Here is an 82125-nt window from a genome sequence, read left to right as displayed (position 1 = left end):
TTTGTTGTTTTTCTGTTGGGCTGGTTTTTTTTTATATCATACCGCGTCTTCGGGCCCCACCTCGCGGTGGGGCCCTTCGACAACGTGCCCGGTGAGGCACTGGCGGAGGATACGAGATTCGAACTCGTGAGGGGTTGCCCCCAACACGCTTTCCAACTGTGCGGGTGGCAGTTCAGAGGCGTCCGCAGAGGTTCAAGCAGCAGCTCAGCCGGGCTGCGCGTACGAAGGTGAACAGCTGCGACCGCTAGTGCACTGGACAAGGACCAGGACAACAAGCGCCGCGGAGAGAACCGTCTCGCTACGGCGGCTCGATCTATCGCTCGCTGCCAGAATCGCCTCCGCTACCCCCTCCATCCCGACAGAGCCACACGGTCAACGGGACTATTGCCCCGACGACAACGGAAGACGTCTCAATCGGTGCGGCAAGCGCGGGCACGAAGAGAACGAGAAGAACGACCAGCAGACCGATTCCGCCAAGGCCAATCGCAACCAGTCCTCGCGAACGTACCCAGCGACGCGGTCGGCGTACCGCAGGAGGACTCTCGGGGCTTGAAGCTTCAGTACTAGTCGGTAGTGTCATTACTGACCTGCTCTCTCCAAGGACTAGGTCAGGGCGGCTCCCGTGCCAGCGGGGGCCGCCTTTTTGCGGCCACGTCGCCCCGTCGGTGGCAATAGTGACAGCGAGTGATCCAGCAGCCAATCCGCTTATCCACAACCCCTGTGGATAAGCGTCAATTAACTGTGCACAACTACCGATAATCTGTGCATGACCCGGTGGACAGCGCGGTGAATAAACCACAGCCGCATCCACAGAATGGCGCCTGACCTGCGACTTTCGCGTATACACATTGTGCAGAAGAAAAATATTTCTCACCGGGTCCAAAGTGCGCCTCGCGAGTACGGAGGGATGCATTCCGGCGCTTCGCTCGACATCTCGGGACGCTCACGTAAGGACCTTTGTGGCGCTTCGCCTGTAACACCTGTCGATTCGTTCCGTCCCGGAGTGCATCTCGCCTCGCGTCCAGATGGGCTGCCTCGCGAGTTCGATGCCACGACATCCGGGGCGTTTTGCCGGGGTCAGGGCGCTACAGCCTGGCGGCGGAACGACGTCTGTTCATGAGTGGGCTGCGCGGGTTTCTCCTGATCAGTCCGGCCCTCGGCGCCCTCCCCGCACATGCCACTCTCGGCCGCGCCCCTCAGGCGGACGCGCCCGAGTGGCGAATCCCCCCATGGAACCCCACATCTAGTGGTTGGATGGCGCCACTCGTCCAGAAGTTGTGGTCACCCGGGTCTCCAGAGTCGGTCCCACCACCTAGACTTCAGGGTGTTCGTCTGGCGCGTGGCTCCAGGGGGGCCGTGGAGGCAAGCCCGCCGATCCCGGCCCACCCCGGTTCTGCACGGCGGGCGAAAGAGAGAACAACAGAATATGAGCAATGCTGGCAACGGTGATGGCCGCGAGTCCGAACCCTCCGGGGACGGACTCGAACCGGATCCGAGCCGGGATGCGCTCCGCGACAAGCGGGGGCCGGCAGACATCGTGCTCGCGGTGTTTGCTCCGGTTGTCTCCGACTGGATCATCCAGGCGGGACACTGGCTGATGCACGTCATCAGCGGCCTCTAACGCACTCTGCCCCCAGGCGCGCCAACGCCAAGGGGGCAGGGGTCACGGGATGAGTCCCATGTGAGCGCGGCAGCCCCTTCCTCTTCACGGCGGTGGGGGCTGTTGCCATCTCTAGAACCTAGGTTATGGAGATGGCTCCACCGTAGCGCACTACGTAGTGCGCTACTACGCCGCGTCCGCCGCTATCTGCCGGGTAAGCGTCGTCGCGATCGCGAGGGGACGTGGCACGCTTCGCTGATCTCAAACGTCCAGTTCAGGCACCCTTCCGCAGTGTTGCGGTAGAGAGGGCAGGAGGTGGCGGATGTGCGCCTGTCCCTGAACTTCAGAGGCCAGATGCTTCCAGCGCTGCGATCACGACTGCCGGGTCGCCATCGAACATGACATGGGGTTCGTCTGCTGCGGGAGGAAAGAACCGGCGTCGGTACCGCTGTAGATCGCTCTCGGAGAAGTAGATCGCGTTGGGATCGTCTGCGTGAAACTCGTTGCGCTTGCTGATCCTCGCCCACAGTTCGTCGTGGCTGGCGGCGAGGTAGACGACGACGGGAGTAGCGCCGGCCTCGGTGGCGACAGCTCGCCACTTGGCCCGGTCTTCCGGGGTCCAGAAGCCGTGGTCAACGACCACGTCGTGTCCTGCCTTGAGCTGTTCCCGGAGTTCGCTCGCCACGTCTTCGAGGACCGGGCGTTCCAGGGTGGGGAAAGTACCTCGAGGGAAGTCGACCCCGTACACGCCATGGCGGCGGTACATCTCTTCGTCTGGGCACAACCGTACGAATCCGCGGTCGGTGAGAGCACGGGAAAGGGTGGTCTTGCCTGAGCCGGGCAGTCCGGCCATGAGGACGCAGAACGGAGAGTGCGGGGACATCGGTCTCGTCATCGGTCGGGAGGTGGCGGCCACCTCTGCTTCGGCTTCGAGCGTGATTGTGGCAGCACGGTAGGCCGTAAGCAGGGTTCCCGGTCGGTCTTCGCGTGCGCTCGCGAGCGCGCCTTCCATAACCGTCACGGGGCGACCTCCGATTCTGTGCGCCACGTTCGGCCGGGTCCCCCGAGGTCCACGCCGTACTCCACGATGTTGCCCTCGCTGTCGACGAACTTCGCTGTCATGACAACGACCGGTTCTGTTGGCGACCTGTCTTCGGAGAGTTCCAGGAGTCGCGCGTATTCGGGTGTCAGGAGGCGGGCCGAGGCGGTGTCGATGCGGTGGCTGATCGGGTGGCCGGTGGCCTGAGCGATGAGCTGGAGCGAAGTTCCCCCGGCCAGCCGTTCGCTTGAAGCTAGTTGAGGGATCAGCTTCCCGTACCGAGCGGGAATCCATGATGTGCTGTGAGCCACGATGCCGTGGCGGTCCCGGTACACGCGGCTGCGGCGTACGACTTCTGAGCCGGGCTCGATGTCCAAGGCTTGCGCAACCTCGGCTGGTGCGGGCACCACGGCCGCCGTATGCGAGTCGGACCGTTCGCCCGACCCCCAGCTAGACCCGGTACGACGCCCCCGGTCCTGGCGCTGGGACCCCGAGGACATCGGGGCCGGCCTGTCCAGGACTTCAGTGCCGATTCCATGGATGCCTCGAACGAGCCCTTCGTTTCGCAACTTACGCAGGGCTTTCTCGGCTGTGGCGGTGCTGACCTTCCACTCTTCCGCGAGGTTCTTGATGCTCGGCAAGAGCGTCCCTGGCTCTAGCTGACCAGACGTAATCAGCTCCGTGTAGTGGGCGGCAATCCTTGCGTACGGCGCCCGGTTGTCGGCCTGGCCTGCCATGTTGCTCGCTCCTTGTCGTTACTTCCCTGAGGTTCCCTAGCTTACCGCTTGACACCGCAGGGAACCCTAGGGAACCTTAGGCATGTGCTCGTCGGTCGGTACTTCCGGGCGGTGGGTGCCGGACCTCAATGCGCCCTGCTTCAGGGCCGTTCGAGGCCAAGGGGCCCGGGACAAAGCGGGCCGAGGGCGGACCCGACCCTTGTCACTCGGGACGGCTTTAGACCGAAAGGTCACGTCTCCATACGCCTGAAACGGGAGCTCGCGTTCCCGGAGGAGACATCCGCACGACTCAGTTAGCCGCTGCGCTCTGGCGCAACGGCCGGTTGCCTCCGCTGTTCGTCTCGCACGAGCGGCGTTGAGGGGAGCCGGATCTTCCGACTTCAACGGCGTGCGGCCCCGGGTGGCTAGACCCGGGGCCGCTGTTCGGGCCGTTCCACCTGCAAGGGAGAACACGACCCAATGAACCCCATCGTCACTGTTCAGGAAGCTGTTACCGCGTTCGCTGACTTCATGGAGCCGACGGATGCGGAGCTGGACGCGATCGAGCTGGAGATGCCCGTGATCCTCGCGGACGTCGGCCTGATCGACGCACAGATCACCGCCATGAACCACGTCCCCAACGAGGTCGACACCCGCCGGGTTCGCCGGGCGCTGGCCCGGGTGCTCGCGGAGCGGGCCAAGCTGACCAACCGCACCGCCGGCACGAGCCCGGCGGGGGTGGCGTGATGGCCCGCCCGACCGCGCTGCCCGCCGTCGCCGTGACGGCGGTCTCCTTGGTCCTGACCCTGGCCGTGGTCGTGATGTGGCTGGGCACGGCGATGCCGTGGCCCGTCGCTCTCGTGGTCGGCCTGGGCATCGACGGGGGATGGCTCGCCACCCTCGCCTACGAACGCCGCCTCGCAGCCCAAGGCGACCACTCCACCGCCGTGACGGCGGTGGGTTGGTCGTTCGGCTTGCTCGCCACCGGCGTCCTGGTCGCCCACGCCCTGACCGCTGAGGCGGACACGGGCGCGTGGTTGGCGGTGGCGTGGCTGCCGCTCGCGGCGAAGGCCCTGTGGCTGGTCCACGGGCTGTGGGAGCGGACCGCGCTCACCCCGGCCGCGCTGACCGCCATCTCCGGCATCCAGCAGGAAGCCCGCGACGAAGCCGCCGTGGCCCGCGCCCGACTGCGGGCTGAAGCGTCCACGGAGGAGACGCGGTTGACGGCCGTGACGCAGGCTGGCGCTCGCGTCGCTCGCGTCCAGGCAGACACCGCCAAACGGCTCTCCGACGCGTGGTCGACGTTGGAAGCGGCCCGGACCGGCGAGGACACAGGACGGGCCCTGACCAGCGTGACGCACCGCGTCACGCCCGACGTCGCACCCCGTTGGGAACTGCCTGTCTGGGGGCCGACCGAGACGGTTGCCGCGCTCGAATCGGGCCCGGCTCTCACGGACGCGGAACTTGACGCGGTGGTGGAGGAGATTCGCACCAGTCGCGTTCCGGCCCTGTCGTACCGGGAGATGGCGACCCGCTTCCGGGCGGGTGGCCACTCCGCCTCCGAGGTTCGCCTGCGGGCGGCGTGGAAGCGCGTGGCGTGATGGCCGCGCTACCGGTGTTCCGGTGGCATCTGGCCCCGGATGGCTACGCCACCCTTCGCCAACTCAGGGCGCGCGGCCTGCGCCCCGGCGGACAGCCGGTGGCCGCGCAACTCGAACGGCCGCGCCGTCGCCGCGGGCCGCTGGTCGCCTACCTCTACCGGGTGGACCTGGCCCGGCCGGTGCGGCCGATGACGGTCGCGAAGTGGGCGGCGTTGGCCAAGGCCAACGCCGCCCGCCGCACCTGCCCGTCCTGCGGGCGCGATGCGGGCTACGTCATTCCCGCCTCGCTCGGGACCTGTGTGCCCTGCGCCTGAACCCTTCTTCCACTCCTTGGAGTTGTGCTGTGACCAGCACCAACGCTGCCCCGGGCAGCATCGAATACGCCTGGCACGCGCACGTGACCGTGCCGGGCGAGGGCCGCGCGTTCGCCCACGGAACCGTCACGGTCCCGATCACCTGCTGCTCCGACCGCGTCACCCGCGAGGTAGCCGCGTGGCTGCGCTCGCAGGGTTCGACCGTCCAGCTCGCCGACATCCATCTCATCCTCGCCCCGAACGCCGGAAAGGCGGTCTGACCATGGGTAAGCCCGACACGCGTCGCCTTGACCGGGCGATCCGCGAGACGAACCGCATGCTCGAAGCCGTCCGCCGCGGCGAACTGTGGCCGCTCACCGGCTCGGAGCGGCGCCAGATGCTCGCCGCCGTGGCGGGCGGCTCGTACCGGGTCCTGCGGGGCAAGAGCACCGGCCACGCCGATAACCGGATCGAGACGGTGTCGACGTCGGCTGAGACGCGGCTGATCGCGGAAATCACCGCGTTGCAGATCGAGCGTCAGCGCGTCGTCACCGAGGCCGCCCGCGCCAAGGCCGCCAAGAAGTCCTCCGGCTGGTGGTGACCGCCCGCCCGCACTGCGCCTTCTCCCTTCCCTCTCACCCCGGACACGGGGCAGTCAGGAGCGCCACCAACCATGAGTGACAACGTCGTTCACCTGCACAAAGACAACCTCGCACCCGAGCCCGTCAACGTGACCACGTTGACCGTGGTCCCCGAACCGGCCCCCGCGCGGCCCGTCCCGCTGTGGGTCCGCTCCGGCCGCGCCATCCGCACCGCGGTCACGCACGAGACGACCAAGACGACCGCCCGCGCCGTTGCCCGGCACACCCTCTACGTCGCCGGCGGGGCCCGCATCGCGGCGAAGCGGACCTGGGACGGTCGGACCGCCTCCCGCTACGAGCGGATGTTCCGCGCCGCCGAAGCCGCAGGCAACCACGAGATGGCCACAGAGTGGGAGGAGCGCGGACAGCACTTCCGCGAGGCCCGCCACCGTCGCCGGATGGACCTGCTCCACTCGCCCGTGGACGCGGCCAAGGGCGTGGCCGTGAGCGCGGGCATGGGCGTGGGTTCGCTGGTCGCGCTCGGGGTCGTGATGGCGATCGCGACGAAGGACGTCACGCAGGTCGTCACGCCGTTGATGGCCACGATCGAGTTCATCAACCTGCTCATCACCATCGTTCAGGTCGTGTGGGGCCCCGCCCTCGCCATCGGTCCCTTCCTCGCCCTGCTGGCCTTATGGGGCGTCGGCCGGCACCAGCAGGCCGCACCCGCCTGGGCGCTCCCCGCGAACGTCCGATCGGGCGAGGGCGAGCCGATCACCCCGTCCATCGTCGTCAAGGCCCTGCGCGACCTCGGCGTGCCCGCCCTGCGTAACGCCATCAAGGACATGGGGGACGCCGGCGCGTCGATGCTCGGGCCGATCCGGATCGCCGGATGCGGCGTCGAGGTCGACGTCACCCTCCCGTCCGGGGTGTCCACGATCGAGGTGCAGAACCGGCGCCGCAAGCTCGCGGAGAACCTGACCCGCCACGAGCACGAGGTGTTCATCACCATCCCCCAGGCCGCCCGCACCGTCCGCCTCTGGGTGGCGGACTCTGGGGCGCTGGACGAGCCGATCGGCCCGTCGCCGCTGGTCACGGACGAGACCATGACCGCGGACTACGCCAAGGGCCGCGCCCCCTGGGGCGAGGACCTGCGCGGCGACGCGGCGGCCCTGAGTCTGTTCCAGCGGCACCTGTTGATTACGGGTCTGTCCAACCAGGGCAAAACGGCCGCGCTTCGGGCCCTCGCGCTGTGGCTGGCCCTGGATCGATCGGTGCAGTTCCTCATGGGCGACCTGAAGGGTGCCGGGGACTGGCGGATGTTCGACGGCGTGGCCACGACGCTGATCGAGGGCCCGACGGACGACCACGTGATCCAGGTGACCGAGATGGTTGAGGGCGCCGTGGACGAGATGAACCGGCGTCTCCAGGCCCCGCCCGGAACACAGTTCCCGGCGCTGATCGTGATCGTGGACGAAGCACAGGTCGCGTTCATGTGCCCGGCCAAGGACGAGGACAAGCGCCCCTACGGCGGCGCCAAGGCCAACTCCCGCTACTTCATGGCCGTCCGCAAAATCCACAACCAGGGCCGTGCGGTCAACGTCCTGATGTGGCAGGGCACCCAGGACCCGACCAACGAGAACCTGCCCAAGCTGGTCCGCGAGGGCGCCCACACCCGCGCCTCCCTCGCCCTGGGAACGGAGCAGCAGGCCCGCATGGCCCTGGGCGACAAGGCCGTCGACGGCGGGGCCGCGCCGAACCTGCTGCGCCCCGGGCTCGACAAGGGCACGGTCGTCGTCGCCTCCGACGGCATCGCGATTCCCGCCGGGCAGGCGTCCATCACGGTCCGAACGCACTACATCGACACCGACGAGGCGACCGTCATCGCCGACCGGGCCAAGGCCCTGCGCGACGGGGTCACCACCCTGACCGTGATCGAGCGGGGCGAGGAGCGGGACCCGCTCGCCGACATCGCCGCCGTCCTCGGCGACAAGCCGCGCCTGAAGACACAGGACGTCCTCAAGCGGCTCGCCGCGCTGAACGAGGACGCCTACGGCGCCTGGACGTTCCTGGACCTCAAGCGCGTCCTGGAGGACGCCGGCGCGGAGCCCTACAAGTCCGATGGCCGCATGGTCGTCGCCGCTGAACGCGTCGCCCGAGCCCTCGCCAACCGCGAGACGGACGGTTCCGCTTCCGCCGACGGATGACAGGGAGCCGACCCCGCCCGGGTCAGGGAGGCAGGGAGAACTCCCTGCCTCCCTCCCTGACCCGCCTCCCTGGCTCTGAGCTGCACGAATGATCGCGCAGGGAGTCAGGGAGGCACCCCAGGTCAGACCCCCAAAACCCCCGTTTCAGCACCCCCGCAAGGGGGTGCCCTCGCCTCCCTGAACCATGACCTCAAGGGATTCCGCATGTACCCCGAACAGTCCGCCTACCTGCCCGCCCAGAGGGCCGTGACCGTCCACCAACCGCAGCCCCTCAGCCCCTACGACCCGGGCCTGTCGGTGGCGCTGGACCCGTACGGCGAGCGGCAGAGCGTGGTGTGGGTGCCCGATGCCTACGGCCGCATGGTCCCCATGCCCAAGCACCTCGCCCCCGCCCCGACCCTCGCCCCCGAGCCGCGCGACCTGACACCGCTGCCACTCCTGGACCCCGTCGCCCAACGCTTCCTCGGCGCCGGACTCGGGGGCGGCGCCCTCGCCGCCGGCATCGGCTATGGCGTGGGCGAGATCGTCAGCGCCGCGGCCGGAATCAGCGGCGGGGCGCTCGTGTGGCTCGCGGTCATCGTTCTCGCCCTGCGCGCACCCGCCCGCGCCATCACCAGCGGCACGGGCAGCACGGTCAACATCCGCAAAGCCGTCATCAAGCGCAGCCACTTCCACGGCTAGCTACGCCAAGGGCGACCCCCACTCCGCCAAGAACCGGGGTCGCCCTTGCCTGCCAGCCACTCATCAAGGAACTGGAGACATCCAGCATGACGCAACAGACCGACAGTCGGGGAGAGCTGCGTGCCGCTCTGTCCCTGGCATCCTCCGGCACGCCGGTGCTGCCGTTACGAGCGGGGAAGGTGCCGTTCGGGAACTGCCCGGCCTGCGCCAAGAACATCTGTGGGGGCCGACCGAACATGAAAGTTCCCGGCTCCTGCGCCTGCCCGCGTCCGTGCCACGGGTGGGCCGCGGCCAGTACCGACCCCGGCGTCGTCGACTCCCCGGGGTGGGCGCGCGCCTGGCGGGAGGCGGCGGCGGTGGCCTACTACCCGGGCGGCGTGGGTCTGACCGTGGTGGACCTCGACAACACGGACGCCATCGCGTGGGCCCGGGCGAGCCTGCCCGCCACCCGGACCGTGCCGACGACCCGCGGTGAGCACTGGATCTACCGGGGCACCATGCACGGCGCCAACGCGGTCCGGCCCGGCGTCGACATCAAGTCACTTATGGCGTACGCCCGTTGGCTCGGACCCGGCACCGGCGTCGTGGCCGCTCTCCCGGACGCTGTGCGCGCCTTGGCAGTAAAGGAGCCGTCCACGGCTCGCAGGGCGCCACAGGCGCTCTCAGTGCCCTTGGGGAACCACGAGGGGAGGTGCCCGCACCGCACCCCCACCTATCTGGACCGTGGAATCGCCATGGCGGAGCAGCGGATCACCGGTGCCCGGGAGGCGGTGCACGCGACCGTCTACCGAACGTTCCTCGCGGTGCTGTCCACGCACGGCCGGTGCGGCTGCCTCACCGATGCCCACACCGCGCGACTGTTCACCGCCGCACAGGCCAAGGGCGAATCGGCCCGGCACTGCACGGACGCGTGGACCAACGCCCTGACCACGTTGGGAATGACCCATGACTGAGGACGACAAGACACCCGCCCGCGAAGTCATCGCGGACTACGCGCAAGAACACTTCCGGTACTTCCGCACCGCCGACGGGACCGTGTACGCGCAGAAGAACGGCCACCCGGTCGCCCGTCCAATCCGCTCGCAGGGCACCACGGGCAGCCACCGGCAGGAACTCATGGTCGGTCTCTACCGGGACGGCCGCGGCGCGTTCAACGGGTCCGCAATCAAAGAGGCGCTGGACCTGATCGAAGCACTCGCACTGACCGAGAACGTCCAGCCCGTGCACATCCGCGTCGCCCCCGGGTTCGACGGGGCGACGTGGCTGGACCTGGGACGCGATGACGGCAAGTCCGTCCGCATCCACTCCACCGGGTGGGACATCCTCACCCCTGACCCGCGGGAAGTCTGCTGGCGACGCACCCAGCTCACCGGGGAACTGCCCCTGCCGGCCAAGGAAACCGACGGCAAAGGCATCGACCTGCTGATGCGGCTGTGCAACTTCGCCAACGCGGAGACCGAGTGCCTGGCCATCGTGTGGCTGATCGGCTGCCTCGGGCCGTCCGTGCCAGTGCCCGCGCCGTTCCTCACCGGCCCGCAGGGCGCGGGCAAGTCCACCGGCGGACGGATGCTCACCCGGATCATCGAGGGCATGAGCGGTGACCTGCGCCGGGCGCCGAAGGATGAGGAAAGCCTGATCGCGGCCGTGGCGGCGGGATGGGTCACCGCGCTGGACAACCTCTCCCACGTGACCCCGGACCTGTCCGACGCGATGTGCTGCATCGTGACCGGGGCCGAGAGCGTCAAGCGGGCCCTGTTCACCGATGGAGATGTCTTCCGCGTCGGCTACCGCCGGCCCCTGCTCCTCACCGGCATCGACGTCGGAGTCATCCGCCCCGACCTCGCCGACCGGCTCCTACCGCTGCGATTGGAGCGGCCCAAAGTCCGGCGCACCGAGGCCGAACTGTGGGCCGACTACGCGGAAGTGCTGCCCGTGGTCCTCGGCTCGCTCCTGGACCTCACGGTCAAGGTCCGGGCCGTGGAGGCAGAGACTCCCACCGATCTGCGGATGGCGGACTTCGCCCACCTGTGCTCGCAGTTCGACGCCGCGACCGGTCTCGGGGCTTTGCCCGCGTACCGGGCGAGTCTGGACGACCTGAACGACGACGTGATCGAGGGTGACCTCCTCGCGCAGACCGTTCTCCTGCACGCCGAAACCATCGAACCGGGCACGGCGCAGCGGATGACGTCGACCGAGTGGCTTGCCTGCCTCAGCAGCCTCTACAGCGGCGAGGGTTGCCGTCCGCTGCCCAAGGGGTGGCCGACCACCGGCAAAGTCCTCTCGGACCGCCTCAAGCGACTACAGCCCACCCTGGCGGCCCGCCGCGTGGTCGTGGACGCGGGCCGTACGAAGGCCGGCCGTTACCTCGAAATGATCCGCACGCTCCCCCCGGCCCCGCGCGAGCAGACCCGGGCGTTCTGACCGCGACCGCGCGCGCTCATGCGAACTGCAAGAGGAGCACCGGCCGCGGCGATGCGTGCTCCTCTTGCTGTTCGGCGGGACGCCGCCCGAAGGTCGCGCCGCGCAGCGGCTCCTTCTTCGCTCTGTAAGGCGCACCCAACTACTACAGGCAGCCCCTTCTTTGTCCTAAGTAGGAAGACGCTGCGTCACCCGCGTCACCTCGCCCGGCAAACGGCCGCTGAACTGCGACAACAGCGGTGACGCAGACGGCTTTCTATGCGTCATCGTGCGTCACCTGCGTCACCCGGTGACGCAACCGATGACGCGGCGGTGACGCAGGCTCGATCCGCCGTGTCACCCAAAATCGCAGGTCAGAGCACCAAATGACGCTGATGGCGCGGGTGACGCAGAAATCCGAACCTCGGACAGACGCGGGCTCCAAGAAGATCCCGCGATACAAGCCGCAGCCCACCTCGAAGGAGTGCCCCACCCATGGACACGCCTCAGCTTCGTGGGGTCGATGACCCCACGTTGGTGTTACTGACCGTCGAAGAGGCCGCACGACGCCTCCGCATCGGCCGGACCACCTGCTACCGACTCATTCGCAACGGCGAGCTGGAATCCGTCCCGGTAGGCAGCTTGCGCCGGATTCCTGCCGAGGCTCCCGGCGAGTACGTGGCTCGCCTTCGAGCCCAGCGACGAGCTGCCTGACCCCCTCTCTTCGGAGCGCCACCCGATGCCGGGTGGCGCTCCGACCTGTATCTATGCACCTCGAAGGAGCCCGCTCGTGGCAGAGGACAGGAAGCGCACGCGCCGCGCCAACGGCGAATCGGCCATCTACTTCGGCAAGGACGATCGTTGGCACGCTCGCGTGCCCATGGGCTACAAGGAGGATGGGTCGCCCTACCGGCGGCATCTGACCCGGCCGACGCGCAAGGAACTCGTGGACGAGGTCCGGCGGCTTGAGAAGCAGCGCGACGAGGGTTCGGCGCGTCAGCCCGGCAAGCCGTGGACGGTAGAGAAGTGGCTCTTGCACTGGGTCGAGAACATCGCCAAGCCCGTCATCAGTGAGAACACGTACGACGGCTACGAGGTGGCAGTTCGTGTGCACCTGGTGCCGGGGCTCGGCAAGCACCGCATCGACCGCCTGGAGCCGGAACACCTGGAAAGCCTGTATCGCCGGATGCAGCAGAGCGGGAGCAAGGCCGGCACGGCGCACCAGGCGCACCGCACCATCCGAACCGCCCTCGGAGAGGCGACACGGCGCGGTCACGTGGCGAAGAACGCCGCTGCGTTGGCGAAGCCACCACGGATGGAAGACGCGGAAGACGAGGTGGAGCCCTACTCGCTGGAAGAAGTGCAGAGGCTGTTGCTCGAAGTGAACAAGCGCCGTAACAGTGCACGGTGGATGCTGGCACTCGCGCTCGGTCTACGGCAGGGCGAAACGCTGGGACTGCGCTGGTCTGACGTCGACCTGGACAACGAGTACCTGAAGCTTCGCCGGAACCGTCTGCGCCCCCGGTACGAGCACGGATGCTCGGATGCCTCCCCCTGCGGTCGGAAGCCGGGGTACTGCCCGGACCGGGTGCAGGTCCGCCGGGAGACCAAGAACACCAAATCCCGAGCAGGGCGCCGTGCCGTACCGCTGCCCGGCCCGCTGGTCGCCATGCTCCGCTTGCATGCCGAGGCCCAAGCACGAGAGCGGAAGGCTGCCGGTGATCTATGGACCGAGTCGGAGTACGTGTTCACCAGGGCGTTAGGCGGCCCGCTGAGCCCGAACACGGACTATCACGACTGGAAGCGGCTCCTGGCGGACGCGCGGGTGCGGGACGGCCGGCTGCACGATGCCCGGCACACTGCGGCCACCGTGCTCATGCTGCTCGGGGTCCCGGCCCGGGTGATCGACCAGATCATGGGCTGGGAACCGGGTACGTCCGCCCGCATGCGGGCGCGGTACCTCCACGTGCCGGACGCGATGCTGAAGGACGTCGCCAAGAAGATTGCCGACGCCATCTGGGGACCCTCGGCCCCCTCTGTGGACAAAAACCAGGACAACGAGGGCTGAGGAACGTCGAAGGGCCCCGCTGCAAGCAGCGGGGCCCTTCGACATCGTGCCCGGTGAGGCACTGGCGGAGGATACGAGATTCGAACTCGTGAGGGGTTGCCCCCAACACGCTTTCCAAGCGTGCGCCCTAGGCCTCTAGGCGAATCCTCCGCGGCAAACAATACAAGACTCTGAGGAGTGCTCGCGAACTCGATTCCTTCCCCGCGGATCCTGTACTCTTTGCGGAGCCCCTCACGTGGCGCTATCTGACTGAACTCCCCCAGGGCCGGAAGGCAGCAAGGGTAGGTCGGCTCTGGCGGGTGCGTGGGGGGCGCTTGCGTTTCCGGGGGGCCGTCCGCGCCGCACGGCCGTCGGACCGGAGGCGGTGTTCGCCGGGGACCGGATGCCACCGGGGACCCGATGCCACCCGAGGCGGGCCGGGGATGCGCTCGGGGCGGTCCTTGATGTCAGTGGGCGCCTATAACCTCGTAGACGTGTCGTCTCTCGCGCTGTACCGCCGCTATCGCCCGGAGTCGTTCGCCGAGGTCATCGGGCAGGAGCATGTCACCGACCCGTTGTCGCAGGCGCTGCGGAACAACCGGGTCAATCACGCGTACCTGTTCAGCGGTCCGCGCGGCTGCGGCAAGACCACGAGCGCGCGCATCCTGGCCCGCTGCCTGAACTGCGAGCAGGGGCCCACGCCGACGCCGTGCGGCCAGTGCCAGTCCTGTGTGGACCTCGCCCGCAGCGGCCGGGGGTCCATCGACGTCATCGAGATCGACGCCGCTTCGCACGGTGGTGTGGACGACGCCCGTGACCTGCGGGAAAAGGCCTTCTTCGGGCCCGCGAGCAGTCGTTACAAGATCTACATCATCGACGAGGCCCACATGGTCACGTCGGCCGGTTTCAACGCGCTCCTGAAGGTCGTCGAGGAGCCCCCGGAGCACCTCAAGTTCATCTTCGCCACGACCGAGCCCGAGAAGGTCATCGGGACGATCCGGTCGCGGACCCACCACTACCCCTTCCGGCTGGTGCCGCCCGGCACCCTGCGCGAGTACCTGGGCGAGGTCTGCACGCAGGAGGGGATCCCCGTCGCGGAAGGCGTGCTGCCCCTCGTCGTACGGGCGGGCGCGGGGTCCGTGCGTGACTCCATGTCCGTGATGGACCAGCTCCTGGCGGGCGCCGCCGACGACGGTGTGACGTACGCCATGGCGACCTCGCTGCTCGGGTACACGGACGGCTCGCTGCTGGACGCCGTCGTCGAGGCGTTCGCGGCGGGGGACGGCGCCGCCGCCTTCGAGGTCGTGGACACCGTCATCGAGGGCGGCAACGACCCGCGGCGCTTCGTCGCCGACCTGCTGGAGCGGCTGCGGGACCTGGTGATCCTGGCGGCCGTCCCGGACGCGGTGGAGAAGGGGCTCATCGACGCCCCGGCCGACGTGGTGGAGCGCATGCAGGCGCAGGCCGGGGTCTTCGGCGCCGCCGAGCTGAGCCGTGCCGCCGACCTCGTCAACGAGGGGCTGACGGAGATGCGCGGGGCCACCTCGCCGCGCCTCCAGCTCGAACTCATCTGTGCCCGCGTCCTGCTGCCCGCCGCGTACGGGGACGAGCGGTCCGTCATGGCCCGCCTCGACCGCATCGAGCGCGGCGTGAACTTCTCCGGCGGCGGGGCCGCCCCCGCCATGGGGTACGTGCCCGGGCCCGAGGCGCACGGCGCGGTGCCGGCTCCGCAGGCCGGGCCGGGGGTGCCCCCGGTTCCCGCGGGCGGAGGCCTCGCGGCGGCCCGTGCCGCGGCCCGGGGCCCGGGGCAGGCGGGCGCCGGGGTCGCTCCCGCCGCTCCCGCTGTGCCCGCCGCGTCCTTCGCCGCGCCGGCTCCGGCGCAGGCGCCCTCACCGGCCCCCGTGGCGCCCGAGCGGCCCGCGGCACCGGCCGGAGCCCCCGCGGCCGCCGCGCCGGGTGCCTGGCCCACCGCCACGGCGGCGGGCAGCGGCCGACGCCCCGGCGGCTGGCCCACGGCCGCGCCCGCGGGCGGTGGCCGCCCTCCGGCGCCCTCCGCACCGGCTCCCGCCGCCCCCGCGGCCCAGGCCGCCGCTCCGGGCGCGCCGCAGCAGGCCCCCGCTCCGGCCGCGGGCGGGCCCGACCCCCGCGTGCTGTGGCCGAACATCCTGGAGGCGGTGAAGAACCGCCGCCGGTTCACCTGGATCCTGCTCAGCCAGAACGCCCAGGCCACGGCCTTCGACGGGACGACGCTGCAGATCGGCTTCGTGAACGCCGGGGCGCGGGACAACTTCGCGAGCAGCGGCAGCGAGGACGTGCTGCGGCAGGTGCTCGCGGAGCAGTTCAACGTGCAGTGGAAGATCGAGGCGATCGTGGACGCCTCGGGCGGCTCGGCACCGCCGCCGGCCCCGATGGGGGGCGGATTCGGCGGTGGCGGCGGCTACGGCGGTGGCGGAGCCGGTGGGTACGGCGGTGGCGGGGCCGGGGGTTACGGCGGCGCTCCCGCGGCCGGCCGGCCTCCCGCGCCCCAGCAGCCGTCCGCTCCGGCCTCCGGGCCCGCGGCGCCGCAGTCCGGCCCGCCCGCGGGCCGTCCCCAGGCCGCGGGCATGTCCGCGTCCGCCCCCGCTCCGGCCCCCGCGTACGAGCCGCCGCCGGTCGCCCCGGAGGACGACATCCCGGAGGACGACGACCCCGACCTGGACGAGTCCGCCCTCTCCGGCCACGAACTGATCGTCCGCGAGCTCGGCGCGACGGTGGTCGAGGAGTTCACGAACGAGTGACCCCGGGGGTCCGCCGCCCCCGACCACCCCGAGGCGGCCGCCGCCCCGGACACCGCCGAGCCGAGCCCGACACCGGCCACCTCGGCCGGTGCGCCGCCCGCCAGGCTTCGGACACCCGTCCCGGACGCACGCACCAGGTTCCGGCCACCGACGAGCCGACCACGTGCCGCGCACCGACCACCGTGCCGCGCACCGGACGCGGCTGCCGGTCCTCGGACGTCCCCGCCAAGCCCCGGAGCAGGCCCGCCAGGCTCCGGACGCCCGTGCCCGGTGTGCCCGGCGTCCGACACGGCCACCGGACCGTGACGAGGTCGCGGACACGTCCGCCGGCCCTTCGGCACCGTGCTCGCTCGACGTGCCCGCCGGTGTGCGGGACCGCGTCGGCCGGCACACCGGGAAACGGTTTCCTGGAGGATCGCACCAGCGTCGTGGGGCCGTCGTCTCGGAAGCCCCTACAAGGGCACCCCCGGGCGACGGTTAGGCTGGGTCCGTGAAGGTCCTTGTCATCGGTGGTGGCGCCCGCGAACACGCCCTGTGCCGCTCTCTGTCCCTCGACCCCGACGTCACCGCCCTGCACTGCGCTCCCGGGAACGCCGGGATCGCGGAGGTGGCGGAACTGCACGCGGTCGACGCCCTCGACGGCGCCGCCGTGGCCGCGCTGGCCACGGAGCTCGGCGCCGAACTGGTGGTCGTGGGCCCGGAGGCCCCGCTCGTCGCCGGTGTCGCCGACGCCGTGCGCGCCGCGGGCATCCCGTGCTTCGGCCCCTCGCGGGAGGCCGCGCAGCTGGAGGGCTCCAAGGCGTTCGCGAAGGACGTGATGGCGGGTGCCGGCGTCCCCACGGCACGCTCGTACGTCTGCGCGACGCCGGAGGAGATCGAGGAGGCGCTCGACGCGTTCGGAGCGCCGTACGTCGTCAAGGACGACGGACTGGCGGCCGGCAAGGGCGTCGTCGTGACCGACGACCTGGAGACGGCGCGGGCGCACGCCCTCGCCTGCGACCGCGTCGTCATCGAGGAGTTCCTCGACGGCCCCGAGGTCTCCCTCTTCGCGATCACCGACGGCACGACCGTCGTCCCGCTCCAGCCCGCCCAGGACTTCAAGCGCGCGCTGGACGGCGACGAGGGCCCCAACACCGGCGGCATGGGCGCGTACTCACCGCTGCCCTGGGCGGACCCGAAGCTCGTCGAGGAGGTCATGGAGACCGTCCTCCAGCCGACCGTCGACGAACTGCGCCGCCGCGGCAGCCTGTTCTCCGGCCTCCTGTACGCCGGTCTGGCGATCACCAGCCGCGGCGTGCGGGTCATCGAGTTCAACGCGCGCTTCGGCGACCCCGAGACCCAGGTGGTCCTCGCCCGCCTGAAGACCCCGCTCGCCGGTGTCCTGCTGGCGTCCGCCAACGGCACCCTCGCCGATCTGGAGCCCCTGCGCTGGAGCGACGAGGCCGCGGTCACCGTCGTCGTGGCCTCGCACAACTACCCGGACACCCCGCGCACCGGTGACCCGATCACCGGGCTCGACGAGGTGGCGGCCGAGGACGCCCCGCACGCGTACGTCCTGCACGCCGGCACTCGTCACGAGGGCGGCGCGGTCGTGAGCGCGGGCGGCCGCGTGCTGTCCGTCACAGCGATCGGATCCGGCCTCACCGAGGCCCGGGAGCGCGCCTACACGGCCGTCGCCCGCATCGGTCTGGAGGGCTCGCAGCACCGCACGGACATCGCCGCGAAGGCGGCGGCCGAGGCCTAGGTCCTGTCGTCAAATTCCCGCCTGCCTCGCGACGCCTGGCACTCCCCCTAGCTCTTCGAGCAGGGGGACCCCCACTCGCCGCACCGGGCGAAAGCCCCAGTACGTCCAGTACGAGGACTTCCGCCCGGCACTCCCCCGAGCTCTTCGAGCAGGGGGTACCCCCAGAGCACGCACCAGACGCCGCGAGGCCGCCCTTCGGGCGACGACGGGAATTTGACGACAGGACCTGGCCCGAATCTCCCATACCAGCACCGAGCCCCGGACTCCGAGAGGAATCCGGGGCTTTGTCGTGGTGGGCCCAGGGCTTCCACCTGCGGATTTCTGTACGGAATCGGAAGACCGGCCGGGTCCCGCCGTCATCCACCTTTCCCCAGAGCCATTCCATCGGGTGACCGATGCCCTATCCGGCTGACGAGGGCCGGGGCCCCAACTAGGGTGCGGCGAAGGCATTCCGGCACTTGGCCCACCTGCGTTGCGATGTCGGTGGCGGGTGCCACAGTGGGGGAGTGACCAACGCCAGGGCATCCGCCTGCACCGGCAGCGACACGGCCGGGGCCGGGCGGACAAGAGGGGGTGACGTCCGGTCGTGACCGGTATGGGTGTGGAGGTGGGCGCGCAGGCAGCGCGCTCCCGGGCTCTCGCCGTGCTGCGCGTCCGCAGCAGGGCGCTGGCCGTCGCCCTGCTGCCCGCGGCCGTGGCCGTCGTGCTGCTCGTCGGTGCCGTCACCGGCCGCGCCACCGGTACGTCCTGGGGGGTCGTGCGATGGACCGTGACGGTGTTCGCCGTCCTCGTCCTTCTCGCGGCGGCGGGCATCGCCCTCGTCGTGGCCCGCGCCCGGCCCGCGATGAGCCCCACGGTCCCGATCCCCGAGGAATCGGCCCCCGACCTCTACCGCATGGTCCGTGACCTGGCCGACCGCCTCGACGTCCCGGCCCCCTCGGCGATAGCCCTCACCCCGGACTGCGACAGCTGGCTGGAGGACCGCACCCACCGGGCGCACGGCCGTTCCTCTCCGGGCGGAAGGGACGAGCCGGACGCCCGGCCCGGAGGTCCGGCCGGAGGCGACCCGACGGCGACCGCGCCGACGGACCGTGCCGCCCGGGTCGCCCCGGCCCCCGTCCTCGTCATCGGCTCCCCGTTCCTGTGGTGGATGCGGGTCGGCGAGCTGCGGGCGGTCCTCGCCCCCGTCGTCGCCGGTACGGGCCCGTCCGCGCAGCCGGACATAGCCGCGGCCCGCCGCTTCGTACGGGGCCTGGACGCGGCCGTGGCCGTGGCCTCCGAGCCCGGCCGGGGCCCGCTGTCCCGCACGGTCCTGGCCGGCGTCGGCTGGGTCACCCGTCTCCTGCTGCGCGGCTGCCGGGAGCACGCGGCCGAGATGGAGCGGGCCGTGGCGTCCTCGGCGGCCGAGCGCGCCCAGGCCGTGGACTACGGCGTGCGGATCGTCGCCCAGGAGCAGGTGGGTCTCGCGTACGCGGGCTGGGACCGTCTGCTGACCCGTGTCGCGCTGCCCGCCTGGCGGATGGGCCGCTGGCCCTCCCGGCTGGACGTGGGTGTCGTCGCCGCCCTGACCGAGCTCTCCCGCCGCGACCGCCTCGCCGAGGGCTTCGCCTCCCGGCTCGGCGAGCGTCCCGCCTGCGACCTGCTCGAAGAGCCCGGCATCGTGGACGAGGCCGCCTCGCTGCTCGCCGCCCGGCTCTTCCACGGCGGTCCCGCCGAGGCCGGTCCCGACTGGGCACCGGTCGACTGGCAGGACTACCCGGACGAGGTCGTCGACCGCAAGTGGCGCATCGACGCGGCCCGGCTCCACCGGGTCCTGGACGCGCTCGGCGTCCGCCACCCCGCCGACCCCGCGCTGCCCGAGGCGGACGGCCCGACCCTGGCTCGTGTGCTGGACCACCTGTCCGCGCCCCGGGGAGCCGGTCCCGACCCGGACCCGGACCCCGCGGCCGTCCTCGCCGAGTACCGGACCGAGGCGTACGGGGAGATGGGGATCGCCGAGAGCGACGACCCCGACCTCGCCGTGGGGAACGAGCGGTCCGCGGCCCTCGCCGCCCGGCTCACCGCGGAACTGGCCCGCGAGGAGGCGTCCGCCCCGGTGAGGCCCCGGCCCGCCGGGAGCGACGGCCGGCAGGACCCCGACCGCGACCTGTGGGACGACCGGATGCTCCCGCTGTTCCCCCTCCAGCCGCCCAGGACCGGCCGCGAACTGCTGGCCGACCACGTCACGGCGATGGTCTGCTGCGCCGCCATGGACACGGCCGGGGCGGTCCCCGGACTCGACTGGCTGGACGGCCCCTCCCTCCTCGTCGGCGGGGAGCGGGCCGCGGACATCGGCCCCCGCGTCCTCACCCTCATAGAGACGGGGGACCCCGTTCCCCTGCGGGACTGGCTCCGCCATCTCGGCGTCCGCCCGGAGAAACCGGTCCGTCTCGTCTGACGGGTCCGACGGCGGCCACCGCCCGGCGTCCGCCCCGCCGGCAGCGCTTCCGGCCCCTGCACGCGCCCCACCGTTCGCAGGCGCCCCGGGCCCGCCGGAGCCGGTGGTTCCACTCACGCCAATTCGCGACGAACGGTGACGGACCGCGCGCGTAATGTGATGTGCTGGGACCGATCGAGCACAGGGCAAGGGCTTGCCGGTACGACGGGGGCACGAGGGAGGGGTGCGGGCATGGGATCTGAGCAGATCCGCCGCTGGGAGTCGGGGGCACTCGCGCACGCCGTCACGGATCCCTTCGGCCTGGGACCCGTTCCCTGGCTCCGCGGCAGCGAGACCTACTTCGACGACACCGGCCACGTCGTCCCCTGGTACGTGGACACCGAAGCACCCCAGCCGACGGCCGGCGCCTCCCGGATCCCGGCGCCGCGCTCCACCTCCCACGCCCGCCCGCGCACGGATCCGGGCCCCCGCTCCGCCGACGACGTCCACCGCCAGATCAAGGGCTTCACCAGCACGGGTGCCACAGCCCCCGGCGAGTCCATCGACTTCCACGTGACGGTCGACCCGCCGCAGGAGTTCAGCGTCGACATCTACCGCATCGGCCACTACGGCGGTGACGGCGCCAGCAAGATCACCACGAGCCCCCGGCTCTCCGGGATCGTCCAGCCGCCGCCGCTCACCGCCGACCGCACGGTCTCCTGCCACCACTGGTGGCTCTCCTGGCGCCTGCAGATCCCGTCCTACTGGAACGTCGGAGCCTACGTCGCCGTCCTGACCACCCTCGACGGCTACCGCTCGCACGTGCCCTTCACCGTCCGCAACCACCAGACGGCCGACCTGCTCCTGCTGCTCCCGGACATCACCTGGCAGGCGTACAACCTGTACCCGGAGGACGGCCACATCGGCGCCAGCCTCTACCACGCCTGGGACGAGAGCGGCCGGCTCCTCGGGGAGGCCGACGCCGCGACGACCGTCTCCTTCGACCGCCCGTACGCGGGCGCGGGCCTGCCCCTCCACGTCGGCCACGCCTACGACTTCATCCGCTGGGCCGAGCGCTACGGCTACGACCTCGCCTACGCCGACGCCCGCGATCTGCACGCGGGCCGCGTGGACCCCACCCGCTACCGCGGCCTGGTCTTCCCCGGCCACGACGAGTACTGGTCACCGCAGATGCGCCGCACCACGGAACTCGCCCGCGAGCACGGCACCTCGCTCGTCTTCCTCTCCGCCAACACCATGTACTGGCAGGTGGAGCTGGGACCGTCCCCGTCGGGCGTCGCCGACCGGCTGCTGACGTGCCGCAAGCGCAGGGGTCCCGGAAAGCCCGTTCTGTGGCGCGAGATCGACCGCCCGGAGCAGCAGCTCATCGGCATCCAGTACGCCGGGCGCGTCCCCGAGCCGCATCCGCTGATCGTCCGCAACGCCGACCACTGGCTGTGGGAGGCGACCGGGGCGCACGACGGCGACGAGGTGGAGGGCATGGTCGCGGGCGAGGCGGACCGTTACTTCCCGCGCACCCCACTGCCCGAGCACCAGGACCGGATCCTGCTCGCGCACTCCCCGTACCCCGACAGCGAGGGCGTCGTGCGCCATCAGGAGACCTCGCTCTACCGCGCCCCGTCCGGCGCCCTGGTCTTCGCGTCCGGGACGTTCGCGTGGTCCCCGGCCCTCGACCGCCCCGGGCACGTGGACCCCCGTATCCAGCGGGCCACCGCCAATCTCCTCGACCGCATCTGCAAACACGACTGAGGAAGCCCCCGTCGGGCACCCCGTGACGCACCCGCGCCAGGGGGTGCCCGCACACGCCCGGCACGCCCCCTGTCCACACCGGCTCATCCCGTACGGGAGAATCGAGCGCATTGGACAGAACCACGGGGAGGAACCGTGTCCGGATTCGTCGAAAAGCCCGAGCCCCTTCAGGTGCCGGGTCTGGTGCATCTGCACACCGGCAAGGTGCGCGATCTGTACCAGAACGAGGCGGGCGACCTCGTGATGGTCGCCAGCGACCGCATCTCCGCCTACGACTGGGTTCTCCCCACCGAGATCCCCGACAAGGGCCGCACACTCACCCAGCTCTCCCTGTGGTGGTTCGACCAGCTCTCCGAACTGGCGCCCAACCACGTGCTGAGCACCGAACTCCCGCCGGGCGCCCCGGCCGACTGGGCCGGCCGCACCCTGATCTGCAAGTCCCTGCGGATGGCGCCGGTCGAATGCGTCGCCCGCGGCTATCTGACCGGCTCGGGCCTCGTCGAGTACGACGAGTCCCGCACGGTCTGCGGTCTCGCGCTCCCCGAGGGGCTCGTCGACGGCTCGGAGCTGCCCGCGCCGATCTTCACCCCGGCGACCAAGGCGGCGGTCGGCGAGCACGACGAGAACGTCTCGTACGAGGAGGTCGCCCGTCAGGTCGGCGCCGACACCGCGGCCGAGCTGCGCCAGGCGACCCTCGCGATCTACGGCCGTGCCCGTGACATCGCCCGCGACCGGGGCATCATCCTCGCGGACACCAAGTTCGAGTTCGGCTACGACGGGGAGACGCTCGTCCTCGCCGACGAGGTGCTGACGCCGGACTCCTCGCGCTTCTGGCCCGCCGACGTCTGGGAGCCGGGTCACGCGCAGCCGTCCTTCGACAAGCAGTACGTCCGCGACTGGCTGACCTCCGCCGAGTCGGGCTGGGACCGCAAGAGCGAGCAGCCGCCGCCCGCCCTGCCCGAGCACGTCGTGGAAGCCACCCGCGCCAAGTACATCGAGGCGTACGAGCGTCTGACGGGCGTGAGCTGGTCCTGACGCCGTACGCGGGCCCGGCCAGCGGCCGGGCCCGCGTACGCGGAGCGGTCCGCGCACACGAAGAAGCCCCCGACCGAGGTCGGGGGCTTCTTCTGCTGAGCGGACGACGAGGCTCGAACTCGCGACCTCAACCTTGGCAAGGTTGCGCTCTACCAACTGAGCTACGTCCGCATGCGCCGTGGCGCGAGAGCAACTATACCCAACCTCGCTCCCGTGCGAGACGCACTGCCGCGTGCCGGTTTTCCGCGCCCAGTTTGGAGACGGCCGACGACAGGTAGTTCCGCACCGTTCCCTGGGACAGCGCGGCCCGTTCCGCGATCTCCGCCACGGGCGCCCCGTCGGCGGCGAATTCGAGCACCTCGGCCTCGCGCGCGGTCAGCGGCGAGTCCCCGGCGGAGATCGCGTCGGCGGCCAACTCCGGGTCCACGTAACGGTTTCCCGCGTGGACGGTACGGATGATCTCCGCGAGCCGCCGCGCACTGACCGTCTTCGGGACGAACCCGCGCACACCCGCCGCGAGCGCCCGTTTCAGATGTCCCGGCCGCCCGTGGCTCGTCACGATCAGCACCTGGCAGGCGGGCAGTTCGGTCCGCAGCGATGTGGCCACGCTCACACCGTCCGCCCCCGGCATCTGAAGATCCAGGACGGCGACATCGGGCGCGTGCGCCAGCGCCATCGCCAGCGCCTCCGGTCCGGTCGCGGCTTCGGCGACCACGACCAGGTCGTCCTCCAGCCCGAGCAGCGCGGCCAGCGCTCCCCGGATCAGATGCTCGTCGTCGGCGAGCAGCAGCCGCACGGGAACGCCGGGCACGGGCGCGCCGGGCGACGGGAACGTCATGGGGTGCCCTCCCTCACCTGACACGAGCCCTGCGGGCCCGCCGAATCCTCGGACGTCTCGTTGCCCGCCGGGGCCGCGACACCGGGAGCGACCGCGCACCCACCCGGGGCCGAGCCGCCGGTCACGGCCGTGCGGGCGCCCGGGGCCGGGCTGCCGAGGGCACCCGTTCCGGTGTCCGGTGCCGTGTCGCCACGGACGCCCGCACCCGCGCCCGTGCTGCCGGGTGCCGCCGCGCGCCGGGCCGGGGCCGGGCTGCCGAGGGTGCCTGTGCCGGTGTCCGGGGCCGGGTCGCCGTGAGTGCCCGGGGCCGGGGGAGTGTTGCCGAAAGAGGTTGTGCGCGCCTCCGGGGAGGAGCGCAACGGCACGTCCGCCGTCAGCCGGAACACTCCGCCGCTCGCGCCGGCCCGCAGCACCCCGCCCACCTCCTCCAGCCGCTCCCGCAGCCCCACGAGCCCGCTGCCCCTGCCGGGCACCGGACCGCCGTCAGGACCGGGGCCCGGTCCCGCCCGGTCGGGCACCCCGTCGTTCTCGACGGTGAGCGTCACCCGCCCGTCCGTCACCCGCAGGGACAACGCGCACGACCTGGCGTTCCCGTGCCGCAGCACGTTGGTGGTCGCCTCCCGCACGACCCAGCCGAGCGCCGACTGGACCTGTGCCGGCAGCCCCGCGGCCGTGCCGGTGACGGCGCAGTCGATGCCGGCGGCCGTCAACACGCCTTGGGATCCCGCCAGTTCGTTTGCGAGATCGGCCTCGCGGTAACCCCGTACGACCTCGCGCACCTCTCGCTGGGACTCCCGCGCGAGCCGCTGCACCTCGGTCATCTGGTCCATGGCCTCGGGCCGACCGCGCCGGGCGAGCTGTACGGCGAGTTCGCTCTTGAGGGCGATCACCGCGAGGTTGCGGCCCATCACGTCGTGCAGATCGCGGCCGAAGCGCAGCCGTTCCTCGGCGACGGCGAGCCGGGTGCGGGTCTCGCGGGCCGCGTCGAGTTCGTACACGGCGTCGAGGAGCCAGACGGAGAAGGCCGCCGTGAAGGTGAGGAAACCGGCGGACAGCAGCACCAGGACGGCGGTGATCAGCGCGGCGGGGCCCGTGAAGCCGAGGGGCAGGCAGAGCACCCCGGTGCCCGCGGCCGCGCCGAGCACGACGTACGTCATCCGGCGCCGGTCGCGGATCCCGAGCGCGACCGTGCCGGTGCCGAACGCGGTGACACCGACGACCAGCGTGGAGGCGACCACGAGCGCGTCGTCGCTCTCCGGATGCCAGGGGCTGCCCGAGAGGACGGCCCCCGCGACGGCCGTCACACAGGTGCTCGTGGCCAGGGCCAGCAGCGTCGGCCGGGGCTGCTCCCGGCTGCCGCGCGTCCAGTCCAGCGCCCGCGAGGCCGTCACCGCGCAGAGCACCGAGTGCCCGCACATCAGCAGGAGCACCGCCCAGCCGCGCCCTGTCGGCATGTTCCCGAAGACGGGCAGTCCGATCAGGGCGGCTTCGATCAGCGCGAAGAAGTGGAACGACCACCGGGTGTACGTCTCGACCTTCGCCGGTGTGCTCTTGCCCCGCCACCAGCCGGACGGCCTGGCCATCCCCACCCCCGTGCTCATCGCCGAGGTTCCCAGCGGAACCACCGTCGTACAGCAAACACGGCGATCGCGGTCCAGGCCACCGCCGTGACGAGGGCGCCGACGGTGTCGTGGGCGGAGAGGTGTCCGGTCCAGCCGCCGCGGATCAGGGTGATCACCGGGGTGAGCGGCAGCAGTTCGCAGAACGGGGCCGTGCCGTCGGGCAGCATCTCCAGGGGGATGAAGGTCCCGGAGCCGAGCAGCGACACCAGGGTCAGCGGGGTGGCCGCGATCTGGGCGCCCTCGACGCTCCTGCTGAAGCTCGCGGTGACGGCCGCGAGCGCCGGCCAGGTGATGAACGCCGACAGCAGCCCCAGCAGGACGAGTTGGGGCTTCTCGGGCATCCCGACGCCGAGTGCCGCCCCGTAGGCGGCGGTCAGGAGCAGGCACTGGGCGAGGCCGATCGCCACCGAGGGCAGCGCGGCGCCCGCGAGGATCTCCAGGTCCCGCAGCTCGCCGGTGCGCAGCCGCTTGAGGACGAGTTCCTCGCGGCGGGCCGTGTACACGCTCGCCAGGGAGCTGTAGACGGCGAAGAGGAGCGAGAAGCCGATGGAGGAGGGGAGCAGGACCGAACCGGCGGTGAGGCCGGTGCCCTTCAGATCCATCGACCCGAGGTTCGAGCGGAGCATGAACGGCATGACCATCGGCACGAGCACCGCGGCGGCGAGGGTCGCCCGTGCGCGGCCCAGCAGGGTCAGTTCGGCGCGTGCCAGCGCTCTCGTCCGGCCGGCGGCCGTGGTCCGGGCCGTGCCGACACCGGTGGTGACCGTTGTCCCGCTCATGCCGCAGTTCCCCTCGTGCGCGTCTTCCGCGTGTCCGCGGTCTTCCCCGGTCCGTCCAACCCGTCCGATCCGTCCGGCCCGAGCGATCCGTCCGGTCCGTCCGGTCCGACCGGCCCGTGCCCGGCCGCCTCCCGCGAGATCCGCAGGAACGCCTCCTCCAGGGAGGCCGAGCGCATGTCGAGCCCCCGCAGCTCGACGCGCGCCCGCTCGGCCCACACCAGCAGGGCCGTGGCCGTCCGCTGGAGTTCGCCGGTGCGCAGCCGGATCGTCCGGCCCGTCGTCTCGTGGCCGCTCACCCCGAGCCCCGGCAGCGGGGGCAGGTCTCCGAGGAGGTAGCCGTCGGGCAGTTCGAAGGAGACGTGCGAGGGCTGGGAGGCGGTCACCTCCGCCGGGGTGCCGAGGGCCGCGACACGTCCTTCGTGCAGGATCGCCAGCCGGTCGGCGAGCGCCTCCGCCTCCTCCAGGTAGTGGGTGGTCAGCAGGACCGTGGTCCCGCCGTCGCGCAGTTCGCGGACCAACTCCCAGGTGCTCCGGCGGCCTTCCACGTCGAGTCCGGTCGTGGGTTCGTCGAGGAAGAGGACCTCGGGGTCGCCGAGGAGCGCGAGCGCCAGGTCCAGGCGCCGCCTCTCGCCGCCGGACAACTGCTTCACGCGCACCCGCGAGCGGTGCGCGAGCCCGACCCGGTCCAGGATCCGTGCGGGGGGCCGGGACCCGCTGGTGCACGCCGCCCACATCCGCGCGGTCTCGGCGACCGTCAGCTCGGAAGGGAAGCCGCCCTCCTGGAGCATCACGCCGATACGGGGTCGTACGGCGGCCCGGTCCGCGTACGGATCGTGCCCGAGGACCCGCACGCGTCCGCCCGCGGGTGGAGCCAGGCCCTCGATCAGTTCGACGGTGGAGGTCTTGCCCGCGCCGTTGGTGCCGAGGAGCGCGAAGATCTCACCGCGGCCCACCGAGAAGGTGACTCGGCGCACCGCCTCGAAATCCTTTCCGCCGCCCCCGTACACACGCCGCAGATCCGTGACCTCGATCACGTCGTCGTGTTCGTTCGTGTCCATGGGATCAGCGTCGGTGCGGACGGATCCCGGCGGCAGTGCGCGGTGTCATCACTCGGCATGACAAATGTCAGAGGGCTTCGGCACCGTGTCGGCAGGACGTCGAAGCGCACGGGGACACGAGAAAGGCCCCGGTCCACTGACCGGGGCCTTCTTCACTGAGCGGACGACGAGGCTCGAACTCGCGACCTCAACCTTGGCAAGGTTGCGCTCTACCAACTGAGCTACGTCCGCATTGCCTCCGACCGGCTTCCACCGATCGGCGCGAGCACCACCCTACCTGATCGTCCCCCAAGCTCTCGACAAGCTCGAGCAGGGGGTACCCCCATTGTGATCGGTAAGAAGTGCAGAGCGGGTGACAGGAATTGCACACTGCGCCTTCCCCCTGGAAGGGGGATGTTCTACTACTGAACTACACCCGCACGACCTTCGGGTTCCGGCTTTTTCGGCCTTGCCCCTCGGCGTGTTCCAGACTCTAGCTGATCGGACGGGGGTCAGCGCAAGTCGGTTCTCCGGGGGCCGGCGGAGGACCCGGCCGGGCACCCCGGCGGGGCACCCGGACCGGTCCGGAGCGGGCGCCGGATCAGTGCGCCTCGGCGAACGCCTCGTAGACCTTCTTGGGGATCCGGCCGCGCGGCGGCACGTCCATCTTGTTGGAGCGGGCCCAGGCGCGGACCGCCGCGGGATCCGGCGTCAGCGCGGTGTGCGTGTACGCCTTCCCGGACTTGGACCGCTTGCGGCCGGCCTCGACGTACGGCTCGAGGGCCTTGCGCAGTTCCTCGGCATTGGTTGGATTGAGGTCGATCTCGTACGACTTGCCGTCGAGTCCGAAGGCGATCGTTTCCGCCGCTTCCGAGCCGTCGATGTCGTCAAAGAGAGTGACCACGACACGCTGCGCCACGAATATCGGTCCCTTCGTGCGACACCTTCGCGATCAACGGTCATGACGTGCGCGGACGTCACGGAGTTGTCGCCGAGATGTCGACTGTCCGGCTGTTATCGAGCAAAGTATCGGCTATTGCCAATTCATTTGTACAGTGCCCGGCATTGCAATGTGAAGCCCGACTAAATCCTCTCGCGCGCCCGATGGCAATGGGGTCCTGCCGTTCTTCTGCGGTTTTTCCCAGGATTTTCCGTGCATGCCCCCGCGTCGATGCGTGATCGTGATCGGGCTCACGTAGGAATCTACGAATCTACGCGAGTAGAAATTTTGTGCGGGTAGTCTGAAGGGACCTGCTCAGCACCACACACCGGGAGTGCCAGTGGCACGCGTCGTAGTCGACGTCATGCTCAAGCCGGAGATCCTCGACCCCCAGGGCCAGGCGGTGCAGCGTGCACTGCCGCGCCTCGGTTTCGAAGGCATCTCCGACGTCCGTCAGGGAAAGCGTTTCGAACTGGAAGTGGACGGACCGGTGGACGACGCCGCGCTCGCCCGCATCCACGAACTGGCGGAATCCTTCCTCGCCAACACCGTGATCGAGGACTTCACCGTCAAGGTCGAGGAAGTCGCGGAGGCCGGAAAGTGACCGCTCGCATTGGAGTCGTCACCTTTCCGGGCAGCCTCGACGACCGCGACACGCAGCGCGCGATCAGGCTCGCGGGCGCCGAGCCCGTGGCCCTCTGGCACAAGGACAAGGACCTCAAGCAGGTCGACGCCGTCGTGCTGCCCGGCGGTTTCTCGTACGGCGACTATCTGCGGGCGGGCGCCATCTCGCGCTTCTCGCCGGTGATGGAGACCGTCATCGAGCAGGCGAAGGCCGGAATGCCGGTCCTCGGCATCTGCAACGGCTTCCAGGTCCTCACCGAGGCGCACCTGCTCCCCGGCGGGATGCTCGGCAACGACCACCTCCACTTCATCTGCCGCGACCAGAAGCTGCGGGTGGAGAACGCGGACACCGCCTGGACCGCCGACTACACGGCCGGCCAGGAGATCCACATCCCGCTGAAGAACATGGACGGCCGGTACGTCGCCGACGAGTACACGCTCGACAAGCTGGAGGCGGAGGGCCGGGTCGCCTTCCGGTACGTCGACTTCAACCCGAACGGCTCGCTGCGGGACATCGCCGGCATCACCAACGAGGCCGGGAACGTCGTCGGCCTCATGCCGCACCCCGAGCACGCCGTCGAGCCGCTGATCGGTACCGGCCGCACCGACGGCCTCCCCTTCTTCACCTCGATCCTCAAGAAGCTGGTCAACGCATGAGCCGCACGCCTCTGGACACGGTCGAGCACGCGGCCGCGACCCCCGACGTCGAGCTGCCCTGGGCCGAACTGGGCCTGAAGAAGGACGAGTACGAGCGCGTCGTCGAGATCCTCGGCCGCCGGCCCACCGGCGCCGAGCTCGCCATGTACTCCGTCATGTGGTCCGAGCACTGCTCCTACAAGTCGTCGAAGGTGCACCTGCGCCAGTTCGGCGAGAAGGCCCCGCAGAGCGACGCGCTCCTCGTCGGCATCGGCGAGAACGCGGGCGTGGTCGACGTCGGCCAGGGCTACGCGGTCACCTTCAAGGTCGAGTCGCACAACCACCCGTCGTACGTCGAGCCCTACCAGGGCGCGGCCACCGGCGTCGGCGGCATCGTGCGCGACATCATCGCCATGGGCGCCCGCCCGGTCGCGGTCGTGGACCCGCTGCGCTTCGGCGCCGCCGACCACCCCGACACCAAGCGCGTCCTGCCCGGCGTCGTCGCCGGCATCGGCGGCTACGGCAACTGCCTGGGCCTGCCGAACATCGGCGGCGAGGTCGTCTTCGACGCCTGCTACCAGGGAAACCCGCTGGTCAACGCCGGTGCCATCGGCGTCATGCGGCACGAGGACATCCACCTCGCGAAGGCGTCCGGCACCGGCAACAAGGTCATCCTCTACGGGGCCCGCACGGGCGGCGACGGCATCGGCGGCGCCTCGATCCTCGCCTCCGAGACCTTCGACGACGCCAAGCCCTCGAAGCGCCCGGCCGTCCAGGTCGGCGACCCCTTCCAGGAGAAGCTCCTCATCGAGTGCACCCTGGAGGCCTTCGCCGAGAAGCTGGTCGTCGGCATCCAGGACCTCGGCGCGGCCGGCCTGTCCTGCGCCACCTCCGAGCTCGCCTCCAACGGCTCCGGCGGCATGCGCGTCACCCTGGACGACGTACCGCTGCGCGACTCCACGCTCTCGCCCGAGGAGATCCTCATGAGCGAGTCGCAGGAACGCATGTGCGCGGTCGTCGAGCCGGAGAAGGTCGACCGGTTCCTGGAGATCTGCGACAAGTGGGACGTCATCGCCACCGTCATCGGTGAGGTCACCGACGGCGACCGCCTGGAGATCTTCTGGCACGGCGGCAAGATCGTCGACGTCGACCCGCGCACGGTCGCGCACGACGGCCCGGTCTACGAGCGCCCCTACGCCCGCCCCGAGTGGCAGGACGCGCTCCAGGCCGACGACGCCGGCAAGCTGCCCCGCCCGGAGAACGGCGCGGAGCTGAAGGACCAGGTCCTGAAGCTGGTCTCCTCCCCGAACCAGGCCTCCAAGTCCTGGATCACCTCCCAGTACGACCACTTCGTGCAGGGCAACACGGTGCTGGCGCAGCCCGAGGACTCGGGCATGATCCGCATCGACGAGGAGTCCGGGCTCGGCGTCGCCATCGCCACCGACGGCAACGGCCGCTACGCCAAGCTCGACCCGTACGCGGGCGCGCAGCTCGCCCTCGCCGAGGCCTACCGCAACGTCGCGACGACCGGCGCCAAGCCGCTCGCCGTGTCCGACTGCCTGAACTTCGGCTCGCCCGAGGACCCGGCCGTCATGTGGCAGTTCGCCGAGGCGATCCGCGGTCTGGCCGACGCCTGCCAGCAGCTGGGCACCCCGGTGACCGGCGGCAACGTCTCGCTGTACAACCAGACCGGCGAGGTGGCCATCCACCCGACCCCGGTCGTGGCCGTCCTCGGCGTCATCGACGACGTGGCCCGCCGCACCCCGGTCGCCTTCCAGGAAGAGGGCCAGCTCCTCTACCTGCTCGGCGACACCCGCGAGGAGTTCGGCGGTTCGGCCTGGTCCCAGGTCGTCCACGACCACCTGGGCGGTCTGCCGCCGCAGGTCGACCTGGAGCGCGAGCGGCTGCTCGCCGAGATCCTGATCTCGGCCTCCCGCGACGGCATGATCGACTCCGCGCACGACCTGTCCGACGGCGGTCTGGTCCAGGCCGTGGTCGAGTCGGCGCTGCTCGGCGGCAAGGGCGCGCGGCTGGTCGTGCCCGACGGTCTCGACGCGTTCACCTTCCTGTTCTCGGAGTCGGCGGGCCGCGCGGTCGTCGCCGTCCCGCGTTCGGAGGAACTCCGCTTCAACGACATGTGCGGTGCCCGGGGTCTGCCCGTCACCCGCATCGGTGTCGTCGACGGCGACGCGGTGGAGGTCCAGGGCGAGTTCGCGCTCCCCCTGGACGAGCTGCGCACGGCCCACGAGGGGACGATCCCGGCGCTGCTGGCGTAACCCGCCCGCTCCCGCGAGGGTCCGCCCGCTCGCGTTCGTACGAAGGCCCCGCCCGTTTCGACGGGCGGGGCCTTCGCCGTGCCGGCCGCCCGTGCTCCCGGCCCGTTCGCCGACGCTCGCTCACCGCCGGCCAGCCCGGCCGGGACAGCCCTTAGGCTCGCCGTATGACCTCAGCCCGGAAGCGCGCGCGCACCTACGACCCGGCCAGGATCCGTGCGGCGGTGCTCGCCCAGTTCGGGAACGTGCGGGAGGGCGTGCGCGCCCTGAGCGAGGAGCAGTTGGCACGCCCGGCCGGGCTCGGGGACTGGAGCGTGCGGGAGCTGGCCGCGCACATCACGATGTCCCTCGACGTCGTGGACCGCCAGCTCGGCCTGCCCGCGCCCGCCGCGAAGGAAATCGCGCTGCTCGACTGGCCGTTCGGGACGGCGTCCCGCGCCGGGGCCGTCGCCGACGGCACGCGCGCCCTCGCCGCCGCCCACCCCGACCTCGACGCGCTCTACGCGGCCGTCGGCGCGCGGATCACCGAGCACCTGGCCACCGCCCCCGGCGACCGGCTGCTCGGCGTGCCCGCCGGGGCGATGACCCTCGCCGACTTCCTCGTCACCCGCACGGTCGAACTCGTCGTCCACACCGACGACCTGAACCGCGCCGCCGGCACGGACGTCCCCTTCGACCGCCAGGCCCTCGCCGCCTGCACCCGGCTGCTCGCCGACGCCCTCGCCGTGAAGGCGCCCGGCGCCTCGACCGAGGTCCGGATCCCGCCGTACGCCGTCGTGCAGTGCGTGCAGGGGCCCCGGCACACCCGTGGGACCCCGCCGAACGTCGTCGAGACGGACCCGCTGACCTGGCTCCGGCTCGCGACGGGACGTACGGAGTGGAAGGCGGCGCTGGACGAGGCGAAGGTCAGCGCGAGCGGCGAGCGCGCCGACCTCGGCGGCCTGCTCCCGCTGATGGGATAGCCGACGGACGGCCGTCCCCCGGAGGGGAACCGGGCACCCGGCCCTCACGTCACATCGTCATGGACGAGCGGCGAACGGTCCTCGGTGGCCTGGCCCTGCTGTCCCTCGCCGTCGCGTGCGGCGCCCGGACGGCGGAGGACGGTTCCGCCGGGACGGAGCCCGCGCCGCCGACCGGCGTGCACCGAAGTGCCGACAGCCTCACCCGGGAGAAGGACGCACCCCTGCGGGGGACGCGGTGGACGGTCACGGCACTGGGCGACGGCCGCGTCTCCCGGCCGCTCCCGAAGGGGACGGACGCGTACTTCGTCCTCCGCGAGGACGGCACCTTCGAGGGCCGGTTCGGCTGCAACCACGCGTCCGGGAGGGCCGTCGTCGGCGACGGGAACATCACCCTCGGTCCGGCCCGGACGACCCGAATGATGTGCCAAGACTCACTCATGAGGACCGAGAAGACGCTCCTGGGACTCTTCGACGGCAAGGTCACCTACACCTTGGACCACCGCGGCATCGCGCTGACCAGCGAGAACGGCACGGTCCTCGACGCGGTGGCCGCCGAGTGATCCACTGGGAGCCCGTATCCCCAATTCGGACCAGTGGTCGATCTCGCCTACACTCGGTGCCGTGCCACGTGGTGACGGTCGACTCAGTCATGATCTGCTCCCCGGTGAGAAAGGCCCCCAGGACGCTTGCGGCGTCTTCGGTGTCTGGGCTCCCGGCGAAGAGGTCGCCAAGCTCACTTACTTCGGGCTCTACGCCCTCCAGCATCGGGGTCAGGAATCCGCGGGAATCGCGGTCAGCAACGGCTCCAAGATCCTCGTCTTCAAGGACATGGGCCTCGTGTCCCAGGTCTTCGACGAGACCTCGCTCGGTTCGCTCCAGGGTCATATCGCGGTCGGTCACGCCCGCTACTCGACCACCGGTGCCTCCGTGTGGGAGAACGCCCAGCCGACGTTCCGTGCCACCGCGCACGGCTCCATCGCGCTCGGCCACAACGGCAACCTCGTCAACACGGCGCAGCTCGCCGAGATGGTCGCCGACCTGCCCAAGCAGGAAGGCCGCAGCACTCGCGCGGCGGCCACCAACGACACCGACCTGCTCACCGCGCTCCTCGCGGCCCAGGTCGACGAGGACGGCAAGCCGCTGACCATAGAGGAGGCCGCCTACGAGGTCCTCCCCCAGGTCAAGGGCGCCTTCTCGCTCGTCTTCATGAACGAGCACACCCTGTACGCCGCCCGTGACCCGCAGGGCATCCGCCCGCTGGTCCTCGGCCGCCTGGAGCGCGGCTGGGTGGTGGCCTCCGAGTCCGCCGCCCTCGACATCTGCGGCGCGAGCTTCGTGCGCGAGATCGAGCCGGGCGAGTTCGTCGCCATCGACGAGAACGGTCTGCGGACCTCGCGGTTCGCGGAAGCGAAGCCCAAGGGCTGTGTCTTCGAGTACGTCTACCTGGCCCGTCCCGACACGGACATCGCCGGCCGGAACGTGTACCTCTCGCGCGTCGAGATGGGCCGCAGACTCGCCAAGGAAGCCCCGGTCGAGGCCGACCTGGTGATAGCGACCCCGGAGTCCGGGACGCCCGCCGCGATCGGTTACGCGGAGGCCTCCGGCATCCCCTTCGGCGCCGGCCTGGTCAAGAACGCCTACGTCGGCCGGACCTTCATCCAGCCCTCGCAGACGATCCGCCAGCTCGGGATCCGCCTGAAGCTGAACCCGCTCAAGGAAGTCATCAAGGGCAAGCGCCTGGTCGTCGTCGACGACTCGATCGTGCGCGGCAACACCCAGCGCGCCCTGGTCCGGATGCTCCGCGAGGCGGGTGCGGCCGAGGTCCACATCCGGATCTCCTCCCCGCCCGTGAAGTGGCCCTGCTTCTTCGGCATCGACTTCGCGACCCGCGCCGAGCTGATCGCGAACGGCATGACGATCGAGGAGATCGGCACCTCGCTCGGCGCCGACTCGCTCTCGTACATCTCCCTGGACGGGATGATCGAGGCCACGACGATCGACAAGCCGAACCTGTGCCGCGCCTGCTTCGACGGCGAGTACCCGATGGAGCTTCCGGACCCCGAACTGCTCGGCAAGCAGCTCCTGGAGACCGAGCTGGCCGCGGGTCCCGCAGCCACGGCCGCGGCTGACGCCATCCGTCGCCCGTAGCGCCGCAGAGCCCCGTTTCACCAACCCGAAAGATCCCAGGCAATGTCTGCTGTATCCGATCAGTCGACTTCGTCGACGGGCACTGCTTCCGGCGCGTCCTACGCGGCCGCCGGAGTCGACATCGAGGCGGGCGACCGCGCCGTCGAGCTGATGAAGGAGTGGGTGAAGAAGACGCAGCGTCCCGAGGTCCTCGGCGGCCTCGGCGGCTTCGCCGGTCTCTTCGACGCCTCCGCCCTCAAGCGCTTCGAGCGCCCGCTGCTCGCCTCCGCCACCGACGGCGTGGGCACCAAGGTCGACATCGCCCGGCAGCTCGGCGTGTACGACACCATCGGCCACGACCTCGTGGCGATGGTCATGGACGACATCGTGGTCTGCGGCGCGGAGCCGCTCTTCATGACCGACTACATCTGTGTGGGCAAGGTCCACCCGGAGCGGGTCGCGGCCATCGTGAAGGGCATCGCCGAGGGCTGTGTCCTCGCGGGCTGCGCCCTGGTGGGCGGCGAGACGGCGGAGCACCCCGGCCTGCTCGGCCCGGACGACTTCGACGTGGCGGGCGCCGGCACGGGCGCGGTCGAGGCCGATCAGCTGCTCGGCCCGGATCGCATCCGTACGGGTGACGCGGTGATCGCCATGGCGGCCTCCGGTCTTCACTCGAACGGGTACTCGCTCGTCCGGCACGTCCTCTTCGACCGGGCGAACCTGCGCCTGGACCAGCACGTCGAGGAGTTCGGCCGCACGCTCGGCGAGGAGCTCCTGGAGCCCACCAAGATCTACTCGCTGGACTGCCTGACGCTGACGAAGAGCACCGAGGTGCACGCCTTCAGCCACATCACCGGCGGCGGTCTCGCGGCCAACCTGGCCCGGGTCATCCCGGACGGTCTGCACGCCGTGGTCGACCGTGGCACCTGGACCCCGGCACCGGTCTTCGACCTGGTCGGCAGGACCGGAAGCGTCGAGCGGCTGGAGCTGGAGAAGACGCTGAACATGGGCGTCGGCATGATGGCGATCGTGCCCGAGGAGTCGGCCGAGGTCGCCCTCGCCGTCCTCGCGGACCGCGGAGTGGAAGCCTGGGTCGCCGGTGAGATCACCGAGCGCGGTGACCACGCGACGGGTGCCGAGCTCGTCGGCGACTACGCGAGCTGAGATGCACGACGGGAGCCGAGGCCCGCGGTCACGCGGGCCGAAGCCCCCGGAGCAGCACGAAACCCGGTCCGGCATGGAAGCCCCGGACCGGGTGAGGTGCAGTCGCTACGAGAAATCCGCCAGGCGGGATCGACCAGAAACCCACGCCAGGAGATCCGCTACGGGAAGAGATCGCGGAAACTGCGAGGGACGCTGTTGCGTCAAGCGCCGCGACGTTGCGACTGGGGACCGGACTGGTCGTCCTCGTCCTCGTCGTCGTCGTTGTAGAGATCCGCGTACTGTGCGTACGGGTCGTCTTCCTCGTCGTCGTCTTCGAACGGCTCGCCATTCGGCGGCTGGCTCGAAGTCGAAGCGCCCAGCTCATTGGCCAGACGCGAGAGGTCAGTCCCGCCGCTGCTGTACTTCAGCTGGCGGGCGACCTTCGTCTGCTTGGCCTTTGCCCGGCCGCGCCCCATGGCTCGACCCCCTCGGATACGGGGCTCGACGGCCCCAGAGTCTTGACACGCGTTCATGATCTGGAACGGACTCTCCGTGGAGAGACCGGTCCGTAGGGCTTCCACGGTACCTGAGCCCGCGCCCATACGGTACGTCGCCCGCAGCACGCGCCTTCGCCCAGCACCAGCGGGGTGCCCCGTCCTCGCTGGTCAACCGCGATTTTAACCCCTTCTGGGCCTACGACCCGCCGACAGACGTGAGAGTTCTCTCCCAGTCGTCCGTCGGCGGGTCCCTGACAAGCGCCGATCGCCCCGGAAGGCGTCAGCCGCGCCGCGCCTCCGCCATCCGCTGCTCGGCGATCCGGTCGGCCGCCGCGGCCGGCGGGATCCCGTCCTGCTTCGCACGTGCGAATATGGCCAGCGTGGTGTCGAAGATCTTCGTGGCCTTCGCCTTGCACCGGTCGAAGTCGAAGCCGTGGAGCTCGTCGGCGACCTGGATGACACCGCCCGCGTTCACGACGTAGTCGGGGGCGTACAGGATCCCGCGGTCCGCGAGGTCCTTCTCCACGCCCGGGTGCGCGAGCTGGTTGTTGGCCGCGCCGCACACGATCCGGGCCGTGAGCACCGGCACCGTCTCGTCGTTGAGCGCGCCGCCCAGGGCGCAGGGCGCGTAGATGTCGAGGCCCTCGGTGCGGATGAGCGTCCCGGTGTCCGCGACGGCCGTGACGCCCGACGGGTGCCGGTCCAGGATCCGCCGCACGGACTCCGCCCGCACGTCCGTGATCACGACCTCGGCGCCGTCCTCGCGCAGGTGGTCGACCAGGTGGTGGCCCACCTTGCCGACGCCGGAGACGCCGACCTTGCGGCCGCGCAGCGTCGGGTCGCCCCACAGGTGCTGCGCGGAGGCCCGCATGCCCTGGAAGACGCCGAAGGCGGTCAGGACCGACGAGTCGCCCGCGCCGCCGTTCTCCGGGGAGCGTCCGGTCGTCCACCGGCACTCGCGCGCCACGACGTCCATGTCGGCGACGTAGGTGCCGACGTCGCACGCGGTGACGTACCGGCCGCCGAGCGAGGCGACGAAACGGCCGTAGGCGAGGAGCAGCTCCTCGGACTTGATCTGCTCGGGGTCGCCGATGATGACGGCCTTGCCGCCGCCGTGGTCGAGCCCGGCCAGGGCGTTCTTGTACGACATCCCGCGCGCGAGGTTGAGGGCGTCGGCGACGGCCTCCTGCTCGCTCGCGTAGGGGTAGAAGCGCGTGCCGCCGAGGGCGGGGCCCAGGGCGGTGGAGTGGAGGGCGATGACGGCCTTGAGGCCGCTGGCGCGGTCCTGGCAGAGCACGACTTGCTCATGACCACCCTGGTCCGACTGGAACAGGGTGTGCAGTACATCAGCAGGTGCGCCGGTTACGTCGGTCACTGTGGTGACTCCTGGGTAAGAAGCGGCGGTCGGGTGCGGGGCCCGTGCGGATGGCGGGCTCCGTGGGAATGAGATTAGAGCCTGCGTCGACCCGCCCCCGGTGCAGTGGTCAGGATCACCCGCGGGCGGGGTACGGCCGTGGTTCGATTTGCATAGGTTTCTCTTCGGGTTCAGGACGGTGTCCGCCGGTTCCGTGAGCGGTCCAGGCCTGTTCCACGAGCGGTTCTCACTGGTTTTCCCGGTGGTCGACGGGGGAGGGAGCAGGGGTGCCCAAGGTGTCCGCGGTGATCGTCCCGTACACGTCGTACCTGCGGGTGTACGAGCCACTGGCCGCGTTCCCCGAGCCCGAGCGCGCCCACTGGACGCGCTACGCCCGGCGCGCCGAGCGCCCCTCGTACCAGGACGAACTGCGCCGCTCGCTGGCCGACCTGCTGCCCACCCCGCCGGTCCCCGTGCCGGTGCACGAGAGCGGTGACGCGTTCGTCGCCGAGGTCGACGGCGTGGTGTGCGTCTGTCCCTGGCGCACCCGGCTGCGCGGCTGGCAGGCACTGGACGGGCTGGGCGAGGAGCTTCCCGCGTCCGTCCTCGACGCGGTGCTGCCTCCGCTGGTGCGCCGTCAGGCCGCCCTGGACTACGAGCGCTGGCTGGCGCGCAACCCCGATGCCCGCCCGTGGATCCGCACCTCGACCTGGCAGGTGCCGCTGAACTGGTTCGTCCTCGTCGCCGACGAGGAGCGGGAGTACGAGAAGGGGACGGGCCCGGGCCCGGGCGGAGCGCCGCCGCTGCTGCGTTACCGGACGCCGATGGTGCAGGCGCGGCGGCGCACGGCGCGGGCCCTGCGGACGCTGAGGGACGCGCTGGACGAAGGGCCGCTCATCGAGGGCCTGGTGGACGTGGGGCGCTGGCTGGAGGAGTTCCACCCGCGCTCGCTGGTCGAGCTGGACTACGGCGGTCTCGTGCACACGCTGCCGGCCGGTGATCTGGAGGACGACCACTCCGCCGCGGACGTGGCCGAGGGCATCGAGGCGCTGCGCACCGGGGACGGGGCGGCGGCGGGCGAGGCGTACGGACGGCTGGTGGAGCGTTGGCGGTCGGTCAGGGAGCGGCGTTCGTCCAACTGAAGGGCGGCCGCGGGCGGGTCCTCGCGGGCGGCGCCGGAGCGGTCCGCGCCCGCCCGTGCGCGCGGGGGTCCGGACGGGGTGGGAGGGGGGTTGCGATCCACCCGTGCCGGTGTGATCTGCTTCTCACAGGTTTGGTGTCGAACTCGCGTATGGTCCTCGCACGCTGAAGAACCCTCACGTCAGGGACGTAATCCCCGATACGGGCGTATGCGTCAACGAGTGCCAAGCGTGACGGAGGGCACTTACCCGGCCCTTGCGTCGCTTCCCCATCCTCGTGTCAAAATAGGACAAGGAGCCCGGGGGAGGGCTCTCTCCACCCACTTATGGGAGGGGATCTCGGCATTGCACGCTTTTGGGACGTCTGGTGACTCCTGATCGCCCTGTGACTGATCGTCACAGTGGCGTGACTGTCCGCTATGGCATGGTCCATCGGCTTCCGTCGCTGATGAACACCTGGGAGGGCAATTCCATCGGTTTGGCCGACGCGGCTGGACGGATGGTGTAGTTGTAGTGCCGAGGACAAGCCGTTCGTCCTATAACCGACTCGACTCGCGTCCGCCATATCGGGCAACGCGGGTCAAGGTGCAGAATTTAGAGGAAAGAACCGAGAAGGTTCGGTTCTCCCGAGGAGGCCGCTCATGACCGCTCGCACCCCTGATGCCGAGCCGCTGCTGACCCCGGCTGAGGTCGCCACGATGTTCCGCGTAGACCCCAAGACGGTCACGCGGTGGGCGAAGGCCGGCAAGCTCACGTCCATCCGCACGCTCGGAGGGCACCGCCGTTACCGCGAGGCTGAGGTCCGCGCACTGCTCGCGGGTATCCCGCAGCAGCGCAGTGAGGCCTGAGTCACCGCATAACCGGACAAGTCGACGGATCCCCCAACCCGTGGACGCGTCCACACCTCAGCTCCAAGCGACGCGGGTTCTGCCCCAACAGAGCTCACGCCCAAGCGTTTTTGCCATATGAACAGGGTGCGTCGTAGATCGCGCTGGACTCCGCCGGGTCCAGCGCGATTTTTTTTGTGCGTTCCGCGCGCCCCGGCGGCCGTCCTGTGAGCGGCCTTGTCGGACTCTGGGGGCGGGTGTCGGATCGGCTGTGGACGCCCTCGACGAGGGGTGCAATTGCACATATTAAATTGACTGGTTGTAGGAGGGGGGTAAGTTCCACACTTCTGAAAACATATGCGGTGACTCCCGTCACATGTCGCACTCCTTGTCCCCCGAGAGCCCTGTGCGCTAGGGGAGTTGGGCTCGTGAGGGGTCGCGTCACCCCTGGTCGCGCGGGGGGCGGCGGTCGCGGAGGCGGTCCAGGGTCACGCCGTCGGGGGGTCCTCGTCCTCGGGAGGGCCCTCGGGGTCCCGCTCGTCGTTCGGGACGGCCTCCATGGCCAGCCGGGCGAGCTGATGGCAGATCGGACAGTGCCGCGTCAGATGGCGGTACCCGGAGGCGGCCGCCAGGTGGGCTCGGAGCAGAGCCCGGGTCTCGTGCCGGGCGGACACCGCCATACGCACCTCCAGAGGGCCGGCAGGGCGAGGGCCCTGGATTCCGGGGTACCGGTGGAATGTGACGCCGTCAAGGGACGGGGACGGGGACGCGCCGCGGAGGTGGTCGGGGGGTCCTGGAGGCCGCGTGCGGGCCGGTGCGCGCACACGGACGGGCGGCGCGCGGGCACGGCGCGGACGAGGCCCGTACCGGCGCAGGGACACGGCATGCAGGCGTACGGGCACGGCCGGCCGGCGTACGGGCGGACACCGGGTGCGGGCATGCGAAAAGGCCCGGAGCCGAAGCTCCGGGCCTTTCCTTCGTGCGGTCCTGACGGGATTTGAACCCGCGGCCTCCACCTTGACAGGGTGGCGAGCACTCCAAACTGCTCCACAGGACCAGGTTTCGCAGCGACTTGTTCTTGCGCCGTGCTGCGAAACAGACTGTACATGAGGTCAGACCCCCGGGTCGAACTCACCACCCGTACGGACGCCGTTACGGGACCGCGGCGTCGATCGCCTTCACGATCCGCTTGTCGGAGACCGGGTACGCCGTGCCGAGCGCGTGGGCGAAATAGCTGACCCGCAGCTCCTCGATCATCCAGCGGATGTCCAGGACCGACGGGGGCACCGGACGGCCCTGCGGAAGCTGCTCCAGGAGCCAGGCGTACTCGTCCTGCATCTCGTGGACCTTCTCCATGCGGCTGGTGTCCCGCTGGGCACCGGTCGGCATCTGCTGGAGACGGCGGTCCGCGGCGACCAGATAGCGCATCAGGTCCGGCAGCCGCCGCAGTCCCGTCGCCGTGACGAAACCGGGCTTCACGAGGCCGTCCAGCTGCTTGCGCACGTCCGCCAGGTTCGCGAGCAGGACCGGGCTCCTGACGCCCTTCAGACGGCGCTCACAGGCCTGCCAGGCGGCGAGCACCTGCTGCACCTGCCCGACCGTGCGCACGGTCGTGTCGACGATCTCGGCGCGCACCTTGTCGTACAGCTTCCGGTAGGACTCCTCGTCCCACGCGGGGCCGCCGAAGTCCGCGATCAGCTTGTCCGCCGCGGCCATCGCGCAGTCGTCGAAGAGCGCCTGCACCGAGCCGTGCGGGTTCGCGGACAGCGCCAGCTTCTGGGCGTTGGTCAGCTTGTCCGAGGCGAACTTGCCCGGGTTCACCGGGATGTTCCGCAGGATCAGCCGGCGGGTGCCCTTCCACATGGCCTCGGCCTGCTCGGCCTCCGTGTCGAAGAGCCGCACGGAGACGGTGTTCGCCGCGGGGCCGTCGTCGACCAGCGCCGGGTACGCCTTCACCGGCTGGCCGGCCCGGCGCGTCTCGAAGACCCGCTTGAGCGGGCCGATCGTCCAGTCCGTCAGCCCCGAGCGTTCCAGGGACTCGCCGCCCTCGCGCTCCGCCGTCGCCGCGGCGGCCTGCGAGATCGCCTGGCGCGCCTTCGGCTTCAGCCGGAGCTTGAGGGACTCCAGGTCCTTGTCCTCGGCGAGCTTGCGGCGCCGCTCGTCGACGATCCGGAACGTGACCTTGAGGTGGTCGGGGAGCCGTGACCAGTCGAAGTCGTCGGCCGTCAGCGGCACCCCGACCATGCGCTTGAGCTCGCGCGCCATGGTCAGCGTCAGCGGCTCCTGGAGCGGTACGGCCCGCTCCAGGAACTTCTGGGCGAAGTTCGGGGCGGGAACGTAGTTCCGCCGGATCGGCTTCGGCAGCGAACGGATCAGCTCCGTCACCACCTCCTCCCGCAGCCCCGGGATCTGCCAGTCGAAGCCGTCGTCCGTGACCTGGTTCAGCACCTGGAGCGGGATGTGGACGGTCACGCCGTCCGCATCCGCGCCCGGCTCGAACTGGTAGGTCACCCGGAACTTCAGCCGCCCCTGGAGCCAGGAGTCGGGGTAGTCGTCCTTGGAGACCGCCCCGGCCCGGTCGTTGATGAGCATCGAGCGCTCGAAGTCGAGGAGTTCGGGCTCCTCGTGCCGCTTGCGCTTCCACCAGGAGTCGAAGTGCGCCCCGGACACGACGTGTTCGGGCACCCGCTGGTCGTAGAAGTCGTACAGCGTCTCGTCGTCGACCAGGATGTCCCGGCGGCGGGCCCGGTGCTCCAGCTCCTCGACCTCGGTGAGCAGCTTGCGGTTGTCGGCGAAGAACTTGTGGTGGGTCCGCCAGTCGCCCTCGACGAGCGCGTTGCGGATGAACAGCTCGCGGCTGACCTCGGGGTCGATCCGCCCGTAGTTCACCTTCCGCTGCGCGACGAGGGGCACGCCGTACAGCGTGACCTTCTCGTACGCCATCACCGCGGCCTGGTCCTTCTCCCAGTGCGGTTCGCTGTACGTCCGCTTGAGCAGATGGCCGGCCAGCGGTTCCACCCACTCCGGCTCGATGCGGGCGTTGACGCGCGCCCAGAGCCGCGAGGTCTCGACGAGTTCGGCGGACATCACGAACCGCGGGGGCTTCTTGAACAGCGCCGAGCCCGGGAAGATCGCGAACTTGGCGTTGCGGGCGCCCAGGTACTCGTTCTTCCCGGTGCTCCTGCCGCTCTCCGGCTTGCCCGTGCTCCTGCCGCTCTCCGAGCCGCTCTCCTTCACGTCCTTCATGCCGATGTGCGAGAGCAGACCGGCGAGCAGGGACACGTGGACGCTCTGCTCGGGCGCGTCCTCCTCGTTCAGATGGATGCCCATCTGCTTGGCGACGGTCCTCAGCTGGCTGTAGATGTCCTGCCACTCGCGGATGCGCAGGAAGTTCAGGTACTCCTGCTTGCACATCCGGCGGAACGCGGACGAGCCCCGCTCCTTCTGCTGCTCGCGGATGTAGCGCCAGAGGTTGAGGAAGGCCAGGAAGTCGGAGGTCTCGTCCTTGAAGCGGGCGTGCTGCTGGTCGGCCTGCGCCTGCTTCTCGGACGGCCGCTCGCGCGGGTCCTGGATGGAGAGCGCGGCCGCGATCACCATGACCTCGCGCGCGCAGCCGTTCTTGTCGGCCTCCAGGACCATCCGGGCGAGCCGGGGGTCGACGGGCAGCTGGGCGAGCTTGCGGCCGGTCTGCGTGAGCCGCTTGCGTACGTCCTTCTCCGTCGGGTCCAGCGCGTTCAGCTCCTGGAGGAGCTGGACGCCGTCGCGGATGTTGCGGTGGTCCGGCGGGTCGATGAAGGGGAACTTCTCGATGTCGCCGAGGCCGGCCGCGGTCATCTGGAGGATGACGGAGGCGAGGTTCGTCCGGAGGATCTCGGCGTCGGTGAACTCCGGCCGGGCGAGGAAGTCGTCCTCGGAGTACAGCCGGATGCAGATGCCGTCGGACGTACGGCCGCAGCGGCCCTTGCGCTGGTTGGCGCTGGCCTGTGAGACGGGCTCGATGGGCAGCCGCTGCACCTTCGTGCGGTGGCTGTAGCGCGAGATGCGCGCGGTGCCCGGGTCGATCACGTACTTGATGCCGGGGACGGTCAGGGAGGTCTCGGCGACGTTGGTCGCCAGAACGATCCTGCGTCCGGTGTGCGGCTGGAAGACGCGGTGCTGCTCGGCGTGTGACAGCCGCGCGTACAGCGGCAGCACCTCGGTGAAGCGGTAGTTCTTCTTGTTCAGCGCGTCGGCGGTGTCGCGGATCTCGCGCTCGCCGGAGAGGAAGACGAGGACGTCGCCCTTGCCCTCGGCCTGGAGTTCCTCGACGGCGTCGCAGATCGCGGTGATCTGGTCGCGGTCCGCGTCCTCGGAGTCCTCCTCGAGGAGCGGGCGGTAGCGCACCTCGACGGGATACGTCCGCCCGCTGACCTCGACGATCGGGGCCTCGCCGAAGTGCCGGGAGAAGCGCTCCGGGTCGATGGTCGCGGAGGTGATCACGACCTTGAGGTCGGGGCGCCTGGGCAGCAGCTGGGCGAGGTAGCCGAGCAGGAAGTCGATGTTCAGCGACCGCTCGTGGGCCTCGTCGATGATGATCGTGTCGTACGCGCGCAGCTCGCGGTCCGTCTGGATCTCGGCGAGCAGGATGCCGTCCGTCATGAGCTTGACGAAGGTGGCGTCCGGGTTCACCTGGTCGGTGAAGCGGACCTTCCAGCCGACCGCCTCGCCGAGCGGTGTGTCCAGCTCCTCCGCGACCCGCTCCGCCACCGTGCGGGCGGCGATACGGCGGGGCTGCGTGTGCCCGATCATGCCGCGCACGCCACGGCCCAGCTCCATGCAGATCTTGGGGATCTGGGTGGTCTTGCCGGAGCCGGTCTCACCGGCGACGATCACGACCTGGTGATCGCGGATGGCCTCCGCGATCTCGTCCTTCTTCTGGCTGACCGGAAGCTGCTCGGGGTACGTGATCGCGGGCACGCGGGAGCGGCGCTCGGCCGTGCGGGCCTCGCCCTTGGCCATCTCCGCCTCGATCTCGGCGAACACGGCGGAGCGGGCCTCGGGCTTGCGGATCTTGCGCGCGCCTTCGAGCCTGCGTCCGAGCCGGTGCGCGTCGCGCAGGGGCAGCTCGGCCAGACGGGCGGCGAGATCGCCTAGGGCGGGGGCGGGGTGCGTAGACATACGCGGTCCAGGATCTCATCCCGGGGAAATCCGTGGCGAACCCTTTTGCCGTGGCCGCGCGGGCGGGTCAGGGGGCGCGCTGCGGGGGCGGCGCGGGCGCGTCGCCGGCGGGCGCGGGGTTCTTGGCGGTGGTGTGCGCGGGCTCCCGCCGGGGCGGCGATCCCAGGGCGATGGACCGGGCGGTGTTGGAGACGGCCTTGATGCCCAGGTAGGCGGTGGTCATGCTGCTCACCGCGGTGAACGCGGCGGTGAGCACGCCGACGATCACGGCCTTGTCGCCGTCGAGCCGCCAGACCCCGAAGACCGCGACGCCGGCGATGGCGAGATTGCTCATCACGACCGCGACCAGCCCGTACCGGGCCCGGTCCTTCTCCAGCTCGGTGTCCCGTGGCGCCCCGGTCTCGTCCCGGCCCATGTCGTCCCCCCGAAATGCCCGACGGATCAGCCAGAGAAGCTAGCGCCGACCGGGTGCGCTGCCAAACGGACCGTCGCTTACCGGTCACACCCGTCCCCCGTGTGCGCGAGAGGTGCGCGGTTCCTCTCGGGCCCCGTGAACGATGAAACCCCCTCCGGTGACCCGGAGGGGGTTTCGTTCTTGTGGCTGGGGCCGGGGTCGAACCGGCGACCTATCGCTTTTCAGGCGATCGCTCGTACCAACTGAGCTACCCAGCCACGAGGTTTCCGGAGAAACCTCAGCGGTCCTGACGGGATTTGAACCCGCGGCCTCCACCTTGACAGGGTGGCGAGCACTCCAAACTGCTCCACAGGACCAAGCTGTTGTGTGCGAAACGTGCCAGGCAAGTGTCGCACACGGTGTTGCGTGCCCCCAACGGGATTCGAACCCGTGCTACCGCCTTGAAAGGGCGGCGTCCTAGGCCGCTAGACGATGAGGGCTATCGGCCCGCCTGCGCGCTTTCCAGCGCGTCGGGGACGTCATGAGCATATGGGATGGCGGCGGGTATCGCCAAAACGGTTTACGGGGAGGTCCCGGAAGGGGTCCCCGAGCCCCTCGGGGACGGGGCTGGCGAGGGGGTCGCGCCCGGCTGGTTCTCCTGGGCCAGATGGCGGCTGACCTCGGCCGTCGTGAGGCCGAGACCGCCCAGCCGGATCTCGTCCCAGGCCTGGAGCCGGCGGGTGTCACGGTCCACGTAGAGGACCGAGGCCTCGATCGGGGCGGGGTACCCGCGCTCCACGGCCCGCAGTCCGCTGCCGCCCGTCGAGCCCTCGATCCGCAGCCGGGTGCCGTGCTTCATGACCTCCATCTCCTCGTGGTGCAGATGGCCGGCGAGCACCAGGGGCACCTCGCCGTCCGTCCGGCGGGCGGCGAGCGGTTCGTGGGCGACGGCGATGTCGACCGGGGTGCCCGCGGCGCGCTGGTCGCGCAGGGCGGAGGCCAGGCGGGCGCCCGCGAGCTCCTCCGCCGCGTCGCCGCCCGGCGCGGTCGAGCGGTCCGGGGTGAACCGAGGATCGCCGATGCCGGCGAAGCGCAGGCCCGCGACCGTGACCGCCCGCCCGTCGTCGAGGACGTGGACGTTCTCCAGGCGTTCCAGGTAGCGCTGCGTCTCGCGCGAGTCGTGGTTGCCGCGGACCCAGACGTACGGGGCGCCCAGGTCCGGGACCGGGTCGAGGAAGCCGTTCTCGGCCGCCGAGCCGTGGTCCATCGTGTCGCCGGAGTCGACGATCACGTCGACCGCGTACTGCTCCACGAGCGAGGCGATGATCTTCCAGCTCGCCGGGTTCAGATGGATGTCGGAGACGTGCAGCACCCGGACCGTGGTGGGGTCGGGCTCGTAGACGGGGAGGGTGGACGCGACGTCGTACAGCTTCGTCACGTTCGTCACCAGGCGTGCCAGCTCCTTCTGGTAGACGTCGAACTCGCTGACGATGCCGCGGGCGTCGCCGACCAGGGACGGCGCGGAGGCGAGGAGGCCGGAGTACTTCGGTTCCAGGACCGACTCGGGGTTCCAGGTGGCCAGGGCGGTCGTGCCGGAGGCTGCCAGGAGGCCGAGGGCGAGGCCGCCCGCGGCGAGGGCGCGGCGCGGGCGGCGGTAGACCACGAGGCCGAGGGCGGCGGCGCCGGAGACGACGGCCGTGCAGGAGCGGACCGCCAGGTCGAGGGTGCCGTGCTCGACGTCCTGCACGATCTCGTCCTGGAGTCCGGCGAGGCGTTCCGGGTGCTCGACGAGGGCCTGGGCGCGTTCGGGGTCGAGGCGGTCCACGTCCACGTCCAGGCGCAGCGGGGCCTCGTGGCTGCTCAGCTCCAGCGCGCCGAGAGGAGAGACGTTGATCTTCGTGCCGCCGGTGAGGGAGGGGCGCAGGGTCATGGTGGTGTTCATGGGGCCGACCGGGACACGGACGTCGCCCACGACCAGCAGTCCCAGCCACGCGCCGAGCAGCACCACGCACAGCAGCCCGAGGGTGCGGGTGTACGGGTTCTGCCGGGCGGCGAGTCCGGGCACCGCGCCCTTGTGGCGGCGGGGTCGGCGTGGGTGGCCGGGGCGGCGGCCGAGCGCGCGCAGCGCCCGCCCGGCGCGGTCGGCCGTGCGGCGGACGGCGGCGGGCGCTGCGACGGGGACGCGGGCCATTTGTCCCGTCTGCCCAAGGCGTGGGGAGGGTATGCGGGGTTCCGTCACCCTCGCGCGGGGCGGTCGGCGCGGCCGGGTTCCGCCGGTGGCGCGGTCAGCCCCAGCCGAGTTCGTGCAGCCTCTCGTCGTCGATGCCGAAGTGGTGGGCGATCTCGTGGATCACGGTCACGGCGACCTCGTGGACCACCTCGTCCGCGGTCTCGCAGGTGCGCAGGGTGGGGCCCATGTAGATCGAGATGCGGTCGGGGAGCACCCCGGCGTACCACTCGCCGCGGTCGGTGAGCGGGGTGCCCTCGTAGAGGCCCAGCAGGTCGGGATCGTCCGCGGGGGGCTCGTCCTCGACGAACACGGCGACGTTGTCCATGACCCGGGTCAGTTCGGGCGGGATCCGGTCCAGCGCCTGGCTCACGAGCTCTTCGAAGGTTTCGCGCGTCATCTCCAGCACCCGGCCATTGTCGGGGATGACGTGCCGGTGGCGGCGTACGACGGAGACCCGGAGGGGCCGGATCCGCAGGGGAACCGGGCGTCTGCCCCACATGGGGTGTCTCTTAGCATTTTCGGAGTGTTATGACGAATTGAGATGACCCGTCCGGTGATAGTGCGGGCATGACACGCATCTTCTCCCCGGCTTTTCCGGTCGGTCCGGGCGTGCGCGCCCGGGTCCGCAGGGCTTTCCTGTGCGCCGCGCTCCTCGCCCTCATGTTCCAGGCCGCCGCGCCGGCGTCCGCCCGGGTGCCCGGCCGTGACGGCGGGAGCGACTGCGTGAGGACCGGAGGGGCCCTCGGCGGCGAGGCCCGCGAGGTCCTCGCCATCGCCCGCAAGGCCAAGGCCGACCTGCGTCTGAAGTCGGTGGAGCTGAAGGTCACCCGCCGCGGGCGCGAGGTCCTGACCGACGCGCTCGGTGAGTCCATGACCGGCGTCCCGGCCCGGCCGGACATGCACTTCCGCGCCGGCTCCGTGGCCTTCTCCTACGTCGGCACGGCCCTGCTGCAGCTCGTCCAGGAGGGCGAGGTGAGCCTGGACGACACCGTGGAGCGCTGGCTGCCGACCGTGCCCAAGGCGAACCGGATCACCCTGCGGATGCTGGCCAGCAACACCACCGGGCTGCACGACTACGTCACCGACCCGGCCTTCCTGGCCGAGCTGGAGGCCCACCCCTTCCGCCAGTGGACCCCGCAGCAGCTGCTCGCGTACCCCTACAGCCACCCGTTCTGGTACGAGCCGGGTACCAACTGGAGCTATTCGCACGCCAATTACCTGCTGCTGATCCAGGCGCTGGAGAAGATCACCGGGACCCGGATCGACCGGCTCCTGCGGGAGCGGGTGACGGGTCCGCTGGGGCTCGACGACACCCGGAACAACTTCACCCCCGACATCCCGCGCCCGGTCCTGCACGCCTTCACGTCCGAGCGCGGCCTGTACGAGGAGTCCACCTTCTGGAACCCGTCGTGGACCACCGCGCCCGGTGCCGTGATCACCACGCACATCTGTGACCTGGCCCGTTCGGCGCAGGGCATCGGCAGCGGCGAGCTCGTCTCGCGCCGCTCCTACCGCACCCTGCTCGACCCGGGCACGGTCGGTCTCGGCCACCCGACCGCCACCTGCCCCGCCACCGTCTGCCTGGAGCAGACCGAGGCCAGGCACTTCGGGCTCGGTGTCATCGTGGTCAACGGATGGGTCCTGCAGAACCCGTCGTTCTCGGGCTACGCGGCGATCCAGGCGTACCTCCCGTCCGACCGTCTCGCCATCGCGGTCAGCGCCACCAAGACCAAGGACACCCCCGACGGCAACATGGCCGAGGTGGTCGCCCAGCGCATCGCGGCCGCGCTGGCCCCGCAGGCGCCGCTGGCGATCGGCTGACCCGCGCCGTCCCGCCCCTCCGCGTGCGCCGCGCGCGGAGGGGCGGGCCCCGCGGACGCGCCCCGCGGGCCCGACCCGGCCCGCGGGGCGCGTGTCCTCGCGCGGGCGGCGGGAGTTGGAGAGGGGGAACTCCCGCTTCTCCCCACGCTCCCGGCTCCTTCCGAGCGGGGGACACCCCGTTCGGAGGTGGTCGCCCGTGCGCGCCTTGTACGTACCCGTCCGTCTGGCCGCCGCGGTCCTGGCCGTGGCCGCCACCGCCGGCTGCATGAGCGTCGGCGACGACGCGGGGCGGCCGGGGCCCTCGCACTCGGCGGGCAGACGGGCCGAGGGGGCGCCCGGAGACGGGCCCGCCGCCGTGGGGGGCGGCGAGGTCAGGTCGTACAGCGGGAAGAGCGGCAGGGGCGGCAGGAAGGGCAAGGCCTCCGCCGAGCCGGGGAAGTCCGCGTCCGGCGGGGCGTCGGCGTCGGCGTCCCCGGGCGCGGAGCCGTCCGCGAAGGCGACGGGCAAGGCCGGCGGCCCCGCCGAGGAGACCCCGGCGCCGGGCGGTGAACCGACTCCCGCGGGCACGTCGGAGGAGCCGTCGCCCGAGCCGTCGCCGGCCGCGCCGTCGTCGCCGCCCGACCCCGGGACGCCCGAGCCGTCGTCGTCGGCCCACGAGCAGCCGGTGACGCAGCTGATCCAGCGCGAACCGGCCCCCGAGGCGGGCCTGCCCGCGTAGCGCACCCGGAGAACCCCGGAGAACACGGCACGGCCCCGGTCCTGCCCCGCCCGCCGGCCCTTGTCCGGCGCCGGTCCTCGCCCCGGCGCCGGGCGCCGGTGTGGCGGGGTTCACGGGGATCGGGAGGGCGGATGTGGCCGGTTCAACAGCGCGGTCGGCGCGGGCGGGGTAGCGTGGAGGACGCGAGCAGGTGGCTTGGAATGCACCCTCACCTGGTCGTATGAGGCTTGGTTTGCCTTCATGGGGGAAGGGTGCGTATGGTAGTAGATCGTTTGATCCCATTTGCCCGGCGCCGCCGCAGAGAGCGCCGCGTGGCGCGTACTCTCCCCTGCCGTGGCCGGACCGCATAGAGGCGGTCGTTTGCGACATTCACGGAGTTTGGGCGCGTGCCGAAGAAACTCCGGAAGGTTCGCATTTCGCATGTCTGTTTCCAGTACTGACCACGTCGTCGTGCCCGAGAACGACGAGAACGTCGACGCGGTCGAGGCCACGATCGAGGCTGTCGAGACGGTCGAGTCCGCCCCCGAGGTCACCTTCGCGGACCTCGGTCTCCCCGAGGGCGTCGTCCGCAAGCTCGCGCAGAACGGCGTGACCACCCCCTTCCCGATCCAGGCCGCGACCATCCCGGACGCCCTGGCCGGCAAGGACATCCTCGGCCGTGGCCGCACCGGCTCCGGCAAGACCCTCTCCTTCGGTCTGCCGACCCTGGCGCAGCTCGCCGGTGGCCACACCGAGAAGAAGAAGCCGCGCGCCGTCATCCTCACGCCGACCCGTGAGCTGGCCATGCAGGTCGCCGACGCGCTGCAGCCCTACGGCGACGTCCTCGGCCTGAAGATGAAGGTCGTCTGCGGCGGTACGTCGATGGGCAACCAGATCTACGCCCTGGAGCGCGGCGTCGACATCCTCGTCGCCACCCCGGGCCGTCTGCGCGACATCATCAACCGCGGCGCCTGCTCGCTGGAGAACACCGAGATCGCCGTCCTCGACGAGGCCGACCAGATGTCGGACCTGGGCTTCCTGCCCGAGGTCACCGAGCTGCTCGACCAGGTCCCGGCCGGCGGCCAGCGCATGCTGTTCTCCGCCACGATGGAGAACGAGATCTCCACGCTGGTCAAGCGCTACCTGAGCAACCCCGTCACGCACGAGGTCGACAGCGCCCAGGGCAACGTCACGACCATGTCGCACCACATCCTCATCGTGAAGCCCAAGGACAAGGCGCCGGTCACCGCCGCGATCGCCTCCCGCAAGGGCCGCACGATCATCTTCGTGCGCACCCAGCTGGGCGCCGACCGCATCGCCGAGCAGCTCCGCGACGCCGGTGTGAAGGCCGACGCGCTGCACGGCGGCATGACCCAGGGCGCGCGCACCCGCACGCTGGCCGACTTCAAGGACGGCTACGTCAACGCGCTCGTCGCCACCGACGTCGCCGCCCGCGGCATCCACGTCGACGGCATCGACCTGGTCCTGAACGTGGACCCGGCCGGCGACCACAAGGACTACCTGCACCGCTCCGGCCGCACCGCCCGCGCGGGCCGCTCCGGCACCGTCGTGTCGCTGTCGCTCCCGCACCAGCGCCGCCAGATCTTCCGGCTGATGGAGGACGCGGGCGTCGACGCCGCGCGTCACATCATCAACTCGGGCACGGCCTTCGAGCCCGAGGTCGCCGAGATCACCGGCGCCCGGTCGATGACCGAGGTCCAGGCCCAGTCCGCGGGCGACGCCGCCCAGCAGGCCGAGCGCGAGGTCACGCAGCTCACCAAGGAGCTGGAGCGCGCGCAGCGCCGTGCAGCCGAGCTGCGCGGTGAGGCCGACCGCCTGGTCGCCCGTGCCGCGCGTGAGCGGGGCGAGGACCCGGAGGTGGCCGTCGCGGCCGCAGCCGAAGCCGCCGAGCAGGCCGTCGCCGAGACCCCGGCCGCCGAGGCCGTCGTCGTCGAGGCGGACGAGCGTCCCGCGTACGAGCCGCGTCAGCGTCGCGACGAGCGGGGCAACTACGAGCGTCGTGACAACGACCGCGGTGGTTTCCGCCGTGACGGCGACCGTGGTGGCTTCAACCGCGATGACCGTGGTGGCCGTTCGTTCGAGCGTCGTGACAACGACCGCGGTGGCTTCCGTCGTGACGACAGCCGTGGTGGCTTCAACCGCGATGACCGTGGTGGCCGTTCGTTCGAGCGTCGTGACGACAACCGCGGCGGTGGCTTCCGTCGCGATGACAGCCGTGGTGGCGGTTTCAACCGTGACGACCGTGGCGGCCGTTCGTTCGAGCGTCGTGACGACAACCGCGGCGGTGGCTTCCGCCGTGACGACAGCCGTGGTGGCGGTTTCAACCGTGACGACCGTGGTGGCCGTTCGTTCGAGCGCCGTGACGACAACCGCGGCGGCTTCAACCGTGACGACCGTGGCGGCCGTTCCTTCGAGCGTCGTGACGAGCGTGGCGGCCACCGGGGCAGCGACCGTCCCTTCAACCGTGACCGCCAGGGCGACCGTCCCGCGGGCGGCGGCTTCCGCTCCGGCCACGACCGTCCGGCCGCCCGCCGCGACGACCACCGTGCCACGGGCGCCGGCTCGTTCCGTCGCGACGAGAAGCCGCGCTGGAAGCGCAACGGCTGACACGGCCTGACGTGAACCGTCGAGGGCCCGTACGACTTCGGTCGTACGGGCCCTTCGTGTTGCCGGGGCCTTCGTGGCGCCCGGATCCCCGCTGACCTGCCGAGGGGCCGCATGGGTCTTTTCCGGCCAATGTGACGCCCTTTCCGGCGCATGTCATGCCCTCGGCGAGGGAATCGCTGGGTGCATGACAGATGACGCCAGAGTGACTGGGCTGTCGGACGAAGAGCGGCTCGCCCAGCTCGGCTACACGCAGGTTCTCGCCCGCCGCATGTCGGCGTTCTCCAACTACGCGGTCTCCTTCACGATCATCTCGGTCCTGTCGGGCTGCCTGACGCTGTATCAGTTCGGTATGAACACCGGCGGTCCCGCCGTCATCACCTGGGGCTGGGTCGCGGTCGGACTGATGACGCTGTTCGTCGGGCTCGCGATGGCCGAGATCTGTTCGGCCTATCCGACGTCCGCCGGGCTGTACTTCTGGGCGCACCGGCTCGCTCCCGAGCGCAGCAGGGCGGCCTGGGCGTGGTTCACGGGCTGGTTCAACGTCCTCGGCCAGGTCGCGGTGACCGCCGGCATCGACTTCGGCGCCGCGCTGTTCCTCGGCGCCTACCTGAACCTCCAGTTCGACTTCGGGGTGACGCCGGGCCGCACGATCCTCCTGTTCGCCGCGATCCTGCTCCTGCACGGCCTCCTCAACACCTTCGGGGTGCGGATCGTCGCCCTGCTCAACAGCATCAGCGTGTGGTGGCACGTCGTCGGCGTCGCCGTCATCGTCGGCGCGCTGACCTTCGCCCCGGACCACCACCAGTCGGCGGACTTCGTGTTCACGGAGTTCGTCAACAACACCGGCTGGGGCAGCGGGGTCTACGTCGTGCTCGTCGGACTCCTCATGGCCCAGTACACGTTCACCGGGTACGACGCCTCGGCCCACATGACGGAGGAGACCCACGACGCCTCCACGGCCGGGCCGAAGGGCATCGTGCGTTCCATCTGGACCTCGTGGATCGCCGGGTTCGTCCTGCTCCTCGGCTTCACCTTCGCCATCCAGTCCTACGACGGGGCGCTGGGCTCGGCGACGGGCGCACCCCCGGCGCAGATCCTGCTGGACGCGCTCGGCGCGACGGCCGGCAAGCTCCTGCTGCTCGTCGTGATCGGCGCCCAGCTGTTCTGCGGCATGGCGTCCGTGACCGCCAACAGCCGCATGATCTACGCCTTCTCGCGCGACGGCGCGCTGCCGTTCTCCTCGGTGTGGCACACGGTCCACCCGCGCACGCGGACCCCCGTCGCGGCGGTCTGGCTGGCCGCGCTGGGCGCCCTCGCGCTCGGACTGCCGTACCTGATCAACTACGCGGCCTACGCGGCCGTGACGTCGATCGCGGTGATCGGCCTCTACGTCGCGTACGTCATCCCGACCCTGCTGAGGGTGCGCAAGGGCGACGCCTTCGAGCGCGGGCCCTGGCACCTGGGCCGCTGGTCCCGGCCCGTGGGGGTGATCGCGGTCGGCTGGGTGGCCGTCATCACGGTCCTGTTCATGCTGCCCCAGGTCTCCCCGGTCACCTGGGAGACGTTCAACTACGCCCCGGTCGCGGTCCTGGTCGTCCTCGGGTTCGCCGCGGCCTGGTGGCTGGCCTCGGCCCGGCACTGGTTCCTCAACCCGGAGCACCAGCGCACGATCGCCCGGGAAGCCGCCCGCAAGGGTGCACCCGAACCGGTCGATCCCTGACCTTGCGGGCCTTCGGCGCGGCCGGGTCACCGATACCCGATCGGAGTCCCGGCCGCGTCCCGCTATGCTCGGGGATGCATCGGCGCGCTCCGGTGTGCCGTGCCGGTGTTTTCCGGTGCGGGGACCCTTAGCTCAATTGGCAGAGCAGTGGACTTTTAATCCATTGGTTGTGGGTTCGAGTCCCACAGGGTCTACGGAAGAGCCCCCGGTTCGGATCGCTCCGAACCGGGGGCTCGCTTCGTTCCGCCGGGGTGTCAGCCCGCGGAGAGCCCCGCGCGCTCCGTGAGTTCGGGCAGCGGCAGGGTGTGCTGGGTCTGGAGGACCTTGGCGCGCAGGTAGCGGACGTTGTGGTCGGTGGTGAAGACGCCCGTCGGCACGCGCCGGGAGACCGTGACGCCGAGTTCGCGGAGCTGGTCGGCCTTGTCCGGGTTGTTGGAGAGCAGGTCCAGGGAGCCGATGCCGAGGGCCCGGAGCATCTGGGCGGCCGCCGTGTAGTCGCGGCCGTCCTCGGGCAGGCCGAGGGCCGCGTTGGCGGCGTAGGTGTCCAGGCCCTGGTCCTGGAGGGCGTACGCGTCGAGCTTGTTGTAGAGGCCGATGCCGCGGCCCTCCTGGCGCAGGTAGAGCAGGACGCCGCCGCGGTCCGCTATCCGTTCCACCGCCTCGCGCAGCTGGGGTCCGCAGTCGCAGCGGGCCGAGCCGAACACGTCGCCGGTCAGGCACTCGGAGTGCAGTCGCACCAGCGGGTTCGCGCCGATCTCGCCGAGGACGACGGCCAGGTGCTCCTCGCCGTCGTCGAGGCCGTGGAAGGTCACGAGCTCGGCGTCGACCGAGTAGCCGTCGCCGAAGCGCAGGGGTACGCGGACGCGGGTGCGCACGGTGGCGGTGGGGTGGTCGCGCATGGTGTCTCTCCGTCCGGCGGGTTCGCACGAGCTGTGCTTCAGATTTGAAGCACAGCCTCGGAACGAGACCCTACATCTGCTTAAAACTTCAAGCAACGGGGGTTCGGGCCCGCGTCGAGCGCTTCACGAGGAGCAGGAACGGCGCCGCCACGGCAGATCCTCCCCGGGAGCCCCGGGATCCCCGCTCTGGATGGCCCGGGTGATGGTTCCGCAGATCTCCTCCAGCTGCCCCACCTGCTCGGGCGTCAGATGGTCGAAGACCGCCGTCCGTACCGTCTCGACGTGCGCGGGCGCCACCCGCTCCAGGAGTGCCATGCCCTCGTCGGTGAGGACGGCCATGTGTCCGCGCCTGTCGGTGGGGCAGCCCTCGCGGCGTACCGTGCCGTCCTTCTCCAGCCGTGCCACCGCGTACGTCAGCCGGCTGCGGGTGATCTTCAGGGCCTCGGCGAGGTCGGTCATCCGCAGCCGCCGGTCCGTAGCCTCGGACAGCCGGGACAGGATGGAGTAGTAAAGGTGGGGCATCCCCGCCTCCGCCTGGAGCCGGCGGTCGATGGCGTCCGCCAGGAGGGAGCTAGCGGAGATGTACGAGCGCCAGGCGCGCTGTTCGGCGGCGGAGAGCCAGCGGGTCGTCATGAGACCAGTCTAGGTATTGTTTAAAACTTGAACCACTGCGCTCGGCCCTGTGCGCGTGCGACCGGAGGATGCGTTCCGATGCCCCGTCCCTACGTCCTGCTGTCCGCCGCCGTCTCCCTCGACGGCTTCCTGGACGACACCGGCCCCGAGCGGCTGCTGCTCTCGGGCCCGGCCGACTTCGACCGGGTCGACGAGGTGCGGGCCTCCAGCGACGCGATCCTGGTGGGCGCGGGCACCCTGCGCACGGACAACCCGCGGCTCCTGGTCAACTCCGCGGAACGGCGCGCGGCCCGCGTCGCCGACGGCCGCCCCGAGTACCCGCTGAAGGTCACCGTCAGCGGATCCGGCGAACTGGACCCGAAGGCGCAGTTCTGGCACACGGGCGGCGAGAAGGTCGTCTACACGACGGACGGGGGCGCGCCGCGGGCCGCCGCCGCGCTGGACGGCCTCGCCGGCGTCGACGTCGTCCCGACCGGCCCCGCACTCGACTGGCGCGTGCTGCTGGAACACCTCCACGACGTACGGGGCGTGCGCCGCCTCATGGTCGAAGGGGGCGGCAAGGTCCACACCCAGCTCGTCGGCGAGCAGCTCGCCGACGAACTGCAGCTCGCCGTCGCCCCCCTCTTCGTCGGCCAGCCGGACGCGCCGCGGCTGTTCGGGACCGGGAACTACCCTCCGGGGCGGATGCGGCTGGTGGAGACCCGGCCCGTCGGCGACGTCGTGCTCATCCGGTACGTCCCCACCGCGCCCGGCACCGGCCCGCTCGCCTCCGCCGCGGACCGGCGCTGGCTGGAGCTCGCCTGCGAGCTGGCGGAGCTGTGCCCGCCCTCGGGGACCGCGTTCAGCGTGGGCGCCGTGGTGGTCGCGGCCGACGGGACCGAGCTGGCCCGGGGCCACTCCCGCGAGGGCGGCGACCCCGTCGTGCACGCCGAGGAGGCCGCCCTCGCCAAGATCGACCCGGCCGATCCCCGGCTGGCCGCCGCCACCGTCTACAGCAGCCTGGAGCCGTGCGCCCACCGCGCCTCACGGCCCGTCCCGTGCGCCCGCCTCATCCTCGACGCCGGTGTGCGGCGGATCGTCACCGCCTGGCGCGAGCCCGACACCTTCGTCACGGACGCCGACGGGAGCGGGCTCCTCGCGGCCGCGGGCGCCGAGGTCGTCGTCCTCCCCGAGTACGCGGCCCGCGCGGAGGCCCCCAACGGGCACCTCGCGGACCGGGCGTCCGCGTCGCCGGAGGGGCGTGTTTAAACGGATGTGCTTCGGGTCCCGCGGATGGCGTACACTGGTCTCAACGACGCGGGGTGGAGCAGCTCGGTAGCTCGCTGGGCTCATAACCCAGAGGTCGCAGGTTCAAATCCTGTCCCCGCTACTGAAGGCCAAGGGCCGGAACTCGGATTCACGAGTTCCGGCCCTTGGTGTTTTCACCCCGTCGCAGTTCAACGCGGCCCCCTCTTCACGGCCGCACCCCTGGCCCGGTCACCAACGGTGACCGACCGTTTGCCTTTGCATGACAACTGACCGGCCGTCAGGAAAATCGATGCAAGCGACATCCGGTCAACTCGCCCGTTTTTCGTCACCCATGACCCCAAAGTCCAGGCCAAGAGCCGTTAATGATCAGCCGGAACAGCTTGGAATTCGGTGCCTGGGTCTATTAACGTTCGATAACGCAGCGCGGTCGTCACAACCGTCACAAGAGACGGCTCCGTGCGCACGCGCCGAATCCCGCAAGGGAACCGGGGACCCATCTCGTGGGGTGAATCGAGCGTAATCCGCCGTGGAGACACGGTGGCAGTACGCCCGTAGGAGACCTTCCTGCTCCGAACCCGTCAGCTAACCCGGTAGGCGGCAAGGAAGGAAAGGAGTGCGCCCACGTGGCGTCCAACCGGCCCGCTCAGCCAACCCCGTTCGCGCCGAACGAAACGCACACCTTCGGCTACGGCAAGGACGAGGGTCCCTGGGAGGAGTGGAATCCCACCGCGGATTCCGTCGCTCCCGTCCGCGGCCGGCACCGCACGGGCAAGCAGCGCAGCGGCGGCGGAGGACTCGCCCGCAGCTCCACGGTTCTCGGCGTCGGCGTCATAGCCGCAGTCGGAGGCGGTGGCATCGCCAGCGCCTCTCCGGACCAGGCGCCCGTCTCCATCTCGATGCCCGACCTGTCGTCGGTCACCGAGTCCGCCAAGGCCCTGGTGACGGACGGCGGATCCAGCACTCCCCAGGGCTCCACGACTCCGCTCACCACCGCCGGTCTGACCAGCGTCGACGAGGCCCATGGCGCCACCGACGCCGGTGAGGCGCTGCGCGACCGCATCATGCAGCAGGCCCAGTCCCAGCAGAACCGGGCCGACACCGCCACCCAGAAGGCCGCCCAGACCGCCGCCGCGCAGAAGGCCGTCCAGCTCGCAGCCAAGCAGCAGGACGAGGCGGAGGCCAAGGCCGCCGCGGTCAAGGAGAAGGCGGAGGAGGCGGCCAAGGAGAAGGCCGAGGCCGAGCGCCTCGCCGAGCTCGCCAAGAGCTACGCGCTGCCGACGTCCTCGTACACCCTGACCTCGACCTTCGGCGAGGCCGGCGCCCTGTGGTCCTCCGGCTACCACACCGGGCTCGACTTCGCGGCGCCCACCGGCACGCTCCTCAAGGCGGTCCACAGCGGCACCGTCACCGAGGCGGGCTGGGCGGGAGCGTACGGCTACCGCACGGTCCTCACCCTCGACGACGGTACGGAGCTCTGGTACGCCCACCAGTCGTCCATCAGCGTCACCGTGGGCCAGAAGGTCGCCACGGGCGATGTCATCGGGCGGGTGGGCGCGACCGGCAACGTCACCGGGGCGCACCTGCACTTCGAGGTGCACCCGGGCGGCGCCGCCACCGGCATCGACCCGACGGCGTGGCTCCAGAGCAAGGGCATCAACCCCTGACCTCCGATCTCCGGCAGCCCTGACGTCAACCCCCCCCGGCGTCAGGGCTGTTGGTCGTCCGGGCGCGGACGACGGCGCGCGCGGGCCCCGGAGCCGACGGAATATGCCTGTCCGGCAAGGGCGTTGACGCCGGACATGACTTCTCTTCGCAAGCTCGGTCCGTCCGACCTCGAGGTCTTCCCGCTCTCCCTCGGGGGCAACGTCTTCGGCTGGACCGCCGACGAGACCCGGTCCTTCGCCGTGCTCGACGCCTACGCGGCCGCGGGCGGCAACTTCCTCGACACGGCCGACTCCTACTCGGCCTGGGTCGAGGGCAACGAGGGCGGCGAGTCCGAGACCGTCATCGGCAGATGGCTGAAGAGCCGCGGCAACCGCGAGGACATCGTGGTCGCCACCAAGGTCAGCCAGCACCCCGCGTACCCGGGGCTGTCCGGAGCCAACATCAAGGCCGCGGCCGACGCCTCGCTGCGCCGTCTGGGCACCGATCACATCGACCTCTACTACACGCACTTCGACAAGCCGGAGGTGCCGGTCGAAGAGATCATCGGCGCCCTCGACGAGCTGGTGAAGGCCGGCAAGGTGCGGTACATCGCCGCCTCCAACATCTCCCCGGAGCGGCTGCGGGAGTCCCTGGAGTTCTCCGACCGCGAGGGCCTCGCGCGGTACGTCGCGCTCCAGCCGCACTACAACCTGGTCTCGCGCGACACCTACGAGGGCTCCCTGCTGGAGGTCGCCTCCCGGGCCGGTCTGGCGGCCGTCCCCTACTACGCGCTCGCCGCCGGTTTCCTCACCGGCAAGTACCGCCCCGGCACGACGGTCGACTCGCCCCGGGCGGGCGGCGCGGCCAGGCACCTCGCCACCGAACGCGGGCCGCGGGTCCTCGCCGCCCTCGACGAGGTCGCGGGCGCCCACGGCGTCGCCGTCCCGACGGTCGCCCTCGCCTGGCTGGCCGCACGGCCGACCGTCGCCGCGCCGATCGCCTCCGCCCGCACGGTGGAGCAACTTCCGGCCCTGCTGGGGGTCGCCGACCTGGTGCTGACGGACGACGAACTGACACTCCTGTCGCGGGCGTCGGCGTGACACCCGGGCCGCCGGCGCGCGGCACCGTCGCCGCCCGTCGGGAACCACGGGACGGCTTTCAGGCGCGGTAAGGGTCGTACGCGGGACGGGGGGCCGGCGCGGAGGCCTGCGCCGGCCGGCCGTACGGTCGCGCCGGCGGGACGACGTACCCGTACCCGGGAGCCGGCCAGGGCGGCGGCGTGGGCAGCGGTGCCGTGGCGCGGGCCGCGTGGGCGAGGGCCGGACGGGCGATCTCCCGGCGGCGCCACAGCTCCTCCAGCAACTCGCGCTCCCGCACCACGAAGTCGGTGCCCGCACGGCCCCGGCGCCCCCGGTGACGCAGGAACGCCAGCGAGGTGGCGTACGCCTCGTACTCCGCCACCGAGCGCGCCGCGCCCTTGCCGAGGTGGTGGCCGGCGTACTCCCGCGCGAGCCGCCGCGCCCGCATCGAGCCGAGGGCCCACGGCTCGGCCGCGCCCAGCCAGCCGGCGGCCGTGTACACGGGCAGCTCGGCGCGGACCGTCCGCAGCTCGCGCTGTCTGGTCCAGACGACGAGCCAGGTCAGCAGCCCGAACGCGGGCACCATGAACGCCGCGTACACCCCGAAGAACCCGAACCGGCCGAAGCGCGGCGAGCCGTTCCAGAGCGCGTGCATGCCCATCGCGAGCAGCAGTCCGGTGAGGGGGAGCAGCACCCGGCGCACACGCCGGCGTTCGGCGGACAGCGCCGCGACGCCGAAACCGATGCCGGTCAGCACGGTGAACAGCGGATGCGCGAAGGGCGACATCACCACACGGACGAAGAAGGTCGCCGCGGTGACGGAGGCGAGCCCGCTCTCCCCGCTGAGCCGGTCGGTGCCGAAGGCGTTGCCGAGGTAGAGGATGTTCTCGGTGAAGGCGAAGCCGGTGGCGGTGACCCCGGCGATGACGACACCGTCGACGATGCCGGTGAAGTCCCGTCTGCGGAAGAGGAAGACGAGCAGGACGGCCGCCGCCTTCGCCGACTCCTCGACGACGGGCGCTATGACGGTCGCGCCGAGCGTGTCCGCGCCGGACGGATCCGCGGTCGTCGTCGCTATCCAGCGGGTCGCGAAACTGTTGGCGACGATCGCTATGAGCGCGGCCGCGCAGGCGCCCCAGGCGAAGGAGAAGAGCAGGTTGCGCCAGGGGCCCGGCTCGACCCGGTCCAGCCACCGGAAGGCGGCCACGAGCAGCGGCACGGGGAACACGGCCAGTACGAGGCCGACCAGGAAGCCCTCGGTCCCCGTCTGTTCGCGGACCAGGGCGAGGATCACCAGACCCGACACCGAGAGCAGGGCGATCAGGGCTCCGTACCGCACCCAACTGCGCTGCCACCAGTGCGGATGTCTCGGCGCGGGCCCCGCGGGGGTGCCGGTCCGGTTCGGGTACGGCGGATGGATGGCCACGGCATCGACCCTAACGAGGGAGGGCGCGGCCCGCGACGGCGACCACGGTCCCCGGGATGTCCCGGCGGACGCGGGCGGACGGGTGCGGGTCAGTCGCCCGGCGTGTGCTGGTCTCGTTGCTGTACGCGCCGGAAGAGGAGGTCGTTCACCACATGACCCTTGTCCAGTCCCTGGCCCTCGAAACGGGTCAGCGGCCGGAACTCGGGACGCGGCGCGAAACCGCCGTCCGGTGCGGTGTTCTCGAAGGCGGGGTGCGCGCTCAGTACGTCGAGCATCTGTTCGGCGTACGGCTCCCAGTCGGTCGCGCAGTGCACGAGCGCGCCCGGCGCGAGGCGGGTCGCGGCGAGATCCAGGAACTCCGGCTGGATCAGCCGGCGCTTGTGGTGCCGCTTCTTGGGCCAGGGGTCGGGGAAGAAGACGCGCAGGCCGCTCAGCGAGGCGGACGGGATCATCTCGCGGAGCAGGATGATCGCGTCGCCGTTGGCGACGCGGACGTTGGTCAGGCCGTTGCGCTCGGCGAGGTTGAGCAGGTTGCCCTGCCCCGGTGTGTGCACGTCCACGGCGAGGATGCCGGTCCCCTGGTCCTCGGCCGCCATCTGCGCGGTGGCCTCGCCCATGCCGAAGCCGATCTCCAGCACGACGGGGACGTCCGCCCCGAACAGCTCCGCGAGGTCGAGCGTGCGCCGTCCGTCGATGTCCAGACCCCACTTGGGCCACAGCCGCTGCAGCGCGTCGGCCTGTCCGGTCGTCACCCGGCTCCGGCGCGGCTGGAAACTCCGGATCCGCCGCTCGAAGTGCGAGCCGGCGGGATCCGCCTGCGGACCGTCGGGGAAGCGGGGCTCGCCCTGGGCACGGTGGTGACGCGGCGAGCCGTCCTCGGCGGAGGCGGGCCGGGTCTCTTCGGTGGAGTCGAGGAAATCAGACACAGTGGGGTCGATTTTACGGGCGCGGTGCCACGAGGCCGGCCCGTCCCGCCGCCGGGCGGCACCGCCCGGCGGACGGCCCGCCCGGGCCCGGGCGGGCGGAGGGCGGTCGCTCAGGCCGCCGCCAGGGACGCCAGGGCCCGGCGGGCGACCTCGCGGCCGATCGGCAGGGAGGCGGTGGCCGCCGGGGACGGCGCGTTCAGCACGTGCACGGTCCTCGGGCCCTCCTTGATCAGGAAGTCGTCGACCAGGGTGCCGTCCCGCAGGACCGCCTGGGCGCGGACCCCGGCGGCGGCGGGGACCAGGTCGTCCGCCGTCACCGCGGGCAGCAGCCGCCGCACGGCCTCCGTGAACGCCGCCTTCGACACCGACCGGCGCAGCTCCCCGGCCCCGTAGCGCCAGTGCCGCCGCGCTATCCGCCACGAACCCGGCCAGGACAGGGTCCCGCCCAGTTCGCGGGGCCGGACGACTCCCCAGCCGTATCCCTCGCGGGCGAGCGCGGGCACCGCGTTGGGGCCGATGTGGACCCCGCCGTCGATGCCCCGGGTGAGATGGACGCCGAGGAAGGGGAACGCGGGGTCCGGAACCGGGTACACCAGGCCCCGCACCAGCTCCGGCCGCGCCAGCGTGTAGTACTCGCCACGGAAGGGGACGATCCGCATCCCCGGGTCGTCGCCGGTGAGCCGGGCCGTCTCGTCGCAGTGCAGCCCCGAGCAGTTCACGAGCACCCGGCCCCGGACGACCGCCCCGTCCGCCGTGCGCACGGCGACACCGAGGTGGGGGCGGCGGTCGGCGCGCACGACCCGCGCCCCGTACCGGATCTCCGCCCCGGACGCCTCCGCGAGCCGGCGGGCCACCGCCCCGTAGTCGCAGATGCCCGTGGTGCCGACGTGGATGGCGGCGAGGCCGCGGACCTCCGGCTCGTACTCCGTGAGCTGGGCCGGGCCCAGTTCCTTGACCGGGATGCCGTTCTCCCGGCCGCGCTGCACCAGACCGTGCAGCCGGGGGAGCTCCGACTTCTCCGTCGCGACGATCAGCTTGCCGGTCACGGCGTGCGCGATGTCGTACTCCGCGCAGAACTTGACCATCTCGGCGGCGCCCCGGACCGCGTACCGCGCCTTCAGGGAGCCGGGGCGGTAGTAGATCCCGCTGTGGATCACCCCGCTGTTGCGCCCGGTCTGGTGCCGGGCGGGTCCCGGTTCCTTCTCCAGCACCGTCACCCGGGTGCCCGGTGCCGCCCGGGTGATGGCGTACGCCGTCGACAGACCGACGATCCCCCCGCCGATCACCAGCACGTCGCAGTCGTAGGCGCTCCGCATCCGCACCACCTCCCGGCCTCGATAGTGCACTGTGCCACTGACAACGCCCTCAAACCCAAGGGCCGTGCCCCGCGTCTCCTTCGCGCCGCGGGGACCGTGGTGCCCTGTCCGTGCCCGGGCCGCCGGGCGCGTCGCCCTACGCCGGAGCCATCAGCAGCGGACGGGCCCGCTCCCGCAGCTCCGCCACGCGGGGTTCGTCTCCGTAGGGCTCCAGCCTGTGCAGCAGGTCCTTCACGTACTCGGTGGTACGCGCGGAGGAGATGCGCCCCGCGACCTCCACCGCCCGCACGCCCTGCTCGCACGCCGCGTCCAGGTTGCCGGACTCCAGCTCGGCGACCGCGGACACCACCAGGCGCAGCCCGTGCGAACGCACGAACTCCTCCGTCGGCTTCGACAGCGCCTGCTCGGTGAAGCGGCGCACCTGGCGCGGTGCCTTCAGGTCGCGGTAGCACTCGGCGGCGTCGGCCGCGAAGCGGTCGTACCCGTAGAAGCCGAGCCAGGACGGGTCGTTGTCGCCGTCCCGGGCGCGCTCCAGCCAGCCTTCGGCCGCCTTCAGCGCCGCCCCGGCCGCCTGCGCGTCGCCCGCGCGCGCGTGGGCCCGTGCCTCGACGAGCCGGAAGAAGCTCATGGTGCGGGCCGTCGCGAGACCGCGGTTGCGTTCCAGGGCGGCCTGGGCGAGGTCGACGCCCTCGTCGCCGAAGCCCCGGTAGGTCGCCTGGAGGGACATGGAGGCCAGGACGTAGCCCCCCAAGGGCACGTCGGCGGCCGCGCGGGCCAGCCGCAGCGCCTGGATGTAGTACCGCTGCGCGGCCTCCTGCTGGCCCGTGTCGAAGGCCATCCAGCCCGCGAGCCGGGTCAGCTCCGCCGACGCGCCGAACAGCGCCCTGCCGACCTCGTCGGAGTAGGAGCCGAGCAGCAGGGGCGCCGCCTCGACCCGCAGACACTCGGGCACCATGGACGAACGCCAGTCACCGCCCCCGTACTTGGAGTCCCAGCGCCTGGCGTCCTCGGCTGCCTCGCGGAGTTTCAGCACATCGCTGTGGCCGACCTTCAGCGGCGCTCCGGAGCCCTCGCCCGGACTCACCTCGCGCGCCACCGAACTGTCGGCCGGGGTTATCAGCCAGCGTGAGGCGGGGGTCGCGTAGGCGCTCACGGCGAAGGAGCCGGCCAGGGACTGCCAGATGCCGCCGCCCGTTCTGCGCCCGGCGAGGTCGAGGCGGTACAGGTCCGTCGCGGACCGGACCGCCTGTCCGACGTCACGGGGGAAGGCGAGGCCCACTTCCGGCGCGGGGTCCGCGTCCGCCAGGCCGATCTCGTGGAGCGGCACGGGGCGGCCGAGCTTCTGGCCGATCGCGGCCGCGATGAGGTGCGGCGCGGCGCCCTGCGGCACCATGCCCTTCGACACCCAGCGCGCCACCGACGTCTTGTCGTAGCGAAGAGTCAACCCGCGTTGGGCGCCAAGGTCGTTGACGCGACGCGCGAGTCCTGCGTTGCTGATTCCCGCGAGGGCGAGAACGGCGCCGAGCTTTTCGTTCGGCCCGCGTTGCTCCCTGGACATGCGCCACCCCTCGACACAGACGGCTGCCGCGCTGGCATAACCACGCGGCATTCGTAAACCCAGCGTAGTTCGCCCGATCCCCAGCGTTAAGGGGCGTACGTCCGGTTGGCGGGATTGTGGTCCGTACGACTGTACGGACTGTCGCGGCGTGCTCCTGTTGTGTGGCCGTGCGCCCGCCCGTGCGCTCTTCTCCGGCCAGGGCGGGGAGCGCTTCCATGGAACGTGCGTGGGTCGGCCCGCTGTACTGGATCCAGTGGGCTGGGGGACACCGCCGCCTACATCCCCGCGGGCGGCGGACCGGTCCGGGGGGCGAACTCCGCCTCCCGGACTGTGCGTTGCCGAAGCGGTGCGCAGGGCCTGTACGGAGCGTGTCCGTGCCCGTCCGCCCTTCGCCGAATTGGCCGAAAAACGACGGCGCCTCCTGAGGTCAATCAGGGCTCCCACCACGTGAGTTGAGGGCGCGAAGGGCGTCCTGGGGGAGCGTACCGGGGGCGCATTCGCGTCGACCTGCCGGGGGGCGGGTGGTGCGGGAGGGGTGCCTCGCGAGGGTGCGGGGCTGTTCGGGGCCGTGCGGCCCGGTGGGGGCGGGTGCGCGCCGGGTCGACCGGTGGGCGGAGGGTGCCCCGTGGGCCGGGGCCGTCCGGTGGGCCGGGGCCGTCCGGTGGTGGCCCGGTAACTGTCCGGTGGCTGTCCGGAACAGATTTTCCTCCGGTGCGGGGCGGCGGCCGTCGTTTCCCCAACAGGTGCTGTATGAAGGGTATTTGCCGGTAGCGCGCCCCAGCGTGGCGGCGCGGACGTCCGCATGGGGGCGCACTCCGGGGAGCGCAAGCCGCCGCAGGGACCCTCCCGCACGCCTCCTTCGTGGCAGCATGGTGCCGAGTTCGTACGGTGCACTGGTTGTCCACAGCCTGTGGAGGCGGCGATGCGATGGTTGGTGGGGTGGAGCAGCACCGTCGCCAGAGCGTCCGCGATCGGCTCGGCGGGCGCCACGGGCGACGACGGCGAGACCGTCCACCCCGTCGGCTCCCAACTCCTGTGGGGCGACCCGGATCCGCTGTGGGCCGTCGGTGACTGGCGCCCCGACGAGGTGCGCGTGGTGAAGGCCGACGCCGAGAACCGCATCGCCGTCCTCGGCACCTGCGGGGCCTCCGACGACGAACTGCGGGTCGGACTGTTCGCCGCGCGCGGCGGAGCACTGCGCCACCTCACCAACTGGTCCGGCAGCTACACCGTGGTCGTCCGGGTCGGCCGCCGCGTGACCGTCTGCGGCGACCTCGCCGGCGCCCGGCCCGTGTTCCACACCCCCTGGGCCGGCGGCACCGCCTACGCCACCGCCGCGCTCCCGCTCGCCGACCTCGTCGAGGCCAACCTCGACTTCGGGCACCTGGCCGCGATGCTCGCCGCCCCCGACGTACCGGCCGCGGTGCACGACTCCACCCCGTACGAGGGCGTGCGCCGCATTCCGCCGGGGCACACGCTCATCCTGCGGGCCGGAGCGCGCGAGATCGCCGGGTACGAACCCGTCGCCTCCCTCGCCGTCGCCGCGCCGTCCACCGATCCCGCGGTCGCCGTGGACGCCGTGCGGGACGCCCTCGTCGAGGCCGTCCGCGCCCGCCTCTCCGCCCCCCGCCACGTGCCCGGCACCGACGTGGACCCCGGGCCCGTGCCCGGCATGGGACCCGCCGAGCGGCGCGCGGCGCGCGGGACACCGGTACCGGGCATCGGCGCCGACCTCTCCGGAGGGCCCGCCTCGGGAACCCTCGCGCTGCTCGCCGCCGGCCTCCCCGGGGCGCCCGGCACCGTCCTCGGACACGGCACCGGTGCGGGGGAACGGCTCCTCGCGGTCACCTTCAACGACCTCGCCGTGCGGGGGCGCGAGGCCGAGGTGGAACGGGCCGGGACGCTCGCCGCGAACCCCCGGCTGCACCACGTGGTCGTCGCCGGGGGCGAGGAGACGCTCCCGTACGCCGACCTGGAGGGACCCCTCACCGACGAGCCGGGGCCCTCCCTCGTGACCGCGGCACGCCACCGCGCGCGCCTCGCCTCCGGCAGCGCGGACCACTTCACCGGCTACGGCGCGCGGCAGGTGCTGGACGCCCATCCCGCCCGGCTCGCCGATCTGCTCATGGACCGCAAACGACGCCATCTGGTGCGTCCCGTAGCCGCGTTGACGAAGGCCGACGGCTCGGTGATGGTCCCCGCGCGCGTGTACGGCGCCGCGCGCAAACTCGCCCGGACGCCGTACCGCACCGGGGTCGACGTCCTCGCCGAACAGTTGCTGCACCGGCGGTTCGAGGACCCCGGAGGCGCGGTGGGCGCGTCGCTCGCCGCGCTCAGCTGGGCGAGACCCGGGCCGGCGGCGCGCTGGCTGACCGGGGAGGCGCTGGCTGAAGTATCGGTTCGTCTCCAAGGGAGCGTCGGACGGGTGAACGTCGGGCCCGGACAGCGGCCGGGGGACTTCCGCGCCCGGGCCGCGCTGGCCCGCCACGCGGCCGACGTCCGCGTCCTGGAGCAGGCCGCCGAGATCCGCTTCCAACGGCTGCACACGCCGTTCCTCGACAACCAGGTCGTCCGGGCCTGCCGTGAACTGCCGGAGGCGCTGCGGGTGCAGCCCGGGGCGCGGGCGGCGATCCTGCGCACGGTGCTGGAGGGGGCCGGGGTGGCCGATCTGCCCTCCGGGTGGGGGGCTCCGTCGCACGCGTCCTCCACCGCCGCGGCCCGGACGGGGGTGCGGGTGGCGGCGGACTCCCTGGTCTCCCTGTTCGACACCCCGCTGCTCGCGCAGGCGGGGCTCGTCGAGGCACGGGTCGTCCGCAAGGCGCTGCGCTCGGCCGCAGAGGGGGCGCCGCTGCCGATCGACGGGCTGGCCGATCTCGTCTCGCTCGAACTGTGGCTGCGGCGGTTGCTGGCGCGGCGCGGGACGTGCTGGACGGGGACACCGGCGCGGCAGCGGGCCGTTCCCGCGGGGATCGTGCCGCAGGGGAGGGCGCTGGGCGCGGGGGCGCGGCGGGCCTGAGCCCGGGCGCTCGCGCTGGCGTTCTCCGGGTCCGGTCCGGTGGGTGGGTCGGGGCCGTGCCGGTGCATCAGCCCGTCGCCGTTGGACGAGGCGTGGGCGTCGGTGGCGACGGGCATCGATGTACCGGCACGGCCCCTCCCGCGCGCGGCCGACTGCGGGTGAATCGTGGCGGCCGTTCCGGTTCCTCGCGCCGGATCCCGGCTGCGGGTGCTGTTCCAGCCCCGGCCGGCGAAAGTTTCAGCCCCTCCGGCGTTTGAGGAGCGGGGGTCCGGGGGCGGAGCCCCCGGGCACGGGAAGGGTAGAGGCGGAGGGGGCGAAAGACGGTTGTGGTGGGGTGCGGGGACGGGGGCTGCGGCCGGCTCGGCCGGGGTAACCCGGTGCCCCCGGGTGGGCGGGCGGTGAGAATAGGGGCGTGCGGTACAGGATTCTGGGGGTTGCCCAGGCGGAGGACGACCGGGGGGCCCAGGTCACGTTGGGCGGCCCCCGGGTACGCATGCTGCTCACGGCCCTGGCCCAGCACCCCGCCCGAACCGTCTCCCCGGACACCCTCATCGACGAGGTGTGGGCGGACGACCCACCCCAGGACGCCCCCGGCGCGCTGCAGGCACTGATAGGCCGCCTCCGCCGGGCCATCGGCAAGGACGCGGTCACGTCCGAGGCCGGCGGCTACCGGCTCGACGCCACCCGCGACGACGTGGACCTGTTCGTCTTCGAGCGGCTCGTCACGGAGGGCAGGACCGCGCTGGACACGGGCGACGCCCGTACCGCCGCCGCCCGTCTGACCGAAGCCCTCGCCCTGTGGCGCGGCCCCGCCCTCGCGGACCTCCCCGACCGGACCGCCGCGACCCGCCCGGACGCCCTGCGCCTGGAGGCGACCCGCAGCCGCGTCGAGGCGGACCTGCGGCTCGGCCGCGCCGCCGACGTCGTACCGGAGCTGAGGGAACTGACGACGGCCCACCCGTACGACGAGGCCCTGCACGCCCTGCTCATCCGCGCCCTGCGCGAGACCGGCCGGGGCGCCGACGCGCTGGCCGCGTACGAGGACGTGCGCCGGGCGCTGACGGACGGCCTCGGCGCGGACCCCGGGCCGGAACTCCGGGACCTGCACGCCGCGCTGCTGGATCCCCGGGACACGCGCGGGCCGGGGGAACCCGCGTCCGCACGCGACGGCGCCGCACCGGCCGCCGCCCCCCGTCCGGGGGACCCCTCCCGTGCCCGGCGGACCGGGAACATCCGCCCCCGGCTGAACTCGTTCGTCGGGCGGGAACGCGAGGTCGCGGCCATCCGTTCGGATGTGCGGAGGGCACGACTGGTCACGCTGACCGGACCGGGCGGTTCGGGGAAGACCCGCCTCGCCGAGGAAGCCGCCGCCGGGCTCGCGCAGGCGTGGCTGGCCGAACTCGCCCCGCTCGACCGGCCCGAGGCGGTCCCGGGCGCGGTGGTCAGCGCCCTCGGCCTGCGCGAGACCGCGCTGATCACCAACGAGATGACGGGCGTGCAGGACGACCCGGTCACCCTGCTCGTCGAGTACTGCGCCCCGCGCAGCCAACTCCTGATCCTCGACAACTGCGAGCACGTGATCGACGCGGCGGCCGAACTCGCCGAGACCCTGCTGACCCGCTGCCCGGGGCTCACGATCCTCGCCACCAGCCGCGAACCCCTGGGCGTACCGGGCGAGTTGGTGCGCCCGGTCGAGCCGCTCCCGCCCGATTCCGCGCGCCGCCTCTTCATGGAGCGGGCCTTCGTGGTGCGCCCCGACGCCGCCACCGCGCCCCACGACTCCGCCGCCGTGGACGAGATCTGCCGACGGCTCGACGGCCTGCCCCTGGCCATCGAGCTGGCCGCGGCCCGGCTGCGGATGCTCACCCCGCGCCAGATAGCCGACCGGCTCGACGACCGCTTCCGGCTGCTGACCTCGGGCAGCCGCACCGTGCTGCCCCGCCAGCAGACCCTGCGCGCCGTCGTCGACTGGTCCTGGGACCTGCTCGACGAACAGGAACGGACCGTGCTGCGCGAGGCGTCCGTGTTCGCGGGCGGCTGGGACCTGGCCGCCGCGGAGGCCGTGTGCACCGGCCCCGCCGCCGACCTCATCGGCGCGCTCGTCGACAAGTCCCTCCTCGTCGCCACCCCGCACGGCACGGGCGGCGACAGCGGCCCGTACGGACGCGACGGCCTTCGGGACGCCTGGGACGACGGCCGCGAGGGCGCCGACGGCGGAGACCCGGGCGGCGGGATGCGCTACCGCATGCTGGAGACCATCCACGAGTACGCCACCGAGCGCGCCGCCGAGGTCCCCGGGCTGCGCGCCGCCGCCGAGCGGCGCCACCGCGCCTGGGTGCGAGCCCTGACCGAGGAGGCCGAGCCCCGGCTGCGCTCGGCCGGCCAACTCCCCTGGATCCGGCGCCTGGAGAACGAGCACGACAACATCCGGGCGGCCCTCCGGCGCGCGCTCGCCGCCCACGACGAGGAGGAAGCCGGTGCTCTCGTCCTCGACATGGGCTGGTTCTGGTGGCTGCGCAACTTCCGCCACGAAGCCATCGAATGGACGGGACTCGTCCTGAGGCTGGGCGCGTGGCTCTCCGCGCCGGCCGGCGACCGCCCGGCGGAGGCCGTCCGTGCCGGGTCCGCCGCCGGTGACGGCCCCCTCCCCGGCTTCGAGGGCGTCGATCCGGTGGGCGCCCTCCTCGACCGTCCCGAGCGGTACGAGCGGCACCCGCTGTACGCCATGCGGATGAGGGTGCACATGTTCCACCTGTTCATGAAGGTGGACGTCGTCCCCATGGACGAGTGGGGCGACAAGCGGTCGCGGGAGTACGTGGAGCGGGTGCGGGGCGCCTTCGAGCGGGGCGGTCCGGACGCGGCGCGCCTGCCGGGGATCGTCTGGCCGATGGCCGCGCACTTCCTGGGTGATCCGGACGACGTGGGGCCCGCGATGGACGCGGCGGTCGCCAACTGCCGCGAGTTCGGCGGCGAGTGGGAGATCGGCGTCGCCCTGATGTTCCGTACGCACATGATCGTCGACGCCCCGGGCGGCATGCCGGGAGTGGACGAGGACCTGGCGGAACTGCGCGGGCTCAGCCGACGGGTCGGGGACCGCTGGATGCGCGCCCAGGTGTGCAGCGCGGCCGGTGAGGCGGGCATGGCGCGCGGCCGGTACGACGAGGCGAAGGGCGAGTACGACGAGGCGCTGCGGCTCGCCCACGAGGTGGGGGCCTACCTGGAGGTGCCGTTCCTCGTGGCGCGGCTGGCCGAGATCGCCTACCGCGCGGGCGAGCGTTCCGCGGCCCTGGAGAAGCTGGACGAGGCGAGCGCCGCCGCCGATCTGTACGGGGTGACGGATTCCCTGGCGTTCGTCCATCTGCTGCGCGCCCAGGTGGTCCTGGACGACGGGGACGTCGCCCTCGCGCGCGAGCTGTACGAGAAGTCGCGCGAGGAGAGCCGCCGCGGCACCCCGCCGCCCCAGTTCACGATCGGGCTGAACGGCGTCGACGCCATGGTCACGGCCGCCGAGTCCGGTCCGGTCGCGGGGTTGCGGAAGCTGCGTTCCACGCTGCGCCGTGCGCTGGACGCGCGGTGCGCGGACGGGGTGGCGTCGGCCGTCGTCGAGGGCGCCGCGCGTCTCTTCGGAGAGCTGGGCGCCCACGCGGTGGCGGTGCGGCTGGTGGCCGCGGGCACCAGCTGGCGCGGCGGGGATCCGCGTCCCGCCCGTGAGAGCGCCGACGTGCGGAGCACCCGGGCCGCGGCTCTCGCGGCGCTCGGCCCGCAGCGTTACGAGTCCGAGCGCGCCCTGGGTGCCGGCTACACCCAGGAAGAGGCCCTCGGTGATCTGGCCGAGGCGCTCGAGGGGTACCCGGCGGGGTGACCGCTCGCCGCACGCACCCCGGGGAGCGGGTGCTCACCGGCACAGGAACTTCGACTCCGCCCAGTCGCCCAGCGCCGTCGAGTCGAACGGGCTGTGGGGTTCGACGACGAGCCGGACCGTCCGGCGGCCGGTGAGGTCCACATGGACGGGCACCGCCGGGTCGCCGCCCGCGACCAGCGGTGACCGCCACAGCCGCGATCCGTCCGCGTAGACGGCGAAGCGCACCGCGCCCAGGCCGAGCATCAGATCGTCCACACCGACCAGGGCGTCGTACGAGCCGCAGTCGCGGTTGAGGTCGACGGTGACCGAGGACCGGCCGTGGACGGTCACCCCGTACGCGTACCGGGTGTCGGCGATCCTCGTCCTGTGGCGCTGCCACACCCAGCTGCTCTCCCCGATCCGCATCTCCGGCCCGGTGTGGTCGCCGATGACGTCGTAGTCCAGGTCGCTCCACCGGTAGACGGAGGGGGCGGGCGGGGGAGTCGTCGGAGTGGGCTCCGGGACGGGTTCCGGAGGGGGCGGCTTCGGCAGCGGGGTGGGAGCCGGGACCGGGGTGGGGGACGGACTCGGGGCCGCTTTCGCCGCCGGCCTCGGGGCGGGTTCCGGTTCGGCCGGGGCGGCGGGGGCCGGCCCGTGCACCACCGCGGGGGGCTTCGGCGCGGACGGCTTCCCGGGCGTCGGCGGCGACGGCACCGGCGCTTCCACGGCGGGCGAGGCGGGCGGTGCCGCCTCGGGCCGCCCGGCGGGGCTGCCGTTGCCGACCAGGGACAGCGCCACCGCCGCCGCGGCCGCCGCGACGACACCCGCCGCGATACCGGCCTTGACCGGCGCGCCGAGTCCCTCGGAGACCACGGCACCGCCTCCGGCGCCCGCCCCTCCGGAGGCGCCGCCCGCCGTGCCCGCGGCTCCGGCCGCGCCCGCTCCGGCGCCCCCGGCGACGAGCGCGACGGCCTTCGCGTACCCGGCGGCACCGAACCAGCCGATGACCGCGACCGGAACGACCGCCGGGATCCCGCCGGCCACTTCCTTGATCTGGCCCGCGGCCAGCCGGCACCTGGCGCACTCCTCCAGGTGCTTGCGCAGGCCCCGTTCGGCGCGGGTGCGCAGACCGCCGCGGGCGTAGGCGCCGAGCCGGTCGGCGTGGCGCGCGCACTCCTCGTCCATGGTGGGCGTGGTGCTCACGTGGGCCTGGAGATAGGCCTGCCTGAGCCCCTCGCGGGCGCGGCTGGCCAGTACGCGGGTGCCGTTCGCGTCGAGGCCGAAGAGCGTGGCGACCTCGCTCGGGGACTCGTCCTCGACCTCGGTGTGCCACAGCACGGCCTGCCAGCGCTCCGGCAGCGAACGGAAGGCCCTCATGGCCATGGACCGTTCGGCCTCGTGCATCGCGCGCACGTCCGCGCCGAGGTCGAGTGTGCCGTCGCCGGAGACCTCGGACCCGCGGGCGGCCTGCGCGGCGAACACCGCGAAGTCCTCGACGAGTTGTTCCCGTCTGGCCGACTTCGTCCAGTTCGCGGCGACCCGGCGGACGGTGGTGAGGAGATACGCGCGCACGGCGTGCTCGGGGCCGCCGCCGCCGCGTACGGCCTGGAGCATGCGGGCGAACACCTCGGCCGTGAGGTCGTCGGCGGTGTGCGCGTCACGGCAGCAGGTGCGGGCGTAGCGGCGGACGGCCTCGGCGTGTCGGCGGTACAACTCCTCGTACGCCGAGTCGTCGCCCGCGCGCATCCGCCCGATCAGACCGGCGTCGGCGGGCGGCGGGGCCACCGGGAGATCCGGCTCCCGCGGGGGCGGCAGGACGCCGCTCTCGCGCACGTCCCACCGGTCGCGCTGCGAGGGCACGCCGGGGTCGGCCGCTCCGGCGGCCGGTCCGCCATGGGCCCGGCCACCGCCCTCGCCGCCCGGGACGTCACCGTCGCGGTCTCCGCCGCGCGGGTTCTCGTACGGGGTTCCGCGGTGCGGGCCGCCCTGGCCCGGTACCTGCCGTGACGGTGAGCCGCCGGTTTCCGTGCCGCCGTCGGCGCCACCGTCACCGGGTGACTCGTCCCGCCCGTCAACGCTCATCGCGGAATGCCCCCGCCTGCACACTCGGACCCGAATACCGGGCCAGCGTGCCACAGCCTCCGCGGACAGAACGTGCTCGTACGGACCAACCACTCGTCCGAGGGGATCTGTCGCTCTGGAGTACTGACCATCACCCGTACGGGGAATGGTCAACAGCCGTCGCCCGCACGGAAGCGGCCGTCCCGCGCCGGAGTTCCGCCGGGAAACACGATGCTCCCGGGGGCGAGTGAGACCACTCGCCCCCGGGAGCATCGGAGTGCTCACGAGCGACCGGGCACCGGCGTCACCCGCCGGCGCCGACCCCCGCGCACTCGGGCGTCCTCGTGCCCCCGAGTGTCCGCGCGCTTCGGTACCGGCGCGGCCGGAACCCGTCCGCGCCGCGGGAACCCCCGGCCGGGCTCACGCGGGACGCGAGCGCAGGCCCTCCAGCAGGATGTCGAGCAACCGGGCCGAGGCCGCCGCCTGCTGGGCCGCGTCCGGCAGCGAGGGCGCCGCCGTCGCGATGACCAGCAGGACGTCCGCCACGGTGACGTCGGCGCGCAGTTCGCCCGCCGCACGCGCCCGGTCGACCAGCCGTCCGACCACCTCGAGCAGCGCCGCCGCACCGGCGTCGTCCACCGCGGCGATCACCTGCTCGTCCTCGGGAGCGGGCCGCTGCTCGACGAGCCTCAGCTCCGGCGCGGTCTGGGACCGCTGCTGAGGCACCCGCGCCCCATCCTGCTCGTCGTCCTCGGCCACGCCGACCCGCAGCACCTGCGGCGGCAGCAGCCGTCCGGCGCCCGAGGCCACCGACGTCCGCAGGAAGCGCGAGAGCGCCGACCACGGCTCGTCCTCCTGGCCGAGCGCGGCACGGGCCTGGTCGGTCAGCCGGGAGGTCTCCTCCTCGGCTATCCGGCGGACCAGCACGTCCTTGCTCGGGAAGCGCCGGTACACCGTGCCGACACCGACCCTCGCCCGCCGGGCGACGTCCTCCATCGGCGCGCCGTACCCCAGCTCGCCGAAGACCTCGCGCGCCGCCCGCAGTACGTGTTCCAGATTGCGCTGTGCGTCCACACGCAGCGGCGTCGTGCGCGGCCCGTCCACCGGACCGCGGCCGTTGCCGCTCGTCGCCGCGCCGATCGCACCACCCGGTGCGATCGCTGACGCGGAAGACCAATGAGAGTCCTGAATGTGCATAAGCGTTCCCCCGGTAATGACGTCTCCCCCCGGAGACTCTCCCCGCCATCGACAGACCGGAGTGTGCGGAACAGGCCGGTGCGCGAGCCCGCCGTACGGACCCGCCGAGCGCATCCCCCTACACCCCGTCGACACACGAACATAGTTGAGAGGGGGTCAATTCAGAAGGGGCAGGTTCCGCACGGAGCGCCCCTCGATCGGAGTACGAACCCTTTACATCCCGATTGCGCCCCGTCCGAATACCCCCCTCACCCACCTCGACCTGCGGGTTTTCCCTAGACTCCGGCAAATCGGCCAACTCCGCACGTTGTCGGCGACCGGTCACACAAATTGCCGGGGCTGTGGACAAACTCCGGAGCGGGGTGCGTCATGGGATGGTGAAGGAACGTGCGCGCATTCTCATCGTCGGCGGCGGCTACGTCGGGATGTACACCGCCCTGCGCCTCCAGCGGCAGCTCAAGCCCGAACTGAGGCGGGGCGAGGTCGAGATCACGGTCGTGTCGCCCGACCCGTACATGACCTACCAGCCGTTCCTTCCCGAAGCCGCCGCGGGCTCCATCTCGCCGCGTCACGTGGTCGTCCCGCTGCGCCGGGTCCTCGGCCGGTGCCGGATCGTCATCGGTGAGGTCCGCTCGGTCGACCACGCCAAGCGCACCGCCACGCTCACCACGCTCGCCACCGAGGAGGAGGGCGCGGGCGCCGAGCAGATCACGTACGACGAACTCGTGCTCGCCCCCGGCTCGGTCTCGCGAGCCCTGCCGATCCCCGGACTCGCCGACCACGCCATCGGCTTCAAGACGGTCGAAGAGGCCATCGGCCTGCGCAACCACGTCATCGAGCAGATGGACATCGCCTCCTCCACCCGCGACCCCGCGATCCGTGACGCGGCCCTGACCTTCGTCTTCGTGGGAGGCGGTTACGCCGGCGTCGAGGCGCTCGGCGAGCTGGAGGACATGGCCCGCTACACGGCGCGGTACTACCCCAACATCAGGCCCGAGGACATGAAGTGGATCCTCGTCGAGGCCTCGGACCGCATCCTGCCCGAGGTCGGCGAGGAGATGGGCAGGTACACCGTCAGCCAGCTCCGCCGGCGCAACGTCGAGGTCCGTCTGGAGACCCGCCTCACCAACTGCGTGGACCGGGTCGCCGTCCTCAGTGACGGCACGCGCTTCCCCACGCGCACCGTCGTGTGGACCGCCGGCGTGAAACCGCACCCCCTCCTCGCCGCGACCGGCCTTCCCCTGGACGAGCGGGGCCGGCTCAGGTGCACCGCCCAGCTCGCCGTCGACGGCGTCACCCACGCGTGGGCGGCCGGGGACGCCGCCGCCGTCCCCGACGTGACCGCGGAGCCCGGCCGGGAGACGGCGCCCAACGCCCAGCACGCCGTGCGCCAGGCCAAGGTCCTCGGCGACAACCTGGCGCACACCCTGCGCGGCGAACCCCTGGAGACGTACTCCCACGCCTACGTCGGTTCCGTCGCCTCCCTCGGACTGCACAAGGGAGTCGCACACGTCTACGGGCGCAAGCTGAGGGGCTATCCTGCCTGGTTCATGCACCGCGTCTACCACCTCAGCAGGGTGCCGACCTTCAACCGCAAGGCCCGTGTGCTCGCCGAATGGACCCTGGCAGGTCTCTTCAAGCGGGAGATCGTGTCCCTCGGTTCACTCGAACACCCCCGTGCGGAGTTCGAACTGGCGGCCGGGGGAAAGCCTCCGACCGACCCGAAGGGGTCGTCCTGACCGGACAGCGGAACTCCACCGGCAGGGACGGCGTCTGACGGAAGCAGACCCGGTCGGTCAGACTGCCAGACAGGTCCACGACTTTGGGCGGGTGAACCGCTCGCCCTTCTAACACGAGGCTTTCCCCACTGTGAACTTCACGCGCTGGAGCGCCCGGCTCCCCGGAACGCAGCGCCGCGCCGCAGCGCGGACCGAGCACACGGCCTCGCACACGGCCGCCCCGGACCGGCGCGGGGAAGGCTCCGTGCCGACGGCCCGCGCCGAGCGGACGACCGACGACCTCCCTCCCGGGCTCGCCGTCGACGAACTCCCGGTGCGCGCGGTCCTCGACCGCGTCCCCGCCCTCGTCGCCCTCGTGCACGGTCCCGAGCACCGCCTCTCGTACGTCAACGACGCCTACACGGCGGCCTTCGGCACCCGCCCCGCAGGCGCACCCGCCCGCGAGGCCCTGCCGGAACTGGACGAACTGGGCCTCCTGCCGCTCCTCGACCAGGTCCTGCGCAGCGCCAAACCCCGCACGGTCAAGTCCCGCAAGGTCTCGACCGGCCGCTCCTACACGTTCACCTGCACCCCCGTCGACACCTCCGCGGAGGGCGACGGCCGCGGCGTCCTCGTCTTCGCCACCGACGTCACCGACCACGCCGAGGCCGCCGAGCGGCTGCGCGCCAGCGAACGCCGTCAGCGCGAGACCGCCGTCACCCTGCAGCGCTCCCTGCTCCCGCAGGAACTGGAGGAACCCGACGACCTGCGCATCGCCGCCACCTACCTGCCCGGCGGCACGGAGGCCGCGGTCGGCGGGGACTGGTACGACGTCATCACCCTCGGCGGCGGCCGCACCGCGCTCGTCATCGGCGACGTCATGGGCCGCGGGGTCCGCGCCGCCGCCGTCATGGGCCAGCTCCGCACGGCCGTGCGCGCGTACGCCCGTCTCGACCTGCCGCCGCACGAGGTCCTGCAGCTCCTCGACGGCGTCGCCACCGAGATCGACGCCAACCAGATCGCCACCTGCGTGTACGCCGTCCACGACCCGAACGAGGGCCGGCTGGTGTACGCCTCCGCCGGCCACCTGCCCATCCTGGTCCGAGACGAGAACGGCACCGTCCACCGCGCCGACGAACCGACCGGACCCCCGCTCGGCACCGGAGGCTGGCTGCACGCCTCCGGCTCGGTGCCGCTGGGCCCCGGCTCCACCGCCGTCCTGTACACGGACGGCCTGGTCGAGCGCCGAGACGAGGACCTCGACGAGGGCATCGCCTCCCTGGAACGCGCCCTGGCCGGAGCCACCGGCAGCCCCCAGGTGATCTGCGACCGCCTGGTCCGCGCGGCCGGCGTCACCGCCGACCACGACGACGACGTCGCCGTCCTGGTCCTCCAGCACCCCTCCCGCACGGGCTCCGACGGAGAGCTCTTCCGCAACGCCGCCCTGGAACTGCTCGGCGGCATGGAAGCGGCCCCGCGCGCGCGTGCCTTCGCCTCCGGCGTGCTGGCGAGCTGGCGCTTCCCCGGCGACCTGCACGACCTCGGCGTCCTGGCCGCCAGCGAACTCGTCGCCAACTCGCTCCAGCACGGCACCCCGCCGATGCGGCTGCGGCTGCGCCGCACCGACCGCCGCCTGATCATCGAGGTCACCGACGGCGACGATCACCTTCCGCGCCGCCGCCGCGCGGAACCCGGCGACGAGACGGGCCGCGGCATCGCGATCGTGGCGACGATCGCCTCCGCCTGGGGCGCCCGCCGCACACCGGGAGGCGGCAAGGCGGTGTGGTGCGAATTCGCCCTCCCGCGCGCGGGCGGCTGAATCCGGAACACGTGCTCCCGGGTGGCCCACGGGCCCACCCGGGCCCCGGACATCCCGCGCGTCCCCTGGCCGAGGGGACCGCCCGGTGCTAAGAGCTCCCCATGGCAGACGAACCGGGCTTTCAGCTCAAAGGAAACGGTCCCGAACGCTACGAGCGGTACGCGGCGCCGTTCATGACGCCTTTCGTGGAAGAGGTCCTGGACGCGGTCGACCTGTACCCCGGCGCCAAGGTGCTCGACCTGGCCTGCGGCACCGGCTTCGCGGCCCGCGCGGCGGCGGCCCGCGTCGGCCCCGCCGGCCGGGTCTCGGGGGCGGACGTCAACGCCGGCATGATCGCCCTGGCGGCGGAGCTCGCGCCCCGCATGTACCCGGACATCGAGTTCACCGTCGCCCCCGCCGAACGGCTCCCCCACGACGACGCGGCCTTCGACGCGGTCGTGTGCCAGCAGGGCGTCCAGTTCTTCCCCGACCTGGACGCGGCCCTCGCCGAGGTGGCCCGCGTCATGCGCCCCGGCGGCCGCTTCGCCGCCACCGCGTGGGCCGCCAGAGAACTCATCCCGTACTTCGTCGCCCAGTACGAGGCGGTCGAGGAGTACGGAGGCAAGGAACTCGCGGCGGACTACGAGGGCGCGTTCTCCGGCACCCCCGAACGGCTCTCCGCCGCCCTGCGCGACGCGGGCCTCCACGACGTCACCGTCCGCCAGGTCACCTTCGGCATCCCGTTCCCACCCCTCGACGCGTACGCCCCCGGACAGCTCTCGTCCACGTCCTGGGGACAGGCGATCGCGGACACGGCGGGCGAGGACGCGCTCCTGCGCGCCGGACGGTCCGTCCACACCCGCCTCGCCGGCCGCACCGCCCCCGACGGAACCGCCACCCTCCCCTTCACCGCCAACCTGCTGACCGGCATCCGCTGACACCCGCGCCACGCACACGGAACGGCCGCCACCACGTCACTCCGTGATGGCGGCCGTCGTGGTCCGCGTCCGTCCCGTGGGCCCGGCGGTCAGGCACCCGCGGGCACCGGCTCGGCCGGAGCCCCGCCCTGCGCGACCACCCGGCTCCTCACGAGCGAGGGCTGGTCCTGTACGGGGGTGAGCCGCCGCCCGAGCCGCAGGGCCAGGACGGTGATGCCGAGCGAGAAGAGCAGGAACGTCACGACGTACGGACCGTGCAGCGAGGCCCCCATCGGGCCGCCCACCGCCGGACCGATCGCCAGCGCGAGCTGCTTCACCAGGGCGAAGGCGGAGTTGTACTGACCCGCCATGCCCGACGGAGCCAGATCGGCCACCAGCGGGGCGACCGTCGGCGACAACATCGCCTCACCGAGTCCGAAGAGCGCGTACGTCGAGACGAAGGCCGCCGTGGCCATGGTCTGGCTGCCGTGCCCGAGACCCGCGTACCCGGCCGCCAGCCAGGCGACGGCCCAGATGAGCCCGACCGAGGCGATCACCCGGGACCGCTTGCGGCGCTCGACGAACTTCAGCACCGCGAACTGCGCGACCACGATCATCGCCGTGTTCGCCGCCATCGCCGTACCGAGCGCGGACGTGGAGATCCCGGCCGCCTCGACACCGTACGCGGAGAGCCCCGACTCGAACTGTCCGTAACAGGCGAAGAACAGCACGAAGCCCAGCACGGAGAGCTGCACCATGGCCCGGTTGCCGAGCAGCTGCTTCCAGCTGCCGCCCTTGGCACGAGGCGCGTCCCCGCCGATCCGCGGCGTGTGCGGCATCCGCACGGTCGCCATGATCACGACCAGCACCAGGAACATCGCCGCCTCGATCGCGAACAGCAGCGTGAACGAGCCCGCCCGGTCCGGGTCGACGATGTGGCCGCCGATGAGGCCACCGACACCGAGGCCCAGGTTCTGCAGGAAGAACTGCGTCGCGAAGGCGCGCGACCGGGTGTCCGCCGAGGAGCAGTCCACGATCATCGTCGCCAGGGACGGCTGCATGACCGCCTGCCCGGCACCGAGAGCGGCCGCCGCCAGTACGACGGTCGTCGCGCTGCTCGCCAGCCCGAGGCTCAGCGCGCCCACTGCGGCGGTGACCAGGGCGGCGAGCAGAACCGGCAGCGGACCGCGCCGGACGATCGCCCGTCCGGCGAACGGCAGCACGACGAGAGCGGCCACGGCGAAGACGGCGAGCACGGTTCCCGCCGTCATGGAGCCGAGTCCCCGCACCTGCGCCACGTAGACGTAGAGGAAGGGGACGGTAAAGCCGAGCCCGAACGCGCTGAGCGCGTTGCCCACGTGGATCCGGCGCATCGCTGCGCCCATCGCCCTGGTCACTTTCACCTGCCTTGGTCGTGAAGCCGTCCCGCCCGCCTGCGGGGCCCCTGTCCGAGACAAGGTTCCCCACTCATGGATGCAAGCCTGAAGACTTCAAATCTAAAGTTCGAAGTTGAACTCTACACATTGAAGGACTTCGACACCAAGTGGCGCCGTGCGATACTCGGGCCATGGGCGACACCCCCGGCGTCAGTGAGCCGACACTCGAAGAGCAGATCGCCGCCTACCAGCGCGAGTTCCAGGACCTCGACCCCCAGGTCGAGAAGATCGTCTCGGCGCTGTCCCGCCTCAACCGGCGGATGAACGTCGCCTACGGCCGCCAGACCGCCGCACTCGGCATCAGCAACGCCGAGTGGGAGGTCCTGAAGGCCCTGGTCCTCGCCGGCGCCCCGTACCGCCTCGGCCCGAGCGAGCTCGCCAAGCGCCTCGGCCTCACTCCGGCGGCCATGACCCACCGCATCGACCGCATGGTCGGGGAGGGGCTGGTCACCCGGGAGCGCGACGAGTCGAACCGCGTCCGCGTCATCGTCGAGCTGACGGGCGAAGGCCGGGAGAAGTGGCTGGAGGCCATGCGTCTCGCCACGGTCTTCGAGGAGGACCTGCTCCAGGACCTCTCTCCCGAGGACCGGAGCGTCCTGGGCGAGGTCCTGACCCGCCTGCTGCGACGGGTGGAAGCCGCCCAGCCGGACGCGGGCGGCCGGCTCAGCGACCTGGATTAAAGATCTTGACAGGGGGTGGTTGACAGTGCCCTGGAAGCTGAGTAAAGTTCTTCGAGTTGTCGGGGAGCCAGCAGGCTTCCGAGACGACGCCTCCGCCGCTGATGCGGCACTCAAATCTCCAGCACGATCTCCCAGTCGGGGTGAATTCGGCGTGTCCGAATTCAATTCGATTGGGGTTCGGCAGCCCGATTAGGAACTGCCGGGAAGATCCGCTAAAGTTTGAGACGTCGGAACGGCCCAACAGCCGCAAAGACAAAACCCGCTGACTGGGAATCAGGCCCGAAAGGATCTGATAGAGTCGGAAACGCAAGACCGAAGGGAAGCGCCCGGAGGAAAGCCCGAGAGGGTGAGTACAAAGGAAGCGTCCGTTCCTTGAGAACTCA

61 protein-coding genes, 10 tRNA genes, 1 other RNA gene, 1 pseudogene and 1 riboswitch are annotated in these 82125 nt (G+C 71.7%); of the genes and pseudogenes, 42 read left to right on the top strand and 31 right to left on the bottom strand.

Annotation, left to right across the window (positions count from 1 at the left end; all coding sequences use genetic code 11):
* The first annotated feature begins 1426 nt into the window (after positions 1 to 1426).
* Positions 1427 to 1621, top strand: coding sequence for a hypothetical protein (locus ACFW6B_RS33750; protein ID WP_386602209.1), 195 nt, complete (start codon positions 1427 to 1429; stop codon positions 1619 to 1621).
* 322 nt (positions 1622 to 1943) lie between these two features.
* Here ACFW6B_RS33750 and ACFW6B_RS33745 read toward each other — a convergent pair whose 3' ends face one another.
* Both ACFW6B_RS33745 and ACFW6B_RS33740 read right to left on the bottom strand, forming a co-directional pair.
* Positions 1944 to 2612, bottom strand: coding sequence for an AAA family ATPase (locus ACFW6B_RS33745; RefSeq protein ID WP_386602213.1), 669 nt, complete (start codon positions 2610 to 2612; stop codon positions 1944 to 1946).
* Between the two features lie 5 nt (positions 2613 to 2617).
* Positions 2618 to 3376, bottom strand: a complete 759-nt coding sequence (locus tag ACFW6B_RS33740; protein WP_386602207.1) for a GntR family transcriptional regulator — start codon at positions 3374 to 3376, stop codon at positions 2618 to 2620.
* A gap of 459 nt (positions 3377 to 3835) precedes the next feature.
* Between ACFW6B_RS33740 and ACFW6B_RS33735 the strand changes: the two genes are divergently transcribed.
* From ACFW6B_RS33735 to ACFW6B_RS33685, 11 genes are all read left to right on the top strand, one after another.
* Positions 3836 to 4102 carry a DUF6284 family protein gene (locus tag ACFW6B_RS33735; RefSeq protein WP_386602205.1) on the top strand — a complete coding sequence of 89 codons (267 nt, stop codon included), beginning with the start codon at positions 3836 to 3838 and terminating at the stop codon, positions 4100 to 4102.
* Positions 4102 to 4956, top strand: coding sequence for a protein spdB (locus ACFW6B_RS33730; protein ID WP_386602202.1), 855 nt, complete (start codon positions 4102 to 4104; stop codon positions 4954 to 4956). The genes ACFW6B_RS33735 and ACFW6B_RS33730 overlap by 1 nt, the downstream gene beginning before the upstream one ends.
* A complete protein-coding gene (locus ACFW6B_RS33725; protein WP_386602200.1) occupies positions 4956 to 5270 on the top strand; it encodes an RRQRL motif-containing zinc-binding protein in 315 nt (104 codons plus the stop codon). The genes ACFW6B_RS33730 and ACFW6B_RS33725 overlap by 1 nt, the downstream gene beginning before the upstream one ends.
* A 29-nt stretch (positions 5271 to 5299) precedes the next feature.
* The gene (locus ACFW6B_RS33720) at positions 5300 to 5530 is read left to right on the top strand and encodes a hypothetical protein (protein ID WP_386602198.1); all 231 of its coding nucleotides are present in this window, start codon (positions 5300 to 5302) and stop codon (positions 5528 to 5530) included.
* A gap of 2 nt (positions 5531 to 5532) precedes the next feature.
* Complete coding sequence (locus ACFW6B_RS33715) at positions 5533 to 5850, top strand: hypothetical protein (RefSeq protein WP_386602195.1); 318 nt, start codon at positions 5533 to 5535, stop codon at positions 5848 to 5850.
* Positions 5851 to 5922: 72 nt separating this feature from the next.
* Complete coding sequence (locus ACFW6B_RS33710; protein WP_386602193.1) at positions 5923 to 8037, top strand: ATP-binding protein; 2115 nt, start codon at positions 5923 to 5925, stop codon at positions 8035 to 8037.
* Positions 8038 to 8241: 204 nt separating this feature from the next.
* On the top strand, positions 8242 to 8718 hold the full coding sequence (locus ACFW6B_RS33705) for a hypothetical protein (RefSeq protein ID WP_386602191.1): 477 nt from the start codon (positions 8242 to 8244) through the stop codon (positions 8716 to 8718).
* Between the two features lie 86 nt (positions 8719 to 8804).
* The gene (locus tag ACFW6B_RS33700; protein WP_386602189.1) at positions 8805 to 9671 is read left to right on the top strand and encodes a DNA primase; all 867 of its coding nucleotides are present in this window, start codon (positions 8805 to 8807) and stop codon (positions 9669 to 9671) included.
* Positions 9664 to 11139 (top strand): ATP-binding protein, encoded by a 1476-nt coding sequence (locus tag ACFW6B_RS33695; RefSeq protein ID WP_386602185.1) that lies wholly within the window; start codon positions 9664 to 9666, stop codon positions 11137 to 11139. Before ACFW6B_RS33700 ends, ACFW6B_RS33695 begins: the two co-directional genes overlap by 8 nt.
* A gap of 471 nt (positions 11140 to 11610) precedes the next feature.
* On the top strand, positions 11611 to 11829 hold the full coding sequence (locus ACFW6B_RS33690; RefSeq protein ID WP_386602183.1) for an excisionase family DNA-binding protein: 219 nt from the start codon (positions 11611 to 11613) through the stop codon (positions 11827 to 11829).
* A gap of 76 nt (positions 11830 to 11905) precedes the next feature.
* Positions 11906 to 13183, top strand: a complete 1278-nt coding sequence (locus tag ACFW6B_RS33685; RefSeq protein ID WP_386602181.1) for a tyrosine-type recombinase/integrase — start codon at positions 11906 to 11908, stop codon at positions 13181 to 13183.
* Between the two features lie 62 nt (positions 13184 to 13245).
* Here ACFW6B_RS33685 and ACFW6B_RS33680 read toward each other — a convergent pair.
* Positions 13246 to 13333, bottom strand: a tRNA-Ser gene (locus ACFW6B_RS33680).
* Between the two features lie 72 nt (positions 13334 to 13405).
* Between ACFW6B_RS33680 and ffs the strand changes: the two genes are divergently transcribed.
* The 6 genes from ffs to ACFW6B_RS33650 all read left to right on the top strand — a co-directional run bounded on the left by ffs (position 13406) and on the right by ACFW6B_RS33650 (position 22904).
* An RNA gene (gene ffs, locus ACFW6B_RS33675) (signal recognition particle sRNA small type) lies at positions 13406 to 13504 on the top strand.
* A gap of 152 nt (positions 13505 to 13656) precedes the next feature.
* Complete coding sequence (locus ACFW6B_RS33670) at positions 13657 to 15939, top strand: DNA polymerase III subunit gamma and tau (protein ID WP_386602179.1); 2283 nt, start codon at positions 13657 to 13659, stop codon at positions 15937 to 15939.
* A 490-nt stretch (positions 15940 to 16429) separates the two neighbouring features.
* Positions 16430 to 17683 (top strand): phosphoribosylamine--glycine ligase, encoded by a 1254-nt coding sequence (gene purD, locus ACFW6B_RS33665; RefSeq protein WP_386602177.1) that lies wholly within the window; start codon positions 16430 to 16432, stop codon positions 17681 to 17683.
* Positions 17684 to 18278: 595 nt separating this feature from the next.
* Positions 18279 to 20120, top strand: a complete 1842-nt coding sequence (locus ACFW6B_RS33660; protein WP_386602211.1) for a hypothetical protein — start codon at positions 18279 to 18281, stop codon at positions 20118 to 20120.
* Positions 20121 to 20351: 231 nt separating this feature from the next.
* Positions 20352 to 21869, top strand: coding sequence for a N,N-dimethylformamidase beta subunit family domain-containing protein (locus ACFW6B_RS33655; protein WP_386602175.1), 1518 nt, complete (start codon positions 20352 to 20354; stop codon positions 21867 to 21869).
* Positions 21870 to 22004: 135 nt separating this feature from the next.
* The gene (locus tag ACFW6B_RS33650) at positions 22005 to 22904 is read left to right on the top strand and encodes a phosphoribosylaminoimidazolesuccinocarboxamide synthase (RefSeq protein WP_386602173.1); all 900 of its coding nucleotides are present in this window, start codon (positions 22005 to 22007) and stop codon (positions 22902 to 22904) included.
* 98 nt (positions 22905 to 23002) lie between these two features.
* Here the strand turns inward: ACFW6B_RS33650 and ACFW6B_RS33645 are convergent.
* From ACFW6B_RS33645 to ACFW6B_RS33610, 8 genes and pseudogenes are all read right to left on the bottom strand, one after another.
* Positions 23003 to 23075: transfer RNA gene (locus tag ACFW6B_RS33645), tRNA-Gly, on the bottom strand.
* A 22-nt stretch (positions 23076 to 23097) separates the two neighbouring features.
* Positions 23098 to 23742 carry a response regulator gene (locus ACFW6B_RS33640; RefSeq protein WP_386602171.1) on the bottom strand — a complete coding sequence of 215 codons (645 nt, stop codon included), beginning with the start codon at positions 23740 to 23742 and terminating at the stop codon, positions 23098 to 23100.
* Between the two features lie 347 nt (positions 23743 to 24089).
* Positions 24090 to 25325 (bottom strand): annotated as a pseudogene (locus tag ACFW6B_RS33635) (sensor histidine kinase); the annotation flags it as partial.
* 14 nt (positions 25326 to 25339) lie between these two features.
* On the bottom strand, positions 25340 to 26143 hold the full coding sequence (locus tag ACFW6B_RS33630; protein ID WP_386602169.1) for an ABC transporter permease: 804 nt from the start codon (positions 26141 to 26143) through the stop codon (positions 25340 to 25342).
* Positions 26140 to 27201, bottom strand: a complete 1062-nt coding sequence (locus ACFW6B_RS33625; RefSeq protein WP_386602167.1) for an ABC transporter ATP-binding protein — start codon at positions 27199 to 27201, stop codon at positions 26140 to 26142. The genes ACFW6B_RS33630 and ACFW6B_RS33625 overlap by 4 nt, the downstream gene beginning before the upstream one ends.
* A gap of 158 nt (positions 27202 to 27359) precedes the next feature.
* Positions 27360 to 27432 (bottom strand) — tRNA-Gly (locus ACFW6B_RS33620).
* Positions 27433 to 27548: 116 nt separating this feature from the next.
* Positions 27549 to 27620: transfer RNA gene (locus ACFW6B_RS33615), tRNA-Gly, on the bottom strand.
* Positions 27621 to 27781: 161 nt separating this feature from the next.
* A complete protein-coding gene (locus ACFW6B_RS33610; protein ID WP_339130310.1) occupies positions 27782 to 28099 on the bottom strand; it encodes an Lsr2 family protein in 318 nt (105 codons plus the stop codon).
* A 361-nt stretch (positions 28100 to 28460) separates the two neighbouring features.
* Here ACFW6B_RS33610 and purS point away from each other — a divergent pair, with 361 nt between their 5' ends.
* The 7 genes from purS (at position 28461) to purM (ending at position 35906) form a co-directional block, all read left to right on the top strand.
* A complete protein-coding gene (gene purS / locus ACFW6B_RS33605) occupies positions 28461 to 28724 on the top strand; it encodes a phosphoribosylformylglycinamidine synthase subunit PurS (protein WP_009313473.1) in 264 nt (87 codons plus the stop codon).
* Positions 28721 to 29401, top strand: a complete 681-nt coding sequence (gene purQ / locus ACFW6B_RS33600; RefSeq protein WP_386602164.1) for a phosphoribosylformylglycinamidine synthase subunit PurQ — start codon at positions 28721 to 28723, stop codon at positions 29399 to 29401. The genes purS and purQ overlap by 4 nt, the downstream gene beginning before the upstream one ends.
* Entirely contained in the window at positions 29398 to 31656 is a 2259-nt protein-coding gene (gene purL / locus ACFW6B_RS33595; protein ID WP_386602162.1) for a phosphoribosylformylglycinamidine synthase subunit PurL, read from the top strand. The genes purQ and purL overlap by 4 nt, the downstream gene beginning before the upstream one ends.
* Before the next feature lie 164 nt (positions 31657 to 31820).
* Positions 31821 to 32615: a sterol carrier family protein gene (locus ACFW6B_RS33590; RefSeq protein WP_386602160.1), complete on the top strand. Its 795-nt coding sequence runs from the start codon at positions 31821 to 31823 to the stop codon at positions 32613 to 32615.
* Positions 32616 to 32674: 59 nt separating this feature from the next.
* Positions 32675 to 33175, top strand: coding sequence for an META domain-containing protein (locus ACFW6B_RS33585; RefSeq protein WP_386602158.1), 501 nt, complete (start codon positions 32675 to 32677; stop codon positions 33173 to 33175).
* A 61-nt stretch (positions 33176 to 33236) separates the two neighbouring features.
* Positions 33237 to 34763 carry an amidophosphoribosyltransferase gene (gene purF, locus ACFW6B_RS33580; RefSeq protein WP_386602157.1) on the top strand — a complete coding sequence of 509 codons (1527 nt, stop codon included), beginning with the start codon at positions 33237 to 33239 and terminating at the stop codon, positions 34761 to 34763.
* Positions 34764 to 34805: 42 nt separating this feature from the next.
* Entirely contained in the window at positions 34806 to 35906 is a 1101-nt protein-coding gene (gene purM, locus ACFW6B_RS33575; RefSeq protein ID WP_386602155.1) for a phosphoribosylformylglycinamidine cyclo-ligase, read from the top strand.
* A gap of 200 nt (positions 35907 to 36106) precedes the next feature.
* Here purM and ACFW6B_RS33570 read toward each other — a convergent pair whose 3' ends face one another.
* Complete coding sequence (locus ACFW6B_RS33570) at positions 36107 to 36361, bottom strand: DUF3073 domain-containing protein (protein ID WP_037615441.1); 255 nt, start codon at positions 36359 to 36361, stop codon at positions 36107 to 36109.
* 301 nt (positions 36362 to 36662) lie between these two features.
* Entirely contained in the window at positions 36663 to 37757 is a 1095-nt protein-coding gene (locus ACFW6B_RS33565; RefSeq protein ID WP_386602153.1) for a Leu/Phe/Val dehydrogenase, read from the bottom strand.
* A 266-nt stretch (positions 37758 to 38023) separates the two neighbouring features.
* Here ACFW6B_RS33565 and ACFW6B_RS33560 point away from each other — a divergent pair, with 266 nt between their 5' ends.
* Both ACFW6B_RS33560 and bldC read left to right on the top strand, forming a co-directional pair.
* Complete coding sequence (locus ACFW6B_RS33560) at positions 38024 to 38878, top strand: hypothetical protein (protein ID WP_386602151.1); 855 nt, start codon at positions 38024 to 38026, stop codon at positions 38876 to 38878.
* Positions 38879 to 39516: 638 nt separating this feature from the next.
* Positions 39517 to 39723, top strand: a complete 207-nt coding sequence (gene bldC, locus ACFW6B_RS33555) for a developmental transcriptional regulator BldC (protein ID WP_003949541.1) — start codon at positions 39517 to 39519, stop codon at positions 39721 to 39723.
* A gap of 467 nt (positions 39724 to 40190) precedes the next feature.
* Here bldC and ACFW6B_RS33550 read toward each other — a convergent pair whose 3' ends face one another.
* The 9 genes from ACFW6B_RS33550 to ACFW6B_RS33510 form a co-directional block, all read right to left on the bottom strand.
* Positions 40191 to 40382 carry a DUF6274 family protein gene (locus ACFW6B_RS33550; RefSeq protein WP_386602149.1) on the bottom strand — a complete coding sequence of 64 codons (192 nt, stop codon included), beginning with the start codon at positions 40380 to 40382 and terminating at the stop codon, positions 40191 to 40193.
* A gap of 302 nt (positions 40383 to 40684) precedes the next feature.
* Positions 40685 to 40759: transfer RNA gene (locus ACFW6B_RS33545), tRNA-Asp, on the bottom strand.
* 95 nt (positions 40760 to 40854) lie between these two features.
* Positions 40855 to 44859 carry an ATP-dependent RNA helicase HrpA gene (gene hrpA / locus ACFW6B_RS33540; RefSeq protein WP_386602147.1) on the bottom strand — a complete coding sequence of 1335 codons (4005 nt, stop codon included), beginning with the start codon at positions 44857 to 44859 and terminating at the stop codon, positions 40855 to 40857.
* Positions 44860 to 44926: 67 nt separating this feature from the next.
* Positions 44927 to 45274, bottom strand: coding sequence for a hypothetical protein (locus ACFW6B_RS33535; protein WP_386602145.1), 348 nt, complete (start codon positions 45272 to 45274; stop codon positions 44927 to 44929).
* 183 nt (positions 45275 to 45457) lie between these two features.
* Positions 45458 to 45531, bottom strand: a tRNA-Phe gene (locus ACFW6B_RS33530).
* 24 nt (positions 45532 to 45555) lie between these two features.
* Positions 45556 to 45630 (bottom strand) — tRNA-Asp (locus tag ACFW6B_RS33525).
* 50 nt (positions 45631 to 45680) lie between these two features.
* A tRNA-Glu gene (locus ACFW6B_RS33520) sits at positions 45681 to 45753 on the bottom strand.
* A gap of 80 nt (positions 45754 to 45833) precedes the next feature.
* Complete coding sequence (locus ACFW6B_RS33515) at positions 45834 to 47444, bottom strand: metallophosphoesterase (RefSeq protein ID WP_386602142.1); 1611 nt, start codon at positions 47442 to 47444, stop codon at positions 45834 to 45836.
* A 94-nt stretch (positions 47445 to 47538) separates the two neighbouring features.
* Positions 47539 to 47889 carry a metallopeptidase family protein gene (locus ACFW6B_RS33510; protein ID WP_386602140.1) on the bottom strand — a complete coding sequence of 117 codons (351 nt, stop codon included), beginning with the start codon at positions 47887 to 47889 and terminating at the stop codon, positions 47539 to 47541.
* Positions 47890 to 48050: 161 nt separating this feature from the next.
* On the opposite strand from ACFW6B_RS33510, the gene ACFW6B_RS33505 reads away from it, so the two are divergent.
* From ACFW6B_RS33505 to ACFW6B_RS33485, 5 genes are all read left to right on the top strand, one after another.
* Entirely contained in the window at positions 48051 to 49304 is a 1254-nt protein-coding gene (locus ACFW6B_RS33505; RefSeq protein WP_386602138.1) for a serine hydrolase domain-containing protein, read from the top strand.
* A 196-nt stretch (positions 49305 to 49500) separates the two neighbouring features.
* Positions 49501 to 50022 (top strand): hypothetical protein, encoded by a 522-nt coding sequence (locus ACFW6B_RS33500; RefSeq protein WP_386602136.1) that lies wholly within the window; start codon positions 49501 to 49503, stop codon positions 50020 to 50022.
* Positions 50023 to 50442: 420 nt separating this feature from the next.
* Entirely contained in the window at positions 50443 to 52629 is a 2187-nt protein-coding gene (locus ACFW6B_RS33495; RefSeq protein ID WP_386602134.1) for a DEAD/DEAH box helicase, read from the top strand.
* A gap of 184 nt (positions 52630 to 52813) precedes the next feature.
* Positions 52814 to 54349 carry an amino acid permease gene (locus ACFW6B_RS33490; RefSeq protein ID WP_386602131.1) on the top strand — a complete coding sequence of 512 codons (1536 nt, stop codon included), beginning with the start codon at positions 52814 to 52816 and terminating at the stop codon, positions 54347 to 54349.
* 121 nt (positions 54350 to 54470) lie between these two features.
* Positions 54471 to 54543: transfer RNA gene (locus ACFW6B_RS33485), tRNA-Lys, on the top strand.
* 60 nt (positions 54544 to 54603) lie between these two features.
* Here the strand turns inward: ACFW6B_RS33485 and ribA are convergent.
* Entirely contained in the window at positions 54604 to 55248 is a 645-nt protein-coding gene (ribA, locus tag ACFW6B_RS33480; protein WP_386602129.1) for a GTP cyclohydrolase II, read from the bottom strand.
* 123 nt (positions 55249 to 55371) lie between these two features.
* Positions 55372 to 55881: a MarR family winged helix-turn-helix transcriptional regulator gene (locus tag ACFW6B_RS33475; RefSeq protein WP_386602127.1), complete on the bottom strand. Its 510-nt coding sequence runs from the start codon at positions 55879 to 55881 to the stop codon at positions 55372 to 55374.
* 78 nt (positions 55882 to 55959) lie between these two features.
* Here ACFW6B_RS33475 and ACFW6B_RS33470 point away from each other — a divergent pair, with 78 nt between their 5' ends.
* The 4 genes from ACFW6B_RS33470 to ACFW6B_RS33455 all read left to right on the top strand — a co-directional run bounded on the left by ACFW6B_RS33470 (position 55960) and on the right by ACFW6B_RS33455 (position 59873).
* Positions 55960 to 57129, top strand: coding sequence for a dihydrofolate reductase family protein (locus ACFW6B_RS33470; RefSeq protein ID WP_386602125.1), 1170 nt, complete (start codon positions 55960 to 55962; stop codon positions 57127 to 57129).
* Between the two features lie 47 nt (positions 57130 to 57176).
* Positions 57177 to 57250 (top strand) — tRNA-Met (locus ACFW6B_RS33465).
* Positions 57251 to 57584: 334 nt separating this feature from the next.
* Positions 57585 to 57741, top strand: a riboswitch (cyclic di-AMP (ydaO/yuaA leader).
* 11 nt (positions 57742 to 57752) lie between these two features.
* On the top strand, positions 57753 to 58793 hold the full coding sequence (locus tag ACFW6B_RS33460; protein WP_386602123.1) for a M23 family metallopeptidase: 1041 nt from the start codon (positions 57753 to 57755) through the stop codon (positions 58791 to 58793).
* A 135-nt stretch (positions 58794 to 58928) separates the two neighbouring features.
* Positions 58929 to 59873: an aldo/keto reductase gene (locus tag ACFW6B_RS33455; RefSeq protein WP_386602121.1), complete on the top strand. Its 945-nt coding sequence runs from the start codon at positions 58929 to 58931 to the stop codon at positions 59871 to 59873.
* Between the two features lie 58 nt (positions 59874 to 59931).
* On the opposite strand, the gene ACFW6B_RS33450 is transcribed toward ACFW6B_RS33455, so the two are convergent.
* The 4 genes from ACFW6B_RS33450 to ACFW6B_RS33435 all read right to left on the bottom strand — a co-directional run bounded on the left by ACFW6B_RS33450 (position 59932) and on the right by ACFW6B_RS33435 (position 65078).
* A complete protein-coding gene (locus ACFW6B_RS33450) occupies positions 59932 to 61278 on the bottom strand; it encodes a PrsW family intramembrane metalloprotease (RefSeq protein WP_386602118.1) in 1347 nt (448 codons plus the stop codon).
* Positions 61279 to 61367: 89 nt separating this feature from the next.
* Entirely contained in the window at positions 61368 to 62204 is an 837-nt protein-coding gene (trmB, locus tag ACFW6B_RS33445) for a tRNA (guanosine(46)-N7)-methyltransferase TrmB (RefSeq protein ID WP_386602116.1), read from the bottom strand.
* A gap of 110 nt (positions 62205 to 62314) precedes the next feature.
* Positions 62315 to 63520 (bottom strand): L-2-hydroxyglutarate oxidase, encoded by a 1206-nt coding sequence (gene lhgO, locus ACFW6B_RS33440; protein WP_386602114.1) that lies wholly within the window; start codon positions 63518 to 63520, stop codon positions 62315 to 62317.
* A 136-nt stretch (positions 63521 to 63656) separates the two neighbouring features.
* Positions 63657 to 65078, bottom strand: a complete 1422-nt coding sequence (locus ACFW6B_RS33435) for an MFS transporter (RefSeq protein ID WP_386602112.1) — start codon at positions 65076 to 65078, stop codon at positions 63657 to 63659.
* A gap of 922 nt (positions 65079 to 66000) precedes the next feature.
* Here ACFW6B_RS33435 and ACFW6B_RS33430 point away from each other — a divergent pair.
* The gene (locus ACFW6B_RS33430) at positions 66001 to 68094 is read left to right on the top strand and encodes an asparagine synthase-related protein (protein ID WP_386602110.1); all 2094 of its coding nucleotides are present in this window, start codon (positions 66001 to 66003) and stop codon (positions 68092 to 68094) included.
* 412 nt (positions 68095 to 68506) lie between these two features.
* Positions 68507 to 71956 (top strand): BTAD domain-containing putative transcriptional regulator, encoded by a 3450-nt coding sequence (locus ACFW6B_RS33425; RefSeq protein WP_386602107.1) that lies wholly within the window; start codon positions 68507 to 68509, stop codon positions 71954 to 71956.
* A gap of 33 nt (positions 71957 to 71989) precedes the next feature.
* Here ACFW6B_RS33425 and ACFW6B_RS33420 read toward each other — a convergent pair whose 3' ends face one another.
* Both ACFW6B_RS33420 and ACFW6B_RS33415 read right to left on the bottom strand, forming a co-directional pair.
* Positions 71990 to 74017 (bottom strand): sigma-70 family RNA polymerase sigma factor, encoded by a 2028-nt coding sequence (locus ACFW6B_RS33420; RefSeq protein ID WP_386602105.1) that lies wholly within the window; start codon positions 74015 to 74017, stop codon positions 71990 to 71992.
* Between the two features lie 399 nt (positions 74018 to 74416).
* Positions 74417 to 75193, bottom strand: a complete 777-nt coding sequence (locus ACFW6B_RS33415; protein ID WP_386602103.1) for a TetR/AcrR family transcriptional regulator — start codon at positions 75191 to 75193, stop codon at positions 74417 to 74419.
* Positions 75194 to 75567: 374 nt separating this feature from the next.
* Here ACFW6B_RS33415 and ACFW6B_RS33410 point away from each other — a divergent pair, with 374 nt between their 5' ends.
* The 3 genes from ACFW6B_RS33410 (at position 75568) to ACFW6B_RS33400 (ending at position 79647) form a co-directional block, all read left to right on the top strand.
* Complete coding sequence (locus tag ACFW6B_RS33410) at positions 75568 to 76932, top strand: NAD(P)/FAD-dependent oxidoreductase (RefSeq protein ID WP_386602101.1); 1365 nt, start codon at positions 75568 to 75570, stop codon at positions 76930 to 76932.
* Positions 76933 to 77062: 130 nt separating this feature from the next.
* On the top strand, positions 77063 to 78730 hold the full coding sequence (locus ACFW6B_RS33405; RefSeq protein ID WP_386602099.1) for a SpoIIE family protein phosphatase: 1668 nt from the start codon (positions 77063 to 77065) through the stop codon (positions 78728 to 78730).
* Between the two features lie 101 nt (positions 78731 to 78831).
* Positions 78832 to 79647 carry a class I SAM-dependent methyltransferase gene (locus ACFW6B_RS33400; RefSeq protein WP_386602097.1) on the top strand — a complete coding sequence of 272 codons (816 nt, stop codon included), beginning with the start codon at positions 78832 to 78834 and terminating at the stop codon, positions 79645 to 79647.
* A gap of 89 nt (positions 79648 to 79736) precedes the next feature.
* On the opposite strand, the gene ACFW6B_RS33395 is transcribed toward ACFW6B_RS33400, so the two are convergent.
* Positions 79737 to 81011, bottom strand: a complete 1275-nt coding sequence (locus ACFW6B_RS33395; RefSeq protein WP_386602095.1) for an MFS transporter — start codon at positions 81009 to 81011, stop codon at positions 79737 to 79739.
* Between the two features lie 182 nt (positions 81012 to 81193).
* On the opposite strand from ACFW6B_RS33395, the gene ACFW6B_RS33390 reads away from it, so the two are divergent.
* The gene (locus ACFW6B_RS33390) at positions 81194 to 81742 is read left to right on the top strand and encodes a MarR family winged helix-turn-helix transcriptional regulator (protein WP_386602093.1); all 549 of its coding nucleotides are present in this window, start codon (positions 81194 to 81196) and stop codon (positions 81740 to 81742) included.
* Positions 81743 to 82125: the final 383 nt, after the last annotated feature.

Source organism: Streptomyces sp. NPDC058751, assembly GCF_042746485.1.
GTDB lineage: Bacteria > Actinomycetota > Actinomycetes > Streptomycetales > Streptomycetaceae > Streptomyces.
This window is presented reverse-complemented; position numbering and strand designations above follow the sequence as displayed.

Coding starts and splice junctions, on each gene's coding strand:
- ACFW6B_RS33750 (WP_386602209.1), top strand. CDS start 1,427: ATGAGCAATGCTGGCAACGGTGATGGCCGCGAGTCCGAACCCTCCGGG.
- ACFW6B_RS33745 (WP_386602213.1), bottom strand. CDS start 2,612: ATGGAAGGCGCGCTCGCGAGCGCACGCGAAGACCGACCGGGAACCCTG.
- ACFW6B_RS33740 (WP_386602207.1), bottom strand. CDS start 3,376: ATGGCAGGCCAGGCCGACAACCGGGCGCCGTACGCAAGGATTGCCGCC.
- ACFW6B_RS33735 (WP_386602205.1), top strand. CDS start 3,836: ATGAACCCCATCGTCACTGTTCAGGAAGCTGTTACCGCGTTCGCTGAC.
- ACFW6B_RS33730 (WP_386602202.1), top strand. CDS start 4,102: ATGGCCCGCCCGACCGCGCTGCCCGCCGTCGCCGTGACGGCGGTCTCC.
- ACFW6B_RS33725 (WP_386602200.1), top strand. CDS start 4,956: ATGGCCGCGCTACCGGTGTTCCGGTGGCATCTGGCCCCGGATGGCTAC.
- ACFW6B_RS33715 (WP_386602195.1), top strand. CDS start 5,533: ATGGGTAAGCCCGACACGCGTCGCCTTGACCGGGCGATCCGCGAGACG.
- ACFW6B_RS33710 (WP_386602193.1), top strand. CDS start 5,923: ATGAGTGACAACGTCGTTCACCTGCACAAAGACAACCTCGCACCCGAG.
- ACFW6B_RS33705 (WP_386602191.1), top strand. CDS start 8,242: ATGTACCCCGAACAGTCCGCCTACCTGCCCGCCCAGAGGGCCGTGACC.
- ACFW6B_RS33700 (WP_386602189.1), top strand. CDS start 8,805: ATGACGCAACAGACCGACAGTCGGGGAGAGCTGCGTGCCGCTCTGTCC.
- ACFW6B_RS33695 (WP_386602185.1), top strand. CDS start 9,664: ATGACTGAGGACGACAAGACACCCGCCCGCGAAGTCATCGCGGACTAC.
- ACFW6B_RS33690 (WP_386602183.1), top strand. CDS start 11,611: ATGGACACGCCTCAGCTTCGTGGGGTCGATGACCCCACGTTGGTGTTA.
- ACFW6B_RS33660 (WP_386602211.1), top strand. CDS start 18,279: ATGGGTGTGGAGGTGGGCGCGCAGGCAGCGCGCTCCCGGGCTCTCGCC.
- ACFW6B_RS33655 (WP_386602175.1), top strand. CDS start 20,352: ATGGGATCTGAGCAGATCCGCCGCTGGGAGTCGGGGGCACTCGCGCAC.
- ACFW6B_RS33640 (WP_386602171.1), bottom strand. CDS start 23,742: ATGACGTTCCCGTCGCCCGGCGCGCCCGTGCCCGGCGTTCCCGTGCGG.
- ACFW6B_RS33630 (WP_386602169.1), bottom strand. CDS start 26,143: ATGAGCGGGACAACGGTCACCACCGGTGTCGGCACGGCCCGGACCACG.
- ACFW6B_RS33625 (WP_386602167.1), bottom strand. CDS start 27,201: ATGGACACGAACGAACACGACGACGTGATCGAGGTCACGGATCTGCGG.
- purL (WP_386602162.1), top strand. CDS start 29,398: ATGAGCCGCACGCCTCTGGACACGGTCGAGCACGCGGCCGCGACCCCC.
- ACFW6B_RS33590 (WP_386602160.1), top strand. CDS start 31,821: ATGACCTCAGCCCGGAAGCGCGCGCGCACCTACGACCCGGCCAGGATC.
- ACFW6B_RS33585 (WP_386602158.1), top strand. CDS start 32,675: ATGGACGAGCGGCGAACGGTCCTCGGTGGCCTGGCCCTGCTGTCCCTC.
- purM (WP_386602155.1), top strand. CDS start 34,806: ATGTCTGCTGTATCCGATCAGTCGACTTCGTCGACGGGCACTGCTTCC.
- ACFW6B_RS33570 (WP_037615441.1), bottom strand. CDS start 36,361: ATGGGGCGCGGCCGGGCAAAGGCCAAGCAGACGAAGGTCGCCCGCCAG.
- bldC (WP_003949541.1), top strand. CDS start 39,517: ATGACCGCTCGCACCCCTGATGCCGAGCCGCTGCTGACCCCGGCTGAG.
- ACFW6B_RS33550 (WP_386602149.1), bottom strand. CDS start 40,382: ATGGCGGTGTCCGCCCGGCACGAGACCCGGGCTCTGCTCCGAGCCCAC.
- hrpA (WP_386602147.1), bottom strand. CDS start 44,859: ATGTCTACGCACCCCGCCCCCGCCCTAGGCGATCTCGCCGCCCGTCTG.
- ACFW6B_RS33535 (WP_386602145.1), bottom strand. CDS start 45,274: ATGGGCCGGGACGAGACCGGGGCGCCACGGGACACCGAGCTGGAGAAG.
- ACFW6B_RS33515 (WP_386602142.1), bottom strand. CDS start 47,444: ATGGCCCGCGTCCCCGTCGCAGCGCCCGCCGCCGTCCGCCGCACGGCC.
- ACFW6B_RS33505 (WP_386602138.1), top strand. CDS start 48,051: ATGACACGCATCTTCTCCCCGGCTTTTCCGGTCGGTCCGGGCGTGCGC.
- ACFW6B_RS33495 (WP_386602134.1), top strand. CDS start 50,443: ATGTCTGTTTCCAGTACTGACCACGTCGTCGTGCCCGAGAACGACGAG.
- ACFW6B_RS33490 (WP_386602131.1), top strand. CDS start 52,814: ATGACAGATGACGCCAGAGTGACTGGGCTGTCGGACGAAGAGCGGCTC.
- ribA (WP_386602129.1), bottom strand. CDS start 55,248: ATGCGCGACCACCCCACCGCCACCGTGCGCACCCGCGTCCGCGTACCC.
- ACFW6B_RS33475 (WP_386602127.1), bottom strand. CDS start 55,881: ATGACGACCCGCTGGCTCTCCGCCGCCGAACAGCGCGCCTGGCGCTCG.
- ACFW6B_RS33470 (WP_386602125.1), top strand. CDS start 55,960: ATGCCCCGTCCCTACGTCCTGCTGTCCGCCGCCGTCTCCCTCGACGGC.
- ACFW6B_RS33455 (WP_386602121.1), top strand. CDS start 58,929: ATGACTTCTCTTCGCAAGCTCGGTCCGTCCGACCTCGAGGTCTTCCCG.
- lhgO (WP_386602114.1), bottom strand. CDS start 63,520: ATGCGGAGCGCCTACGACTGCGACGTGCTGGTGATCGGCGGGGGGATC.
- ACFW6B_RS33435 (WP_386602112.1), bottom strand. CDS start 65,078: ATGTCCAGGGAGCAACGCGGGCCGAACGAAAAGCTCGGCGCCGTTCTC.
- ACFW6B_RS33430 (WP_386602110.1), top strand. CDS start 66,001: ATGCGATGGTTGGTGGGGTGGAGCAGCACCGTCGCCAGAGCGTCCGCG.
- ACFW6B_RS33420 (WP_386602105.1), bottom strand. CDS start 74,017: ATGAGCGTTGACGGGCGGGACGAGTCACCCGGTGACGGTGGCGCCGAC.
- ACFW6B_RS33415 (WP_386602103.1), bottom strand. CDS start 75,193: ATGCACATTCAGGACTCTCATTGGTCTTCCGCGTCAGCGATCGCACCG.
- ACFW6B_RS33410 (WP_386602101.1), top strand. CDS start 75,568: ATGGTGAAGGAACGTGCGCGCATTCTCATCGTCGGCGGCGGCTACGTC.
- ACFW6B_RS33400 (WP_386602097.1), top strand. CDS start 78,832: ATGGCAGACGAACCGGGCTTTCAGCTCAAAGGAAACGGTCCCGAACGC.
- ACFW6B_RS33395 (WP_386602095.1), bottom strand. CDS start 81,011: ATGGGCGCAGCGATGCGCCGGATCCACGTGGGCAACGCGCTCAGCGCG.
- ACFW6B_RS33390 (WP_386602093.1), top strand. CDS start 81,194: ATGGGCGACACCCCCGGCGTCAGTGAGCCGACACTCGAAGAGCAGATC.